The 114873-nt window shown below is 61.4% G+C and carries 99 protein-coding genes, 1 pseudogene and 1 riboswitch (2 of these 101 running past the window's edge); of the genes and pseudogenes, 54 read left to right on the forward strand and 46 right to left on the reverse strand.

Annotated features, from left to right (window positions below):
* The 4 genes in view from HHJ18_RS16930 to HHJ18_RS16945 are tightly spaced (at most 10 nt apart) and all read left to right on the forward strand, a layout consistent with a single transcriptional unit that may run on beyond the window.
* Positions 1-155: the 3' portion of a YhdP family protein gene (locus HHJ18_RS16930; RefSeq protein ID WP_296917009.1), read on the forward strand. It extends 4060 nt beyond the left edge of the window; the window shows 155 of its 4215 coding nt (coding positions 4061-4215); its start codon lies beyond the left edge, outside the window; the stop codon is at positions 153-155.
* Complete coding sequence (locus tag HHJ18_RS16935) at positions 152-958, forward strand: carbon-nitrogen hydrolase family protein (protein WP_296917010.1); 807 nt, start codon at positions 152-154, stop codon at positions 956-958. The genes HHJ18_RS16930 and HHJ18_RS16935 overlap by 4 nt, the downstream gene beginning before the upstream one ends.
* Positions 959-968: 10 nt before the next feature.
* Positions 969-3083 carry a nitrogen regulation protein NR(II) gene (locus HHJ18_RS16940; RefSeq protein WP_296917011.1) on the forward strand — a complete coding sequence of 705 codons (2115 nt, stop codon included), beginning with the start codon at positions 969-971 and terminating at the stop codon, positions 3081-3083.
* Positions 3084-3093: 10 nt separating this feature from the next.
* A complete protein-coding gene (locus tag HHJ18_RS16945; protein ID WP_296917012.1) occupies positions 3094-3720 on the forward strand; it encodes a response regulator in 627 nt (208 codons plus the stop codon).
* Between the two features lie 149 nt (positions 3721-3869).
* On the opposite strand, the gene HHJ18_RS16950 is transcribed toward HHJ18_RS16945, so the two are convergent.
* The gene (locus HHJ18_RS16950; RefSeq protein ID WP_296917013.1) at positions 3870-4022 is read right to left on the reverse strand and encodes a hypothetical protein; all 153 of its coding nucleotides are present in this window, start codon (positions 4020-4022) and stop codon (positions 3870-3872) included.
* Here HHJ18_RS16950 and HHJ18_RS16955 point away from each other — a divergent pair.
* From HHJ18_RS16955 to HHJ18_RS16990, 8 genes are all read left to right on the forward strand, one after another.
* The gene (locus tag HHJ18_RS16955) at positions 3970-5232 is read left to right on the forward strand and encodes an MltA domain-containing protein (RefSeq protein WP_296917014.1); all 1263 of its coding nucleotides are present in this window, start codon (positions 3970-3972) and stop codon (positions 5230-5232) included. The genes HHJ18_RS16950 and HHJ18_RS16955 overlap by 53 nt on opposite strands.
* Before the next feature lie 18 nt (positions 5233-5250).
* Positions 5251-5616, forward strand: a complete 366-nt coding sequence (locus HHJ18_RS16960) for a hypothetical protein (protein WP_296917015.1) — start codon at positions 5251-5253, stop codon at positions 5614-5616.
* A 242-nt stretch (positions 5617-5858) separates the two neighbouring features.
* Entirely contained in the window at positions 5859-8126 is a 2268-nt protein-coding gene (locus HHJ18_RS16965) for a PhoX family phosphatase (protein WP_296917017.1), read from the forward strand.
* A 299-nt stretch (positions 8127-8425) separates the two neighbouring features.
* The gene (locus tag HHJ18_RS16970; protein WP_296917019.1) at positions 8426-9862 is read left to right on the forward strand and encodes an alkaline phosphatase; all 1437 of its coding nucleotides are present in this window, start codon (positions 8426-8428) and stop codon (positions 9860-9862) included.
* 70 nt (positions 9863-9932) lie between these two features.
* Positions 9933-11315 (forward strand): alkaline phosphatase, encoded by a 1383-nt coding sequence (locus tag HHJ18_RS16975; protein ID WP_296917383.1) that lies wholly within the window; start codon positions 9933-9935, stop codon positions 11313-11315.
* Positions 11316-11371: 56 nt separating this feature from the next.
* Entirely contained in the window at positions 11372-11989 is a 618-nt protein-coding gene (locus HHJ18_RS16980; RefSeq protein WP_296917020.1) for a hypothetical protein, read from the forward strand.
* 40 nt (positions 11990-12029) lie between these two features.
* Complete coding sequence (locus HHJ18_RS16985) at positions 12030-12185, forward strand: hypothetical protein (protein WP_296917022.1); 156 nt, start codon at positions 12030-12032, stop codon at positions 12183-12185.
* 1235 nt (positions 12186-13420) lie between these two features.
* On the forward strand, positions 13421-13870 hold the full coding sequence (locus HHJ18_RS16990; RefSeq protein WP_296917024.1) for an RNA-binding protein: 450 nt from the start codon (positions 13421-13423) through the stop codon (positions 13868-13870).
* A 208-nt stretch (positions 13871-14078) separates the two neighbouring features.
* On the opposite strand, the pseudogene HHJ18_RS16995 reads toward HHJ18_RS16990, so the two are convergent.
* The 4 genes and pseudogenes from HHJ18_RS16995 to HHJ18_RS17010 all read right to left on the reverse strand — a co-directional run.
* Positions 14079-14420, reverse strand: a pseudogene (locus HHJ18_RS16995) (SDR family NAD(P)-dependent oxidoreductase); the annotation flags it as partial.
* 96 nt (positions 14421-14516) lie between these two features.
* Positions 14517-15158, reverse strand: a complete 642-nt coding sequence (lptC, locus tag HHJ18_RS17000) for an LPS export ABC transporter periplasmic protein LptC (protein WP_296917385.1) — start codon at positions 15156-15158, stop codon at positions 14517-14519.
* A gap of 53 nt (positions 15159-15211) precedes the next feature.
* A complete protein-coding gene (locus tag HHJ18_RS17005) occupies positions 15212-15796 on the reverse strand; it encodes an HAD hydrolase family protein (RefSeq protein WP_296917026.1) in 585 nt (194 codons plus the stop codon).
* Complete coding sequence (locus HHJ18_RS17010) at positions 15793-16785, reverse strand: KpsF/GutQ family sugar-phosphate isomerase (RefSeq protein ID WP_296917028.1); 993 nt, start codon at positions 16783-16785, stop codon at positions 15793-15795. Before HHJ18_RS17010 ends, HHJ18_RS17005 begins: the two co-directional genes overlap by 4 nt.
* Positions 16786-16909: 124 nt before the next feature.
* On the opposite strand from HHJ18_RS17010, the gene HHJ18_RS17015 reads away from it, so the two are divergent.
* Positions 16910-18895, forward strand: a complete 1986-nt coding sequence (locus tag HHJ18_RS17015; protein WP_296917030.1) for a monovalent cation:proton antiporter family protein — start codon at positions 16910-16912, stop codon at positions 18893-18895.
* Positions 18896-19106: 211 nt separating this feature from the next.
* Here the strand turns inward: HHJ18_RS17015 and HHJ18_RS17020 are convergent, their stop codons facing one another.
* From HHJ18_RS17020 to rpmH, 6 genes are all read right to left on the reverse strand, one after another.
* On the reverse strand, positions 19107-19781 hold the full coding sequence (locus HHJ18_RS17020; RefSeq protein ID WP_296917032.1) for a hypothetical protein: 675 nt from the start codon (positions 19779-19781) through the stop codon (positions 19107-19109).
* A gap of 238 nt (positions 19782-20019) precedes the next feature.
* Positions 20020-21456 carry a tRNA uridine-5-carboxymethylaminomethyl(34) synthesis GTPase MnmE gene (gene mnmE / locus HHJ18_RS17025; RefSeq protein ID WP_296917034.1) on the reverse strand — a complete coding sequence of 479 codons (1437 nt, stop codon included), beginning with the start codon at positions 21454-21456 and terminating at the stop codon, positions 20020-20022.
* A gap of 54 nt (positions 21457-21510) precedes the next feature.
* A complete protein-coding gene (gene yidC / locus HHJ18_RS17030) occupies positions 21511-23241 on the reverse strand; it encodes a membrane protein insertase YidC (protein ID WP_296917036.1) in 1731 nt (576 codons plus the stop codon).
* On the reverse strand, positions 23238-23567 hold the full coding sequence (gene yidD / locus HHJ18_RS17035) for a membrane protein insertion efficiency factor YidD (RefSeq protein ID WP_296917038.1): 330 nt from the start codon (positions 23565-23567) through the stop codon (positions 23238-23240). The genes yidC and yidD overlap by 4 nt, the downstream gene beginning before the upstream one ends.
* Positions 23564-23986, reverse strand: coding sequence for a ribonuclease P protein component (locus HHJ18_RS17040; protein WP_296917040.1), 423 nt, complete (start codon positions 23984-23986; stop codon positions 23564-23566). The genes yidD and HHJ18_RS17040 overlap by 4 nt, the downstream gene beginning before the upstream one ends.
* Before the next feature lie 56 nt (positions 23987-24042).
* A complete protein-coding gene (gene rpmH / locus HHJ18_RS17045) occupies positions 24043-24177 on the reverse strand; it encodes a 50S ribosomal protein L34 (protein ID WP_007862708.1) in 135 nt (44 codons plus the stop codon).
* A gap of 478 nt (positions 24178-24655) precedes the next feature.
* Here rpmH and dnaA point away from each other — a divergent pair, with 478 nt between their 5' ends.
* The 5 genes from dnaA (at position 24656) to HHJ18_RS17070 (ending at position 32078) form a co-directional block, all read left to right on the forward strand.
* Positions 24656-26050, forward strand: a complete 1395-nt coding sequence (gene dnaA, locus HHJ18_RS17050; RefSeq protein WP_296917041.1) for a chromosomal replication initiator protein DnaA — start codon at positions 24656-24658, stop codon at positions 26048-26050.
* 297 nt (positions 26051-26347) lie between these two features.
* Complete coding sequence (gene dnaN, locus HHJ18_RS17055) at positions 26348-27454, forward strand: DNA polymerase III subunit beta (RefSeq protein ID WP_296917043.1); 1107 nt, start codon at positions 26348-26350, stop codon at positions 27452-27454.
* Positions 27455-27557: 103 nt separating this feature from the next.
* Positions 27558-30182: a DNA topoisomerase (ATP-hydrolyzing) subunit B gene (gene gyrB, locus HHJ18_RS17060; protein ID WP_296917045.1), complete on the forward strand. Its 2625-nt coding sequence runs from the start codon at positions 27558-27560 to the stop codon at positions 30180-30182.
* Positions 30183-30223: 41 nt separating this feature from the next.
* Positions 30224-30835, forward strand: coding sequence for a 3'-5' exonuclease (locus tag HHJ18_RS17065; protein WP_296917047.1), 612 nt, complete (start codon positions 30224-30226; stop codon positions 30833-30835).
* Positions 30836-30971: 136 nt separating this feature from the next.
* Positions 30972-32078, forward strand: coding sequence for a 3-deoxy-7-phosphoheptulonate synthase (locus tag HHJ18_RS17070; RefSeq protein ID WP_296917049.1), 1107 nt, complete (start codon positions 30972-30974; stop codon positions 32076-32078).
* A 196-nt stretch (positions 32079-32274) separates the two neighbouring features.
* Here the strand turns inward: HHJ18_RS17070 and bktB are convergent, their stop codons facing one another.
* The 3 genes from bktB to HHJ18_RS17085 all read right to left on the reverse strand — a co-directional run bounded on the left by bktB (position 32275) and on the right by HHJ18_RS17085 (position 37266).
* Positions 32275-33459 (reverse strand): beta-ketothiolase BktB, encoded by a 1185-nt coding sequence (gene bktB / locus HHJ18_RS17075; protein WP_296917051.1) that lies wholly within the window; start codon positions 33457-33459, stop codon positions 32275-32277.
* Positions 33460-33727: 268 nt separating this feature from the next.
* Positions 33728-36427 (reverse strand): bifunctional acetate--CoA ligase family protein/GNAT family N-acetyltransferase, encoded by a 2700-nt coding sequence (locus tag HHJ18_RS17080; protein ID WP_296917053.1) that lies wholly within the window; start codon positions 36425-36427, stop codon positions 33728-33730.
* A gap of 227 nt (positions 36428-36654) precedes the next feature.
* Positions 36655-37266 carry an NAD(P)H-dependent oxidoreductase gene (locus HHJ18_RS17085; RefSeq protein ID WP_296917055.1) on the reverse strand — a complete coding sequence of 204 codons (612 nt, stop codon included), beginning with the start codon at positions 37264-37266 and terminating at the stop codon, positions 36655-36657.
* Positions 37267-37363: 97 nt separating this feature from the next.
* On the opposite strand from HHJ18_RS17085, the gene HHJ18_RS17090 reads away from it, so the two are divergent.
* The 8 genes from HHJ18_RS17090 (at position 37364) to HHJ18_RS17125 (ending at position 43970) form a co-directional block, all read left to right on the forward strand.
* Positions 37364-37612 carry a type II toxin-antitoxin system Phd/YefM family antitoxin gene (locus tag HHJ18_RS17090; RefSeq protein ID WP_296917057.1) on the forward strand — a complete coding sequence of 83 codons (249 nt, stop codon included), beginning with the start codon at positions 37364-37366 and terminating at the stop codon, positions 37610-37612.
* Between the two features lies 1 nt (position 37613).
* On the forward strand, positions 37614-38033 hold the full coding sequence (locus HHJ18_RS17095) for a type II toxin-antitoxin system VapC family toxin (protein WP_296917059.1): 420 nt from the start codon (positions 37614-37616) through the stop codon (positions 38031-38033).
* A gap of 1 nt (position 38034) precedes the next feature.
* The gene (gene mnmG, locus HHJ18_RS17100; protein ID WP_296917061.1) at positions 38035-40062 is read left to right on the forward strand and encodes a tRNA uridine-5-carboxymethylaminomethyl(34) synthesis enzyme MnmG; all 2028 of its coding nucleotides are present in this window, start codon (positions 38035-38037) and stop codon (positions 40060-40062) included.
* Complete coding sequence (rsmG, locus tag HHJ18_RS17105; RefSeq protein ID WP_296917063.1) at positions 40062-40745, forward strand: 16S rRNA (guanine(527)-N(7))-methyltransferase RsmG; 684 nt, start codon at positions 40062-40064, stop codon at positions 40743-40745. Before mnmG ends, rsmG begins: the two co-directional genes overlap by 1 nt.
* 139 nt (positions 40746-40884) lie before the next feature.
* The gene (locus HHJ18_RS17110) at positions 40885-41511 is read left to right on the forward strand and encodes a LysE family transporter (RefSeq protein ID WP_296917065.1); all 627 of its coding nucleotides are present in this window, start codon (positions 40885-40887) and stop codon (positions 41509-41511) included.
* A 53-nt stretch (positions 41512-41564) separates the two neighbouring features.
* Positions 41565-42350 (forward strand): ParA family protein, encoded by a 786-nt coding sequence (locus HHJ18_RS17115; RefSeq protein ID WP_296917067.1) that lies wholly within the window; start codon positions 41565-41567, stop codon positions 42348-42350.
* A 102-nt stretch (positions 42351-42452) separates the two neighbouring features.
* Positions 42453-43022 carry an alpha/beta fold hydrolase gene (locus HHJ18_RS17120; protein ID WP_296917069.1) on the forward strand — a complete coding sequence of 190 codons (570 nt, stop codon included), beginning with the start codon at positions 42453-42455 and terminating at the stop codon, positions 43020-43022.
* Positions 43023-43040: 18 nt separating this feature from the next.
* Positions 43041-43970, forward strand: a complete 930-nt coding sequence (locus tag HHJ18_RS17125) for a ParB/RepB/Spo0J family partition protein (protein ID WP_296917070.1) — start codon at positions 43041-43043, stop codon at positions 43968-43970.
* Positions 43971-44208: 238 nt separating this feature from the next.
* On the opposite strand, the gene HHJ18_RS17130 is transcribed toward HHJ18_RS17125, so the two are convergent.
* From HHJ18_RS17130 to HHJ18_RS17145, 4 genes are all read right to left on the reverse strand, one after another.
* A complete protein-coding gene (locus tag HHJ18_RS17130; RefSeq protein ID WP_296917072.1) occupies positions 44209-45120 on the reverse strand; it encodes a TIGR03915 family putative DNA repair protein in 912 nt (303 codons plus the stop codon).
* Between the two features lie 231 nt (positions 45121-45351).
* Entirely contained in the window at positions 45352-46422 is a 1071-nt protein-coding gene (locus HHJ18_RS17135; RefSeq protein WP_296917074.1) for a lysylphosphatidylglycerol synthase domain-containing protein, read from the reverse strand.
* 18 nt (positions 46423-46440) lie between these two features.
* A complete protein-coding gene (gene clsB, locus HHJ18_RS17140; protein ID WP_296917076.1) occupies positions 46441-47763 on the reverse strand; it encodes a cardiolipin synthase ClsB in 1323 nt (440 codons plus the stop codon).
* Between the two features lie 160 nt (positions 47764-47923).
* A complete protein-coding gene (locus HHJ18_RS17145) occupies positions 47924-48724 on the reverse strand; it encodes an endonuclease/exonuclease/phosphatase family protein (protein WP_296917387.1) in 801 nt (266 codons plus the stop codon).
* A gap of 497 nt (positions 48725-49221) precedes the next feature.
* Between HHJ18_RS17145 and HHJ18_RS17150 the strand changes: the two genes are divergently transcribed.
* From HHJ18_RS17150 to HHJ18_RS17160, 3 genes are all read left to right on the forward strand, one after another.
* Complete coding sequence (locus tag HHJ18_RS17150; RefSeq protein WP_296917077.1) at positions 49222-49869, forward strand: hypothetical protein; 648 nt, start codon at positions 49222-49224, stop codon at positions 49867-49869.
* Positions 49870-50055: 186 nt separating this feature from the next.
* Positions 50056-50412 (forward strand): hypothetical protein, encoded by a 357-nt coding sequence (locus HHJ18_RS17155; RefSeq protein WP_296917079.1) that lies wholly within the window; start codon positions 50056-50058, stop codon positions 50410-50412.
* Between the two features lie 350 nt (positions 50413-50762).
* A complete protein-coding gene (locus HHJ18_RS17160) occupies positions 50763-51386 on the forward strand; it encodes a hypothetical protein (RefSeq protein WP_296917080.1) in 624 nt (207 codons plus the stop codon).
* A gap of 150 nt (positions 51387-51536) precedes the next feature.
* On the opposite strand, the gene HHJ18_RS17165 is transcribed toward HHJ18_RS17160, so the two are convergent.
* Both HHJ18_RS17165 and HHJ18_RS17170 read right to left on the reverse strand, forming a co-directional pair.
* Positions 51537-52607 carry an NAD(P)H-dependent oxidoreductase gene (locus HHJ18_RS17165; protein ID WP_296917082.1) on the reverse strand — a complete coding sequence of 357 codons (1071 nt, stop codon included), beginning with the start codon at positions 52605-52607 and terminating at the stop codon, positions 51537-51539.
* Between the two features lie 283 nt (positions 52608-52890).
* Positions 52891-53454 carry a Spy/CpxP family protein refolding chaperone gene (locus tag HHJ18_RS17170; RefSeq protein ID WP_296917084.1) on the reverse strand — a complete coding sequence of 188 codons (564 nt, stop codon included), beginning with the start codon at positions 53452-53454 and terminating at the stop codon, positions 52891-52893.
* Between the two features lie 215 nt (positions 53455-53669).
* A riboswitch (TPP riboswitch) is annotated at positions 53670-53783 on the forward strand.
* Positions 53784-53925: 142 nt separating this feature from the next.
* Here HHJ18_RS17170 and thiC point away from each other — a divergent pair.
* Positions 53926-55821 carry a phosphomethylpyrimidine synthase ThiC gene (gene thiC, locus HHJ18_RS17175; RefSeq protein WP_366558858.1) on the forward strand — a complete coding sequence of 632 codons (1896 nt, stop codon included), beginning with the start codon at positions 53926-53928 and terminating at the stop codon, positions 55819-55821.
* A 10-nt stretch (positions 55822-55831) separates the two neighbouring features.
* A complete protein-coding gene (gene thiE / locus HHJ18_RS17180; protein ID WP_296917088.1) occupies positions 55832-56500 on the forward strand; it encodes a thiamine phosphate synthase in 669 nt (222 codons plus the stop codon).
* A gap of 295 nt (positions 56501-56795) precedes the next feature.
* Here thiE and HHJ18_RS17185 read toward each other — a convergent pair whose 3' ends face one another.
* On the reverse strand, positions 56796-57965 hold the full coding sequence (locus HHJ18_RS17185; RefSeq protein ID WP_296917090.1) for a metallophosphoesterase: 1170 nt from the start codon (positions 57963-57965) through the stop codon (positions 56796-56798).
* Between the two features lie 304 nt (positions 57966-58269).
* On the opposite strand from HHJ18_RS17185, the gene minC reads away from it, so the two are divergent.
* The 3 genes from minC to minE all read left to right on the forward strand — a co-directional run bounded on the left by minC (position 58270) and on the right by minE (position 60280).
* Positions 58270-59043 carry a septum site-determining protein MinC gene (minC, locus tag HHJ18_RS17190; RefSeq protein WP_296917092.1) on the forward strand — a complete coding sequence of 258 codons (774 nt, stop codon included), beginning with the start codon at positions 58270-58272 and terminating at the stop codon, positions 59041-59043.
* 156 nt (positions 59044-59199) lie between these two features.
* The gene (gene minD, locus HHJ18_RS17195; protein ID WP_296917094.1) at positions 59200-60018 is read left to right on the forward strand and encodes a septum site-determining protein MinD; all 819 of its coding nucleotides are present in this window, start codon (positions 59200-59202) and stop codon (positions 60016-60018) included.
* 4 nt (positions 60019-60022) lie between these two features.
* A complete protein-coding gene (gene minE / locus HHJ18_RS17200) occupies positions 60023-60280 on the forward strand; it encodes a cell division topological specificity factor MinE (RefSeq protein WP_296917096.1) in 258 nt (85 codons plus the stop codon).
* Between the two features lie 201 nt (positions 60281-60481).
* Here the strand turns inward: minE and HHJ18_RS17205 are convergent, their stop codons facing one another.
* The gene (locus tag HHJ18_RS17205) at positions 60482-61150 is read right to left on the reverse strand and encodes a hypothetical protein (protein ID WP_296917098.1); all 669 of its coding nucleotides are present in this window, start codon (positions 61148-61150) and stop codon (positions 60482-60484) included.
* Between the two features lie 413 nt (positions 61151-61563).
* Here HHJ18_RS17205 and HHJ18_RS17210 point away from each other — a divergent pair, with 413 nt between their 5' ends.
* From HHJ18_RS17210 to HHJ18_RS17220, 3 genes are all read left to right on the forward strand, one after another.
* A complete protein-coding gene (locus HHJ18_RS17210; RefSeq protein ID WP_296917099.1) occupies positions 61564-63039 on the forward strand; it encodes an ice-binding family protein in 1476 nt (491 codons plus the stop codon).
* A gap of 416 nt (positions 63040-63455) precedes the next feature.
* On the forward strand, positions 63456-64799 hold the full coding sequence (locus HHJ18_RS17215) for an ice-binding family protein (protein ID WP_296917388.1): 1344 nt from the start codon (positions 63456-63458) through the stop codon (positions 64797-64799).
* 148 nt (positions 64800-64947) lie between these two features.
* The gene (locus HHJ18_RS17220; protein ID WP_296917101.1) at positions 64948-66084 is read left to right on the forward strand and encodes an OmpA family protein; all 1137 of its coding nucleotides are present in this window, start codon (positions 64948-64950) and stop codon (positions 66082-66084) included.
* Positions 66085-66225: 141 nt separating this feature from the next.
* Here the strand turns inward: HHJ18_RS17220 and HHJ18_RS17225 are convergent, their stop codons facing one another.
* Positions 66226-66801, reverse strand: coding sequence for an NnrU family protein (locus tag HHJ18_RS17225; RefSeq protein ID WP_296917103.1), 576 nt, complete (start codon positions 66799-66801; stop codon positions 66226-66228).
* A 259-nt stretch (positions 66802-67060) separates the two neighbouring features.
* Entirely contained in the window at positions 67061-67264 is a 204-nt protein-coding gene (locus HHJ18_RS17230) for a hypothetical protein (RefSeq protein ID WP_296917105.1), read from the reverse strand.
* A 744-nt stretch (positions 67265-68008) separates the two neighbouring features.
* On the opposite strand from HHJ18_RS17230, the gene HHJ18_RS17235 reads away from it, so the two are divergent.
* Together HHJ18_RS17235 and HHJ18_RS17240 are read left to right on the forward strand one after the other, a co-directional pair.
* The gene (locus tag HHJ18_RS17235) at positions 68009-70324 is read left to right on the forward strand and encodes a hypothetical protein (RefSeq protein ID WP_296917107.1); all 2316 of its coding nucleotides are present in this window, start codon (positions 68009-68011) and stop codon (positions 70322-70324) included.
* Between the two features lie 104 nt (positions 70325-70428).
* On the forward strand, positions 70429-71553 hold the full coding sequence (locus HHJ18_RS17240; RefSeq protein ID WP_296917109.1) for a hypothetical protein: 1125 nt from the start codon (positions 70429-70431) through the stop codon (positions 71551-71553).
* 30 nt (positions 71554-71583) lie between these two features.
* On the opposite strand, the gene HHJ18_RS17245 is transcribed toward HHJ18_RS17240, so the two are convergent.
* A complete protein-coding gene (locus HHJ18_RS17245; RefSeq protein ID WP_296917110.1) occupies positions 71584-72879 on the reverse strand; it encodes an acetyl-CoA hydrolase/transferase C-terminal domain-containing protein in 1296 nt (431 codons plus the stop codon).
* Between the two features lie 152 nt (positions 72880-73031).
* Between HHJ18_RS17245 and HHJ18_RS17250 the strand changes: the two genes are divergently transcribed.
* On the forward strand, positions 73032-74759 hold the full coding sequence (locus tag HHJ18_RS17250) for an AarF/UbiB family protein (RefSeq protein ID WP_296917112.1): 1728 nt from the start codon (positions 73032-73034) through the stop codon (positions 74757-74759).
* A gap of 321 nt (positions 74760-75080) precedes the next feature.
* On the opposite strand, the gene HHJ18_RS17255 is transcribed toward HHJ18_RS17250, so the two are convergent.
* From HHJ18_RS17255 to HHJ18_RS17275, 5 genes are all read right to left on the reverse strand, one after another.
* Positions 75081-75380 carry a hypothetical protein gene (locus HHJ18_RS17255; RefSeq protein ID WP_296917114.1) on the reverse strand — a complete coding sequence of 100 codons (300 nt, stop codon included), beginning with the start codon at positions 75378-75380 and terminating at the stop codon, positions 75081-75083.
* A 13-nt stretch (positions 75381-75393) separates the two neighbouring features.
* On the reverse strand, positions 75394-75648 hold the full coding sequence (locus tag HHJ18_RS17260) for a MoaD/ThiS family protein (protein ID WP_296917116.1): 255 nt from the start codon (positions 75646-75648) through the stop codon (positions 75394-75396).
* Positions 75645-76934: an FAD-dependent oxidoreductase gene (locus tag HHJ18_RS17265; RefSeq protein ID WP_296917118.1), complete on the reverse strand. Its 1290-nt coding sequence runs from the start codon at positions 76932-76934 to the stop codon at positions 75645-75647. Before HHJ18_RS17265 ends, HHJ18_RS17260 begins: the two co-directional genes overlap by 4 nt.
* Before the next feature lie 79 nt (positions 76935-77013).
* The gene (locus HHJ18_RS17270; RefSeq protein ID WP_296917120.1) at positions 77014-78861 is read right to left on the reverse strand and encodes an aldehyde ferredoxin oxidoreductase family protein; all 1848 of its coding nucleotides are present in this window, start codon (positions 78859-78861) and stop codon (positions 77014-77016) included.
* Between the two features lie 20 nt (positions 78862-78881).
* Positions 78882-79358 (reverse strand): 4Fe-4S dicluster domain-containing protein, encoded by a 477-nt coding sequence (locus tag HHJ18_RS17275; RefSeq protein ID WP_296917122.1) that lies wholly within the window; start codon positions 79356-79358, stop codon positions 78882-78884.
* Between the two features lie 529 nt (positions 79359-79887).
* Between HHJ18_RS17275 and HHJ18_RS17280 the strand changes: the two genes are divergently transcribed.
* The 3 genes from HHJ18_RS17280 (at position 79888) to HHJ18_RS17290 (ending at position 87051) form a co-directional block, all read left to right on the forward strand.
* A complete protein-coding gene (locus tag HHJ18_RS17280; RefSeq protein ID WP_296917124.1) occupies positions 79888-83763 on the forward strand; it encodes a PAS domain S-box protein in 3876 nt (1291 codons plus the stop codon).
* A gap of 180 nt (positions 83764-83943) precedes the next feature.
* Entirely contained in the window at positions 83944-84714 is a 771-nt protein-coding gene (locus HHJ18_RS17285) for a class II aldolase/adducin family protein (protein WP_296917126.1), read from the forward strand.
* Positions 84715-85401: 687 nt separating this feature from the next.
* Positions 85402-87051, forward strand: coding sequence for a hypothetical protein (locus tag HHJ18_RS17290; protein WP_296917128.1), 1650 nt, complete (start codon positions 85402-85404; stop codon positions 87049-87051).
* Positions 87052-87667: 616 nt separating this feature from the next.
* On the opposite strand, the gene HHJ18_RS17300 is transcribed toward HHJ18_RS17290, so the two are convergent.
* A complete protein-coding gene (locus HHJ18_RS17300; RefSeq protein ID WP_296917130.1) occupies positions 87668-87856 on the reverse strand; it encodes a DUF1328 domain-containing protein in 189 nt (62 codons plus the stop codon).
* Positions 87857-88297: 441 nt separating this feature from the next.
* Between HHJ18_RS17300 and gstA the strand changes: the two genes are divergently transcribed.
* Together gstA and HHJ18_RS17310 are read left to right on the forward strand one after the other, a co-directional pair.
* A complete protein-coding gene (gene gstA, locus HHJ18_RS17305) occupies positions 88298-88906 on the forward strand; it encodes a glutathione transferase GstA (RefSeq protein ID WP_296917132.1) in 609 nt (202 codons plus the stop codon).
* Between the two features lie 121 nt (positions 88907-89027).
* Positions 89028-90134: an alkene reductase gene (locus tag HHJ18_RS17310; RefSeq protein WP_296917134.1), complete on the forward strand. Its 1107-nt coding sequence runs from the start codon at positions 89028-89030 to the stop codon at positions 90132-90134.
* Between the two features lie 153 nt (positions 90135-90287).
* Here HHJ18_RS17310 and HHJ18_RS17315 read toward each other — a convergent pair whose 3' ends face one another.
* From HHJ18_RS17315 to HHJ18_RS17345, 7 genes are all read right to left on the reverse strand, one after another.
* On the reverse strand, positions 90288-90416 hold the full coding sequence (locus tag HHJ18_RS17315) for a hypothetical protein (protein ID WP_296917136.1): 129 nt from the start codon (positions 90414-90416) through the stop codon (positions 90288-90290).
* Between the two features lie 921 nt (positions 90417-91337).
* Entirely contained in the window at positions 91338-91676 is a 339-nt protein-coding gene (locus tag HHJ18_RS17320) for a prolyl oligopeptidase family serine peptidase (RefSeq protein ID WP_296917137.1), read from the reverse strand.
* Between the two features lie 144 nt (positions 91677-91820).
* A complete protein-coding gene (locus tag HHJ18_RS17325) occupies positions 91821-92165 on the reverse strand; it encodes a DUF3140 domain-containing protein (RefSeq protein ID WP_296917138.1) in 345 nt (114 codons plus the stop codon).
* Positions 92162-92383, reverse strand: a complete 222-nt coding sequence (locus HHJ18_RS17330; protein ID WP_296917140.1) for a DUF2945 domain-containing protein — start codon at positions 92381-92383, stop codon at positions 92162-92164. The genes HHJ18_RS17325 and HHJ18_RS17330 overlap by 4 nt, the downstream gene beginning before the upstream one ends.
* Before the next feature lie 478 nt (positions 92384-92861).
* Complete coding sequence (locus HHJ18_RS17335; protein ID WP_296917142.1) at positions 92862-94283, reverse strand: FAD-linked oxidase C-terminal domain-containing protein; 1422 nt, start codon at positions 94281-94283, stop codon at positions 92862-92864.
* Between the two features lie 143 nt (positions 94284-94426).
* Positions 94427-94831 carry an EF-hand domain-containing protein gene (locus HHJ18_RS17340; RefSeq protein ID WP_296917144.1) on the reverse strand — a complete coding sequence of 135 codons (405 nt, stop codon included), beginning with the start codon at positions 94829-94831 and terminating at the stop codon, positions 94427-94429.
* Between the two features lie 172 nt (positions 94832-95003).
* Positions 95004-95405, reverse strand: a complete 402-nt coding sequence (locus HHJ18_RS17345) for an EF-hand domain-containing protein (protein WP_296917146.1) — start codon at positions 95403-95405, stop codon at positions 95004-95006.
* A gap of 206 nt (positions 95406-95611) precedes the next feature.
* Between HHJ18_RS17345 and HHJ18_RS17350 the strand changes: the two genes are divergently transcribed.
* A complete protein-coding gene (locus HHJ18_RS17350) occupies positions 95612-96178 on the forward strand; it encodes a cob(I)yrinic acid a,c-diamide adenosyltransferase (protein WP_296917148.1) in 567 nt (188 codons plus the stop codon).
* Positions 96179-96283: 105 nt separating this feature from the next.
* Positions 96284-97045, forward strand: coding sequence for a glucose 1-dehydrogenase (locus HHJ18_RS17355; protein ID WP_296917149.1), 762 nt, complete (start codon positions 96284-96286; stop codon positions 97043-97045).
* Between the two features lie 8 nt (positions 97046-97053).
* Here the strand turns inward: HHJ18_RS17355 and HHJ18_RS17360 are convergent, their stop codons facing one another.
* Entirely contained in the window at positions 97054-97770 is a 717-nt protein-coding gene (locus HHJ18_RS17360; protein WP_296917151.1) for a GntR family transcriptional regulator, read from the reverse strand.
* Positions 97771-98144: 374 nt separating this feature from the next.
* On the opposite strand from HHJ18_RS17360, the gene HHJ18_RS17365 reads away from it, so the two are divergent.
* From HHJ18_RS17365 to HHJ18_RS17390, 6 genes are all read left to right on the forward strand, one after another.
* Positions 98145-99476: an ABC transporter substrate-binding protein gene (locus HHJ18_RS17365; RefSeq protein ID WP_366558854.1), complete on the forward strand. Its 1332-nt coding sequence runs from the start codon at positions 98145-98147 to the stop codon at positions 99474-99476.
* A gap of 151 nt (positions 99477-99627) precedes the next feature.
* Complete coding sequence (locus tag HHJ18_RS17370) at positions 99628-100503, forward strand: branched-chain amino acid ABC transporter permease (RefSeq protein WP_296917153.1); 876 nt, start codon at positions 99628-99630, stop codon at positions 100501-100503.
* Between the two features lie 11 nt (positions 100504-100514).
* Entirely contained in the window at positions 100515-103037 is a 2523-nt protein-coding gene (locus HHJ18_RS17375; protein ID WP_296917154.1) for a branched-chain amino acid ABC transporter ATP-binding protein/permease, read from the forward strand.
* Between the two features lie 33 nt (positions 103038-103070).
* Positions 103071-103847, forward strand: coding sequence for an SDR family oxidoreductase (locus tag HHJ18_RS17380; RefSeq protein ID WP_296917156.1), 777 nt, complete (start codon positions 103071-103073; stop codon positions 103845-103847).
* A 16-nt stretch (positions 103848-103863) separates the two neighbouring features.
* Positions 103864-104796 carry a 3-hydroxyacyl-CoA dehydrogenase gene (locus HHJ18_RS17385; RefSeq protein WP_296917158.1) on the forward strand — a complete coding sequence of 311 codons (933 nt, stop codon included), beginning with the start codon at positions 103864-103866 and terminating at the stop codon, positions 104794-104796.
* A 44-nt stretch (positions 104797-104840) separates the two neighbouring features.
* Positions 104841-105773, forward strand: coding sequence for a 3-keto-5-aminohexanoate cleavage protein (locus tag HHJ18_RS17390; protein WP_296917160.1), 933 nt, complete (start codon positions 104841-104843; stop codon positions 105771-105773).
* Between the two features lie 77 nt (positions 105774-105850).
* On the opposite strand, the gene HHJ18_RS17395 is transcribed toward HHJ18_RS17390, so the two are convergent.
* On the reverse strand, positions 105851-107401 hold the full coding sequence (locus HHJ18_RS17395; protein ID WP_296917162.1) for an acetyl-CoA hydrolase/transferase family protein: 1551 nt from the start codon (positions 107399-107401) through the stop codon (positions 105851-105853).
* Between the two features lie 203 nt (positions 107402-107604).
* Positions 107605-108027 carry a hotdog fold thioesterase gene (locus tag HHJ18_RS17400; protein WP_296917163.1) on the reverse strand — a complete coding sequence of 141 codons (423 nt, stop codon included), beginning with the start codon at positions 108025-108027 and terminating at the stop codon, positions 107605-107607.
* A gap of 145 nt (positions 108028-108172) precedes the next feature.
* Between HHJ18_RS17400 and HHJ18_RS17405 the strand changes: the two genes are divergently transcribed.
* Positions 108173-109471: a glycine zipper domain-containing protein gene (locus HHJ18_RS17405; RefSeq protein WP_296917166.1), complete on the forward strand. Its 1299-nt coding sequence runs from the start codon at positions 108173-108175 to the stop codon at positions 109469-109471.
* 41 nt (positions 109472-109512) lie between these two features.
* Here the strand turns inward: HHJ18_RS17405 and HHJ18_RS17410 are convergent, their stop codons facing one another.
* The 5 genes from HHJ18_RS17410 to HHJ18_RS17430 form a co-directional block, all read right to left on the reverse strand.
* Positions 109513-110526 (reverse strand): ABC transporter ATP-binding protein, encoded by a 1014-nt coding sequence (locus tag HHJ18_RS17410; protein WP_296917168.1) that lies wholly within the window; start codon positions 110524-110526, stop codon positions 109513-109515.
* Positions 110523-111518, reverse strand: a complete 996-nt coding sequence (locus tag HHJ18_RS17415; RefSeq protein ID WP_296917170.1) for an ABC transporter ATP-binding protein — start codon at positions 111516-111518, stop codon at positions 110523-110525. The genes HHJ18_RS17410 and HHJ18_RS17415 overlap by 4 nt, the downstream gene beginning before the upstream one ends.
* Positions 111519-111546: 28 nt before the next feature.
* Entirely contained in the window at positions 111547-112452 is a 906-nt protein-coding gene (locus HHJ18_RS17420; protein WP_296917171.1) for an ABC transporter permease, read from the reverse strand.
* Positions 112453-112454: 2 nt separating this feature from the next.
* Complete coding sequence (locus HHJ18_RS17425; protein ID WP_296917173.1) at positions 112455-113432, reverse strand: ABC transporter permease; 978 nt, start codon at positions 113430-113432, stop codon at positions 112455-112457.
* Positions 113433-113549: 117 nt separating this feature from the next.
* On the reverse strand, positions 113550-114873 hold the 3' portion of the coding sequence (locus HHJ18_RS17430) for an ABC transporter substrate-binding protein (RefSeq protein WP_366558855.1). It continues 272 nt past the right edge of the window; the window shows 1324 of its 1596 coding nt (coding positions 273-1596); its start codon lies off the right edge, out of view; it ends in the stop codon at positions 113550-113552.

Below are 114873 nucleotides of genomic sequence, written 5' to 3' on the forward strand. Positions count from 1 at the left end.
CGCAGCTGTTCTTGCGGCGCCCGCTGATGGAGGCCGCTACCCAGGAATTTCACATTGATGGCACCTGGGCCGATCCTAAAATCAGCAAAATAGACCGCAAGGCGCGCGCCGCCGCCAAAGCCGCCGAGCGCCCCACAGAGAACAAGACACCATGAAAATAGCCGCGATCCAGATGGTTTCAGGCAGCAGCGTGCGGGACAACCTGGACGCCGCGGGGCAATGGCTGGCGCGCGCCGCCGCCCAAGGCGCCGAGCTGGCGCTGCTGCCCGAATACTTTTGCGTCATGGGCTTGCAGGACGGCGACAAGCTGAAGGCGCAGGAAAGCTTTGGCGCCGGCTTGATTCAGGATTTCTTGAGCGATTCGGCGCGGCAATTGGGCCTGTGGATTGTCGGCGGCACGCTGCCGCTGGCGACGCCGGACGCCAGCCGCGCACGCAACAGTTCGCTGGCCTACGCGCCCTCGGGCGAATGCGTGGCGCGCTACGACAAGATTCATTTATTCAGGTTCGCGCAGGGCCTTGAAGCCTACGATGAGACCCGCGTTCTGGAGCCCGGCACGCAGCCGGCCGGCTTTGATCTGGCCTCCCGCGATGGCCATGTTTACCGCATCGGCATGAGCGTTTGCTACGACCTGCGCTTCCCCGAGCTGTACCGCGCCCTGAAGGCTGACGTGCTGCTGGTGCCGAGCGCCTTCACCTACACCACCGGGCAGGCGCACTGGGAGGTGTTGCTGCGTGCCCGCGCCATCGAGAATCTGGCTTATGTAGTGGCGGCAGCGCAGGGCGGCACGCACGAAAGCGGGCGCCGCACCTGGGGCCACAGCATGCTGGTGAGCCCCTGGGGACAAATTCTGGCGCTGCACGCCGAAGGCGCGGGGTTGGTGATGGGCGAAGTCCTGGGCGCCGAGCTGCAGGCGCTGCGCGGCCGTTTGCCGGCCTTGCAGCACGGCGTACTTTGAGGCTTGTCGCGTGAAGTTTCCCGCAAGGCGTGGCGTCAGCTGGGCCAGCCGACGTGGCTCGCTGTGGGCCTTGCTGATGGCGCTGGTGGCGGCCCTGCTGGTCACTTTGGTCTGGTTGTCAGGACGCTACGAGTCCAGTCTGGTGCAAAGCCGGCTTGAGCATGACGCGGCGCAGACCGTCGCCGACATCCGCTCGGGGCTGACGCGCAATATCCAGAGTTTTCAGGCGCTGCACCCCGGCGAAAGCAGGCCGGAGGCCTGGCAGACGCAGGCCTCCGGCCTGCTGCGCGAACACCGCGAAATCATGCGGCTGGAATGGCGCAACGAGGCGCTTGACATCGTCGGCCTGGCCGAAACGCCGTACCGCCGTTCGGTGTTTGAACAGCTGGGCCGGGTCAGCCTGCAGGCCGATGTGACCCCGACCTGCGCCACCGCGCGCCGCCTGAGCGGCGCAACCTATTCCGCCAGTTTTTTCATGCCGCAGGCCGACGGCCTGGGCCTGGAAGTGCTGGACATGTGCATGCCCATCATGCTGGCGGGCCGCCTGAGCGGCTACGTCGTGGCGAGCTATTCGCTGCAGGACATGCTGGGCGAGCTGGTGGGCCGACAGCTGGCGCGCGGCGTCGGCCTGTCTTTCACCGAAGCCGATGGCACGCGGCTGGCGCTGCATGGCGCGCCTGCGTCTGGCAGCCGGATTTACATCGCCCATCAGCTGCTCGATTTGCCGGGCAACACGCTGGTGCTCAGGCGGGAAAGCCGCCTCGGCACGCCGGCGCTGTTTCCCAACGTGCTGACGGCGCTGGTGACGGCCATGTCGCTGGCCTTGCTGGCCGTGCTGCTTTTGCTGGCGCGCGACATGCGGCGGCGCCAGAAGGCGGAAAACGAGCTCGGCGAGGCGCTGGCCTTTCGCAAGGCCATGGAAGACTCGGTGTTGACCGGCCTGCGTGCGCGCGATCTGCAGGGGCGCATCACCTACGTCAACTCGGCCTTTTGCAAAATGGTCGGCGTGGACGCCAAGGAGCTGCTGCAGCAGAACGTCTCCTCTCCGCTGCCCGTGTACTGGCCGCCCGAGCTGGCCGGCGCTTACCAGCAGCGTCAAGAAACCCGGCTGACCGGCGACACGCTGCCGCGCGAAAGACATGAGTCGCTGTTCATGCGGCAGGACGGCACGCGCTTTCCGGTGCTGATCATGGAGGCGCCGCTGATCAACGCGGTGGGCAAGCACACCGGCTGGATGAGCGCGATTCTGGACGTCACCGAGCAGCGCCGGGTGGAAGAGCTGTCGCGCGCCAGCCAGGACCGCCTGCAGGCCACGGCGCGGCTGGCCATGGTCGGCGAGATGGCCTCGCTGCTGAGCCACGAGCTGAACCAGCCGCTGGCGGCCATTTCAAGCTACGCCACCGGCTCGCTCAATTTGCTGCAGGACCAGATTGCTATGGCTGACAAGGACTCTGCGCCAGTCGCTCTGGCCCAGCCAGCTGCGGCCGGCCATTTGGCCGCGCCCCTGTCCGAGGAACTGCAGTTGGCGATGCGCCGCATTGCCGAGCAGGCCGAACGCGCCGGCAAGGTCATCAAGAGCGTGCATGACTTCGTGCGCCGGCGCGACCGGGAGCGCGAAGCGGTGGCGCCGCGCGCCCTGCTCGATGCGATCATGCCGCTGCTCAGCCTGCAGGCGCGCAAGCTTGGCGTGCGCGTGCTGATTGAAGTGGACGAAGCCTGCGCGCCGGTGCTGTGCGACCGCACCATGGTCGAGCAGGTACTGCTCAACCTCTCGCGCAATGGCATGCAGGCGATGCAGGGCGCGCCAGAAGGGCCAGCGAGCGCCGCGCGATCAGCGCAAGGCGGCAAGCTGCTGACGCTGCGCATCCGCCCGGCCGCTGCGGATGGGCCAGTCCGGCGCGTCGAGTTTGCGGTGATCGATGGCGGCGAGGGCATTTCGGCCAGCGTCGCCGCGCGGCTGTTCACGCCCTTTTTCACCACCAAGGACGAGGGCATGGGGCTGGGCCTGAGCCTGTGCCGCACCGTGGTGGAGCAGCACGGCGGCCTGCTCAAGTTTGCCGCCTTGCAGCCGCGCGGTACCATTTTCAGTTTCACGTTGGCAGCGGCGGCGCCGGACACTGCTTAAGAAAGTTGCCATGGAACCGACTCACGATGCGATGGTGTACATCGTTGACGACGACGCCAGCGTGCGCGAATCGCTGGCCTGGCTGCTGCGCACGCGCCGCCTGCTCAGCGAGACCTTTGACAGTGCCGAGGCGTTTGATGCCAGGGTCTCAGGCCAGTTTGCAGTGCGCGCGCCTTCGTGCGTGCTGCTCGATGTGCGCATGGCGGGCCTGAGCGGCCTGGCGATGTTCGAGAAATTGATTGGCTACGGCTTGCTGCCGACCCTGCCGGTGATTTTTCTGACCGGCCACGCCGACGTGCCGACCGCCGTCGACGCCGTCAAGCGCGGCGCTTTTGATTTCTGCGAGAAGCCTTTTTCAGACAACGCGCTGGTCGACCGGATCGAGCAGGCACTCGGCCTTTCTGCCGCGGCGCTGGCGCAACAAAACCAGTCCACCAGTCTGCAGGCGCGGCTTAATGGCCTGACCGAGCGCGAGCGCGCTGTGATGCGGCTGGTCGTCGGCGGCATGCCCAACAAGCTGGTGGCCGACCAGCTCGAGATCAGCGTGCGCACGGTGGAAGTCCACCGGTCGCGGGTTTTTGACAAAATGGGAGTTAAATCGGCCGTGGAGTTAGCCAATTTGCTACGCAATGTGTAGTCAGGCGGTCCTGATTTCCGCCTCGGCAACATTTGTTGCTATTATTTTTATAGCTGCTTGCGCCCGTGTTATATGAGCTAGAGCCCGATTTAACGGTTTTTTTGGTGCCTGTGGCGCGGGCCGGCGTTGCGAAGACGCCGGGGCCGACCCTAATCAGGTTTTTTGTCAGCAGCCGGGTTTTCGCCCGGGCGCGGCGAATCGTCCTTCAGTTCACCATTTTTACGCCCTGAAAACATCGTCCACCACACAATGAATACCAGTAGCAGCAACGCCCCCAGGGCCTCAAGTAACAGCAGCGTCATGACATTTCCCCGGATTAATGCGAGCGATAGCGGTGCGATGCGCGCCATGCGACCAGCCTTAATTATCGCCATGATCGCGCTGTTGGCCGCGTGCGCCAGCCCGTACCGGCCCGGCCCGGCGCCCGCACCTGCACCGACTTCGCCTGGCCCGGCCGACAGCGCGCCCGCCGCGGCAAGCCGCCGACCCGGCGACGCCGGCGCGCTACCGCCAGCGCTGCAGCGCGGCAAAAGCCGCTGGGTGGCGGTGCGCTGGGCGGAGCTGCCGGGTTTTGAAGACGACGCGCTGCACGAAGCCTGGAACGCCTGGCTCAAGAGCTGTGAGCGCCCCGGCCCGACCTTCGCACCGCTGTGCGGCGACGTCAGGCGCCTGAGCATTGCGGCGGCCGAAGAGCAGCGCAGCTGGATGGTGACGCGGCTGCAACCCTACCGCGTCGAAACTCTGCAAGGCAGCGCCGACGGTTTGCTCACCAGCTATTACGAGCCCGTGCTCAAAGCCAGCCGGCAGGCCAGCGGCGGCTACGAGGTGCCGCTGTACCGCGCGCCCGTTGCGCTGGGCGGCCGCAAGCCCTGGTTCTCGCGCCAGGAGATCGACACGCTGCCCGAAGCCAGGGCGGCGCTGCAGGGACGCGAGATTGCCTGGGTGGCCGACCCGATCGAGGCCATGTCGCTGCACATCCAGGGCTCAGGCAGGCTGCAGATTACCGAGGCCGATGGCTCCCAGCGCGTCATCCGGGTGGCTTATGCGGCATCGAATGAGCAGCCGTTTCGCAGCGTCGTGCAGTGGCTGCAGGAGCAGGGCGAAGGCCGGATGGTGGCGCCCTGGGTAACGTCCACCAAGCTGTGGGCCGCAAGAAATCCGCAGCGCGTGCAGCAGCTGCTCTGGAGCAACCCGCGTTACACGTTTTTTCAGGAGCAGCCGCTCAGCGACTTTGACGCCGCCTTCGGCCCCAAGGGCGCGCAGGGCGTGGCGCTGACGGCAGGGCGCTCCATTGCGGTGGATCCAGGCAGCATCCCCTACGGCACGCCGGTCTGGCTGACTTCGCGCGGTGGCGCGGCCACGCTGCAAAAGCTGGTGCTGGCGCAAGACACCGGCAGCGCCATCGTGGGCGGCGTGCGCGCCGACTATTTTGCCGGTACCGGGGCGCAGGCCGGCGAGTTCGCGGCGCGCGTCAACCAGCCGCTGCAGCTGTGGGTGCTCTGGCCCAAGTAAACCGCGAAAGGAAACACCATGATCGAGCAGACGGGTAAACCGGTGAGCGTATTGACAGTCCTGACAGTCCTGACAGTCCTGACAGCATTGCTGGGCGCGCTGGCGCTGGCCGGCTGTGCCGGCCGCAGCGGGCAGGCAGCGGCGCCGCTGTACCGCTGCGAGCACGGCCTGCAATTCACAGTGCGCTTTATCGACGACACCGCGCTGCTTGACGGCAGCCGCGGCCACGACCTGCTGTACCGCGACGCAGGCGGCCAGGGCGACAAGCAGACGGTCTTCAGCAACGAGCGCGTGCGCGCCGAATTTGGCCTGGGCGCCAGCGGGCGCGAGGCCGTACTGCGTTATCCGCTGCTGCCGTTGGTGGCGCGCTGCGTGCGCGACTAGTTCGGTAAAATCAGCGCTAAAAAGTGCCTGTAGCCCAATAAGGACGGGCGCTATAAGCTATGAATAATATAGCAAACAAGCGCCGTCGGAAGCGCTTGATCGGGGCTTCCCCGCGCCGCAAAGCAGCGCGCCGTGGCGCGCCGTAGCAAAGCCCACACTGGTGTCACGGCACTGTCACGGCGCCGTCATAGAAGCTGCTTAACGTCTCGGATTGATTATTCAACCCGACGAAAGGCTCTCCGATGAACGCAATCACCCGCTCCGAGCAGTTAACGTTGCAGTCGCATGACGAGGAAAACTGCAACACCAGCGCCAACGCTTCGCTGAACGACGTTATTGAAGCGCGCATGAGCCGCCGCAGCGTGTTCAAGGCCGGTTTGGGCAGCGCCGGCGCCGCCGTGCTGGGAAGCTTCGGTCTTGCCGCCTGCGGCGGCGGAAACGATGGGAACACGGGAGCTGCGCCGCCGCCGGCGCCCGCGGCCAGCCTGGACTTCAAGGCGGTTGCCAAGAACAGGCTTGATGCGGTCACGATTGCCGAAGGCTACACCGCCAAACCCCTGTACGCACTGGGTGACCCGCTGAGCGCTGCCACGCCGGCCTACAAAAATGACGGCAGCGACACTGACTTTGACAACCGCGCGGGCGACCACCACGACGGCATGCAGTATTTCGGCCTGAACGCAGCCGGCACCGGCCGCGACGCCGACAGCAGCGAACGCGGCTTGCTGGTGATGAACCACGAAGCCACCAGCAACAGCGGTGGCGAGATTGCCTCGACCTTCTTGCACGTCGATGGCGGCACCAACACCTTGCCGCGCCCTGCGGCCGAGGTGGACAAGGAAATTCCGATTCACGGCGTGTCGGTGGTGGAAGTTCGCAAGATCAACGGCCAGTTTGCCTATCAGAAGAACTCGGCTTTCAACCGCCGCATCACCCCCTTGACGCCAATGCAGCTGAACGGCGTGGCGCGCGGCCATGCGCTCATGAAAACCAGCTTCTCCGCTGCCGGCACCGACTGCCGGGGCACGCTGAACAACTGCGGCACGGGCTTGACGCCTTGGGGCACCTACCTGAGCGGCGAGGAAAATTGGGCCGGTTACTTCACCCGCTCGGCTACCGACAACACGGCGCGCGGCGGCGCCTTCGCCAACAGCGTGGTGGCGTTGAACCGCTATGGCCGGGCGCAAGGCGCGGCAAGCCGCCATGGCTGGCAAAGCGCCGGCACGGCAGACCAATACGCGCGCTGGAACGTCAGCCAGCGTGGCGCGTCGCCAGACGGCAGCGATGATTACCGCAACGAGCTGAACACCTTCGGCTACATGGTCGAGATCGACCCGTACGACAAGAACACCCTGATCCGCAAGCGCACGTCGCTGGGCCGCTTCGCGCATGAAAGCGGCATTTTTGGCAAGGCGGTGGCCGGCAAGCCGCTGGCGGTTTACATGGGCGACGATTCCCAGGGCGAGTACATCTACAAGTTTGTTTCCACGACCCACTGGGCTGCCGCTGACGCCTCACCCGCCAACCGCATCACCACCGGCGACAAGTACCTCGACAGTGGCAAGCTGTATGTGGCCAAATTCAATGCCGATGGCAGCGGCCAATGGATTGAACTCAGCATGGCGAACGCGGCCGTGGCTGCCTATGCGCCCTACAAATTTGCCGACAACGGCGATGTCGCCGTCAATTTACGTTTGGCCGCCGACGCCGTTGGCGCGACCAGGATGGACCGCCCCGAGTGGAGCGCGGTGCATCCGGTCAGCGGCGAAATTTATTACACCCTGACCAACAACGCCAGTCGCAAGGTTGAACCCACCGGCACCGAGACCGCGGTGGATGCGGCCAATCCGCGTTCCTACACCGACGCGCCGACCGCGCCAACTGCACCGCGCAACGTCAACGGCCACATCCTGCGGATGCGCGAGGCCGGCGATGAACCCGCGGCCACCGGCTTTGCCTGGGACGTGTACCTGTTTGGCGCGCAGGCCGATGCGGACCCGGTTCGGGTCAATCTGTCGTCGCTGACCGATGACCAGGACTTCTCCAGTCCCGACGGCGTCTGGTTCAGCCCCAAAACCGGCCTGTGCTTTATCCAGACCGATGACGGCGCCTACACCGACGTCACCAATTGCATGATGCTGATCGGCAAGCCCGGCAAGGTCGGTGATGGCAGCACGCCAACCCTGAGCTACACCAAGGCAGACGGCAGCACCCTGACGGTGCAGACCCGACTCGGCGCCAAACCCACGGCGGCCACGCTCAAGCGCTTTCTGGTCGGCCCGGTCGATTGCGAGATCACCGGCTGCACCGAAACGCCGGACGGCAAAACGTTGTTCATCAACATTCAGCACCCGGGCGAGACCATCCGCAAAGCCAATCTGGCTGATCCGACCAAATACCTCAGCCACTGGCCCGGCAATGCCGGCTACGGCGCCGGTGGTGCCTTGGCACGCCCGCGTTCGGCCACGATTGTCATTACCAGGAACGACGGCGGCCTGATCGGCAGCTAGGCGATTGATCTGCGGGGGAGGAACAATAAGTCGGTCCCGGCCCAGCCGGTTGCCCGGTCTCCTGCGGGGACCGGGTTTTTTCGTTAATTTGCTATCTAATTTATAGCTTATAACGCCCGGCCAGCGGGGGCTACAGGCATTATTTGCTTCGATATGAGGTACGGGACGCCGACCGCGCCAGTAGTTGCCAGCCTTTGTGTCAAATCATTTGCGGCATGTACTGGAAAATCGTGGCGTCACACCCGTGTCATTCAGCGTCAGCACACTTGGCAAAATTTTGATTTCCTCAAGGAGTATTCATGAAACGATGGTTTGCGTTATCACTGGTCTCGCTGGCCGTGCTGGGAGCCTGTGGCGGGTCCAACAACAGTTCAAACGCTGCCTCAAGTGCTGCAGCTCAGCCGCCCAAAAACGTACTGTTCTTCCTTGGCGACGGCATGGGCATGACCACCATGACGGCGGCCCGTATTTACAAAGTCGGTGAAACCGGCGAGCTCACGATGGACACGCTGCCCGAAACGGCGTTCATCAAGACCTTCTCGGCCAACAGCCAGGTCACCGACAGTGCACCTTCCATGTCGGCTTTCATGACCGGCGTCAAGATGAACAACGAAGTGCTTTCGATGAGCGCGGAGACCTCGGCCTTTGACCTTGCCACAACCAAGGATTACTTTGCCGGGGCCGATTCGACCTGTCCGGTGAGCGGCAACGGCAAACCGGTCACCACCTTGCTGGAGCTGGCAAAAACAGCGGGGCGCGCGACCGGCGTGGTAACGACCACCCGCATCACCCACGCCACGCCCGCAGCCACCTACGCCCATCTTTGCCACCGCGACGGCGAAAACACGATTGCCGCGCAACTGGTTCCCGGCGGCACGGGCTTTAACCCGGCGCTGCTCGACGGCGTGGACGTTGTCTTTGGCGGCGGCGTGCGCCACTTTTTACCCAAGGAAACCACCGGCAGCAGCCGTACCGATTCACGCGATCTGGTTGCCGAAATGAAAAAGGCCAATTACAGCTACGCCGCCAACCGCGGCGAATTTGACAAGCTGCCCGCCACCGGCAAGCTGCTGGGGCTGTTCACGTCAAGCCACATGGCTTACGACATTGATCGCGACGGCGCCAAGGAGCCGAGCCTGGCCGAGATGACGGGCCGCACGATTGACCAGCTCAAAAACAATCCGAAGGGCATGTTCATGATGGTCGAAGGCGGCCGCATCGACCACGCGCTGCACGAAACCACCGCGCGCAAGGCGCTGCAGGACACGGTGGCCTTTGACGACGCCATCAAGCTGGCCATCGACAAGATGAAGCTGATTGATCCGGGCTTGAAAAACACCTTGATCGTCGTCACCGCCGACCACGACCACACCTTGGTATTGAACGGTTACGCCGCACTGACCGGCAAGACCACCGACGCCAGTCCCGGCGTGCTGGGTTTATTGCGCAATTATTTCGACGGAGCGATTGCGTTGGACAAGGACAAAAACCCGTTCACGATCATCGGCTTTGGCAATGGTGAAAACCGCCCGGCCACGCGCGGCGCACTGCTTGACGCCCAGGTGGCTGACAAAAATTACCACCAGGAAGCTGCCATTCCCACCGCGGCGGGCAGCGAAACGCATGGCGGCGCTGACGTGTTTCTTGGCGCCATCGGCGCGGGCGCTGAAAGCTTCGCCGGCGTGATGGACAACACCGCCGTGTTCGGCTTGATCCGCAAGGCCGCTGGCCTGTAAGACCTGACAACCTACTGAAGACTACCTCATGAAAAACCTTTATCGCCTTTTTCGAAATTCCCGACGCTTGATGGCCCCGGCCCTGCTGGTCACTGCGCTGGCTCTGGCTGCCTCACAGGCCATGGCCGCGGGTGAAGCCAAAAATGTCATCTTTTTCCTCGGCGACGGCATGGGTCCGGTCACGTCGACTGCCAGCCGCATTTTCAAATACGGTGAAGCGGGCCAGCTCACAATGGACACCTTGCCGCGCACGGCGCGCATCAGGACCTTTTCGCTCGATGCGCAAACCACCGACAGCGCGCCCTCCATGGCGGCCTACATGACGGGCGTCAAGATGCGCAACGAGGTGCTGTCGATGGACGGCAACACCAAAGCCATCGCACCCACAAAAGATGCCGTGACCGGCGTCTCCAATGCCGTCAATAACTGCCCTGCCAGCGGCAACGGCGCGGCAGTTGCCACAGTGCTGGAGCAAGCCGCCGCCAAAGGCAAGGCGACCGGCGTGGTCTCGACCGCGCGGCTGACGCACGCCACCCCGGCAGCGACTTACGCGCACATCTGCCACCGCGACACCGAGTATGAAATCGCCCGCCAGGCCACGCCGGGCGGCGCCGGCTACAACGCTGCGCTGGGCGCCGGCATCGACGTGTTGATGGGCGGCATCAGCTACTACTGGCGTCCGTTCAACGCGACGAGCATGCCGCGCGGCCGCCCCGACGGGCGCGACCTGGTGGCGGAGCTGCAGGGCAAGGGCTACAGCTATGCCAATGACCTGGCGTCCCTGAATGCAGCGCCCGCCGGCAAGATCATTGCGCTGTTCGATCAGGCGCTGACGCAGGGGCATATGTCCTACGAGCTGGACCGCGACGCCACCAAGGAGCCTAGCCTGTCGCAAATGACCGTCAAGGCGATTGACGCGCTGGCTAAAAACCCCAACGGTTATTTCCTGATGGTCGAAGGCGGGCGCATCGACCACGCCTTGCACGGCACCAACGCGAAGCGGGCGCTGGCCGAGACCATCGCCTTTGACGACGCCATCAAGGCGGCTTTGGGCAAGGTTGACTTGAGCAACACGCTGGTCGTGGTGACCGCCGACCATGACCACACGATGGCTTTCAACGGTTACTCGCCGCTGGGCAACGACATTCTGGGCAAGAGTCGAGACGTCAAATCCAGGCAATTGGCCAAGGCTGCGGATGGGCTGCCTTACACCACGCTGGTTTTTGGCAACGGCACCGGCGCGCGCAAGGCCGTGCGCGATGACCTGACGAATGTCGACACCTCGGGCGACAAGGACTACAAGCAAGAAGTCGGCGTTCCTTTGTCCGGTTCCGAAACCCACGGCGGCGGCGACGTATTTTTATACGCAACCGGTGCGGGCAGCGCGCTGTTCAAGGGATCGGTCGATAACACCAAGGTCTACGGCATGATGAAATCGGCGTTTGGATTCTGATGCGTTCCGCATTAATTTCCATTGCCTCAGGCCTGGTTGCGCAGATGGCGTGCTTGATGTCACCGCCCGCAATTGCGCAGAACGTCGACCTGCTGGTCACGCACACCACTATTGCCGCCGGCGCTGACGGCATCAAACGCAGCACTGAGTTTTCGGAGCGCATGGTGCGCCGCGAAAATCAGGTCTGGGTCGAGCGCGTGGTTCCAAAAAGCTGGCACTCGGCCGGCGAGCACGCGCATGCCGACAAGGCGCACAAGCACCTGGATGTCGCCGTTGCGGCGCGCTGGATCACGCAGGATGGTGCTGGCAAATTGCGCGTGCGCCTTGCGTCCAAAGAAGACAAGGTGCTGGTCGATGTGGACAAGACCGATTTCGCCAACATCGACTTTGACGGTTCGTGGTTTGCGGCTTATCACCTCATCGATCCGGCTGCTTTGAAGGCCATGAAGCGCGCTTGCAAAAAGGGCGATCTGACGTCCTACCTGAGCACGGACAAGGCGCGGCAACTCAGGGTGGTGTGGAATGACAGGCTCCAGTTGCCGGTGCTGGTCGAGTCGGTTTCCGGCGCTTCCAGCAAAAAAACCGTCGTCGAAGTCAAGCCGCCCGGCAAGACGCTACCGTGGCAAGTGACGCAGCAGTACACGCGCAAGGACTATTCAGACTATCTGGATTAAGGTTTGCCTGAACGCTTCGGGTGCAGCTAGACCTCGGCCCATGTCATCTTTTGAAGAGCAACTGGTCGAGTGCCGCGGCTACCTCGTCCGCTTTGCGCGCCTGCAATTGCGCGCCTACGACCCGGCGGAAGATGCGCTATCGGAAACCCTGCTGGCGGCCCTGTGCAGGCCGCAATCATTTGGCAACCGCTGCTAGTTCAAGACTTGGCTGGTGGGGCTTCTCAAACATAAAATCATCGACCTGATTCGCAGGCATGCGCGGCTGGTAGCACTACCGGACGCTCAGACCGACGGCGAGGGCGATGAACTTGATCGCCCGGCCTGTCAGGTCGACGGCTGCTTTGCCGAGAACCCCTTAGTGACTGGGGCAACCCCGACAAGCCCCTGCAACAGGCGCAATTCTTTCAAATACTGGGCGCCTGCATGGAGCGGCTGCCGCCAGCGCCTGGCCGGCTCTTTCCGATTCGTGAGTGGCTGAAACTCTCCACGCAGGAAGTCTGTAAGGAGTTGACCCTGACGCCGACCCACCTTTATGTCCGGTTGCACCTCGCCTGCCTGAGCCTGCAGGAATGTATGAACATTCGCTGGTTTGGCCAGCGCTGCGCATGACCTTCGGGCATCGTTGCTCTTTTCAGCCGTTGCAGAGAAATTAACCATGCCTTTGCTCAGACGCACCGGCCGGCAGGCCGCCTCGCTACAGATCGCTCGCGAAGACCGTCCGCCAAGCCTGCTCAACCGCGTCGCCCTAAAGCTGCATCTGATGGCGTGCAAGGCCTGTCCAAAATTCGAGAACCAGGTTTTAAACATGCGGGCAGCGATGGGGCGGTGGCCTCCACCCTTGATTGAAAATTTTTGTAACTATTTCTTGTTATGTTGCAGAGGGTAATTGACCTTCTGCAGGCTTCGGCTGGCGGTGAAGGCTTGTTGGAATTTGAAATTTTGTGCGCGGCACGGTGCGTCGGTGGATGATTTTGGGGCTCGCACATTGGGTATAGGACTTCCAAATATTTTGTGTGTGTGTTCGCTCACTTTTTTAAAATGCAAGCCAGGCCGTGATCCAAGCTCAACAGTCCTAATTTCTTGATCGGATCAGAAGCGGTTTTGTGGTGGATTTTGTCCATCTTTCTTGCTCCGCCTATCCTTGCCGCTTGGCAAGTCACCGCGATGCCTTCGCGAGCGATCACCATCCTGGTATGCCGCGCAGGCCGGCAAAAACAGCAGGCCGCCCTGTTCATGCGGGCTGGCAAGGTCCTGTCACCAAGATAGCGGGTTGTCTTTTAGCAAACTGCAGCATAATATAGTAGGGCGAATATCACTATTCGCACACGTTAGGTGATCGGTCAGTTTCGCGCGCTACAGCGGTAAGTTCAAGATTTGTTGTGCTATCGGGACCCCATCGCTTTTGTTATTGTGTTTTAGAGGAGTCCCTTCATGGGCAACAAACTATACGTCGGCAATCTGCCTTATTCGGTGCGTGACGAAGATCTGCAACAGTCGTTCGGCCAATTTGGCGCTGTTACCAGCGCAAAAGTCATGATGGAACGCGATACGGGTCGCTCCAAAGGCTTTGGCTTTGTCGAAATGGGCAGCGATGCAGAAGCTCAAGCCGCAATTACCGGCATGAACGGTCAGCCTTTGGGTGGCCGCAGCGTTGTCGTGAACGAAGCGCGCCCGATGGAAGCACGTCCTCCACGTAGCGGCGGCTTCGGCGGCGGCAGTGGTGGTGGTGGTTACGGCGGTGGCGGCGGCGGTGGTGGTTACGGCGGTGGCGGTGGTGGTCGTTCCGGTGGCGGCGGTAGCGACGGCGGTTTCCGTAGCCCATACGGCGGCGGCGGCGCCGGCGGTGGTCGTTCCGGCGGCGGTGGACGCGGCGGCTACTAAGCCCTAAAAAAACACAGTACTGGCCGACTGACCAGTCGTACAAAACCTCTTCAATACTGAAGAGCGCCATAAAAAGGCTTCAAAATTGCGGTTTTGAAGCCTTTTCGCATTTTGAGCTAGCCCATTCGGTTGCCGCAGCCGAAGTTTTCCATTCTTTGCACTTCGCAGCCGCGACGCCGCTAGATGGACCTCACAGCGGATCATCGGATCAAAGCTCTCCCAGACGGCGTTTGCGCGCACGTCCTGCCAAAGCCCAGTCAAACAGTGCATTGGGTAGCACGCACAGCAGCTTGGCCACCACGCCCATCTTCCACGGAATGGCGCGGCAACTGCTGCCAGCCTGGATCTCGCCGAATGCTGTGTCGGCAAACACGTCGGCCCTCATTAAAAAATAGCATGCATAGCGATATTGCCGCGTCAGTGGCGTGTCGATAGTGTCCAGGCAGATTGTCAACACCTTCACTTCGCTGGGCCGAAGCTCCCCTCGCAGACTCTCACAATAACTGATGACTGCCGCCTTGCTGGCGCAGTAAGCGCTGTGGCCCGGCACGCGCCAGTGATGAACGCAAGCCTGGACATGACCTGGCTTCGGGTAAAAGAAAGCAGATGAAAACAGAGCCTGGTGCTACAGCGCCGCGCTGGCGCGCTACGGGCGAGGGGTGGACGCAGGCCGGGCTGCGCCGGAAGCATGGCTGGGCATCAGCAGCGCCCGGACGCGTCCCTTGAGATCAGCCACCTGGTCCAGGTTATCGTAGGCAAAAGTGTCCCCGGTGAACTGGTCAGCGCCGCGGATCAGCACCACAGGCTTATGGGATTTGACGCGTTCGTCGTTTAAAAACGCATGCAGAAATTCTCCCCGAAATTCCATGCGTGGCGTTTCCTTGCCATCAGCTTTCACCTTGGCCTCGCGCACCACCACCGCATTGCCGGTCAACTGCACTTCGGAACCATCGCCGTTGACGTAAGCACGGTTGCCGGTGGCGGTCGTGACATGCCCTTCGACATTGATGCTGCGAATCCGCGCCTGGTCAATTTCCAGAATGTCGGTGTCCGAAAAATGCCGCCCTTCAATGCCGTAAATTTCGCTTTTGAGTTTGCCGCCCTCGTCAAATGTTTTGACGGTGAATTTGCGCATGAAATAGTCGACATCATGACTTGCCTCCCTAGCCGCCTCGGGCGTGCTGAACATCGGCGTATTGCGCACCAGCCAGTAGGTGCCCAGGGCCAGCGCACCCATCAACAGCAGCGGCATGTAGATGGCCAAGTTGTCCCACAAGCGAAAAACCATGCGCCATGCTCGCCTGAAGAGCTGCCGCGCACCAGGCTCGTGCGAAGAAGTTTTCACTGGCCATATTCCTGCAGCAAACCGGCATAGCGCCCACTGGCGACGAGCAGCAGGTCGCACAGCTCGCGCGCCGCACCATGGCCGCCACACGCCTGCGTGACGTAGCGTACTTGCGCCCTGACTTCGGCGTGTGCATTGGCCGGCGCACAGCTCAGCGCCACGCGGCGCAACACCGGCAGATCGGGCCAGTCATCGCCCATGGCCGCCGCGGCGGTCCAATCCAGGCCGAGCGCCTGCAGCGTGCTCTCGGCGGCAGGGCGTTTGTTTTCGGTGCCAAAGTGTGCCTGCGCAATGCCCAGCGCCTGCAGCCGCGCACGCAGCGCAGGGCTGTCGCGGCCCGTGATGATTGCAGGCGTGATGCCAGCTTTTTGCAGCAACCTCAGCCCCATGCCATCCAGAATATTAAAGCGCTTGAGCGTCTCGCCGGCTTCTGACATGTACAAGCCGCCGTCCGTCAACACGCCATCCACATCAAAAAATACCACTTTCACGTTTTGCGCGTACAGCAGCAGTTCGGGCGGAAAATTCAAGGCCGGCTGCAGCGCCGGCAAGGCCTGTTCAATGACAAGCGCGCGGGTCATATGACTTTAGCCCGCATCAGGTCATTGGTATTGAGCGCACCACACAACAGACCCGCTTCGTCCACTACCAGCACGCTGGTAATGCGGCATTGCTCCATCAGGGCCACCGCCTCCACCGCTAGAGAGTCTGACCGCACGGTCAGCGGATCGGCATGCATCACATCGCCGGCCTTGCTGCTGCGCAGGTCCACGCCTTTCTCGACCAGTCGGCGCAAGTCACCATCCGTGAAGATGCCGAGTACGCGCCTGCCCTCGTCCACCACGGCCGAAGCGCCCAGCCCCTTGGCGCTCATCTCGCGCATGAGCTCAGTAAACGGGGTGTCCAGGCGCACCTGCGGAATCTCGTCGCCAACACGCATCACGTCACTCACATGGGTCAGCAGCTTGCGGCCGAGCGCGCCACCCGGGTGCGAGCGGGCAAAGTCTTCCTCCTTGAAGCCACGCGCATCCAGCAGCGCCACTGCCAAGGCGTCGCCGATGGCGAGTTGCGCCGTCGTGCTGGCCGTGGGCGCCAAATTGAGTGGACAGGCTTCCTGCGCCACGCTGCTGTCCAGTGTGATACGGGCATGTCGGGCCAGCGCCGACTGCGGGCCGCCGGTGATGGCGACGAGCGGCACGCCCAGGCGGCTCAGCACCGGCAAGATGGCCATCAGCTCTTCGCTCTCGCCGCTGTTGGAAATCGCCAAAACCACGTCGATGGCCTTGATCATGCCGAGATCGCCATGGCTGGCTTCGCCCGGGTGCACAAACATCGCCGCCGTTCCGGTAGACGCCAGCGTGGCGGCAATCTTGCGGCCGATATGACCGCTTTTCCCCATGCCCATGACCACAACCCGGCCTCCGCACACCAGCATCAGCCGCACCGCCTGGGCAAATTCAACACCGACGCGACTGGACAAGTCGAGCACGGCGGCAGCTTCTATCTCAAAGGTTTTCCGGGCAAGGCGCAAGGCCTGTTCGTCATCAAAATTCGCGGCGTCAAAACTCATGCGCCATTCTATCGAGGAGCGCGGGTGCCCACGCCAATTGAAAAGTGCCTTGTCATGGCGTGGATGTGAAGAGAGAAGAGACAACGGCGCTCTTTCGGCCATTGGCCTGGGCTACCATCAATGCATGACCGCGCTCGAACTGACTCTGCTGTACCTGCTGGCCGCAGTGCTGGGCGTGGTAGCCTGCCGTTCGCTCAAGCTGCCGCCCATGCTTGGCTACCTGGCAGTGGGCGTGGTGATAGGGCCCAATGCGCTGGCGCTGGCGCAAAACTCCGATGGCGTGCGCCATCTGGGTGAGTTCGGCGTGGTGTTTTTAATGTTTGTGATCGGGCTGGAATTTAATCTGCCCAAGCTGCGCTCCATGCGCCGCCATGTCTTTGGACTGGGGCTGCTGCAGGTCACGCTCACCATGCTGCTGGCGACGCTCGGGTCGCTGTTTCTGGCCAGCCTGGCGCCCGCCTTGTGGACCATGGGCTGGCAAACCTCGCTGGCGCTGTCGGGGGCAATGGCGATGAGCAGCACGGCCATCGTGGTCAAGCTGCTGTCAGAGCGGCTCGAGCTCGACGCCGAACACGGCAAGCGCGTGATGGGCGTGCTGCTGTTCCAGGATCTGGCCGTGGTGCCGCTGCTGGTGCTGATTCCTGCGCTCGGTTCTTCCCCCGACAAGTTGTTCATGGCGCTGGCGCTGGCGGCACTGAAAGCCAGCGTGCTGGTCGGCCTGCTGCTGACTGGCGGCCAGCGCGTCATGCGCTGGTGGCTCACGCTGGTGGCGCGGCGAAAAAGCGAAGAGCTGTTTGTTCTCAACCTGTTGCTCGTCACGCTGGCGCTGGCCTGGCTGACCGAGATGGCCGGCCTGAGCCTGGCGCTGGGCGCCTTCATCGCCGGCATGCTGATCTCCGAGACCGAGTACAAGCACCAGGTAGAGACCGACATCCGGCCGTTTCATGATGTCCTGCTCGGCCTGTTTTTTATCAGCATCGGCATGTTGCTGGACTGGCGAGAGGTAGCGGCGCAGTGGCCCATGGTGTTGCTGCTGCTGACGCTGCCGGTGCTGTTCAAACTCGGGCTGGTGATGGCGCTGGCTCGCTCGTTGGGCGCCACCGCAGGGGTTTCCCTGCGCACCGGCCTGTACCTGGCACAGGCTGGCGAGTTTGGCTTCGTGCTGCTGACGCTGGCGCAGGGCAACCAGCTGGTGCCGCCGGCGCTGCTCAACCCTATCCTGGCCAGCATGGTGCTGTCGATGCTGGCCACGCCCTTCATCGTCCAGTACAGCAACCAGATCGTGATGAGGCTGGTGTCCAGCGAATGGCTGCAGCAGTCGCTGCAAATGACCACGATTGCGCGCAAGTCAATCAACGCTAACAAGCACGTCATCATTTGCGGCTATGGCCGCTGTGGCCAGAACCTGGGCCACTTGCTGGAGCGTGAAGGCATCCCCTACATGGCACTGGATCTGGACCCGGATAGGGTGCGCCAAGCCGCGGCAGCCGGCGACTCGGTGGTGTTTGGCGACGCGGTGCGGCTGCAGGCGCTGATCGCCGCTGGCCTGGCGCGCGCCAGTGCCGTGGTGGTGACCTATCTGGACACCGCCAGTGCGCTCAAGGTGCTGGCCAACACACGCGCCCACGCGCCCACGGTGCCGGTGATTGTGCGCACGGTCGATGACCACGACCTGGAAAAGCTGCAGGCGGCCGGCGCCACCGAAGTGGTGCCCGAGGCCATCGAAGCCAGCCTGATGCTGGCCAGCCATGCGCTGGCGCTGGTGGGCGTGCCGATGCGGCGTGTGATCCGCCTGGTGCAGGATCAGCGCGATGCGCGCTACAGCTTGTTGCGCGGTTACTTTCGCGGTGCCGACGACGATACCGCCAGCGAGCGCGAACAGGAGCGCCTGTCGACCGTGACGCTGCCGCCGTTCATCCACGCCGTCGGCCAGCCGCTGGGCACGCTGGCACTGACAGGCGCTGGCGTGCGCGTCGTGAGCCTGCGCCGAGGCAACGGCAAAACCATCAAGGCGCTGGAAGAAACGCTGCTTGAATGCGGCGACACGCTGGTGTTGTCAGGCAGGCCCGCCGCGTTGGCATTGGCCGAGCAGGAACTTCTGCGCCCTTAACGTTCCCAGCCTGCACACAACAACGGTGCTGGCGCGCACGGCAAATTGCCGGGTCGCTGCACTTTTTCCTGAACACGGGCTTCAGGCGCGTGTCGCGTGTGTCCTTCACGGCGCTGTTTTTGCTATTAAATACATAGCTGCTTGCGCCCGTATTCATTGGGCTAGAGAGCTTTTTTATAGCTGAATGCAGTGAGGAGCGCTCCTGCTGGGGTTAATTGAGATCGCCGTACTGCGTAGCGCTGAGCGCCGGGCCAGAAGCCGGCTCCGCTATCACCGTGTCCTCAAAGCCGGTGAGCAGTGTGTAGGAGCGGGTGTTGCTTCGGCTCTTCTCCGCGCTCTGCGCAGCAGCGGTAGGGCCATGCGCCGACGCTGCGAGCAGCGCCTGTTTAAATGCGGTTACCTCTTCCGAGCGAATCGGCTCGTAGACACCCAGTGTTTTGGCGTGCAAGTCGGGCTCTGGTGCAGCCCCGTCGGCATGGCGCGGCTGCGGCTTGCCCGTTGCCGCCGCTGCATCCATGCGCCAGTAGACGGCGGGCACAGTGATTTCAAAACGCGCTTTGGCGTGTTGCGCGATCAGCGCCTCGATGGCACCCAGTTGCTCGGGTCCGCCTTCGAAGCCCTTGCCCAGATCCAGCATGATCAAAAATTCGTTGCCTGTCTGGTCCAACGACAGCACCTTGAACTTATAGCTGGCCGACAACACGCCACCGCGGGTCATCGCCTCGCGGACCGCCACATACAACTGCTCGCGGCGGGAATGGCGTTTAAGCCTGCTACCTTCAACCGCTAACTGCGGCTGCTGGGCAATGCCCGGATGCTTGGACTCAGCATTGGCGACAATTTTGGTCTGCCGGGACTTGTCGGAAAACCATTTTAGGAAGGACATAGACAAAATTCTTTTGTGTTGAATGTGCGTCTCGCCAAATTTCTGCGGACTTTGCTGCGATCATCCGGCGCTGCCGAATTGATCCCATCTGGCCACGGAAGGCAACCCTGAAATCGCTTACGGGACGTTCAAGAGCCTTTGACTCTACAAGGGCCACAGACAACTCTGCTATTTGCTTGCATTTGATACATGCGCCGGCCGAAGATTGTCTCTTTCACGCTCAAACGCCCGCTAGTCCTTACTTTCCGATACAAAACCTCGAAAAAATTTCGCCCAGCAGATCATCTGAGGAGAATGCGCCTGTGATCTGGCTCAGTTGCAGCTGCGCCTGGCGCAAATCCTCTGCCAGCAGATCCAGCGCTGGCCGCGCCACCTGCAGCTGAGCTGCAGCCTTGGCCATCTGCTGTGCAACCTGCTGCAATGCGCGCAGATGGCGTTCGCGCGCCATGAACACGCCTTCGGGCGCAGCCTGCCAACCCACCAGCTGCAGCAGTTGCTGGCGCAACGCAGGCATGCCGGTGCCAGTCTTGGCGGAAATCAGCACGCCGCCAGAGACTGCCTGCAGCACTTCAGGGCGCACCAGATCGGCCTTGTTCCAGACATCGATGACCGCCGTATTTTTGGGAAGCTTTTCGGTCAATGTCTTTGCCAGACGGGCGTCGTCAGCTATGTAATTAATAGCAACTTGAGTGTGGCCGCCGGTCTGCGTACGGGTCAGGTCGTGCAAAAACAGTACCGCGTCGGCGCTTTCAATTTCAGCCCAGGCGCGTTCCACACCAATTTTTTCGACTTCGTCCAGCGCCTCTCGCAGACCAGCGGTGTCGACCACGTGCAGCGGCACGCCCTCGATCTGGATCAGCTGCGAAACCTTGTCGCGCGTGGTGCCAGCAATCGGTGTGACGATGGCCAGTTCGGCACCGGCCAGTGCGTTGAGCAGCGAGCTCTTGCCGGCGTTGGGCTGGCCGGCAATCACCACCTTGATTCCTTCGCGCAGGATCGCGCCCTGCGTGGCGCGCTGCATCACGCTGGCCAGCGTGCCCTGCAGGCGCAGCAGCTGGCCCTCAGCGTCGGCTTGTTGCAGAAAGTCGATGTCCTCTTCCGGAAAGTCCAGCGTCGCCTCCACCAGCATGCGCAAATGGATCAGCTGCTCGAGCAGCGTGTTGACGGCCTGTGAGAACTCTCCCGACATGGAGCGCGCCGCCGAACGCGCCGCTATTTCGGTGCTGGCATCAATCAGGTCGGCAATCGCTTCGGCCTGCGCGAGATCAATCTTGTCATTGAGGAAGGCGCGCTCTGTGAACTCGCCCGGTTGCGCCACACGCAGCCCCGGCAGCCAGGCCTGGCCGGTGGCTGGATTCAGCGCAGCGCCTGCTTCCAGGCAACGCGCCAGCAGCAACTGCAGCACCACCGGTCCACCATGCGCCTGCAACTCCAGCACGTCCTCGCCGGTGTAGGAGTGGGGCGCCGGGAAATGAATCGCCAGCCCCTGGTCAATCACCTGCCCCTGGCCATCGCGAAACGGCAGGTAGCTGGCCTGGCGCGGCAGCAATTCCCTGCCGCAAACGGCAGCGATCAGTGGCGCCATGTCCTTGCCGGAGATACGGACAATGCCGACCGCGCCGCGACCGGGCGCGGTGGCAATGGCGGCTATGGGGTGGTGATGTCGGACCAGCATGATGCCGCAAGCTTGAAGGGCTGCGATGTTTGACTTCGCGGCCCTTCTTTTGTGTTACTTGAACTTCGGCAGGTTGAACTGCGGCGGTACGCCCATCCGTGTGTTGATGGCCCACTGCTGAGCAATCGACAGGATGTTGTTGGTGATCCAGTAAAGCACCAGACCGGCCGGAAAGAAGAAGAACATCACGCTGAACACCAGCGGCATGAACCACATCAGTTTGGCCTGCATCGGATCGGGCGGCGCCGGATTGAGCGCGGTCTGCAGCATGGTCGTCAACGTCATGACGACCGGCAGAATATAGAAAGGATCGGGCGCCGACAGGTCATGAATCCACAATATCCACGGCGCGTTGCGCATCTCGACGCTGGACAGCAGCACCCAATACAGTGCGATGAACACCGGTATCTGAACCATGATCGGGAAGCAGCCTCCCATCGGGTTGACCTTTTCTTCCCGGTAAATCTTCATCATCGCCTGCTGCATTTCCTGCGGCTTGTCTTTCAGGCGTTCGCGCATTTCCGTGATCTTGGGATTGATTGCCTTCATCTTGGCCATGCTGGCGTAGGCTTTGGCGTTGAGCCAGTAAAACGCAATTTTCAGCAGCAGCACCAGCGCCACGATGGACCAGCCCCAGTTCTGGATGAAGCTGTGCAGCTTGTCGAGCAGCCAGTAGAGCGGCTTGGCCAGAATGGTCAGCCAGCCATAGTCTTTCACCAGTTCCAGACCGGGGGTCAGTGCTTCCAACACTTTTTCTTCCTGCGGGCCAATAAAGAAGGTGGTGGCTACGGTCTTGCTTGCGCCCGCTGCAATGCTGTCCAGCGGCGTAATCATGCCCACAGCGTAGAGATTGGCATCCACCTTGCGCAAAAACAGGTCGCGTTTCAAGCCGTCGGGCAAAATCCAGGCCGAGGCGAAATAATGCTGCACCATGGCCACGTAGCCATTGGTTGCCTGCTTTTCCACATCAACCTTGTTGTTTTCAATGTCCTTGAACTCCACCTTCTGGTATTTTTTGGCTTCGGTGTAAATGGCCGGGCCGGTGAAGGTCGAATAAAATGACGACTCGCCTGGCGGCTTGTTGCCGTCACGTACCAGTTGCAGGTAAAGCTGCGGCGCCACCGGCGCAGTGCCGGTGTTGATCACGTCGTGGCGAACGGCGATGTCGTAAGCGCCGCGCTTGATCGTGTAGGTTTTGACCAGTTTCACGCCACCGACATCGGCCGACTCGAACTTGACCTGCAATTCGTTCTGGCCGTCCTTGAGCGTGCGCTCGCCGGGCAACACCGTCATGAGGGTTTTATGGGTTGGAAATGCGCCACCGCCAGCGCCCGCTACCAGGCCAGATTGCGCCACGTAAACACGGTTGGTGCTTTCATCGAGCAGAACAAAGCCCGCGTCCTTCTTGTCCATGTCCTTGTATTTATTGAAAGTTGAGCGCACCAAGGTGCCGCCCTCGCTGTCAAAGGTCAAAGTCAGCACGTCGGTGTTGACCACCACGCGCTCTTTACCGGCTGCGGGCGCAACGGAAGGCGCACCTGTGGGCACTGCACCGGGCGAGGCCACGCTGACGCCAGTTGATGCCGCCGGCGGTACCGAAGAATTCGCGGCAGTGCCCGCCGCAGGGGGCGCGCCCGTGCCCGGCGTTGCTGCCGCCCTTGTAGTTTGTGTGGCAGAGGGAAAGAACGTGGCCTTGTGACCGTTGAAAACCTGCCACTGGTCCCACAACAGGACCATGGAAAAACCAAAAATCACCCACAAAATGGTGCGGCGGATGTCGTTCATGACGGCGTCTTTTTAGAAGGAGGAGGGTTCGCTGGCGTGACCAGACGGGTGAAAAATGAGGCTGCGCTTTTCGCTACGGCTATCGGTGGCACAGGGTCCATGCCGCCGTCGCACCAGGGATGGCAGCGCGCCAGGCGGCGTAGCGTCAGGTAACTGCCCCCGGCAGCGCCGTGCTGCTGCAGCGCTTGCAGCGAATAAGCCGAGCAACTGGGCTCAAAACGGCAAGCCGAGCCCAGCGCCGGACTGAGCAGCAGCCGATAGCCTTTGACCAAGCCGATCAACAGGACTTGCGGTACGCGTAGCAACGAAGCAGCGATCTGTTTCATAGCGCCATGCCTTCGGCCTGAACCAGCGTTTGCAGCAACGCCTGCACTTCGGCGCGCACCGCCTGCTTTAGTTGCTCGGAGCTGGCGCTGACAAACTCCTGGCGCGAAAAGTCACGCCGCAAGCGGACCACGAAGGCCGCCGGTGGAAACTGCAGCAACAAGTCAGCGCTCACGGTGTAGATCTGTCGTTTGATGGCATTGCGCGTGACGGCCCGTTTGGCCCAACGTTTGGGCACCATCGCCCCAATCCACAAATCCCGGACTGGAAACAGCGCCGGTGCCTCCGCGCGCTTGCCGGGCTGGTTTTGCATGGCCTTGGCTTCCAGTGCATTGCGGTGCAATGCGAAGTGCGTGGTTCTCGCAACAATGGCACCGGCAAGAACTGCCTGAAACTGGGGACGGGTTTTGAGCCGCTGCAAAAGTGCGCCAAGCGTCAGCTCAAAAGCAAACGGCGATCGGCCTGTAAAAAGCGCGCTTAGACGGCCAGGCGCTTGCGACCCTTGGCACGACGTGCAGCGATCACAGCGCGGCCGCCACGCGTTTTCATGCGCGTCAAAAAGCCGTGCGTGCGCGCGCGCTTGACTTTGGAAGGTTGGTATGTGCGTTTCATGGTGAGTCCTGCAAGCCCGTTAGGCAGAGTTACGTAGCTTTAGCTACAAGCTTTTCTTGACGATTCGAGTGCGCTTGATGGCCGTAAACAACCAGCTCTGCAATTTCGCAGGACCTGCAACACACCGGCGCCAGTCAGGCCGGCATTCATCGCAATGAACGCTCCAGCAAGGCCGGGCAGGCGGCACTAGTCCGCTACGAATCGGGGAAACCCATGATTATCGCAGATTTCCCAGCACTGGCAACAAGTTAGCCCGCGCAGTGCGGGTAAAGGCTGAGATGTGTGTACCTGCATGCCGCATTGCCGTAAAGCTGGTGCAGCGTCAAGCCCCCAAACCATGTCTGAAATAGGTTAAAACCCGAAGCCCCCTTTTTGTGGATAACTAGCCAGCCGGACTACAATTACGGGTGCTCAAAATTAACAATATCCACAAGCCGACGCAGACGGCTTGGCACTGGCAGTCAGGCCCCAACCAGTCATGAGCGAGTCTGCCGTTTACAGCCCGAGCAGCGACTTGTGGCAAGCTTGCGTTGACAATCTTGCTCAGGAATTACCTGAGCAGCAGTTCAACACCTGGATTCGCCCGCTGGTAGTAGAGGTCGCCTCCGATCTGTCCAAAGTGACCATCCAGGTCGGTAACAGGTTCAAGTTGGACTGGATTCGCGCCCAGTATGCGGCCAGAATTTCGGCCCTGCTGGAAAAAGTCTCTGGCCAGAAGGTACCTCTTGAGTTAGCGCTAGCTCCTCGGGAAGCCTACACAAAATCATCATCCTTGACCAGGAGTTTTGAAGGTGTTGGGGTGACGGAACCGGCCGCTTTGGGCGTTCCAGAGGAGGTCGCCGGTGCGCCCTTTAAAAACCGGCTCAATACCGCGCTAACCTTTGACACTCTGATCGAAGGCACGGCCAACCGCATGGGCCGCGCCGCCGCGATGCATGTTGCCAGCAGTCTGGGCCAGCTTTACAACCCCTTGTTTATCTATGGCGGCGTCGGTTTGGGTAAAACCCATTTGATGCACGCCATTGGCAATAAGTTGCTGAGCGACAACCCGGTGGCCAAAGTTCTCTACATCCATGCCGAGCAGTTTGTGTCGGATGTGGTTAAAGCCTACCAGCGCAAGACTTTTGACGAGTTCAAAGAGCGCTACCACTCGCTGGACCTGCTGCTGATTGACGATGTGCAATTTTTTGCCAACAAGGATCGCACGCAAGAAGAATTCTTCAATGCGTTTGAAGCCTTGCTGACCAAAAAATCGCACATCGTGATGACCAGCGACACCTACCCCAAGGGCCTGACCGACATCCATGAGCGCTTGGTATCGCGTTTCGATTCCGGCCTGACGGTAGCGATCGAGCCGCCCGAGTTGGAGATGCGCGTCGCCATCCTGATCCGCAAGGCCGAGGTCGAAGGCACGGTGATGCCTGAAGAGGTGGCGTTTTTTGTCGCCAAGAACGTCCGCTCCAATGTGCGCGAACTCGAAGGCGCGTTGCGCAAGATTCTGGCTTACTCGCGTTTCAATCTCAAGGAAATATCCATTCAGCTGGCGCGGGAAGCCCTGCGCGACCTGCTGTCGATTCAAAACCGGCAGATCTCGGTGGAGAACATTCAGAAAACGGTGGCCGACTACTACAAGATCAAAGTCGCCGACATGTACTCCAAGAAGCGCCCCGCCAGCATTGCGCGGCCACGCCAGATCGCCATGTACCTGGCCAAGGAACTCACGCAAAAGAGTCTGCCCGAGATCGGCGAGCTGTTTGGCGGGCGCGACCACACCACCGTGCTACATGCCGTGCGCAAGATGTCGGCAGAGCGCCAGCAGATGACCGAACTCAACCAACAGCTGCATGTGCTGGAACAGACCCTGAAAGGTTGACTTGCTGCACCTTGACGCTTTTTCAGCTGGTTTTCAGCGTCGCCCGGTCGGCCCCAACGGGCTCATGCAAACCATGGGACAACTTTTGCATAACCCACCACTTATCCACAGAAGCAGATGAAAATGGAAAGTTGTTCATAGTTGGCAAGGCATTTCAGGGGCCTTTCAACACAAGGTTAAACAAACGCCAAGTGGTTGATTAAAAAGGGAAAAATGACACTGTCCACAGACAGGCGCAGCCCTTACTACTACTACTAATTTGAATTAAAGAATTAAAGATAAATACAGAGGAAGTCAATGATCGTTCTGAAAGCCACCCAGGATAAGGTTTTGTCGGTACTGCAGTCGGTCGCCGGCATTGTCGAGCGCAGGCATACTTTGCCGATTCTGGCCAACGTGCTGATCCGCAAGACCGGAACGCAGCTGCAACTTACCACCAGCGATCTTGAAATCCAGATCCGTACCAGCGCCGAGCTCGACGGCGATGTGGGCGACTTCACCACCACCGTGGGTGCGCGCAAGCTCATCGACATCCTGCGTTCCATGCCGGGCGACCAGACCGTCTCGCTGGAATCGGCGCAGAACAAGCTGATTTTGAAAGGCGGTAAAAGCCGTTTCACACTGCAGACACTGCCTGCTGAAGATTTTCCGCTGGTGCAGGAGGCAGCCAACTTCGGCCCGGCCTTCTCGGTGCCGCAAAAGGTGCTCAAGGCCTTGCTCAACCAGGTATCGTTTGCCATGGCGGTGCATGACATTCGCTACTACCTCAACGGCATTTTGTTTGTCGCCGAAGGCCAACAGCTCAGCCTGGTCGCTACCGACGGCCACCGGCTGGCGTTTTCGTCTGCCACGCTTGACGTTGAAGTGCCCAAGCAGGAAGTGATCTTGCCGCGCAAGACCGTGCTGGAGCTGCTGCGCCTGCTCAGCGACAAGGAAGGCGCCATCGAGATGCAGTTTGCCGGCAACCAGGCCAAGTTCAGTTTCGAAGGTATGGAGTTTGTGACCAAGCTGGTTGAAGGCAAATTTCCCGACTACAACCGCGTCATCCCTAAGAACCACAAGAACATCATCACGCTGGGCCGCGTTCCACTGCTGGCCAGCTTGCAACGCACAGCTATTTTGACCAGCGAGAAGTTCAAAGGTGTGCGGCTCAACATTGAGCCCGGCACGCTGCGCGTGGCATCAAACAACGCCGAGCAGGAAGAAGCGGTCGACGAGCTTGACATCGATTACGGCGGCGAGTCTATCGAAATCGGTTTTAACGTCACCTACCTGATCGATGCGCTGAGCAACATGAACCAGGACATGGTGAAGATCGAGCTGGCTGATTCCAACAGCTCCGCGCTGCTCACCATTCCCGACGATGCCGCGTTCAAGTACGTGGTGATGCCAATGCGCATTTAGCGCGTATTGAGGGTGAAACACTCGCCCGAAAATACAAACAGACCCGCGACCCTCCGCGGGTTTGGTCATTCAAGAGATTGAAGAAATTGGGAAAGAGCTGCTTATGACTGAAGAAAACAACGCCAACGGAGCCGATCAAGTACACGTCAGTGAGGGTGCAGCAGGCGCGGAAAGCTCCAATTTCCAGCCCAAAATTGACACCAATCAGGCTGGCGCTTCCGAAGCCTATGGCGAAGGCTCAATTCAAATCCTTGAGGGCCTCGAAGCGGTGCGCAAGCGCCCCGGCATGTACATTGGCGACACGTCGGATGGCAGCGGCTTGCACCACATGGTATTTGAGGTTGTCGATAACTCGATCGACGAATCGCTGGCCGGCCATTGCGATGACATCATGGTCACCATCCATACCGACAATTCAGTCAGTGTGGTCGATAACGGCCGCGGCATCCCGACCGGTCTGAAGATGGACGACAAGCACGAACCCAGGCGTTCGGCCGCAGAAATTGCGCTGACCGAGCTGCACGCCGGTGGCAAATTCAACCAGAACAGCTACAAGGTATCGGGCGGGCTGCACGGCGTCGGCGTAAGTTGCGTCAATGCTTTGTCAAAAATGCTGCGCCTGACGATTCGCCGCGACGGCAAGGTCCACACCATGGAGTTTTCCAAGGGCTTTGTGCAGAACCGCATCGTTGAACAAGTCAACGGGGTTGACGTCTCGCCGATGAAGGTGCTGGGCCCGACCGACAAGCGCGGGACCGAAGTGCATTTTTTGCCCGACACCGAAATCTTCAAGGAAAACAACGATTTTCATTACGAGATTTTGAGCAAGCGGCTGCGCGAACTGAGCTTTTTGAACAACGGCGTGAAGATCCGCCTCAAAGACGAGCGCAGCGGCAAGGAAGACGACTTTGCCGGCGCCGATGGCGTCAAGGGCTTTGTCGCATTCATCAACAAAGGCAAAACGGTATTACACCCCAACGTGTTCGCCGCCATGGGCGACCGCCAGAGCGACCAGGGCACCAACATCGGCGTTGAAGTTGCGATGCAGTGGAACAGCGGCTACAGCGAGCAGGTACTCTGCTTTACCAACAACATTCCACAGCGCGACGGCGGCACCCACCTGACCGGCCTGCGCGCCGCGATGACGCGCGTCATCAACAAGTACATCGACGACAGCGAACTGGCCAAGAAAGCCAAGGTCGAAGTGACCGGCGACGACATGCGTGAAGGCCTGTGCTGCGTGCTCAGCGTGAAGGTTCCTGAGCCAAAGTTCTCCAGCCAGACCAAGGACAAGCTGGTGTCCAGCGAAGTGCGCGGACCGGTCGAAGACATCGTGAGTCGGCTCTTGCACGACTACCTGCAGGAACGCCCGAACGACGCCAAGATCATCGTCGGCAAGATCATCGAAGCCGCGCGCGCCCGCGAAGCCGCACGCAAGGCGCGTGACATGACGCGCCGCAAGGGTGTGCTCGACGGCATGGGCCTGCCCGGCAAGCTCGCCGACTGCCAGGAAAAAGACCCCGCGCTGTGTGAAATCTACCTGGTCGAGGGCGACTCTGCCGGCGGTTCGGCCAAACAGGGCCGCGACCGTAAATTCCAGGCGATCTTGCCGCTGCGCGGCAAGATTTTGAACGTGGAAAAAGCGCGCTACGAAAAACTGCTGACCAGCAACGAGATTTTGATTCTGATCACAGCACTCGGAACCGGCATTGGCAAGGGCGGCGGCATAGGCGGTACGCCAGGCGCGGATGACTTTAACGTCGCCAAGCTGCGTTACCACCGCATCATCATCATGACCGACGCCGACGTTGACGGCGCGCACATCCGCACGCTGCTGCTGACCTTCTTTTACCGCCAGATGCCCGAGCTGGTCGAGCGCGGCCACATCTACATCGCGCAGCCGCCGCTGTACAAGGTCAAGGCCGGCAAGGAAGAGCAGTACCTCAAGGACACCGGCGCACTCGACAGCTTTTTGCTGCGCATTGCGCTGAAAGACGCGTCGGTTCAAAGCGGTGCCGATGAAAGCGTGGTGCTGACAGGCGACACGCTGGCCGAGCTGGCGCGCAAGCACCAGCTGGCCGAAGCGGTGATTACGCGGCTGCGCGGCTTCATGGATGCCGAAGCGCTGCGCGCGATTGCTGACGGCGTGTCGCTCAACCTGGACACCCTGGCCGACGCAGAAGCCTCAGCCGAGCTGCTGCAGGCCAAGTTGCGCGAACTCAACACCACAGGCGCCCCCGCCGATGTGGCTGGCGAGTTTGACGTGCGCAGCGACAAACCGATTTTGCGCATCAGCCGGCGTCACCACGGCAACGTCAAGAGCAGCGTGCTGACGCAAGACTTCGTGCACGGCGCCGACTACGCCACGCTGGCCGATGCCGCCGCGACGTTCAGGGGCCTGATCAGCGCCGGCGCCAAGGTCATGCGCGGTGAAGGCGAGCGCAGAAAAGAAGAAAAGGTCAGCGACTTCCGCCAGGCCATGCGCTGGCTCATTGTCCAGGCTGAAAACACCACGGCACGCCAGCGCTACAAAGGCCTGGGCGAGATGAACCCGGCGCAACTCTGGGAAACCACCATGGATCCCAAAGTACGGCGTCTGCTCAAGGTGCAGATCGACGACGCGATTGAAGCCGACCGCGTCTTCACCATGCTGATGGGCGACGAGGTCGAGCCGCGTCGCGAGTTCATTGAGAAAAACGCGCTGCGGGCGGCGAATATTGATATTTGAGCCGCGCGCCGCCGGCATGACGCTATTGGCATGAGCGCCCCATGAGCCTGATCGCCGTCATCGACTTTGAAACCACTGGCCTGTCGCCCGCCATGGGTGACCGCGCCACCGAGGTGGCGATCGTGCTGGTGCAAGGTGGCCGCGTGGTGGACCGCTTTCAGAGCCTGATGAATGCCGGCGTTCATATTCCGGCCTTCATCACCCAGCTGACTGGCATCAGCAACGCCATGGTGGCGTCTGCGCCGGCTGCCGCGCAGGTAATGGCCGACGCCAGCCGCTTTGTCGGCCAGGTGCCGCTGGTGGCGCACAACGCGTCGTTTGACCGCAAGTTCTGGATTGACGAACTGACGCGGCTGGACCTGCCAGCGCCGCAGCCCTTTGCCTGCACCCTGCTGGTGTCACGCCGGCTCTACCCGCAAGCGCCCAACCACAAGCTTGGCTCGCTGGTTGACTACCACCGCCTGCCGCGGACCGGCGCCGCGCACCGGGCGCTGGCCGATGCCGAAATGGCGGCCGAGCTGGTCGGCCAGATCCAGCGCGACCTGCGCAGCCGCCACGGCGTTGCCAACCCCGACCACGCCTTGCTGGTGGCCTTGCAGCGCTGCGCCAAATCGGCCGTCAGCACCTTCATCGCACAGCGCACGCGCGTCTGAACAGGCCAACAAGCGCCATCAAAAAAAGACTGCTTTCATCATTTAAACGCTATTAAATAGATAGCTGCTTGCGCCCGGCCTCATTGGGCTATAGCCCTAAAACATCCTTAAAACACACAGAAACAGGTTTCTCAACATGCCTCACCGCACCGCCACGCCGTCCGCCGTCAGAATCTCCACCCACGACACCACCCGCACCGACGACATCCGCATCGGTGCGGTGCGCCCGCTCATCACGCCCGCGCTGCTTGAAGAGTGGCTGCCGGTGCCGGCGGCCTCACTGGCGTTGGTCGAACGCAGCCGCGCCGCCCTCTCGCGCGTGCTGCATGGCGCCGATGACCGGCTGATCGTCGTCGTCGGGCCCTGCTCCATCCACGACCACGACCAGGCCATGGAATACGCGCGCCAGCTGCAGGCGCATGCCGAAGTATTTGCCGGCGAGCTGTTGCTGGTGATGCGCGTCTACTTCGAAAAACCCCGCACCACCGTTGGCTGGAAGGGCTACATCAACGATCCGCGGCTGGACGGCAGCTTCGCCATCAACGAAGGGCTGGAGCTGGCGCGGCGCCTGCTGCTGGATGTGCTGGCACTCGGCCTGCCGGTGGGCACCGAGTTTTTAGACCTGCTGAGCCCGCAATTCATCAGTGATCTGGTGAGCTGGGGCGCCATAGGCGCGCGCACCACCGAAAGCCCCAGCCACCGCCAGCTCGCCTCCGGTCTGAGCTGCCCGGTCGGCTTCAAGAACGGCACCGACGGTGGCATCAAGGTTGCCAGCGATGCCATTCAGGCGGCGCAGGCTGCGCACGCCTTCATGGGCATGACCAAGATGGGCCAGGCCGCCATCTTCGAGACACGCGGCAACGACGACTGCCACGTGATTTTGCGCGGCGGCAAGCAGACCAACTACGCCGCCGCAGACGTCAACGCCGCCTGCGCGCTGCTTAAAAGCGCCGGCCTGCGCGAGCAGGTGATGATTGACGTGTCGCACGCCAACAGCAGCAAGCAGCACCAGCGCCAGATCAGCGTGGCTGCCGAAGTGGCGCAGCAGATTGCCGCGGGCGACCGGCGCATCACCGGCATCATGATTGAAAGCCACCTGAGCGAAGGCCGGCAAGACATACTGCCGGGCCAGCCGCTCAAGCATGGCGTGTCGGTGACTGATGCCTGCATCAGCATGGCGCAGACCGTGCCGGTGCTGCAGGGGCTGGCGGCGGCGGTGCGGGCACGGCGAGCTGCCGCCTGAGGTCTTGTCTTGCGGCTATCAGGCGTTCTCGCCTGGTAAGGTTTATCGGGACATGCTACTCAACCACCAGCCCTCGCCCGCTACCAAACAGTGAACCGAGTGTTGCACCTGGACTGGAAACCGCCCCTTTTTATCGAGCGGGAGGCGCTAGCAATAACGTAGCGCTAATGCTACGTTAAGGGGCTGGACGGCTACATTAAACCCGCTCGAAAATCGCCGCGATGCCCTGCCCGCCGCCAATGCACATCGTCACCAGCGCGTAGCGCCCGCCTATGCGTTCGAGCTCGTACAGAGCCTTGACGGTGATCAGCGCGCCGGTGGCGCCAATCGGGTGGCCCAGCGAAATGCCGGAGCCGTTGGGGTTGACTTTAGCCGGGTCCAGGCCGAGGTCGCGGCTGACGGCGCAGGCTTGGGCTGCGAAGGCTTCGTTAGCTTCGATCACGTCAAGATCGCCGACCGTGAGGCCGGCTTTTTTCAGGGCCATCTGCGTGGCGGGTACCGGCCCTATGCCCATGTATTGGGGGTCGACGCCGGCGTGGGCGTAGGCGACCAGGCGGGCCAGCGGCTTGAGGCCGCGCGCCTTGGCGGTGCCGGCTTCCATCAGCACGACGGCGGCCGCGGCGTCATTGATGCCCGAGGCGTTGCCGGCCGTGACGGTGCCGTTTTCCTTGATGAACACCGGCTTGAGCTTGGCCAGGTCGGCCAGCGTGCAGTTGGGACGGAAGTGCTCGTCGGTGTCATAGGCGACATCGCCCTTGCGGCTTTTCAACATCACCGGAACGATTTGCTCCTTGAAGTAGCCGGCTTCGATGGCTTTCTGGGCGCGGTTGTGGCTTTGCACGGCCAGCGCGTCCTGGTCTTCACGGCTGATGCCCCATTTGGCAGCGATGTTCTCGGCCGTGACGCCCATGTGGATGGTCTGGAACGGGTCGTGCAGGGCGCCGACTACCATGTCGATCATTTTGCTGTCGCCCAGGCGGGCACCGAAGCGCGTGGCCAGGCTGGCATAGGGGCCGCGGCTCATGTTTTCAGCACCGCCGCCAATGGCGATGTCGGCATCACCCAGCAAAATGCTCTGGCTGGCTGAAATAATGGCTTGCAGGCCGGAGCCGCACAGACGGTTGACGTTGAAGGCCGGCGTGCCTTCGGCACAGCCGCCATTGATGGCCGCCACGCGCGACAAATACATGTCCTTGGGTTCGGTGTTGACGACATGGCCGAACACGACGTGGCCAACATCCTTGCCGTCCACGCCGGCGCGCGCCAGCGATTCGCGCACCACCAGCGCGGCCATCTCGGTGGGCGGCGTGTCCTTCAGGCTGCCGCCAAAGGTTCCAATGGCGGTGCGCACACCGCTGACAACAACAACTTCACGGGTCATAAGAATCTCCTGGGGTTAACGAAGGGGGGTGGCCCGCAGTGTGGCCCGGCTTGTCTACAGCGGGCTGACAGCCCGGGTCAGGTCTATAAGTATGCGCCCGGTTTGGCAGGGTGGATGCTCCGCATGGCCGCTGCCGGCTTACGCTGCGCAAAACCGATCGACGAAGGCCATCGCCCACCTAAAAAAATGATTAAAATCGCTTCTAGTCCAATAGATACGGGCGCAAAAAGCTATCAAATAAATAGCAATCTGAGGCGTATGGCGCGTTTTAGAGCGTGTGCGTGACCAGCTTGAAATCCCGGTCTTCGGCAAACGGCTTGATGGAGAAGCCCAGGCTTTTCATGAGCTTGAGCATGTCGGGGTTGTTTGCCAGCACCAGCCCCTCAATCTCGCTCAAACCCTTGTCGCGCGCCACGTCCATGATGCTGAGCATCATGCGCGAGCCCAGGCCCTTGCCGTTGAAATCGTCCGCAATCACCAGCGCGAACTCGCAGCTCGACTGGTCGGGGTTGGTGATGTAGCGCGATACGCCGACGATGCGTTCGGTCTCGATGATCGCGCCGTCGGCGCCAGTACTGCGCTGCCTGACCACGGCGACCAGCGCCATTTCGCGGTCGTAGTCGATCAGCGTGAAGCGCGCCAGCATGGTGGGCGGCAGCTCGATCAGGGCTGAAACGAAGCGGAAATAGCGGCTTTGTGGCGACAGGTGCTGCATCAGGTCCTGCAGCATGCTGGCGTCGTCGGGGTGGATCGGCCGCACGGTGTACTCGCCGCCGCCACGCAGCGGCAGCAACTGTTCGTAGCGCGCCGGGTAAGGCAGGATGGCGAGGTGGTTGTAGGGGTTGTCGCGGTTGGCGCTGCCGTTGCCGGACAGCGGCGCGTGGTCGATGACGATGCGCGCATCGACCGCCACGGCACCCGATTCATCGACGATCAGGGGGTTGATGTCCATTTCGCGCAGTTGCGGCAGCTCGCAGACCATTTCCGACACGCGCAGCAGCACCTGCTCAAGCGCGTCCATGTCGATGGCGCTGGCGCCGCGCCATTCGCCCAGGGTTTCGGCGACGCGCGAGCGCTCGATCAGGCGGCGCGCCAGGAACTGGTTGAGCGGCGGCAACTCCATGGCGCGGTCGTTGATCAGCTCTATCATGGTGCCGCCGGCGCCGAACGCGATCACCGGGCCAAACGGGTCGTCGGTGACCAGGCCGATGCAAATTTCGCGGCCGCGCCGGGCGTGCGCCATGTTCTGCACGGTCACGCCGTTGATGCGGGCATCGGGCTGCAGGCGCGCCACGGTTTGCACCATCTCGTTGTAGCAGTCGCGCACGCCGGCGGCGTTCAGGATATTGAGCGCCACGCCTTGCACGTCCGATTTGTGGCTGATGTCGGGTGAATCGATTTTCAGCGCCACCGGGAAACCGAGCTGCGTGGCAATCATCATGGCTTCGTGGGCGCTGCGCGTCAGGATGGTCTTGGTGACGGGAATATGAAAGGCTGCCAGCAGGGTCTTGGACTCCATCTCGGTCAGCACCTTGCGGCGCTCGGACAGCACGCTTTCGATCAGCAGGCGCGCGCCTTCAATATCAGGCTTGGCCAGCGTTGACAGCGGCGGCGGGGTTTGCTGCAGCAGCAGCTGGTTTTGGTAGAAGGAGGCGATGTTGCCAAAGGCGCCGACCGCCGCCTCGGGCGTGCGAAAGCTTGGAATGGCGGCATCGTTGAGGATGCCGCGGGCCGCCACCACGGTGGAGTCGCCCATCCAGCACGACAGCAGCGGCTTGCCGACGGCGCGCTTGACCTCGGCCAGCGCGCGCGCCACCGCTGACGGGTCGGCGCCAGCCTTGGGTGAGTAGATCGCCAGCATGCCATCGATCTGGCGGTCCTTGTCGGCCGCTTCGATGGCGGCCTTGTAGTGTTCCGGGCCGGCCTCTTCGGACAGGTCGATCAGGTCGGACAGGGAGGCGTGGGCCGGCAGCTGCGGCTTGAGAGCGCTGGCCGACTCGGCCGACAGCTTGCCGAGCTGCAGGTCAATTTCATTGACCCAGTCGGCGGCCAGCACGCCGGGCCCGCCGCCGTTGGTGACGATGGCCAGGCGCCGGCCCACCGGGCGGTAGCGCGAGGCCAGGCACTTGGCGGCGGAAAACAGCTCGACAAAAGAGCGCACCCGCACCGCCCCGGCGCGGCGCAACGCCGCGTCAAACACGTCGTCGCTGCCGACGATGGTGGCGCTGTGGGTCAGCGCCGCCTCATTGCCGGCCGGTTTGCGGCCGGCTTTGAGCACCACCACCGGCTTGGCAATGGCGGCCGACCGCAGCGCGCTCATGAATCGGCGGGCGTTTGAGATGCCTTCCAGATAAACCACGATGCTGTGGGTTTGCGCGTCGCTGGCGAGGAAATCGAGCACCTGGGCCAGGTTGACCGAGGTATGCGGGCCGAGCGAAACGACCGAGGAAAAGCCGACCGCGTTGTTGCAGGCCCAGTCGAGGATGGAGGAGGTCAGCGCGCCCGATTGGGAAATCAGCGCCAGCGAGCCGGCCTTGGCCAGCGGCCCGGCGGCGCTGGCATTGAGCTGCAGCTGCGGGCGCTGCAGGCCCATGCCGTTGGGGCCGAGCAGGTAGATGCCTTCGCGCTGGGCGATCTTCTTCAGTGCTGCGGACTGCTCGGCGCTGACGCCGCTGGAGATCACCAGTGCGGCGCGGCATTTGATGCGGCCTGCTAATTCCAGCGCGGCGGCAATGTCCTGCGGCGGCAGCGCAATAATGGCCAGATCGGCACGCGCCTGCGCCAAATCCGCCAGCGTTCCGCTAGTGTGGATGTCCAGAAACTGCAGCGTGCCGGTGTAGTTTTGTGCCCGAAGTGCCTGATGCAGCGCCTTGGCCTGCGTGGTTTGCGTCGCCGGGGCGTCGGCCTGGCCGGCGAACACCACGATGGATTGGGGGGCAAAAAGGGGGGTGAGGTAGTGTTTGTCCATGGGGTCTTTCAGTCGGCGCCAGTCAGCACCGTACCACGCCCGGCAGGGCGGGCAGCTTACCAGCAGCTAGGCGCTGGCGCCGCGCAGAAGCGCCGCCGCGTAACCGGCTGCGAGGGATTTTTGCATACTGCGTAAAACCGCTTGCAGCTCAATGAAAACGGGCGTAAGCAGCTATAAAATAAATAGCAAAAAAAGGCTTGAGCGCGCTTGCGCGGGCCTGCCAAATGTTAGCCGGCCAGACGCCCGGCAGCAAACAGCACCTGGTCAAGCACCGCCTGAACCTGGCCGCGCTGGGCCTCATCGATCAGCTGGCCCTGCGTGTCGAAAGCGGCGCCGGCGCGGCTGAGCGCAAACGCCTTGGGCGCGACCCAGCATTGCGCATTGAGCAGTAGCGGCACCAGGTGATTTTGCGAACGTAGGCCGCCCAGCGCTCCGGGCGAGGCGCTGAGCACGCCCACCACCTTGCCGCGAAATGCTTTGAAGCCGTCCTGCCAGGCCGGGTCGCTCTTGACCGGGCTGGAGGCCCAGTCGATGGTGTTTTTCAGCAGCGCGGTGTAGCTGCCGTTGTACTCGGGCGAGCAGATGACCCAGGCCGGGTGCTGATGCATCAGCTGCTTGAGCCGCATCACGTCGGGCGGTGTACCGCGCGCTTCGAGGTCGGCGTTGTACATCGGGATGTCGAAGTCGGCCAGCTCGATGTGCGTGACCTCTGCGCCGCTAGCGCGCGCCAGCGTGGCGGCAACGCCGGCCAGCTGGCGGTTGAAGGAGTTCAGGCGGGTGCTGCCGGCAAAAACCAGGAGTTTGGGGAGCTGTTGGGGGAAGAATGGTGGGGTGGACATGACGCTGATTTCATCACAGGCTGTGAGGGAAAGCGAAAACGCAGGTCAGTGCAAACGCAATCCGCTAAAATGTACAAAATTATAACTTTTGTACAAAATGCACATCATTTCCTTGAGTGAATTCCGGGCCAACGCGTCGGCCATGATAGACCGGGTCGAGCGGGGCGAAACCGTGCGCATTTTGCGGCATGGCAAGCCGGTTGCCGAACTGGTGCCGGCACAATCATCTGCGCCCGAGAAGTTGCCAAGCTGGAAGCGCCCGATCAAACCGCTGGAGTATCAGCGTGCCGATGGCAAAACATTGGCGCAATTAATCATTGAAGAGCGCGAAAGTGCTCGGTATTGATATGAAGCTATTACTCGATTCCTCGGCTATCGCTAAGCGATATAAGCGCGAGAGTGGCCACGATGCGGTGGAGCGCCTGTTGATGCGCGCTGATTCGGTGGTGCTGGCAGCGCACTGCAAAATTGAAATTGCCTCCAGCCTGAGCCGCGAGGTCCACGACAGCTCGATTGATATGGACCAGTATGCCTATGCGATGGGCGAGGTGGCGCAGGATTTTGTTGACTTTGATGTGCGGCCCATCAGCCCAGAGATTGAAGTTTTGGCCATCGCGGCCATGGCGCACACCCGCTTGCGCGCCACGGATGCGCTGCACATTGGCACCGCACAGCTTGCAAGGGTTGACCTGTTTGTGACGGCGGATCGCAAACAGGCTTTGGCGGCGCAAGCCGTAGGCCTGAAAACCGAACTGATAGAGGCTTGAGATGTTTTATCCCGAAGAATTTGACGTGATTGTGGTCGGCGGCGGCCATGCCGGAACCGAGGCGGCGCTCGCTGCCGCCCGTATGGGCTGCAAAACGCTGCTGCTGACGCACAACATCGAGACGCTGGGGCAGATGAGCTGCAATCCGTCGATAGGGGGCATCGGCAAGGGCCATCTGGTCAAAGAGGTGGACGCCATGGGCGGGGCGATGGCATTGGCCACCGACGAGGGCGGTATCCAGTTTCGTATATTGAACAGCTCCAAGGGCCCGGCCGTGCGCGCCACGCGGGCGCAGGCCGACCGCATTCTGTACAAGGCGGCAATACGCCGGATGCTGGAGAACCAGCCCAATTTGTGGCTGTTCCAGCAGGCGGTGGATGACCTGATGGTGGAGTCCGACGGGGTGATCGAACGCGTCGTGGGCGCCGTCACGCAGGTTGGTATCAAGTTTCGTTCGCGCACCGTGATACTGACTGCCGGGACTTTTCTGGACGGCAAGATCCATGTGGGACTGAACAACTACGCGGCGGGGCGGGCCGGCGACCCGCCGGCGATCAGCCTTAGCGCGCGCCTCAAAGAACTCAAGCTGCCGCAAGGCCGGCTGAAAACGGGCACACCGCCGCGCATTGATGGCCGCTCGATTGACTTCAGCAAATGCAGCGTGCAGCCCGGCGACGGCATGCCGGGCGGCGTGGCTGGCGCGGTGCCGGTGTTTAGCTTCATGGGCAGCGGCATCACGCACCCGCGGCAGATGCCGTGCTGGATCACCCACACCAATGCGCGTACGCACGACATCATCCGCTCCGGTTTTGACCGCAGCCCGATGTTTACCGGCAAGATTGATGGCGTCGGTCCGCGCTATTGTCCGAGCGTGGAAGACAAGATCAACCGCTTTGCCGACAAGGAGGCGCACCAGATTTTCCTGGAGCCCGAAGGCTTGACGACGCACGAGATTTACCCCAACGGCATCTCGACCAGCCTGCCGTTTGACATTCAGTACGCGCTGGTGCGCTCGATGGCGGGCATGGAGAACGCCCATATCCTGCGGCCTGGCTACGCGATTGAGTACGACTACTTCGACCCGCGCGCGCTGAAAAGCAGCTTTGAAACCCGGGCCATTGGCGGGCTGTTCTTTGCCGGGCAGATCAACGGCACGACAGGCTACGAAGAGGCTGCGGCGCAGGGCATGTTCGCCGGCATCAACGCTGCGCTGCAGTGCCGGGGTAAAGAGGCCTGGTTGCCCGGGCGCGACGAGGCCTACCTCGGCGTGCTGGTCGATGACCTGATCACCAAGGGCGTGACCGAGCCCTACCGCATGTTTACCAGCCGCGCGGAGTTCCGCCTGATGCTGCGCGAAGACAATGCCGACATGCGCCTGACTGAGAAGGGCCGGGAGCTTGGGCTGGTGGACAACGCGCGCTGGGACGCCTTCAACCGCAAGCGTGATGCTGTTTCACGTGAAACAGAGCGGCTCCGCAGTATCTGGGTCAACCCCAACAATCTGCCCGTGGCAGAAGCCGAGCGGGTGCTGGGCAAAGCGATTGAGCGGGAACACAACCTAGCCGATTTGCTGCGCCGCCCTGATGTGAATTACGCCGGACTGATGTCGCTGAATCAAGGGCAGTACGCCAACCCCAATATTTCTACGGGGACGGCCGGGGTTTCACGTGAAACATCGGCCGAAGGCATCCTGTCTGCCGATCTGGCCAAAAGCGTGATTGAACAAATCGAGATTTCCGCTAAATACGCGGGCTACATTGACCTGCAAAAAATAGAGGTAGACCGCGCTGCCCAGTACGAAAACCTCAAGCTCCCGACTGATTTGGATTACCTGCAGGTGTCAGCGCTGAGCTTCGAGGCACGCCAGACTTTGAGCAAGCACAGGCCTGAAACGTTGGGCATGGCCTCGCGCATTTCCGGCGTGACACCAGCGACAGTGTCGCTGCTGCTGGTGCACCTCAAGAAGAATCTTTGGAAAAACACGACTCCGTTGGTATCTACTCAGCCTTCTGAACGGGCCGAAAGTTGATGGGGCACGCGGAACAGGATTTGCGAGCTGCGCTACTCGCCGGTCTGGATGCGCTCGGCCTGACGCTGAGCGCGCAGCAAGTCAGCCAGTTGTTGGACTACCAGGCCTTGATTGCGAAGTGGACCAGGGTTTACAACCTGACGGCCGTGCGCGATCCGGCGGAAATGATGACGCATCACCTGCTCGACAGCCTGGCGGCCATCGCGCCTTTGCGGCGGCATTTGCAGCAAGCTGGGCTGGAGCAGGGCGTCTGCCTGCTTGACGTTGGCTCCGGCGCCGGTCTGCCCGGCGTGGTGATCGCCATCTGCTGCCCAGCCATCTCTGTGACTTGCGTTGATACAGTCGCCAAGAAGGCCGCGTTCATCAAGCAGGCAGCGCTGGCCTTGAAACTGGTTAACCTGACCGGCCTGCATGCGCGGGTGGAAAGCATCACGCAGCCGTTTGACGTGATCTGCTCGCGGGCGTTTGCCTCGCTCGCCGATTTCACGCAATGGTCTGCCGCGGGGCTAGCGCAGCGGGGCGTTTGGATGGCGATGAAGGGCAAGCATCCAGCGGACGAGCTGGCGTTGTTGCCTGCGGGCGTCGAGATGTTTCACGTGGAACAGCTGCGTGTACCGGGGCTGGACGCCGAGCGCTGCATTCTCTGGCTGCGCCCTCGGGCCGGCCATTTGATGGACAACTGAGGCGATCAGCTAAGCACAAACGCAGCTTTTTGGCGAATCTCCCGCGTTTGGCCCCCGAAAGGCGTAACCATCCCGCTTGAACGCGACACCCCTGTCGTAAACTCAAGCCCTTCACTCCTCAAGTTTCGGGAAAAATTCCATGCTGGGCTCATTTGTCGGCGTTGCCGACTATGGCGCTTTTATTGCCGCCATCATTATTTTTCTGCTGATTCCCGGCCCAGGCAACCTGGCGCTGATCACCTCCACCGGCAAGGGCGGCATTGCTGGCGGCATGGGCGCGACCTTCGGAGTCATCGCCGGCGACCAGCTCCTGCTGTGGGCTGCGGTGGCCGGGGTGTCTGCCGTGATGCTGGCTTATCCGGCAGCCTTTCGTGCCGTGCAGTGGGCCGGTGCAGCCTATCTGGCTTGGCTGGGCCTGAAAATGCTGCTGACCAAGCCCGGCGACGCGCCGATTTTGCAGATAAAGCCGCGTCACTACTTTCGCCAGACCCTGCTGATCACGCTGCTGAACCCCAAGGCCATCGTGTTTTATTTGGCCTTTTTCCCCCTGTTTGTAGACCCGGCCCAGCACCAGGGGCTGAAAACCTTTGGCGTGATGGCCGCGACCATTGCCGTGCTGACCTTCATTTACGGCCTGGTGGCGGTGCTGCTGACCTACTTTCTGGCCGCGCGCATCCGGGCCAGTCCGAACATTTCGGGCCTGCTGCAAAAAGCCGCAGGCTTATTTTTGATCGGCTTCGGCATCAAGTTGGCGCTGTCGAAGTAGCCGCTGATTTTTCCTGTTTTCAGTTCTCTTCATAAAACAACAACTAAAAACCCATGGCCAAAATATTCTGCATTGCCAACCAAAAGGGCGGGGTGGGCAAGACCACCACAACGGTAAATCTTGCGGCTGGCCTGGCCAAGGTGGGCCAGCGCGTGCTGATGATTGACCTGGACCCGCAGGGCAATGCCACCATGGGATCGGGCGTGGACAAGCGCCAGTTAGCGCTCACGGTCTATGACGTGCTGCTGGAGTCGGCAACGATTGCCGAGGCGCGCGTGACCAGCCAGAAGCTGATTGACGGCGGCTGCAGCTACGACATACTGGGTGCCAACCGCGAGTTGGCCGGCGCCGAGGTCGAACTGGTTGAGGTCGAGCGGCGCGAAAAACGCCTCAAGCTGGCGCTGGCCGAAGTCGACAGCGCCTATGACTTTGTGCTGATCGATTGCCCGCCGTCCTTGTCCTTGCTGACGCTCAATGGCCTGTGCTGCGCGCATGGCGTGGTGGTGCCGATGCAGTGCGAATACTTTGCCTTAGAAGGGCTGACCGATCTGGTCAACACCATCAAGCAGGTGCACGCCAACCTGAATAAAGACCTGAAAATTATCGGCCTGCTGCGTGTGATGTTTGACCCGCGCATCACGCTGCAGCAGCAGGTGAGCGAGCAGCTTAAGCAGCATTTCGGCGACAAGGTGTTCAACACCGTGATCCCGCGCAATGTGCGCCTGGCCGAAGCGCCCAGCTACGGCCTGCCCGGTGTGGTGTTTGACCCGGCCTCCAAGGGCGCACAGGCCTTTGTGGCGTTTGCCGAGGAAATGGTCGAACGTATCAAGGGCATGTGAAGTGCCCTATTTACCCATCAAAAAGGCCTCCAGCCCATATAGCACGGGCGCAAGTAGCTATCAAAAAAGTAGCATTGTCGCCTTGCCGTTTAGATTGAGCGCATGAAACCCGGCAACGTCCTGATGCTTCCCGGCTGGCAAAACAGTGGCCCGGGCCATTGGCAAAGCCGTTGGGAGCGGGCGCACGGCTACACGCGCGTGGAGCAACACGACTGGTTGCGGCCGCTGCGTGGCGACTGGATAGCCCGACTCGAAGAGGTGCTGCTGGCCTGCGACGAGCCGGCAGTGCTGGTGGCGCACAGCTTGGGCTGCCTGAATGTGGCAGCCTGGGCCGCGCACTCCAGCAATACGCAGCGCGTCAGGGGCGCGCTGCTGGTGGCGCCGCCCGATGTGGAGCGCGACGATCTGCGCCCTATGCTGTTCAGTTGGGCGCCCATTCCCCTGCAGCCGCTGCCGTTTAAAACCCTGCTGTTTGCCAGCAGCGACGACCCGTTCTGCGCGCCCGAGCGAGCCCAGCAGTTTGCCGCCGCCTGGGGCGCTGATCTGATTGATGCCGGCCCCAAAGGACACCTCAATGCCGAAAGCGCTCTGGGGGACTGGCCGCTGGCCCACGAACAATTACTGCGGCTGATGCGCCTGGCGCCCGCAACATCCGCAGCGCCGCCCCACTGAATTAACGAAAGACACCACATGGTCACGAAAAAACCCAAAGGCCTGGGCCGCGGACTGGAAGCGTTGCTCGGTCCCAAGGTCAGCGAATCAACGGACGCCGACAACGCCAACAGCAGCGCCACCAGCCCCGGCCTGCCGGCGTCGCTGCGGCTCAGCGACATGGTTCCAGGCAAATACCAGCCGCGCACCCGCATGGACGAGGGCGCGCTTTACGAGTTGGCCGAGTCGATCAAGGTGCAGGGGATCATGCAACCGATTCTGGTGCGGCGCCTGAGCGCCGGCCCGAACGACGGCAAATACGAGATCATCGCCGGCGAGCGACGTTACCGTGCGGCCGGCCTGGCCGGGTTGGACAGCGTGCCGGTGCTGGTGCGCGACGTGCCCGACGAGTCCGCCGCGGCCATGTCGCTGATTGAAAACATCCAGCGCGAAAACCTTAACCCGCTGGAAGAAGCCCAGGGTTTGCAACGCCTGGTCAAGGAGTTTGGGCTCACTCACGAAACGGCAGCGCAAGCCGTCGGGCGCTCGCGCAGTGCCGCCTCGAACCTGCTGCGCCTGCTCAATCTGGCCGACCCGGTGCAAACCATGCTGATGGCGGGCGACCTCGACATGGGTCACGCACGGGCCTTGCTGGCACTCGACCGGGCGACGCAGATCACTGCGGCCAATCAGATTGCTGCCAAGAAAATGTCGGTGCGCGAGACCGAAAGCCTGGTCAAAAAGCTCAGCGCCGAGTTTTCACTGAAGCCGCAAAAGAACGCCAAGGAAAAATCGCGCGACACCCGCCGCGTCGAAGAAGAGCTGGCCGACCTCTTGATGGCCGAGGTCGAAGTGCGCATCAAAAAGCAGGTTAAGCGCAACGGCAAGCGCGAAGACGTGGGCGAGTTGGCAATCCAGTTTGCCTCGATGGACGAGCTCAACGGGCTGATCGAGCGGCTGCGCGGCTGAGGGCCTAACAGCGCGCCGGGGCCGGCGTAGCATGAATAACTTGATGATTTCAGCCGTCGGGTAACCCCTTCAAGGGCTTTAGCCAAGCCAAGCAAGCTATTAAATACATAGCACGTTGCGCCCGTATTAATTGGGCTAAAGGCCATTTTTATAAACAAAATCGGCAGTTGAAGACGCACCGGTGCTGCGCAAGAAAACTGCATTGTGTGCGCCCGGCCAAGCGCAATACGGTAGCCGGTCAGCGCTCGGCGGCCGCGCTGATGACGCAGGGCAACCGCGCCAGCTTCTGCCAGTCGCGTGCCAGCTTTTCCTTGAGCAGCTTGCTACGCCGCCGCGCCGGCTTGAAAGTCTGCCGGTAAATGCTGAGCCAGCGCTGTTCACTGGCGTCGGCTGGCGGCGCGTCCGGTGAACCGACACCCGGGCCAAAGCGCAGCGCGCCCCGGGCGCCGTCCGCCGGCTCGTCGGCCAGCGCGCGCGACACCGCGAAATGCCTGGCGGGGGGCCTTGCATAGTCCCAGGCCAGACTGCGCCCGGGCGTCAGAATGGCCCAGCGCATTTGCGCAAAACGCTGGGCGAAAAACGGCGCGAGCGCGTCGACAATGTGATGTGTCGGCTCAAACCAGGCTAGATGCAGCGGACCGCCCTCTGGATGGGTCTTGAAGCTGTCGTCCCGCACACTGCGAAAGCGCAGCAGGGCTTTCATCGCCTGCTGGTCCAGCCGCACCGCCTGCGCCATGCCCTGGGCTTGCGCCATGTCGGCATCCAGCAGGTCGTGGCGCAGCGCGGGCTCATGCGCCAGCCGCCAAAGCAACCGGTAAAGCAAATCAAAACGTCCGGGGTCGCGGTGCTGGATGACGCTTTGGCAAAGACCCAGAAATTCCGGCGGCACGCTAACCGATGGGGCGTCAGCTGCGGCATCGTGAGCGCTGGGTCTCGATGGAGTTGCCGGCAGCGCGGCACCGCTGCAATGCCAGCGCACTTGGCCGGGCGCGATTTGCTGAGCCAGCAGGCGCCGAGCGGCTTGGCGAAAACCCGCCAGATCGACCGGGCCTTGCAGCGTGACGGACAGCGGGACGGCCGGAACTGCCAAGGCTAAAAGTAGCTCGTTGGCAAACAGGTCGTCGGTGCCAGATACGGTGGTTCTGTTCATGCGGCGCTCCTTTTTTCAAGCTAACCTTATGGTGCTGCAGACTGCAGGCTTTGCCCTGTAGGCAAAGGTGCCGATCTGGCAAACTGACTTGCACCCAAAATAACTGTTTTAATATACAGCTTTTTAACGTCTTTTGCACGAATGGTTTGCCACAATATCGCCGCAAAGCCGGCTTCGGCGCCTAAGCGGCCACAACAGCATCCCAAAAGTCAGCAATGCGCAAACCCGCCATCAGGCGTTCGTCTGCTTCGCCGTTTTGCCGAGTTTTTTTGCTTTGGCTTCCATGACAAAGTAAAGCGCGCTCGCCAGTGCCAGTGGTAGCAGGTAATAGATCACCCGGTAGGCCACCAGCGCGGCCAGCAGTTCGTGGCGCGGCATCTGGTGCGACAGCAGTGCCACAAACACCGCCTCCAGCACGCCCAGACCGGCGGGAATGTGGGTGATGACACCGGCGATGGCGGCCAGCAGCAGCACGCCGACCACGGCTGAAAACTCGATGCGCTGCTGCAACAAGATAAACACGATGCCCGACATCACCAGCCAGTTGCCCGCGCCCATCAGCAACTGCAGGCTGGCCATTTGCGGTGAAGGCAGCTCGATCGCATGGCCGCGCCATTGCAGCGTGCGCTGGCGCGAGAAGGCACACAGCGCCAGATAGCCGCCGGCCAGGGCCACCAACGCCAAGCCGACGTAACGCAGTTGCGCCGAATCGATCTTCCAGCTGGCTGGCAGACCCGTCGGCGGCAGCAGGCTGAACACCAGCCCGCCCAGTAGCAGGTAGCCGGTCCAGTTGGTCAGCATGCTCAGTGTCATGATGCGCGTGGTCAGGCCGGCGCGCAGCCCCAGCCTTGAATACAGGCGGTAGCGAAAAGCCACGCCACCCACCAACGAACCAAGGTTGAGGTTGAAGGCGTAGCTGATGAAGGTGACCAGCATCACGCTGCCGGTGCCCAGCGCGTGGCCGGTGTAGCGGCGCCCAAGCAGGTCAAAACAGCTGTAAAGCGTGAAGCTCACCACGGCGAGGGCCAGTGCGGCCGCCAGCGTGCGCAGCGGATAGCGCTGCAGCGAGGCCAACACTTCGGTCCAGTCAATGGTGCGGGCCTGCGTCACCAGCAAGCTCGCCACTGCGATGAAAAACAGCGCCGTGGCGCCGCGCTTGAACCATGGCCACCAAGCTTTGTCAGCGAGCTTGCGGGAAGGTTTGGGCACTTCTTGCGGCACTTCTTGCGGCACTTTCTCTGGCGCTTCTTTAGGCGTTTTTGCCGCCGATTTGGCGCGCGTGAGGGGCAGGCTGCTGGCCATATTCAAGCGCTCAAACGTTCAGGCGGGGTCGGCCCGGCTGACCCGATCAGCGCCGGCCGGGGTTTGGCCCGCGCTGGTGGTGGATTCCGTGCTGGTTTCGGGGCGCAGCGCCGACATCAGCGACAACGCCGGCCGCAGCCGCGGGACATGCGCCGGCAGCCAGCCGGCCCAGGCCGGGTAGCGGCGCAGCAGATGAAACAGAAAGAAGCTGCGCACGGTGCGCCAGCGGCTCGACTCAACCAGGTCGCCAGCGGCTATCTGCCGGCAGCTGTGCTGCATCAGGTATTCAAGCCGTTCGCTCAGGTGTTGGTTGAAGGCGCTGTCCTTGATGATCACATTGGCCTCCAGATTGAGCGACAGGCTCAGCGGATCGAGATTGCTCGAACCCACGGTAGACCATTCATCATCGGATAGCGCCACCTTGCCATGCAGCGGCCGTGCAGAGTATTCAAAGATTTTGACCCCGCCGACCAGCAGGTAGTGGTACAGCATGCTGGCCGCCGTTTTGACGATAGCCATGTCGGGCTCGCCCTGCAAAATAAGGCGCACGTCCACCCCGCGGCGCGCCGCCCGGCGCATTTCCTTAAGCAAGCGGTAGCCCGGAAAGAAGTAAGCGTTGGCAATGACGACACGCTTACGCGCCGCGCGAATGGCGACGCGGTAATGGTGCTCGATGTCGTTGGTGTGGTGGTGGTTGTCGCGCGTCACAAACATAGCGGCGGCATCGCCTGCGGGCGCCGGCGTGGCGCGCCGCCAGGTCTGCGCCAGCGTTTGCACCTGGGCGGTAAAGCGCTCGCGCAGCCGTCCGGCAATACTGGTCGCGGCATTGTGCTGGCCCGCTGCCAGCGCGCGGTGCACAAACTCGTGAATATCGGCGACGATGGCGCCTTCAATCTCGACCGCGTAATCCTGCTTGGCCATCGGCCCGAAATCGGCCAGGTGATCGGCCGAGTAGTTGATGCCGCCGACAAAGGCGCGCTGCCCATCGACCACCACGATCTTGCGGTGCATGCGGCGAAAAAGATTGGTGCGCCAGCCCCATAGGCGCGGTCCGGGGTCAAACACATGCACCCGCACGCCAGCCTGCGTCAACGCAAAGATGAATTCGGGCGACAGATCGGGCGAGCCATAGCCGTCAATCGTCATGTCAATCTGTACACCGCGCAACGCTGCCTGCAGCAGCGCCGCGTGCAGCCCCTTGCCGACCTTGTCATCAAACAGGATGAAGGTTTCCAGCACCACCTCACGCTGCGCCGCAGCAATGCATTCAAAAACGCGCGGAAAAAACTCCTCCCCGTTTTCCAGCAGGCGAAACGTGTTGCCGGTCACCCAATGGTTCATGGCAAGGCATGTAATGGCGAAGGCAAGGCGCGGGCCAATGAACGCCACGCTATGGCGCTCCCGAATTTGCAAACAAGGGCCGCGGAACCGGCTTCGCCGGGCCGCAGGCGCAGCGCCCCCCCGGGGGGCAGCGCAGTACGCGAAGCGGCAAGCGTGGGGGTCACAGCTCGATCTCCGCAGCCAGCGGCGCATGGTCTGACAGGTGCGACCAGGGGTTGCTTGGCAACACCACCGGGGCGTGACCGAAGGCGTTGCGCACGTAGATGCGGTCCAGCCGCAACAGCGGCAAGCGCGCCGGAAAGGTGCGCGCGGCTTGCCCGTTGGCCTGCACGAACACCTCGTGCAGTTCAGCCTGCTCCAACACCGCGTGCGCGCGGTGGCGCCAGTCGTTGAAGTCACCCGCCACCACCACGGGCGCGTGGGGAGGGATCTCATTGCGCACCAGATCGCACAGCATCTGCATCTGCTGAAGACGATGGGTTTCAATCAACCCCAAATGCACGCAGATGGCATGCACGTTGACACTTCGGCCAGGAATCTTCAGCTCGCAATGCAACAGGCCGCGTCGTTCGGGGCCGCTGATGGAGACGTCGCGGTTTTCAAAGCGCACGATGGGAAACTTCGACAGCACCGCATTGCCATGGTCGCCGTTGGTGTAGACCGCATTGCGGCCATAGGCAAACTGCGGCCAGATGGTGTCTGCCAGAAACTCGTAGTGTGGCGCCTCGGGGTAGTTGTCGAACTTGTCGGCGTGCTTGATGTGGCTGCCGGTGACCTCTTGCAGAAACACCACATCGGCGCCCACGCTGCGCACCGCTTCGCGCAATTCCGGGAGGATGAACTTGCGGTTAAAAAACGTAAAGCCTTTGTGAATATTGACCGTCAGCACCTTGAAGGAAAACGACGACTCTGCGCTGACTGCGGCCAGCGCGGTTTCGGTGTCAGCCTGCACGGCGGCCATGTCGACGGCCGGGTCCGCATCCGAAATATCTGGCGGGGCAGCGGGAACAACAACGGACGAATTACCGGGCGCGCGGCGTGAGGAATGAGGAGAAGAGGGAGCGGAAGAGGAGGAGGGCATAAACATGAAGTGGCTGATACGGAAGGGCGAAAAACGGCCTGAAAAACAATTGTTATCTTGAGCCCAGCATACCCCTGTAGGACAGCAACTTCTTTGCGTCACAGCCCTGGCAAATAACGCGGAGCAAACAGCGTTCGTAGAGCACGCCCGCCGACGGCGGACGGCCCGCAGCCCGCAGTGCTGGTGACTTGGCGTCTCTCCTTGGCTGGCGGATTGCAACACCACAGATCACCGGCGCATCTTCCTACAGGCCACGGGGCGCCTCTCTGATGAATCGGTCCAATTGCGGCCGTTAAATTACTTTCAGCGTTGGCCCTTATCAGTGGCGGGCGTTTTTTTAAAACCGGCCCTAGTAAGGCAAGCAAAGGATTCCAAAGATGAACACGTTTAAAAAATCTTCGATGAAAGCCATTCCTCTGGCAGCCATTACAGCCGCCCTGCTGTTCGGCGCCGCAGCCCAGGCGCAAACCGGCTCGGCTGGCATGACCAATGCGCCTACCGACATTGGCGGCACTACCAAGGGCAAGGACGCGGTCAACCCTGATCCGCGCGCCGGCAACGGTATGAAAGCCAGCCCGGATGCTGCCGGCGCCACAAGTTCGGGCAGCGGCATGGGCGCCAGTACGATGTTGCCCCCCGGCACCACCAAAGGCAAAGACAAAGCCAGCCCTGAGCCGACCGCGGGCCGCAATCCCACGAGCGGGACTGCCAGCACCACTCAGAGCGCCGATTTGACGCCGGCCAACCCGAATGCCACTGCCACCCCGGGAACTAGCAATAGCAAGGACAACGTTAGCCCTTCTCCGACCGCAGGCAAGGGCATGACGGCCGATGAGAGCGCCGGCGCAATGGCCGAGAAAAAAGCCGCCCGCGATGCGCGCATGAACAAGAGCAGCAGCATGGGAATGGGTGGCCAGGCGGCCCCGAGCGGTGGCATGGGCATGGGCATGGGCATGGGCATGGGCATGGGCAGTCCTTCCCCATCGGGTGACATGGGAGGCATGGCCCCAAGCCCTGCGAAGTAACTCAACGAAGCGAGCAGGCTGCGGATAGTCAATATTCGCTCCAGCTTCGTTTCGCAGGGTAGAAAACGCGCAGGCTCTGTTCCGACCGGTAAGCATGGGTAACACGCGCTGATTTCGGTGGCTTTCGCGGCAAATGACAGGACCGCGCGGTGCATACTCTTAAGCCGTTCAATGAAGGAGTGTTTTATGTCGATTCATCACAGGTTTTCTCTTCCCGCAGCTGTCGCCCTGACCCTGTCGGCCGTTCTGTTTTCCCCTGCTCTGCGAGCGCAGGACGCCGGTGTCCAGTCCAGTCCCAATCGCAACATTGACGATGCAACACGCGCCAAGGCCATGAGCGGTGACTCCGCGAACACGGGCACTTCGTCGATGGGCAGCAAGATGGAAAATGCTGCAGGCCGTGCCACAAGCGCCACCGGCCGCGCTGCCAAACGCGCGCGTGGTGCAGTTGAGCGAGGCGCCGCGCGGGCCGACAAAAAAATCCAGAAGGCGACCGGCGGCAAGGGCAATGTGCAAGACACGGGGCCGGTGATCAAGCCTTAATCACTGGCGCGACCTGAACTGCCGGATGGCGGGCTTTGCGCCTGCCATCCGGCTTTTATTTGTGCGCAGGAATCTGCTGATGCCTTGCACCGGAGCCCTCGCGCAGCAAAGTGCAAGGGTCTCCACGGGCTCCAAGGGTGGAAGAACGATCGACGCGTTGCCGCACTTGCAGTCGGCTGGACACCCGGCCTTAAAGCAGTGCCAGCAAAGGCGAAGTCCTACAGGGGGCGGCGGGGCTCTCCGATAAGTTGAACGCACCTAACTCTATAAATTGGTTTTAGCTTTAGCCAACTATTTTCCAGGCGGCGAGCATTGTTCAACTAGTCTCCCAAGGCTGAAAGGAAAATTTTATGATCGACAAATCATCCCTGAAGGCGCTTCCTCTGGCCGCTGCGGTAGCAGCGGCGCTAGCGTTCGGCAGTGCCGCGCAAGCACAGACCGGCGCCCCTTCAAACCCTAGCGGCAGCGCCTATTCAGGCCCGTCCGGTAACGATGCAGCGGGTGCCGGCATGCCCGGCACATCTGGTGCAGGCGGGACGCAATCGGGTGCGATGCCTTCGGGTCCCTCCACCGGCTCTACGGCTGCTACCGGTTCCGGTGCCAGCCCATCGGGCACCCCCCCGCCGGGCAGCACCAAGCCGACCGACAAAAGTGTCAATCCGTCTCCCAGCGCCGGTCAGTCTGGCTCGCCCGATATGGGCAGCAGCGGCATGTCGCGTTCCGGCGGTGGCATGAGCGCGCAGCAAGATGCGCTTCCTCCTGGCAGCAAAAAGCCGAAGGACAACATGGTCGCGCCTTCCCCGAAGGCGGGCAACGCTACCACCCCTGATATGCGAACCAACAAAAAAGCAAAAGAAAAAGCCACACGCGGTTCTGATCAGAACGGCAGCTCCGGCAGTTCCAGCAGTCCCGCCGACACCAATATTGGCGACGGCGGCGGCAAGGGAACCTCGGGCGCAGGTTCAACACGATAGCAGCTGCAGCAAGCTAGGGTTGTCGGTCTCCCCTGGGCGACTGACAACCCCGCCTTTGAGCATCACTGGATCTCAAACCGTCTGCTCTTGAGGAAACCTCACTCAAGCATTGAGCAGGTCGAAAAAGCCGAAGGGCCCTGCGCTGCTGCGCTATTTAGGGCGTGGCCGCGGCAAGCCCTTGTCGCACTCGGACAGCGTTCCGGCCCGCAAGGCTGTCACGGCATTGGCCACCGCGCTGGCCACATTGCGCACTTCAGCCTGCACCGCTTTATCTGCGTCCAACGTTTCGTGGCTGGTGGCGTAGGGCTCGTAATAACCGACGAAGCGATCCAGCCGCGCCTGGGTGCCCGCATCAATCAGGCCCATCCAGTCCAGCCAGTCCGACAGGCTGCGGCGCGAGCCCTCTATGCCCGCGACATCGCCATGCACCACAAGGCCGTAGGCCCGGCCGGCCATGTGCTTGGGGTAGTCCCAACCTTTCATTTCCAGCGCCTTCGCTTCTTCCGGCTTCTTGCCATGGGTGCTTGTGGGGTCGGGGTTGCCGCCGTCGGAGCAGACCAGACGGTCAATCATCAGTTTGAGCGGACTAGGCGACTGGTACCAGTAGACCGGCGTCAGGATGATGACAGCGTGCGCCGCAGTCCAGCGTTCATAGATCTCGGCCATCCAGTCACTGGTCTGCGCCAGCGCATGGTTGGGGTAGCAGCTGCACGGCCAGTGGCACAGCGGCATGGCGGTAGACACGCACCCTTTGCAGGGATGAATGTGCAGGTTGTAGCTCGACGTCAGCAGGCTGAGGTCCAGCACATCGGTTTCGAGTTTCTCCTGCTGCAACACTTCTTGCGCCCACTGCAGCATGCGAAAGGTTTTGGAGATCTCGCCTGGGCAGCTGCCATCATTGCGCGCCGAGCCGCAAATCAGCAGCACGCGCGAGGCGGTGCTGGGGTCCTTCCACAACGCTGCGGCCTTTTCAATCCGCTCCTTGGTCTCCAGCCATTCGACCGACAGGTCGTAGTCCGGGTCAGCGTAGCCGGGGCCGGCCTTACGCGTTAGCGGCGACTTGCGGCCTTGCTGGTAGGCATCCCAGGCGACTGCCTCGACGCGCGAAATCGCTTCGTCTTCGAGCCTGTAGGCGGGGTCAAGAAAGGATTTCATGAAGCGTTCATGAAACAGCTTGCGCGACAAAACGGCCGGCGCCTGGCCTTTGCGTACTTCAGTCATGCGGCCAGTCTAGTGATGCGACAAGCTAGCCGGGTGCAGTTTGGATTCAGTCCTACAGCAGCTTGGGAAAGCGTCTGGCGTGTCATCAAATAGTGATGAAATGTGCCGCTAGCCCAACAAGAGCGGGCGTATTTAGCTATTAAAACAATAGCATTCATTGGCAAAGTACAAACATAAAAAGGCCTGCACCGGTTGCGCTGAAACAGCGCAACCGGTGCAGGCCTTCTCTCCTTGATGCCTGGGCGGCCGGGCACGAAACCCGCAGACCGCTGCCAGCTCAGCTTCAGCCTTTGGGCTGCATGCCAGCGCCGTTAGGACCATGGTTGCGCCCCTGGCGAAGCTCCCTGTGCCTGGCGTCAAAGGTCTTTTGCTGCTCCGGGCTCAAGGCAGCGTAAAACGTCTTGGTAGCTTCGCCGCGCTTGTCCAGGGCCGTGCTGATGTCGGCCGTGCGCTGGGTGCGCAGGGCGCGCATTTTGTCGATGCGCTCGGGTGTGCTCAGCTTGTCGTACTCGGCACGCTGTTCAGACGTTGGGCGCGCCATGTGGTCAGGCGGCTGCATGGCGGCGGTGAAGGCGGTCCAGGCGCCTTCCTGGGCCGGTGTCAGCTTGAGCTTGGCCTTCAGTTCGGTCTGGTGCCTGGCCATCATCGCCTGCATCTTGGCCGGGTCATGACGACCCATGCCCATCATGTGACCCCGCTGCATCTCGCCCGGCGCGCCCATGGCGGCGGGGCCGGTGGCCGGGGCGATAACGGGGCCCTCAGCCATGGCGCCAAAGCCGGCTGTGGCCAGCAAACCGGCAAGAAGGAGACCGTTCAGCGAAGCCAGCGGTTTGAGAGCAAATGTCATAAAAACTTCCTTTCGGGAAATACTGAAGGTGTTGGTAATACACGCCTGAAACCGTGTCGATAGGTCATGCGGCAACAGGTTGAAAGCAAGTGTCCGGCGCGCGTGTGTAGGCGCCATTTCCCGGTGATGAGGGTTTGTAAAGTTTGGTGAACATTGCGTTACCCAAAAGCCAAGTCCTGCCATGGACCGGAACTCTGCCTTGTGCCTACAATCGCCTCAGCTTGTCGGGGTGCCCAGGATGTTTCATCCGGGGCTGAGATCGCAAAATTGCGAGACCCGCTGAACCTGATCGGGATCATGCCCGCGTAGGGAACAAGGCACTTCGGCTCCGGTATCCCTCATGGAACTTGGCACTTGCAGTTCCGTCAGGCGCGACATCTCCGGCTCCCCAGGCAGGCACCCACCCCCTCACTGGAGACCGCCTTGGCCAAAACCGCTCTTTCTGTTGACACCGCCGACCTCACTAGCCGCATCACGCGCACGCCTTTTCCCGGCTCGCGCAAGATTTATTTAGCCGGCACAGACTACGGTTATGGCGCCGACATTCGCGTGCCGTTTCGCGAGGTCACGCTGACCGATACGATGGTTCAGGAAGGCGCCGGCGAGCCGCGCCGCGAAGCCAATCCGCCGCTGCGCCTGTATGACCCGTCGGGCGTTTACACCGACCCGGCTGCGCCCATCGACATTACACGCGGCCTGACGCCTATGCGCGCCGCCTGGATCAAGCAGCGCGCTGACACCGAACTGCTTGCCGGCATCAGCAGCGCCTATGGCCGCCAGCGCCTGAACGACGCCGCGCTTGCTGCGCTGCGCATGGCCGATTCACCGCGGCCGCGCCGCGCCAAGGCCGGTGCCAATGTCTCGCAAATGCACTATGCGCGCAAAGGCATCATCACCCCCGAGATGCAATACATCGCCATCCGCGAAAACCTGGTGCGCGCCCAACTGGCCGAGCGCCTGGCGAGCGAGCGCATGCCCAAGCTGGGCCATTCGTTTGGCGCATCAATTCCAAAGGACATCAGCGCCGAATTCGTGCGCGATGAAGTGGCACGCGGCCGTGCGGTGATTCCCAACAACATCAACCACCCCGAGAGCGAGCCGATGATCATTGGCCGCAACTTCCTGATCAAGGTCAACGCCAACATCGGCAACTCGGCGGTCACCTCGAGCATTGAAGAAGAAGTCGACAAGCTGGTCTGGTCGATTCGCTGGGGCGCCGACACCGTGATGGATTTGTCCACCGGCGAAAACATCCACGAAACGCGCGAATGGATACTGCGCAATTCGCCGGTGCCGATTGGCACGGTGCCGATTTACCAGGCGCTGGAAAAAGTCAACGGCAAGGCCGAAGACCTGACCTGGGAAATCTTTCGCGACACGCTGATCGAGCAGGCCGAGCAGGGCGTGGACTACTTCACCATCCACGCCGGCGTGCGCCTGGCCTATGTGCCGCTGACGGCCAACCGCCTGACCGGCATCGTCTCGCGCGGCGGCTCCATCATGGCCAAGTGGTGCCTGTCGCACCACAAGGAAAGCTTTCTGTACGAGCATTTCGAGGACATCTGCGAGATCATGAAGGCTTACGACGTGTGCTTCTCGCTCGGCGACGGCCTGCGGCCTGGGTCGATTGCCGACGCCAACGACGAAGCGCAGTTTGCCGAACTGCACACGCTGGGCGAACTCACGCAGATCGCCTGGAAGCACGACGTGCAGGTCATGATTGAAGGCCCCGGCCATGTGCCGCTCCAGCTGGTCAAGGAAAACGTCGAGAAGCAGCTAGAGGCCTGTTTTGAAGCGCCGTTCTACACGCTGGGCCCCTTGATCACCGACATCTCGCCCGGCTACGACCACATTTCGTCGGCCATGGGCGCGGCCAATATCGGCTGGTATGGCACGGCCATGCTGTGTTACGTCACGCCCAAGGAACACCTCGGCCTGCCCAACCGCGATGATGTCAAGCAGGGCTTGATTGCCTACAAAATTGCGGCGCACGCCGGCGACCTGGCCAAGGGCTATCCGGGCGCTCAGATGTGGGACAACGCGGTCTCCAAAGCGCGTTTCGAGTTCCGCTGGGAAGACCAGTTCCGCCTGGCGATTGATCCCGACACGGCGATGAAGTACCACGACGAAACGCTGCCGAAAGAGAACGCCAAGGTGGCGCATTTCTGCTCGATGTGCGGGCCGAAGTTCTGCTCGATGAAAATTTCGCAGGAAGTGCGCGAGTTTGCGCGGCTCAACCCCGCCACGACGACACTGGCCACCAGCCCGGGCGTGATTGCGATCAGGCCGGTCACGGTCGAGGTGGAAACGGCTTTCGAGGAAAAAGCCGAAGAATTCCGCAAGGGCGGTAACGAGATTTACTCCTGAAAAACCCGCCATGAACGCCACCCCTCTCCCGCCCTTCTTGCCTTTCCCGCCCTTGGCCGGCCCAACCGGTTTTTACCCCGTCGTTCCCGACGCCGCCTGGGTGCAACGCCTGCTGGACTGGGGCGTGCGCACGGTCCAGCTGCGCATCAAGGCGCTTGACCACCAGCCCGACGCCATCGAACGGGAAGTGCGCGCAGCCGTCGCCGCCGGCCGGGCGGTGCCGGGCGCGCAGGTGTTCATCAACGACCACTGGCAGCTGGCGCTGGCGGCCGGCGCTTACGGCGTGCATCTGGGCCAGCAAGACCTGGACAGCGCCGACCTTACCGCCCTGCGCCAGGCCGGCATTCGTCTTGGCCTGAGCAGCCACACGCCCGCAGAGATGGCGCGCGCCTTGGCGCTGCAGCCGTCTTATCTGGCCATCGGCCCGATTTACCCGACCACGCTCAAAGTCATGCCCTACGCGCCGGTCGGGCTGGCGCAGCTGAAGCACTGGGCCGCGCTGGCCGCGCCCTGTCCGGTGGTGGCAATAGGCGGCATCTCGCTGGCGCTGATGCCCGGCGTGCTGGCCTGCGGCGTCGATGGCGTGGCTGTGGTCAGCGCGCTGACGCTGGCCGCTGATCCGCAGACGGCCGCGCTAAGCGGCCTGCGGCTAGCGGCAGAGCGCAGTTCGCTGCTTTAACCGGTCAGCATGCTATAAAATAGATAGCTGCTTGCGCTCGTAGTTATTGGGCTAGAGCCATATTTGATCGGTTTTTTTGGCTCTTTTGGGTAAGGCTGGCCGTGAGCCGCCCCCGCAGGCGGACTTTAAGAAGAAATAAGTGCTATCAAATAAATAGCTGATTACGTCCATGTTTATTAGGCTACAGCCATCTGCTATACAAACATGGGAAGAAAACAGGCCAGAACTTCAAACATGGCATTAGCGTGCAGCGCAGCAGACCAAAAGCAAATCGATTCAGCGCTGATTCGTCACCTCAAACCAGCACCAACCGCAACAACGTAATCTCCGACGGCGCGCCAAAGCGCTTGGGCGGGCCCCAGTAGCCGGTGCCGCGGCTGGTGTAAACCCACAGGTCCTGCAGCTTGTGCAGTCCCGCCGTGAACGGCTGCTGCATCCGCACCAACAAATTCCAGGGGTAAAACTGCCCGCCGTGGGTGTGGCCCGACAACTGCAGGTCAAAGCCGGCCTCGGCTGCGGCGACAGCACTGCGCGGCTGGTGCGCCAGCAGCAGGCGCACGGCATCAAGCGGCGCGCCCAGCAAGGCGGCGGCCGGGTCGCTGGCGTGCGCCGCGTCAAAATGCCCGGCGCTGTAGTCTGTCACGCCCGCCAGCACCAGCTGCGCGCTGACCTGGCCCGGCACGCTGGGCGAACTCAGCACCACATGCTGGTTTATCAGCACCGTCAGCCCGAGGCGGCGCAACTCGTCAATCCAGGCGTGCGCACCCGAGTAGTACTCGTGGTTGCCGGTGACAAAAAATGTGCCATGGCGCGAGCTCAGCCCGGCCAGCGGCGCAACCTGCGCGGCCAACTCGCTGACCCGGCCGTCCACGAGATCGCCGGTGATGGCCACCAGGTCGGCCTGCAGCGCATTGACCCTGCTGACAATGCGCTGCAGGTAGCCGCGCCCTATGGTTGGCCCGACATGCACGTCGCTGATCTGTGCCACGGTAAAGCCGTGCCAGGCCGCCGGCAGGCCTTTGATAGGCACATCGACGCGCCGCACCACCGCCGTGCGCCTGGCGTTCCAAAAGCCCAGCAGCGTGACGGCCAGGCCCAGCAGCAGCACGGCCTGCGCCGACACCGTACGCCATGGCGCCAGCAGCAGCCAACCCGGCACCAATCCATTAACCAGCCACAGCACCACCAGCAGCGCATCGCGCGCCAGCGTCAACACCAACAGGCTTGAAAACAGCCCCAAAAACAGCAAGCCGGCCCAGCGCACGCCATGCATCAGCTGGCGCGCCCGCGCCGTCGGGTCCCGCCGCAGCCCGAACAGGGCCGGCGGTATCAGCAGCGCCGACAGCGCCAGCGCGCCCAGCAACAGCCACTGGCCTCCCGCAGACGCTTGCAACCCCGAAATCGTTCGTGCGGCAATGTAACCATGAAGCAGCGCGGTTACAAGCCATAGCGGTAATAGCTTCATCCAATCTCCGGCTAATCTTTAGTTACTCTTTGGTTAATGGCTTTTCAGCGAGCTTTCTATATGGGCGCAAGCCGCATGGCTTCAATGGCTGACGCGCTGGCGCGAATAAAAGCCCAGCTCTTCAGACGCCAGCCAGCCGCGCGGCATCGCCAACAGCGCGTTTCAACCGCTCACAAATGCGACAATCCGCACAGCCTTATCTGCCTTTTCGCACGCTATATTCGGCAATCGCCGATTGCGGCCGTGCCGCATGGTTTGTTCCTGTCTGATGTTTCATCCCGCCTACTCTGGCCCTCCTTCGCCCATGATCGTTGCCCTCCCGGCCACCAGCTCCTCCACCTTTGAAATCAAAAGCGCCAACCTGCCTCTGGTCGCGCTGCTGCTCAAGTCCACTGACCTCGCTGCCCTGGCGCGCGAGCTCACCGTGCGCTTCGGCGACATTCCGGATTTTTTCGACCAGGACGCGCTGATGATTGACTTGTCGCCGCTGCAAACCAGCGAAAACAGCGCTCATGGCGACATCGACTTCCCCTCGCTGATCAGCCTGCTTGGCAGCTACCAGCTGGTCGCGCTGGCGGTCAAAGGCGGCAATGACGCGCAAATGAGCGCCGCGCTGCGGGCCGGCCTGCTGCCCGTGCCCGATGCGCACCTGGTCAACCAACGCCCGGCCGAACCCGCGCCACAGGCCAGGCAACAGCCAGCGCCCGCCATGGCCCCGGGCGTTGCCCCGCTGGGCGCGCTGGTCATCGACAAGCCGCTGCGCTCGGGCCAGCAGGTGTATGCGCGCGGTCGCGATCTGGTGGTGCTGGCCATGGTCAATGCCGGTGCCGAAGTGATTGCCGACGGCCATATTCATGTCTATGCACCGCTGCGTGGCAAGGCCATGGCCGGCGCGCGCGGCAATGCCGATGCGCGCATTTTTGCGCTGGCGCTGGAAGCCGAGCTGCTGTCGATTGCCGGCGTTTACCGCACCAGCGAGCACCCCCTGCCACCCGGCGTGGCGGGCCAGCCGACGCAGGTGCGGCTGGTGGCCGGCGAGAATGGCGACCGGCTGGTGATGAGCGTCATGACCCCTTAACTCAACTAACCCAGCTGTAAGACTGATACGCGATGATGGACCCCACTGCATCCATTTCGCCTTTGCGCTCCCACTGCAAGCATTTTCAGCGCGCTTCCTTTCACAACGCCCCCCACAGCGTCGCGCGCCAACCATTTCTTTAAGGACTTTTCTCAGATGTCAAAAATCATTGTGGTCACCTCCGGCAAAGGCGGCGTAGGAAAAACCACCACCAGCGCCAGCTTTGCCACTGGCCTGGCCCTGCGCGGCCACAAAACCGCCGTGATCGACTTCGACGTCGGCCTGCGCAACCTCGATCTGATCATGGGCTGCGAGCGCCGCGTCGTCTACGACCTGATTAACGTCATTCAGGGCGAAGCCACGCTGAACCAGGCGCTGATCAAGGACAAGCAGTGCCACAACCTGTACGTGCTGGCCGCCTCGCAAACGCGCGACAAGGACGCACTGACCAAGGACGGTGTCGAAAAAGTCCTGAAGGACCTGGCCGCCATGGACTTCGAGTTCATCGTCTGCGACTCGCCCGCCGGCATTGAAACCGGCGCGCTGATGGCCATGCACTTCGCCGATGAAGCGCTGATCGTCACCAACCCCGAAGTCTCCTCAGTACGCGACTCCGACCGCATTTTGGGCATGCTGTCGAGCAAGACCAAGCGCGGCATCGACGGCGGCGACCCGGTCAAGGAGCACCTGCTGATCACCCGCTACAACCCGACGCGCGTCGGCCAGGGCCAGATGCTCTCGCTCGAAGACATCCAGGACATTCTGCGCATCAAGCTGATAGGCGTGATTCCCGAGTCCGAATCGGTGCTGCAGGCGTCCAACCAGGGCCTGCCGGCTGTGCACATGCAGGGCACCGATGTGTCCGAAGCCTACAAGGACGTGATCGACCGCTTCCTGGGCGACAAAGACAAGCCGATGCGTTTCATCGACACGCAAAAGCCCAATCTGTTCAAACGCTGGTTCGGAGGGAAATGAGGCCATGTCGTTTCTGACCTTTTTTCTCGGCGAGAAGAAAAAAACCGCCAGTGTGGCCAAGGAGCGGCTGCAGATCATCCTGGCGCACGAGCGCACTGATCGCAGCCCCAAGCCCGACTATTTGCCGGCGCTGCAGCGCGACCTGATTGCGGTGATCTCCAAATACATCCACATCAACCCGGCCGACATCAAGTTGCACCTAGAGCGCCAGGACAACCTGGATATTCTGGAAGTGAAAATCGAGCTGCCCGACAAAAAGTGAGGCGGGGCCGGCAAGCTGGCTGGCGCAAAGCGACACCCTCGGGCGCAGTCTGCTATTTTTTTAATAGCTGACTGCGCCCGAGTCCGTTGGGCTGGAGCCATTTTTAACCCCTCATTGCGGAACCCGGGCAGAAAAAAAGCCGCGGGTGCCGCGGGGGCTGACCGGGCCTGAGGCCCGGTCAGGATGGTTCGTACCGCCTGCTTAATAAGGCGCCGGGCTTTTGCCCTTGACGCCGGCGCCTGCCTTCACGTCTGCATTCGGGTTGACGTCGGCGGCACCTGCCCCCACGCCAGCACCAGCGTCCGCGCCGGCAGCGCCGCTGCGGCCAGCCTTGTCAAGCTTTCTGGGCAGGCTCCCCACATTGCCCTTCAGGCCGCCGGTCTCGTCAGCCTTGACCTCACCCTTGCCGGTCATGCCGCTTTTTCCACCCATGCTGCCCATGTCGTGATTTCTCACGCCACCCACGGCAGACTCACCCATCGGTGCGGCGGTGCCGCCAGCGGCCTGCCCCGTGCCCCGCACACCACCCACGGCGCGGCTCTGGCCCGAGGTGGCGCTGCCGGTTGCGCCGGCGTCTGTCCCGGCACCCACCGCGCCCTGCGCCACCTGCATGGCCGCAGCGCGCTGTTCCGCCGTCACGTTGTCGTTGGCGCCCAGGCGCACGCCGTCATCCACACTGGCGCGCGCGCTCGCCGCCGCGCTATTGCGCGAAGCGCCTTCACGGCCAGGAGCGGCGGCCTGCGCGGAAACGCCCCAGGCCATGGCCGTGGTCAGCAGCAAAACGGAAGGTACGGCGCGCAGAAAGCGCGGACTGGCCACCAGGCAAAGAAATCGAGAATCTGTGGACTGCGAGTTTTTAAACCGATGCATTGAAGCTCCTGAATTGAAGAAGATTTCATCTTGCCGCACCTCCATGTCCATCAGGTATTGTTTTTGTTAACTTTGTAAGGCGATCTACGATCGCTATCCCACGGCGCTTGCTAGATAAGTAGGCGCTCACATAACCAGCAATCCTCATGATGCGAAACGCCAGCGCCGCGATTGTGTAGGGATGTCGGCATCCAGCAGCTGATTCGCTGGGATGAATTCGCCGGTCACGCTGGGCCCGCGCCGCCGTCAAAGGTGCCAGCCCAGTAAGCCTGCGCAGCCCACCACATTCGACGTCTGTATGCGCCAGCGCATCGACGAAGGACCTGCGCTGGTGCATACTCGCGCCGGATATCCGTGTTTCCTGCCGCCCTGTCCCATCGGATCTGGCAGCCTTTTACAGAAACGAAAATCAAATGATCAGACTACCAAGTTATTCCAGGCGCCTTCTGTGCCTGCTGCCCGTTCTGCTGGGCGCCCTGCTGGCCGGTTGCGGCGACAACTCAGACAACAACCCGGGCAACGGCTCGGGCGGCCCCAACCTTGGTTCCGCGCCGACGATTACGTCCACAACGCCTGCCGATACCGCCAAGGATGTGCCTATTCAACGAGAAATCACCGCCCGCTTCGACAAGGCGATGGACGATAAGAGCATCAATGCCACGACCTTCACGCTGACTGCGCCTGGCGCGGTTGCCATTGGCGGAACTGTGTCCCTGGATGCTGCGAACAATACGGCGATCTTCAAACCGGCCAGCGCGCTGGCGGTCAATACGCTGTTTACCGCAACCGTCACCACCGGAGCCAAGGAGGTGGGGGGAATCGCGCTAGCCAGCAAGGTGACATGGACTTTCACCACCGCAACGGTAGACACGATTCGGCCCACCATCACGGCCAACACCCCGCAAGATAATGCTACCGGCGTGGCCATCAATCGCAAAATTACCGCCACCTTTGATGAGGCGATAGACCCCGCCAGCCTCAGCGCAGCCAGCTTTACCGTGACCGCCGCAGCGGCCACGACGCCCGTTGCAGGCGTGGTGAGTTTGGTTGGCACTACCGTCATCTTCACGCCACCCGCCAGCAACTTGACCCCCAGCACTCAATACACGGCCAAGATCAAGGCCGGCGTCAAGGATCTCGCCGGCAATGCATTGTTGAACGACTTTGTTTGGCGCTTCACCACGGCAGACGCAGCGCAGCCGCTGGCCAAAGGCCCGACACCGGTGGTGCTTGGCACCGCAGGCGATTTTGTGATTCTTGCCAAAACCGGCGTCTCCACCACAGGAACCACCAAAATTGTTGGCGACATTGGACTGAGCCCGGCTGCCGAGACCTTCATCACAGGATTTTCGCAAGCGCGTGATGCTACCAATGAATTTTCGACAGCGCCTACCATCGTAACTGGCAAGCTCTTTGCCGCCAATATGGCAGTGCCTACGCCTTCCAACCTGACCACGTCCGTCGAAAACATGCTAACCGCCTACACCGATGCCGCCGGACGCTCGTTGCCCGACACCACCGAACTGGGCGCCGGCAACATTAGCGGCAAGACCATCCCTCCCGGCCTGCACAAATGGGGCACCGGCCTGTTGCTGGCCTCCGGTGTCACGCTAGATGGCGGCGCCAATGACGTCTGGATCTTTCAAATAGCGCAAGACCTGACCGTGAACAACGGCGTCATTCTGACGCTGAGCGGCGGCGCTCAGGCCAAGAACATCTTCTGGCAGGTCGCCGGCCAGGCGACCCTGGGAACGACGTCTGATTTCAAGGGAACCATCCTGAGTAAAACATTGATCGCGCTGCAGACCGGCGCCAAGCTGACTGGCCGGGCCCTGGCACAAACGGCGGTCACGCTGCAAGCCAACGCCGTGACGGCTCCGGCTCAATAGCCAGGCCGTGAGCGGTTGGAAAAGGATCGTAGGACAGCGGCGCTGATTGACCCTCCCGACCGTTTTCCGCCCAAAAAAAGGACCCACCTGGGTCCTTTTTTTCATGGACGCTGCAATCCGCGCAGCCACACCGCTACAAGTTTGATAGCTTGCGGCGCCCGCGTCTTTGGGGCTATAGGCCTTTTGTCTACACAAACTCCAATCCGGCGACCAGCCCACGCCAAAAAAGCAACAGTAGGTAACGAAGTCGGGCCTTTGGCTGACACTCTGTGCGGCAGCGCACAGATAGCATCCATATGTCCGCGCACATTAAGCGGACGAGAGCCGCTTTTTTCTGCACTGCAGAAGCGGTCTCCAACCTTACAGGATTGCAAATGAAAAATTTTGAGAGCTATTCCAGAGGCCGGACCTGGTCCATGGCATTGCTGCTGAGTGCTTTGGCGGTAGTGGCGACAGGCTGCGGCGGGGGCGGAGGAGGACGAGATCCGATCCTTGGTGCGAACGGAGCGACGGCCATCGTTGTTCCATTGGTCCCCATCGGGCCCGTAGTCCCCTTGGTTCCACCAGCGGGTGCTGTTATTCCCGGCGCTTGTACGGCGGCGGGCCCCACGGTAACCGCGTCAGATCCCACTAATGGCAACCAGTCCGCGTCGACTAGCACCACCGGTGTAGCGAATAATGGCAAATCGGTCACCGCCACATTCGACCAGCCAATGAACGGCGCCACCATCAACGCGATCAGCTTCACGTTGGCGCCAGTGGGCGGGGCGGCGCTGATACCCGCATCGGTCAACTATGACGCTGCCTCTCAGGTAGCGACCTTGACCACAGCCGCCGCTCTCGTGCCGGCAACTTCCTACACGGCGGTAATTCAGGGCGCCGTCACAAATGCCGCAGGTACGACCATCGGCTGTAACTATGTGTGGACCTTCAAGACAGCGGCAGCCCTTATCGCAACGCCTCCTTCTGTCAACCTTGGCTTGGCCGACGCTTTCGGAATTGCGGCCACCGCCGGGATCAGGAACACCCTTACCGCGCCTAATACGCAGATCAATGGCAATGCAGTCTTGTCTGCAACTCCTACTTGCAATGCGGTGGCCTCTCCCGGCGGTAACGGCGCAGCCGGTTTTGGTCTTTGCGGAGGTGCTGCTCCCACCATCAACGGCACGGTTGTCACGCCAACCTTTCCGGACACTACTTCGGCCAACGCGGTCGTGCGCGACCTGCGCGCAGCGTATCTGCGTATCACGCCGCCAGCAGGACCACCTGCCGCCGGTTCATTGGGCGGCGGGACTTCGATCCCTGCGGGCACCACCTTGGGAGCCGCCGCTGGTAGTGCGCCTGTGGTCGGAGACAACCTGTTCTTTCCTGGCGTCTATACCTCCAACACGTCGATCCTGATTACGGGCGACCTCACGCTCGATGCCCAGAACGACCCCAATGCCCGCTTTGTCTTCCAGTCAGCCAGCACCGTCGGCGCAGTAGCCGGCACAGCCTCTCCGGGTCCTCACACGCGCATCCTGTTGATCAACGGTGCCAAGGCTTCCAACGTCTGGTGGCAGGCCGGTTCTGCCGCAACGCTCGGAACCAGCGCTGAATGGCAAGGCAACATACTGGCCGCTGGTGATGTCACGATGGAAACCGGCGCGAGTTCGTGCGGCAGATTGTTCGCTGGGGCGTTTACGTCTGGCGCCTTTGTCTTCGACTCAAACCTGGTTTCCGTGCCAGGGCATGCGAATGCGCCGCCTACCTGCAAGTAGCACGGCATGAGGCCACCAGCGTGAAGGTGGTCCTTTCGCATCAAGAAAACCTGAAATCCCGGTCAAGCGTCAACGTAGACTGGGACGTTTTAAAAAACATCGATCACGTAACAAGCACAAGATTTATTAAATCCTGCTGGAGAAAAATATGAAATTACTCACACAAGCTTCCGGAACGCTGGGTCTGCTGGCACTTGCCGCATTCACCAGCCCCCTCGCCATTGCGCAGGACTCCGGCTGGTACGCCGGCGCCAACGTCGGCCGCTCGCTCGCCACCATTGACGACGCGCGAATCACCAGTGGTCTGCAGGCGGGCGGCCTGGCCACCAGTTCGATTTCCGATCGCGACCGCAATCACGGCTTCAAGCTTTATGGCGGCTACCAGCTCAACAAGAACTTCGCCGTCGAGGGCGGCTATTTTGATCTGGGCAAGTTCGGCTACACCGCCACCACGGTGCCGGCCGGCACGCTGACGGGCGACATCAAGGTCAAGGGCCTGAACCTGGACCTGGTCGGCATCGTGCCCTTGACCGAGAAGTTTTCTGCCTTTGGCCGCGCCGGACTCAACTACGCGCAAGCCAAAGACACCTTCACCGGCACCGGCGCGGTCCGCGTGACCAATCCCAATCCAAGCAAGAGCGGCACTAACCTCAAATTCGGTTTGGGCGTTCAATACGCCTTCACCGAAGCCCTGGCTGTGCGCGCCGAGGCCGAGCGCTACCGCGTCGACGATGCCATCGGCAACAAAGGCCACATCGACCTGCTGTCGGTCGGTCTGATCTACCGCTTTGGTGCCAAGGCGCAAGCCCCCGCACCGCAAGCAGTAGCGCCCGCGCTGGCGCCGGTCCCGGAGGTCGTCGCAGCAACGCCACCTCCTCCACCGCCACCAGCGCCAGCACCGCGCTTTGAAAAGTACACGCTGTCGGCCACCGAAGTGTTTGCCTTCAACAGCGCCGAACTGAAGCCGCAGCAACCCAAGCTTGATGAAATCGCCACCGCCCTCAAGGCCGACAGTTCAGTCAACAACGTCGCCATCACCGGTTATGCCGACCGCATAGGCTCGGAAAAAGCCAACCAGACGCTGTCCGAGCGCCGCGCCGTCTCCGTTAAAACCTACCTGACCAACAAGGGTGTTGAGGCCAATCGCCTGAAGGCCGAAGGCAAGGGCGAAGCCAATCCGGTGGTGGTCTGCAAAGACAAAAAACGCCCCGCGCTCATCAAATGCCTGGAGCCCAATCGCCGCGTCGAAGTCGAGCAAATCACCATCGAACGCCGCGTTCAGTAAGATCTGGTATTGGCGCAGCTAAAACCAGATCGCATCTGCACCTCCCTCGCTACTAATTTAGTAGCTGCCCGCACCCTTCTTGTAAGGGCTGCGGGCTTTTTTTGTACGTTTTTAGGGAAAGAAAACAGCCCGCCAAGGCCCTCAAAACGGCCGCACACCAATCAGCACCGCGTGCGCCCAGAACGCAAACACCGCCCAGGCCACGATGCCCACCAGCAGCGTCATCGCCGTGCCGGCGACCGTACCCGCAGGATAGCGGGCCTGCGTCGCCCGGTCGCGCGCCCGCGCGGCGCGAAAGCTCAATACCGCCCACAACAAGAACCCGCCAAACAGCAGCAAGTCGGCCAGGTTACCGTTGCTCAGTAAATGCGCCAAGGCCCAGACCTTGACCGACAGCACCATCGGGTGATGCAGGCGCGCCTTAAGGGCGTTGCGCGGCACATAGGTGGCCGCCAGCAACACAAACGCGATCAGCATCAAGAGCGCCGCCACATGGCGCATGCCGGCCGGCGGCTGCCACAGCGTCACTGGCTGCTGGCGCGCCAGGCCATAGCCCCACACCAGCAGCACAAAACCCGCAATTGACAGCAGCGCATACAGGCCTTTCCACGCGCCCTGGCCGAGTCGCGCCATCATCGCCGTGCGCCATCCATCGGCCACGATGCGCGTCGAGTGCACGCCGAGAAAAAGAACCAGCCCCAGAATCAGCATGCCCATGTGTCGCCTTTTGAAAGATGTGCCGCGATTGTGGGGGCGGGCGACAAGCGAACCGCCGCCGGAAACCGGCCCGCTATCTTGTCTATAGCTTGTCGTGCCCATCCAGCAAAGGCCAAAGGCCTAACCTTCAGTTGGTCGAATTAGCGCAGCGTGACCCGACGTGGCGTGAAGAGGCGGCTAACGCCGGTCTACGGATGTCGGGTTACGCCCGCGGCTAACCCGACCTACATCGAGGAATAGAGGTCCTTTCCCGCAGCGCTCAGCGCTTGGGCCCCACTGGCCCCCGACGCGACTGAGACTGATTGCTGCCGCCCACATGCGCCTCGCGATCGCTGCGGCTGTCTGGCGTGCGCTGGCCCTGATTCAACTGCGTGGGCGCCTGCTCACCGAGCTTGTTGGTGTCGTTCTCAACCTTGCCGGTCTTGGGCGTCTGCTCGTCGCGTGGATTTTGCTTGTGGCTCATGCTGCTCTCCTGATGTGCGGTTTACCAAAAAAAATGCAGGTTGCTGTCAAGGCGACTGGCTCGCGTTTGCCGGTTGACAACCGTTCCTCATTCTTCACCCTTCGCAGTACGCATCGTGTCAGACGGTGCCGCGACGCGACCACGCAGCGGCGCTTCAGCTGCCGGCAACTGTAATCGCTCGGCCTGTCTACACGCTATGAATTTAATAGCTGCTTGCGCCCATGCAGTATGGGCTGTATGCCATTTTTGTGTAGATTTGTCGAGAGTAGATCGGCTTATCCGCAGGCGAAAGCCGTCATCAGAGGGAAACGGGGCTCTAATTCCAGATCAACGCTGCCATTCAAGGGGTTTGCACGGTAGTTGACTCCCGATAGGCCCGGTAGTCCACATCTTGTGTCCACCGCGTGACCTGCCCTTTGATTGAAATAACAGCTTCTACTTGCATCGCACGATCCATTATTTGTCGAAATGTAAAGCGGTATTGAAAGAAAAGCGCCTGCGAAATTCTTGGCGAAGTGGCAGCTTTCGCTCGCTGCGGCGGCAGGTTTTTTGGAATTTGACTCTAGTCGCCCTCATCGAAACGGAGATTTTCCCGCCACATCAAAACTATAAAAACTGATACTAATATTGGTCATATTCACAATAATCGGTAAACATTCTGAAACTTATTGACAATAATATTTCACTTTGAAACAATTACGTCGGTTTCTGTTTCACATTGACAGTATTTGAACAAGGGAAAAGATGGCACCGATTAAACGTATCGTCACATTGGCGGTGGCTGCAATGATTGCGGGTTGTGGTAGCGGCGGTGGTGGTGGCGATAGTGCCCCATTTGACGACAGTCTGACGATTCAGGGTGATGCCGTAAAAGGCCCGATATCCCAGGCCAACATCAGCCTGTACAAGACTGCTGCAGACGGTCAGCAGGGTGACTTGTTGAAAGAAACGACGTCCGACAGCAAAGGGCATTACAGCCTCACGGCGAAAGGGTACAGCGGCGTCGTGCTGCTGATCGCCAGCGCTGTGCCTGGCACCACGATGTTCGACGAAGCGACGGGGCAAACCATTGTTCCGGCGACGGGCTTCCGCTTGCGGGCCAGCTTCCCGGTTGAAAGCGGCAAGCCGCATAGTGCCCAGATCAACCCCTTCACCGATTTGGCGACGGCCACGGCGCTGGCGAAAACTGGAGGTCTTACTGCCACCAATGTGGACCAGGCCAACACCGACCTGGCCGCAGCGCTGACTTTTAACCCGTTGACAAGCGCAGCCACATTTGACGTAAACAACAAGCCCACCAATGCGCCAGCGGCCGCCCTGGCTGCAGTGTCGGACATGGCCTTGTCGGGCAGCCTAAATTGCGCCACAGGCGATCAGGCCGTCAAAGTTGCTTGCGTGACCACGGCGTTGTCGGCAAAAGGTCTGAGCGATACAGGCATGAAATCCGCCTTGCAAACCTCTATTAATCGAGTCAACGATTTCTATGGTCTGCCGGCCTTCACCATCACCGATTCTTCTGGAACGCCGCTTTCTGCCGCCACGCCGTTGGAGCAGGCCAAAGACTTCATGGGCACGCTGCGTAGCAACGCCAAGGCACTGGACGCAGCCGATCTGTCGCTGCAGACCGAACTGCAAAAAGTCGGCGACGACATCCGCGGCCGCACAGCGCCTCTGACCAGCGCCAACGTTGACGCGCTGAATGTGGCGCGCCTGGGCGCGGATTTCTGGAACGATGTGATCAAGGGCAATGCGCCGTTTGTGGTCACACAGCGTGTCTTCAATGGCTATGAGTACCCGGCAACCTGCAGCTTCTACAAAGATGCCAATTACACGGCGCCGGCAACCTCAAAAGCCGACGCCAATTACGTGGCCTGCCACACAGCCTTTCAACCTATTCTCGCGACCGATGCAAATGGTGAGTACAAGCGTTGCGTTGCCGTCGGCGAATGGTGTGACACGACCTGGACTTATCGTGTGAGCCTGCACCCTGACTTAGCCGACGCGAACAAGTTTACTGTTTACACCCAGACGCGGGAAACGAAATACACGGCCAAGACCTTCGCGCCGTCGGGATACGTCAATAACTGGGTTCCGAGCGAGATTAAGCATTACGGCGCGGCCTTCCCAGGCAATTTAGCCACGCTGGCCACGCAGCGCGACGGCAATGGCAAGATCACCGCGCTGAAATTGGCCGGCGAGCTTTCGCCCGCTTTCAGCATTACGCGCAACTGGACGTCCCGCTTCGACAGTGTTTTGAAGCGCTGGGTCTACAAACCCAACGTAGTGGCAACCTTACTCGGCGACAAGCACAATGTTGCACTGTCCGCAGCACTCACCAAGTTAGGTGAGTTGGACAAGCTGGCTGTCTCTGGTTCTATGGACCTGATCAAGGCAGGCGCGCTGGAATCCCGTATCGAGCTGGCCGAGGGCTCCTACCTGCAGGCCAAACCCGATGGCACGAGCGGCTACTCGGCGCAGGACGGCAGCCAGGAAATGTTGCTCAAGCTCAAAGGCAGCACAACTGGCAGCACCCTGGCAGGCGATTTGAAAATTAGCGCCTTCAAGCTGGACGCCTCGAGCACCAGCTATATCCCGACGCTGGTGTCTTTTGCCGGCAGCGTGCAGCGTAATGGTGTCAGTTTCTTTGAGGGCACGCTGACAGGCGAGGCACTCAACCACGCCAGTTTCAAGAGCAACGCCTCGCGCAGCGCCAGCAACGTGCAAATCATGCGAGCCGGTTTTGACGGCAAGGTCACGATTGCGAACCGCCCGGTGCTGAAAGTGAAGTTATCCGTTACTCAAAACGACACGGGCAGCGACGCGACGAACACCACGGCCCTCAACGGCCAGTATGCTCAGGGTTTGATCGTTATTAACATGACCGGCGCTGGCAGCGCAGCAGCAAATAGCATCACCTTGGAAAGCACACGCGGAGTCAAGCTGGTCATCGACAAGTCGAAGACGACTTATCCGCTGACGAAGAGCGGCCAGGTGGTGGGTGAGTATTCAACGCTCAACAACCGCATCACTTACACCGACAGCAGCTACGAACAGTTTTAAGCTCTGCTGACCGCTGTTTTTACTCACCTAACGCCCGCATCATGCGGGCGTTTTTTTGTGTCTTGAGTATGGAAAATCACCTTTTCAGAATTTCTTCCCTCTGCATGATTTCGGCGCTGTTCAGCCTGCCATCACTCGGGCAAGAACCGTCCTCCCGCAGGCCGGGGGTGACGCCGGCGCCCTGGACAATTAGCGCCACAGTAGGCGAGGAATCCATTGGTCAAGGCCTGCCGGTGCTGGCCCTGGACCTCCCCGACTGGCCCAGCTATCGCTCGCGGCAGGCCAGCAAGCCGCGCGCATCGCGCAGCATTTGGGCCGAACTGAATGCCACCCATCCCGGTGGCTGGCGCGTGGGAGCACTGGTACGCGCTGAGGCATGGCTGCAGGCCAGTCCCGATACCGTCACTTTAGCTGCGCTGGAGGCCACCAAAACCGACCCCGACATCAATTACAGCTATGACCTGAACGCCCGTGGCCAAAGCTGGCAGGGCCGGGGCATTCGACTGGGTACGCCCTGGCTGCAACTAGATGCGGCGCGGCGATGGCACTGGCAGGCGGATGCCCAGCTGTTGCGACTGCAGCAATTTAGAACAATCGACGTGTCAGGAAATATGGTTTACCGGGGCGGGGACGTGTACGACGTCAATGTGCAAACCCAGCGCTCCAATCCGGGCATCACCGGACCGTTCTTGCCCGCTTCCGGTCGTTCCGGTCTGGGATCGTCCCTGTCCCTGGCTCTGCAGGGCGAGCCAGCAGCACGATGGAAGTTGCAACTGCGCGCCGACGACCTTCTGTCGCGGCTGGCGTGGTCTGATCTGACCACCGACACTGCCACCCTGAACTCTCAGGTCATCAGCCGGGCTGCAGACGGTTCGTTAAATTATGGACCCCTGATCCAAGGTCAAAAGACCCTCACGCGCGTCTCAGGCCGGATCGGCGTGCACTGGCAGGCCAAGGCCAGCTGGGCTGCTTTCGAATCGAGCGGCCGGCCCGACGCGTTGACCCTGCGGGCCGATCGTAAGGCAGGGCTCAGTCAATACTGGCTGGGCTGGGACGGCGGCGATACAGGACGCAACAGGCCGCATTGGCGTCTCGAGATTGAGCCGCTACGACGCGCTGCCAGCGCGGGAGTGGTCTGGGGCGGCTGGCACGCGCTGCTGGCAAGTGATGGCAAAGGCACGGGCTCAGAGTTCAGATCCTGGAACATCGGCTGGGGAACCGATTTTTAATTCGCCCAGCCAAAACTGGGTGATTCCCCTTTAAAGCAGCTTCATCCTCTTCGCTGCTTCACGCAGCTCCCCCCTGAAGTCGGGGTGCGCAATCGATATCAAGGCTTCGCAGCGCTGGTGAGCGGTCTTGCCGCGCAGCTGGGCCACGCCGTATTCCGTCACCACATAGTTGATATCGTTCTTGCTGGTTGACATATGGGTGCCGGCGCATAGGGTGGGCACGATGCGGGAGATGGTGTCGTGCTTGGCGGTTGAGGGCAGGACGATAAAGGCTTTGCCGCCATTGGATCGATTGGCGGCACGCACGAAGTCGGTCTGCCCGCCAGTGCCGGAGTAAGGCGAAAAAGCCAGGCTTTCCGAGCCGCACTGGCCCATAAAGTCGATCTGCATGGTCGCGTTGATGGCGTGCAGGTTGTCGTTCTGGCCCGCCAGGTAGGGGTCGTTGGTGAAACCGACCGGGTGCATCTCGACGGCCGGGTTGCGGTGCAAAAATTCGTAGAGTTTTTTCGAGCCCAGCGCGAAGGTGGCCAGCATCTTGCCGGGCTGGTAGTTCTTTTTGCGGTTGGTGACCACGCCAGCATCCACCAGGCTCATGATGCCGTCGCCAATCATTTCGGTATGGATGCCCAGGTCGTGCTTGTCGGTCAGCTGCATCACCACCGCATCGGGGATGCCGCCGTAGCCGATCTGAAGCGTCGCGCCATCGGGAATCATGTCGGCCACGAACTTGCCGATGGCCTCCTGCACCGGGCCAATTTTGGGCAGGCCGACTTCTAGAAGCGCGTCCTTACTTTCGGTTAAAGCCGCCACCTGCGAGATATGGATGTGGCAGTTGCCGTTGGCAAAGGGCACGTTCGGGTTCACCTCCAGCACCACGGCGCGAGCTTGCTCTATCGCCGCCAGGGTGTAGTCAGGCGCCAGCGACAGAGAGAAATAACCGTGTTCGTCCATCGGCGATGCCATGGAAAACACGACGTCCGCGGGAATCAGCTTGCGCTTGAGCAGCTCCGGCAGTTCGGAAAAATTCGCCGGAATGTAGTCGACCCAGCCTTCCTGTCCGCCGGCGCGCGAGATGCCGCTGAAAAAATAGGCGATGTGCCGCACATGCTCGGTGGTTTCCGGGTCGAAATAATCGTACTTGCGCACCGGCAAAATTTGCGACACCCGCACATTGCGCAAACCCAGGCGTGCCGCCGACAGTGCCGTCAGCAGGGAGGGCGGCTCGCCGACGGCTGTGGGAACGACGATGGTGTCACCATTCATGACGACACCAATGGCATCGGCGGAGGACATGCGTTTTTGCTGGTACAGGGTTTGAACGGACATGGCAGCTTTCTCTTTGAGCTATTTTTAATAACTTTTGATGATCGCATGGCAGGCCGCCACCAAGCTGACGCGGGCTCCGGAGCCGGTTGGACCTGAGAATTGCCGGCGGCAAAACACCGCCGTTGCAGCATTGCGGCGGTTACCATTTGCCCATGCTGAAAGAGACTCTGGGCGCGGCGCGCGACATGGGACGCCTCAATGAAATTGCCGGCGTGCTGATTCGCCACGGCTTGGGCGACAGCGTGCGGCGCCTCGGCCTGGCCGACAAGCTGGAGCGTGCCGGCCATGCCATCCGCTGGGAGCATGTGGCCGACCTGGCGCGCATCGAGCCGCCGGTGCAGGTGCGCCTGGCGATGGAAGAGCTGGGCCCCACCTTTGTCAAGCTCGGGCAGATCCTGGCTGGCCGCGCCGACCTCTTCGGCCCCGAATGGATTGCCCAGTTCGAGCGCCTGCACAGCCAGGTGCCAGCGCTGCCACTGGACCAGCTGCGGTCGCAGTTGCGCGAAGACCTGGGCGGCGAGCCCGAAGCGGTGTTCGCGCGTTTTGATGTGGAGCCACTGGCCGCCGCGTCGATCGCGCAGGTGCACCGCGCGCAGCTGAAAGACGGCACCGAGGTTGTCGTCAAGATACGCCGCCCCGGCATCACCGAAGTGATCGAGGCCGACCTGCGCCTGCTGGCCCGCCTGGCCGCGCTGGCCGAGGCTGAGATGGCCGCGCTCAAGCCCTACCACCCGCAGCAGCTGGTGCGCGAGTTTGCCAAGTCGCTGCGGCGCGAGCTTGATCTGGCCGCCGAATGCCGCCACGCCGAGCGCATTGCCGCCAACCTGGTGGCCCTGCCGCACATCGTGATTCCGCGCGTGTATTGGGCGCACACCGGCGAGCGCGTCAATGTGCAGGACTATGTGGGCGGCAGTCACAGCGAACTCAGCGTTGCGGGCGGCCAGCTCGATCAGCTCACGGCCGAGGCCGGTTTTGACCGCCCCCTGCTGGCGCGGCGCGGCGCCCACGCGGTGCTCAAAATGATCGTCGAAGATGGCTTTTTTCACGCCGATCCGCACCCCGGCAATGTGTTTTACCTGAGCGGCAACCGCATTGCCTTTATCGACTTCGGCATGGTGGGCCGGCTTTCGGCGCGGCGCCGCGAAGAGCTGCTCGACTTACTGCTGGGCCTGGTGGAGCGCCAGCCGAAGGCCGTCGCCGAGGTGCTGCTCGACTGGACCGGCGACGAGCACGGGCTGAACCTGGCGCAGCTTGAAAACGAGATCGAAGCTTTTGTCGACCAGTACCACGGCACGCCGCTGGCGCAGCTCCACCTGGGCCAGATGCTGGCCGATATCAGCGTCATCTTGCGTGAGCACCACTTGGGTCTGCCGCCCGATCTGGCGCTGCTGATCAAGGCCTTCATCAGCCTGGAGGGCATGGGCCGCGGCCTGGACCCGGACTTTCACATGACCACCGAGGCGCTGCCGCTGCTGCGCCAGGTGGTGCGCGCTGGTTACCGGCCGCAGGTGTTGGCCGCGCGGGCCTGGCAGACGCTGCGCCGCACGCTGGCCGTCGCCGAGCAGCTGCCGCACGATGTCTCGCGCCTGCTGCGCAATGCACGGCGCGGCCGGCTGCAGGTCAGCATAGAACTGGCGCACCTCAAGCGCGTGGGCGACCAGATCGACCGCGCCGCGAATCGGCTGGCCATGGCGCTGGTGATTGCCGCGCTCATCATTGGCGCGTCCATCGTCATGACGGTCAAGGGTGGCCCCACGCTGTTCGGCCTGCCTGCCTTCGGCTTTTTGGGCTTTGGCGGCGCCGTGCTGGGCGGCTTGTGGCTGGTGCGCGCCATCTGGCGCAGCAGCCGAAGCCGCGGGCTGGATGACGCGGAGTCATAACACGCTATTGAATTGATAGCTACTCGCGCCCGTAAATATTGGGCTAGCGGTCTTTTTTATCGGTTTTTTTGCCCCCACCAATTGCAGCCAATAAAACCGTCTGCCTCCCCGGCTTAGCCCCTTCCCGCCTTTGGGGGAAGGTTGGCATGGGGGTTTCGACGATGGTGATTCAGGCCTGCAAGTCAATGAGAACGGGCGCGGCCAGCTACGAAATAGATAGCGTTACTCGAGCCAGCTCCGCGGCTCCATCCCAGCCGTCTCCCAATGGGGGAAGGGGCTATACCGATTCGGGGAAATCCCGCATGGCGTGGGCTGTTTTTTCTAGCCGCCACCGCGCTGCATGTAAAGGTCAAAGCGCTTCATGAAGGTGTAGCGCTGGGCCTCGTCCAGCCCGGCAAAGCGAAAGCACACCAGCAGGCGCGGCATGCGCAGCAACGCAATCACGCGCGCCTCGCCGGTTCGCCAGGTCAGGTCCAGCGTGCCGTCGCCAATGCGCACATCGGCTGCATGGGCCTGCAGCTTCCAATGCTGCGCGCCAATGGCATCGGGCAGCCACATCAGCCATTCGGCCTCGGTGCAGCCCATCTCGCGCTCAAAGTGTTCAGGGTAGAAGGCTTGCACTCAACGGCCCGCCTCAACCACCCGCGATAGGCGGCCAGATCGCCAGCACGTCGCCTTCCTTGAGCGTGTGCGTCAGGCGCTGCTCAGGCTGGATGTAGTGACCGTTGACCAGCACCAGATGCACCAGCCTGGGCGGCAGCCCAAACGGCTCGATGATCTGGCTGATGGGCGCGTCAGGCGCCACCTCCAGCTCGACGATGTTGCTGCGCCGCGCCGTCACCGGCAGGTAGTCGGTCAGCGTGGCAAACAGTTTAAAAGTGATTTTCATCGGCGCCGCTCGTCGGCCGCGCCGCTCCACTGGCCCTGCCCTTGGGCACTGGCCAGATAGGCCTGCATCAGCCGGGTCGGGTCTTTGGCCAGGATGTCTTTCCAGCGGCCCAGCGGCACGGCGCCTTCGACCAGCCCGCGCATCACGCCTACATGCTCGGTCCAGCCGACGCTGTTGCAGCCGACCAGCACGTCGCCCTTGAACTGCAGGCTCAGATGCCGGCCCTTGCCGCCGTCGGCCTGGCGCTCGGTCAGTTCGACCTGCTCGCCACCGGGCAGGCCTTGCCAGGTGCCAAAGCTGGCTGAAATCAGGCCCAGCGTATCGAGCACGTTGATCTGCGTCACGCCCTTCAGTTCGGTGCGCTGGCCCAGCATGTTGAGCGCGGCCACGCGCGCCTGTTCGGCCGCGTTGGGCTGAATGGCGCTGACGATGGTGGTGCCGCTGACCTTGTCAAAGGCTTCGGCGCAGTCGCCCGCTGCGTAAATGCCGGGCACGCTGGTTTGCAGGTACTCGTCGGTCAGCACGCCCTGCAGGCAGGTGATGCCGGAGTTTTCAAGAAACGCAATGTTGGGCTTGACGCCGGTGGCGCTGATGACCAGTTCGGCTTCGACGATTTGTCCGTTGGACAGGCGCACCTTTAACGGCGTGCCTGCCTCGATGGCTTCAACCCGGGTACCGGTAAACACCTGCACGCCCTGCGTTTCGCACCAGTCGCGAATCATGCCGCCAGCCACCGGGCCCATCATGCGCGGCACCATGCGGTCGCCCATCTCGACCACGCTGAGCTTGACGCCGCGCGCGGACAGCGCTTCCATGATGATGCAGCCGATGAAGCCCGCGCCCATCTGCAGCACGCGCGCGCCGGGCTGGGCCAGCGCCATAATGCTGCGCGCGTCTTCCAGCGTCCAGCAGGGATGCACGCCCGCGCTGTCCATGCCGGGAATCGGCGGGCGCACCGGCTGCGAGCCGGTGGCAACCAGCAGCCGGTCGTAGGTCAGCGTCTGGCCGTTCTCCAAGGCTATGCTTTTTGTAGCAATGTCGACTGACTTGGCGCGACTCTGGAGCTGGCTGATCTTCAAATCGGCATAGTGCGAGGCGCCCTTGCGCAGGTAAGTGCCGCGCTCGTCGATGTTGCCCATCAACAGGTAGGGAATCGCCATGCGTGAGTAAGGCGGCTCTACTTCGTCGCCGACCAGCGTGATGCGGTCGTCAGGCGCGTGCTTGCGCAGCGTTTCAGCGGCAATCACACCGGCGGGGCCTGCGCCCAGAATGACGTGGTGGGTCATGAATGGATCCTCCAAAAATAAAAAAAGGGGCAGACTTGCGCTCGCCCCTTCCCGCTGACCAACTCGCGTTAACGCTGCTTTACAGGCTCAAGCGTTCCCGCGTCGCGGCCGTCGGCACGCCTTCGCTGTCCCAGCCGCGCGCGGCGTAGTACTTGGGCAGCATTTCAGCCAGCATGTTGACCTTGCCCTTGGCCGGGCCGGTCTTGGCGGCCTCGGTCAGCAGGCGCTTGGGCAGCGAGTCGTCGGCCTTGGTAAAACCGGCAGCGTTGTTGAACTCGCGCTCCATGTTCCAGATACGCTCGCCGATTTTTTCGAGTTCTTCGGTGGTGTACTGTTCGCCGCAGGCCGCCTGCAGCTGCGGCGCCACATCGGCCAAGCCCCAGGCAAAGGAGGTGAATACGCAAATCCCGGCCGAGTCGAACACAGCGGTGGCATCCTGAAACGCCTTGACCAGCTCGGGCTTGCCTTCGTGCTCCAGCGGGTCGGTTTTGACCGGAATGCCCAGCACTTCCGAGGCAATCGTGTAGCCGCGCAAATGGCAGCCGCCCCGGTTGGAGGTGGCGTAAGCCAGGCCAATGCCCTGAATGGCACGGCCGTCGTAGGCCGGAAACTCCTGGCCCTTGGACGACATCGACAAATCCGGATGACCATATTTAGCCGTCAGGCGCTTGGAACCTTGGCCAATTTCCTTGCCAAAGCCACGGCTGTAAATGGTTTCCTCAACCAGAAAAGCCAGCGCCTTGGCCGAGCCGAATGGCGCCTCCATGCCGATCTGCTCTTTGCTCAACACGCCCATTTCGTACAGCTCCATCACCGCGCCTATGGTGGCGCCAAAGCTGATCGGGTCTATGCCCTCCTCGTTGCACAGCATGGTGCAGTACTGCAGGGTCTCCAGGTCCTTCACGCCGTTGGCGGCGCCCAGCGCCCAGGCCGCTTCGTATTCAAGCCCGCCATTGGCGCCCCAGTACTGGGGCTTGTTGGCCACGGTGAAATGGGTCTCGTCCATCTTGCTGATGCGCCCGCAGGCAATGGTGCAGCCAAAGCAGGCCTGGTTGGTTACCAGCTGCGCCTTGCCGTCGGTCGCGCGCGGCGTCGCCATGGCTTCGGCAGAAATATCCTTGGCGCTTTCAAACTGCACGTCCTGGTGATTGCGCGTTGGCAGCGCGCCCACTTCGTTGATGACGTTCATCAACACCTGCGTGCCAAAAGCCGGCAGGCCCTGGCCGGTGACGGCGTTGTCGTGCAGGATCTTTTTCTTCTCGTAGGTCACCTTCATGAAGGCCTTGGGATCGCGGACATTGCCGACGCCAATCGTGCCGCGCACCGCAATCGCTTTCAGGTTTTTGCTGCCCATGACGGTACCGACGCCGGAACGGCCGGCGGCGCGGTGCAGGTCGTTGACCACCGCCGCATACAGCACGCCGTTTTCACCGGCCTTGCCGATGCTGGAAACGCGCACCAGCGGATCCTGCAGGCCTTTCTTGATCATCGCCTCGGTTTCCCACACGCTCTTGCCCCACAGCCAAGCCGCGTCGCGCAACTCGGCCGTGTCGTCGTTGATGTAGAGGTAGACCGGCTTGGCCGACTTGCCCTCAAAAATCACCATGTCCCAGCCCGCCATTTTGAGCTCGGCGCCCCAGTAGCCGCCCGAGTTTGAGCAGGCAATGGCCCCCGTCAACGGGCTTTTGGTGATGACGGTGTAGCGCCCGCCGGTGGAGGCCATGGTGCCGGTCAGCGGCCCGGTGGCCCAGATGATCTTGTTGTCTGGCGACAGTGGATCGACTTTGGGGTCGACTTCTGACACCAGGTATTTGCTGCCCAGCCCGCGCGAGCCCAGGTAGGTCTGCGCCCAGTCCATGTTGAGGGGTTCGGACGTGACGGTGCCAGCCGTCAGATTAACGCGAAGGATTTTTTTGGCCCAAGACATAGTCGTTTCTCCTTAAGCGCTTACGCGGAAGTGGCTTGATTGCCAAGCTTGTCTGCCCATTGCTTCATCCGGTCCAGGCCGGTCCAGTTGGCGTCAATATAGGTGATGGCCTGGGTCGGGCAGGCCTCCACGCAGGCCGGCTCGCCACCGCACAGGTCGCACTTTTGCACCTTGCCGGTTTCCTGCACGTAGTTGATGGTGCCAAACGGGCAGGCGATGGTGCAGACCTTACAGCCAACGCAGGTGCTGTCGTTGACCACCTTGGCGCCTGTGAGTTTGTCGAGCGTGATGGCCTCGACCGGGCAGGCGTGCAGGCACCAGGCTTCGTCGCACTGGGTGCAGGTGTAGGGCACTTTCTTGCCGGTATCGTGAAAGTCAAATACCTTGATGCGCGACTTGGCGGGGGCAAAGACGCCATAGTTCTCGTAAGAACAAGCCATCTCGCACTGCAAACAGCCGGTGCATTTTTCCGGGTTGATGTGCAACACCTTTTGCATGCTGGTCTCCCTTTGATAACGGCACCCTGTGGACGCCTGGCCTATGAATGAAATTACTTAGGTATTGTTGAATTCAGCCCTTTGAACGCAGCTAGGGCAAACCCTTAAATCTCCTGGTATCCCCTGAAATTCTCAGAATGCGACAGATGGAGAACGTGCAAGCCTTCCGGAATTTCACCTGGTACGTCAAGAAAATCAGCCTGTAGCCCGCTTTTCACCTGCGCAAGCAGCTATTATTTTTATAGCAAGCCAGTCTCGGGAAGAAATGCCGGCACGCCTGCGCTGCCTGCTGCATACGCACTGTCTTCAGCTGACTATCCCCTGGCATGCCAGGTAGAAACCCACTGGGCGCGTATTACGCCCGACCCGACGCAGCCAAACGGCCGGTTCCCGATATATTACCGACGGTTGCAAAGGCTTCGTTACAACTGGTCTCAAAACTGTATGCTTACTAATTAATTTCGAAAAAAAGTCGGCTCACAAAGGAGCATCCAGCAATAGTGAACCAACCATCAATTTGGGAGGCGGCATGACTCACCCCCGCCCGCAAACGGATAAAGCATCGAGCGATGCCGAACTACGGTCGCGCACGGACGAGGTGAATTGTTTCAACCGCACGGCTGCCGGCCGCGAGTTGCGCATGATTGAGCTGGAAAACGAGGTCAACGAACTCTGTCAGCGGCATGGCGAGGCCGAGCGGTATCCGTTTGCGTCAAGGGCGTATCAGGCGGTGGAGTCCCTGGGTGCGCTTGATCAGCGCCGCGCCGCGCTCAAGCGGATGGACGAGCCGGTTCATTCCCCCAAGGCGGCGCAAAGGCTTAACTCAGAATTGCGCGAAAGCACGGACCGCTATGGCACGATTTTAGAATCCATGGACGATGGCTTTTGCATCGTCGAAAAAGTTCTGGGCGAAGCGGACGAGCTGCTGGATTTTCGCTACGTCGAAGCCAATCCGGCATTCGTGGCGCAATCCGGTGCGAACGATGCGGCCGGCGTGGTTGGAAAAACCATCCGGCAACTGTTTCCCGGCATTTCCGAGGACTGGTTTGCCACTTATGACACCGTTCTCAGAACGGGCGAGTCCCTCCGGTTTGAACGCGAACTTATTCCCGGGGAACGGGTGCTGGAACTCTTCGTCTTTCAGGTAGCAGTTAAAACCCATCGTGGCCTTGCAATCATCTTCAAAGACATCACCAAGCGCAAGCACGCGGAGGAAGCCTTGCGCGACAGCGAAGCGTTCAACCGCAGCATTATCAAAAGCAGCCCCGACTGCATCAAGGTTTTGGACCTGGAGGGAAATTTGCTGTCCATGCTAAGTGGGCAGGAACTGCTTGGCATTGAAGACATCCAGCCGTTTTTGAACACATCCTGGATTGACTTCTGGAAAGATGGGGACAGGGCGGCTGCGCGGGCGGCGATCCATGCGGCGCTGGCGGGCGGCAAAGGAAACTTCGTCGGGTTCTTCCGCACGCCTCTCGGGCAACCCAAGTGGTGGGACATGGTGATTTCGCCGATTCTTGATCTGAATGGTAAGCCTGCGCGGCTGCTCGCCGTTTCGCGCGATGTGACCCAGCGCAGACAGGCGGAAATGAATCTCGCGTTTCTGGCCTCGGTCAGCCAGGATCTCGTGCGTTGGGCGAACGTGGACGAAATGATGCAGACGGTCGGCGCAAAAATGGCCGGGCATCTCCAACTCTCGCTCTGTGCGTTCGCCGAAATTAACGAAACGGCAAAGCAGGTGGTTATCAACCATGACTGGCATAGCGAACATGTGCCTGGTCTGGTCGGCGTTCATCGTCTTGCGGATTTTGTGGAAGATGAATTTATACGGGTGGCGCGTGCGGGGGAAGTTATCGTTGTACGCAACACCGCCGCGGATCCGCGCACCGAACCTGGAAAATTCGCGGCGCTAAAGATTGCATCGTTCCTCTGCGTGCCGCTCATCCAGGACGGGCAATGGCGCTTTGCGCTGTGCCTTTATAAATCCGTGGCCTATGACTGGCGGGAAGACGAGATTGCGCTAACGCGCGAACTGACCGCGCGCATCTGGACGCGATTGGAACGCCTGCGGGCCGAAGCCGCGTTGCGCGAGAGCGAGCAACGCTATCGCACGCTGTTTGAATCCATCGACGAAGGTTTTTGCATCATCGAGAAAGTTGAAGACGACGCCGATGCACTTACGGGTGAAGCCCGGGCGCCACTGGATTTTCGCTATATCGAAGCCAACGCGGCGTTCGAGGTGCAATCCGGCGTGTTTGACGTGGTCGGCAAAACCATCCGGCAAGTGGTACCAGGCATCACGGATGACTGGCTCCTTACTTATGACGCTGTGCTGCGCACCGGCAAATCGACCCGATTCGAACGAGAGCTCTTGGACAAGGGGCGCGTGCGCGAGCTCGAAGTCTGCACTTTCCGCGTCCAGGCTAAAACACGAGCTTGTGTTGCGGTTATCTTCAAAGACGTCACCGCGCGCAAGCAGGCCGAGCAAGCCTTGCTTCAACGCACCGCCCAGTTCAAGACCCTCATCGACGAAGCGCCCCTGGGCATTTACATGATTGATGCCGACTTTCGGATTCGGCAGGCCAACCCCACTGCACTGCCGGCGTTTGGAAATATTCCTGACCTGATTGGCCGTGACTTTGCCGAAGTGCTGCACATTTTGTGGCCAAAGGCTTGGGCTGATGCAAACGTCAAAAAATTTCGCCACACGCTGGAAACCGGCGAACCCAGCTTTGTGCCTGAAATGATTGAAGAGCGGGCTGACCGCCAGACGACAGAATATTACGAGTGGCAGATCAACCGTATTGCGCTGCCTGAGGGCGGTTTTGGGGTGGTGTGCTATTTCCGCGACATCTCCAGGCGCGTGCTGGCGCAGCAGCAAATTCGAGAATCCGAAGAACGCTATCGCAGTTTGTTCAATTCGATGGACGAAGGCTTTTGCATCATCGAAATGATTTTTGACGAGCACGACAAACCGATCGATTACCGGTTTCTGGAAGTCAATCCTCCTTTCGAGAAGCTGACCGGTTTGCAAGACGCGCGGGGAAAACGTATCCGCGAATTCACCCATGATCAAGAAGAATATTGGTTTGAAATTTACGGCAAAGTCGCGCTGACGGGCGAAGCGATTCGGTTTGTCAACGAAGCGAAATCGTTGAACCGCTGGTTCGATGTCTATGCCTTCCAGATCGGCGATCCGGCAAGCCGAAAAGTCGCTATCCTTTTTAACAATATCACCGAACGGAAAAAGTCCGAGCGGCAATTACAGGAGCACGCCGAAACGCTGGCTGACCTCGACCGCCGCAAGGACGAGTTTCTGGCCATGCTCAGCCATGAACTGCGCAACCCGCTGGCTCCCATCTCCAACGCCGTGCACCTGCTTCGCCTGCACAAGAACGAAGATCCGGTCCAGCAGCAGGCCCGCGCCATCATCGAGCGACAGGTCGGGCAACTCAATCATCTGGTCGATGACCTGCTGGAAGTCTCGCGCATCACCACCGGCCGGGTTCAGCTTCGCCGGCAGCAGGTTGCGCTGGGCGGCATCGTGGAGCGGGCGGTTGAAACGGCGCAGCCGCTGATCGCGCAACGCCGCCATGAACTGACGGTGTCGCTGCCGCCGCAACCGATCTGGCTGCATGCAGATGCCTCCCGGCTGGAGCAGGTGGTGGTGAACCTGCTGACGAACGCCGCCAAGTACACCGACGAAGGTGGCGGCATCGGGCTGAGCGTCCAGCAGGACGGCGATAACGCCGTGCTCCGGGTTCGGGATAGCGGCATTGGCATTGCCCCTGAGCTCTTGCCCTGTATCTTTGAGCTGTTCACGCAGGCAGAGCGCTCACTGGACCGCTCGCAAGGCGGCCTGGGTATCGGCCTGTGCCTGGTGCAACGGCTGGTGGAACTGCACGGCGGAACGGTAGCGGTTCACAGCGTGCTGGGCCACGGCAGCGAGTTTACGGTGCGACTGCCGCTAGCGCTGGCTTGCCTGCCGCCGTCGCCTTCACCATTGATTGATGCGGTCCGGCCAAACAGCAACCACTACCGGGTGCTGGTGGTCGATGACAACGTGGATACGACTCAAAGCCTGGGGGATTTATTGAGCCTGTCAGGCCATGAGATCCAACTGGCGCACGATGGCCCGGCCGCAGTGGCCGCGGCCATCGCCTGGCGCCCGGATGTGGTGCTGCTGGATATCGGCCTGCCGGGCTTTAGCGGATTCGAGGTGGCGAAGCGGATTCGTCAGGAAACCACGCTCAGGAACATCGTGCTGGTCGCCCTGACCGGGTACGGCAAACAGGTAGATCGGCAGCGTTCGCAGGATACAGGGTTTGACCACCATCTGGTCAAGCCGGCAGACTTCGAAGAGGTGGAGAAAATCCTGGCGAGCCTCCCGCAGAAGGCGACGTGAGTTATAGGGGCCAGATCCTCATAAGTCGCTGCCACAGTTACTGGAGGACTTCATGCGATGGCGTGATATCAGCCCCGAGACAAAAAACTGTGTGACCGGCTGTTGCCTGCGGGACTGAACCCCCATCAATCCGGCGCTAAGCTCGCGTTTTCTTTTGCCGAACACCACAAGGAGACAAGCATGCACATTCCCTCCCTCAAGGACGTAGTCAGCGACCAGGAATGGCAGCTGCGCTGCGACCTGGCCGCCTGTTACCGGCTGGTGGCCCTGTACGGCTGGAGTGACCTGGTTTTCACCCACATCAGCGCCAAGCTGCCCGAGTCGGTCACCGGCGCTGGCGCGCACCATTTCCTGATCAACCCCTACGGGCTGATGTTTGACGAGATCACCGCCTCCAGCCTGGTCAAGGTCGACGAGCAATGCAACAAGGTCATCGATTCACCCTTCCCGGTCAATCCGGCCGGTTTTGTCATTCACAGCGCTGTACACGAGGCGCGGCTTGATGCCGGCTGCGTGCTACACACCCACACGCGCGCCGGGGTCGCCGTCAGCGCGCAGGCCGGTGGCGTGCTGGCTATCAGCCAGCAATCGAGCTTTGTACTTGGCTCGCTCGCCTACCATGGCTACGAGGGCGTGGCCTTTCGCGACGATGAAAAGCCGCGTCTGCAGGCCGACCTGGGCAGCGCCAACTTCCTGGTGCTGCGCAACCATGGTCTGCTGGTGGTCGGCAAGACGATTGCCGACGCCTTCCTGAGCATGTACACCTTCGAGAACACCTGCCGCATCCAGATCGACGCGCAGGCCGGCGGCGCGCTGACGCAGGTCAACCCGCGCATCATCCAGGGCGTGGCCGAAGCCATGCGCGTGCAGACCGGCGGCATGGGCGGCGCCTTTGTCTGGCCTTCGTTGATTCGCAAGCTTGACCGCCTCGACGAGAGCTACAAGACCTGAGCAGCGGCTCTCGGTCGCACTGCAGTTTGCTATTAGTTTTATAGCTGCTTGCGCCCGACCATATTGGGTTACAAGCATTTTTTGATGCATTTTTGCAGGTGAAGCAGGCGCCGACGTCACCTGATAGGCAGGGTATGCGGTATGGATGGCGAAGGCCCCCGCGCAAGATTGCACGTCAGCGTGATCGGCCAGCCGCCGCATTGCCGCCAGCGTCTTGCCACACCGAATGGCGCCAAAGCCCTGATGCCAGCGGCCTTGGCGATGGAATCTTCTTGCCAACGCACGTCAGATCGCCTCGCGCGATAACGCGTCACAGCGCGCCACAGCGGCCTCCAATGCTACTAATTAGATAGCTACTCGCGCCCGTGGCTATTGGGCTGAAGCCGAGTTGAGGGCGGGTAGTTCAAGAGTGGTGTAAGAAGTATCTGCCAGGAAGCGCAGAAGTTTCTGCCAGGAAATTCAGCCGATATCTCGTATCGCCCAAGCGCTCTTCCTACTGAAATGGAGCGGTAAATAAGACGGGTCTTCCAGGTTCGATTATTTACCGAGGTAATGCCGCAACGCGTCTGTGATGTCAGTTGGTTTAAGCGCAGACAGTTCTTTTTCAAAAAATTCATTCGGAGAGGGAAAATCATGAAATTTGATCCAGGCAGCCGGACAGCCGGCTCAACAAACGGGAGTGCAGCCATGCCCGCCAGCAGGCCGCTGGCGCTTGTGTGCAAAGGCGTGATGACGCTGGGCATTGCCCTGGCCACTTTGATGCTGGCGGCACCGGCGGCACAAGCGCAGTTGCGGCAGACACAGGCGATCTCGGCATCAACAGTGACCGGCCCGGCAGTGCTGGCAAGGGGCGGCTGCAGCGTCCCCCCCTGTCCGGTCGGTATTGTCGCGGGGCCGCCCACACCTCCCGGCGGGCCTCGGCCGTTCGACTTCATCGGCGCCATCCAGGCATTTACCGTATCGGCTCCCGGCAATCTGTTTTCCGGCGGCAGCATCACGGTTAACGGCATCACGATTGTTATTCCCACCAACCTGGTGATGACGCTGCCAGCCAATTACCTGACGGTGGGGCAATTGTTCGCCCAATCCCCGATTGCGGGCCGCTCCGCGCTCGCGCTCAACGACCTCCCCGCACCAATTGCCGCATATGAGGCAAGCATCTCCGGCAATATCGTGAACGGCGTCTACATTGCCGGTCTGGTCGGCATTGCGCAGCAGTCGCTCAACACCGCCAGCGGCGTCATCAAGGCCATCAACTACACCACCGGCGCCCTCTGCGTGGGTGCCGCCCCTGGCGCCTGCCTGTCGACCGATGCACGCGTGGTCATCAACGATCCGAGCGGTCGTTACGGCCTTGCCAATGGCGTCGGGGGCAAAGCAGCGCCGGATGCACGCTTTGCGGTTGACGCAGACAATCCGACCATTCACGCCGCTTCGGGCTACCCGATGTGTGTGCCACGCGTGGCCCCGCCAGCGGTTGATCCGCGCTGCCCATCGACCAACCGCCCTGGTGCGGCTGGCGCCAAGCTGCCGACTTTCGTGATGTCGCCGGCGGCTTTGGTAACGACCGCTCCTTTTCCTGTCGTCACGATACCGGCCTGCGGCGCTGCCTGTAACGCCAACGAGCAAGCCCCGCTGGAGTTGGGCGACACGGTGATCTATTCCGGCATTCTGGCCAGAGATGCCGTGGGAACCTATGTGGCGGCTTACTCGATTGAAGCCAGCGTTGGCATCTTTACGCCACCCGGTGCCACGTTTTACATGTTTTTGGATGCGCCCCTTCTGGGCGTCGGGCCTGCCGTTTGCCCCGGCAATGCAGAGTGCCAGGCCAGACTTCGTACGTCCATTTTCGTGACTGACCCAAGTGCCGCGCGCGCCCCGATCATGTATTCCGTGGACGAAAGTCTGGCGGGCACCAGGACCAGCCGCGTACTGCCTTCCACCCTCGTTAACACCGCCCAGGTGGGTCGCTATGTATTTTCTACGGACAAAGATATCCAGGTTTTCGGCGGGATAGGGGGAGCCGGCGCGACACGTGAAATCATTGCTCGCGTCGCGGGTGTGGCCAATGGGACCGCGGTGAACTACGGCCCTGCCCCTGCAGCCGCCGTCGCCAACACAGCCAATGGACTGGTATCCGGCCAATATGTGTCACCGGTCGGCGAGTACATCTTCCCTGAGCCGAACATTGGCGGCGGCGTTTTGACGCCGTACAACTTCCGCTGCCTGGCCTTCCTGGCCAATGGATGGGGCGAAGGTGGTGGTTTGCCTGGCATCGGACGACTGACGCCGTTCCCTGAAGCTACAGCTCCGGCTGGGGTCAACTGCTCGAACTGACCCGAGCGCGGGCGTCTGGCATGACCTGCCTGACGCCCGTCCGAGCTGAACCATGTTGAGCGTTCAGGCGATTTTCTTGCCTAAGCCGGTAGCAGCGCTTCCTGCTGCTGCACCAGCAGGCCCTAGTGTGCAACAGGGTCACGTCACCGAAAAGGGTTGCAAACGCCACGTCCTTGGCATCGCGGCCGGTGCCGATGCGCACCAGGCGGTCGGTGGGTGAGCGGCGGCTGGCGTCATGGAGCAATGCGGACCGTGCGTTCGCACGACGAGCCCAGACAAGAATTTGTCGGATTTAGGTAGCAATGAAATCACAACTGGGTATGCCGACGCGGTTTGTTCTGGTCCGGCGGGGCAAACCAGTTTTGGCAGGTGATGAAAACAATGCGCTCGGCGCGCCGTAGCACGTCAGCGGAGGGCTCGGATTTACGCCGCGCGCGCAACCGGTGAATCAGCAAAAACTCGGCAATGCGTGCCTGAAGGCTTATCGCGCTTTTCGTTTTCGGCTGGGGCGCCGCAGTGGCCGACGTTGCCGCATCTCCGTCGTGCGACCAAGGGTGAAAAATCCGCTTCCGGAAGCGGTGCGCTACCGACTCGGGCTGGGCCGTAGGCTCTGGCGTCATCGATCAGACGACCTTTTGATCGCGCCCACACCCAAAGCCGCTAGTACTACAAAAATCACAGCCAAAATCAAAAAGAGGCCGAACAGTATCTTGGCAATGCCCGCAGTACCCGCCGCCACACCGCCAAAGCCCAAGGCGCCGGCAATCAATGAAATCACGGCAAAAATTATCGCGTATTTGAGCATTTGTTCTCCAATGCAGGACCAGCCGATGCGCGCAGAGCGCGCGGGGAAAAGGCCGCTTAGGCGATGCCTCGCGCTGACATAGTCCAGCGGGAGATGAGCTATTAATGTTAAAAGTCATGCTCGCATTGCTGCATCAGCAGTGCCCGCAAGCCCTTGTAGGACAATGCCTCGCGGATTGCCTTATGCTATGTTTGTAATAGCATTAAAAGCCCGTGGATATTGTGCTGGAGCGCTTATAGAATAACTCCCCCGGGTCGGCAGAGCGCTCCGCCCGGTGCCGTGGCAGGCGCGCTGACAGCAGCGCCGCTGCAAACCTGCGCCCGAGCGGCTAGCATGGATGCTGCTTTCCTCGCGGCTCACTTTGGGTTAGCTTTTGCGTCGCTTTTCTGTTGTGCCGCGTCGTTGTGCTGTCAGTTCATCCATCTTTCAAGGACTCTTACCATGAAGCTCTACTACTCCCCCGGTGCCTGCTCGCTGTCGCCGCACATCACGCTGCACGAGGCCGGTCTGAAATTTGAGCATATTGCGGCGCCTACCAGCAGCCACAAGCTGCCCGACGGCACCGACTACTACAGCATTAACCCGCTCGGCTACGTGCCCCTGCTGGAGCTTGACGACGGCACGCGGCTGACCGAAGGGCCGGCCATCGTCCAGTACATCGCCGACCAGGTGCCCGACAAAAAACTTGCGCCCGCCAACGGCACCCTCGCGCGCGCGCAACTCCAGTCCTGGCTCAACTTCATCAGCACCGAGTTGCACAAGGGATTCAGCCCGCTGTTCAACCCGGCCACGCCGGCCGACTACCGGCCCATGGTCATAGAAAAATTGCTGCAGCGCCTGAAATGGGTGGATGGCGAACTGGCCGGCAAGCAATACCTGATGGGCGACAGCTTCAGCGTGGCCGACCCCTACCTGTTCACCGTGACGAACTGGGCCGCTTTTGTGAAGGTTGACATTTCGGGTTTTGCCAACCTCGCCGCCTTCCGCGAGCGCATGGCGGCACGTCCGGCAGTGCGGACCGCCATGAAGGAAGAGGGCCTGCTCAAGTAAGCTGCGCTAGCGCAAAGGCTGCAAGGGGGTCGGGCGGTTAGGATGGAAGTTACCGCCCGCCAGCGCGCCGCCCTTTGGGATAGGCGCACATTGGGTACAGTTACCAACCCGGAATCCTTTCATGCCCTCTTTATTCGACCCCGTCCAGGCCGGCGACCTGCAACTCGCCAACCGCATCGTGATGGCGCCGCTGACACGCAACCGCGCACCCGACGCCATTCCAACTGCGCTGATGGCCGAGTACTACAGCCAGCGCGCCTCGGCCGGGTTGCTGATCACCGAAGCCACCGCCATCAGCCAGCAGGGTCAGGGCTATTCTGATGTGCCCGGTCTGTACGGCACCGAGCAACTCGACGGCTGGAAGCAGGTCACCGAGGCGGTGCACGAGGCCGACGGGAAAATCGTGGTGCAGCTCTGGCATGTGGGCCGCGTCTCGCACCACGACTTGCAGGAGCATGGCGCTGCCCCGGTGGCGCCTTCGGCCATCACCGCCAAAACCAAAACCGTCTTGATCAAGGACGGCGTGCCGACATTTGTGGACACCTCGGAGCCGCGCGCGCTGGACGCCGAAGAGTTGCCCGGCATCGTGCACACCTACCAGGCGGCCGCGCGCAACGCCATGGTCTCAGCCGGTTTTGACGGCGTCGAAATCCACGCCGCCAACGGCTACCTGCTTGACCAGTTCCTCAAAAGTAGCAGCAACCAGCGCACCGACGACTACGGCGGCAGCATCAAAAACCGCGCACGCCTGCTGCTCGAGGTGGTGCGCGCCGTCAGCGGCGCCATTGGCGGCGGACGCACCGGCATTCGCCTGTCGCCGGTCACGCCGGCCAACGACGTGCATGACCCCCACCCGCAGCCGCTGTTCGACTACGTGCTGCGCCAGCTCGCCACGCTGGACCTGGCCTACATCCACATCATTGAGGGCGCCACTGGCGGTGCACGCGACATGCCCGACCGGCCGTTTGACTACGCCGCGCTGCAGGCCAGCTACCGCGCGGCCGGCGGCAAAGGCGCGTGGATGGTGAACAACGGCTACGACGAGGCACTGGCCGAGAGCGCGATTGGTAGCGGTGCCGACCTGGTCGCGTTTGGCAAGGCCTTCATCGCCAATCCCGATCTGGTGCAGCGCCTGCGCCGCAACGCGCCGCTCAACGCGCCTGACAAAGCCACCTTTTACGGCGGCGGCGCCGAGGGTTATACCGACTACCCGACGCTATCTAATTAATAGCTGATGGCAACCGTGGCTATTGGGTTACCTGGCTTTTTATTGCCTTTTTAGGGCTGAAACCCTGCCAGCGCAAGCCGGCAGGGTTCGAAGCAACGCTCGCCAGTGGCGGCACGTTTGGCCGTGTGCCGACTTCCGGTGTAGCCCCAAGATTTAGCGGTGGATGTGGCGGCCCCGGTGTTGCGTCCACTGATTTTCAAAATGCAGCGCGTCATCATTATTTTTGGCACGCACCCCCATCAGAATTCCGCCGTTTTTAATGCCCTCTTCGTAATCTTTCACTCGCTCTTCAGGGATGTTCCAGCGCTACGAGAGCGCCTAACAATCCGCCGCCCGCTGCACCCGCGCCAGCGCCGGCTGCTGCCGCGGCCAGCGGTCCCGCAATCACCAGGCCCAAGCCTGGCACCACCAGGCTGGTCCCTAAAGCCGCAATGCCCGCGTTGATCGCGCCCGCCGTGCCGCCAATCGCGCCGCCTATGCCCGCGCCTTGAGCCGCTTTGTTGCCCTGTTCGGTTTCCTTGCCTGTGGGGTCGCCCGCAAGTGGCGGGTCCGGGTGTCATCTGACATCACCAGATTGACATCGTCTTTTGACTAGCCGCGCGCCTGGGCAGAATTGAAAGCAGCTTCTGCATCTTGGCGATCAGGAAAAAGCCCCGTGACCAGTTGGCCCGAGCCGGTGCTGCTGGTGCTTGCTGTGGCGTTGGTCGTCTCGTAGGGAGAGGTGCTTGTGTTCTTCAAATGCGCCTGTAAAAACAAAAAAGTTGAGGGAACGAATTGCTTTCAGAAAAGGCAGCGCTCTGCGAGTGGACCCCATGCCCAATTGCCAGAAATCTATTGCGAGTAGCGACAACCGAGAAGTTGTGATGATCAAAACCGACTGCCGAAACCAATTTAAAAAGCACGGCGAAAGGTCAATGACAGAAGCTGTCCCGTTGCCGCGTAGGAGGGTATTGCTATCGCTCGTTTTGTTGCACAGCGCTGCACCCAGATGCTGCCTAATAAATAGCGGCTTGCGCGTATTGATATTGGGCTGGCGGTGTTTTGTTAATTTCTGTCGCCAAGAGTTGGCGGCAGGTCGCGGTCTCAGCGCGTAAAAATTTTGCCTAGATTTATGATTGTTTTCGGGTCAAGGGCGCGCTTGATGGTGCGCAGGTGCCGGTTGAGGTCGCGCGGCAGCCCCGCCCTTTTTCCCCCATGCGGCGATCAATTCACCGGCTTCACATTCAGCCCCGACCAGTGCGCGGTAAAGGCCCACATATCCGCTGTCTCCTTGATGCTCTTGTCGGTGGGTTTGCCTAAGCCGTGGCCCGCGCGCATCTCGATGCGGACGAGGTGCGGCCTGGGGCCGATGCCCGCCGCCTGGAGCGTGGCGACATGTTTGAAGGGGTGACCTGGCACCACACGGTCGTCCGTGTCGACCGTCGTGGCAAGAATCGACGGGTATGGCTTGCCGGACCGGATATTGTGATACGCCGAATAGGCGGCGTCGCCGATACGGCGACAACAGACTCGGAGGAGACCGCGGGTCAGCAGCGCGCGCATAAAAAAGCTCAAAAACAACTCAAAATAAACTGGCAGATATAAATCTTAATTTCCTGGATTGAAAAACCGCACGCGGCCCAGGCCCCCTTCGAAGAAGTTTTTTGCGCTGTCATTTTTATTGCCTGAACATTAACAAACCACGTTTCAGGACTTGCTTTCCTGTGGATCGTGGCCCCAGTTCATCAGCGAATAGCGCCAGTGGGTGTTAGCAATATCACCAGCTGGCCGCTGTGCCAGATGGCGGTGAATGTAACCTACCACCTTGCGGGCATGAGCAATGTCGCCGCAGGTGAATTCGGCTTGTGACTTGCCCAGCAGCGCGACAATCTTTTTGCCCGAACGGTGGCCTACCGATTCGCTGCGGTCGGTGGTTTTAAAGCCCACTGCTTTGGACTCCTCTGTGGTTAACCATGCCGCCAAGGCTTTGGTCGACATATTCACTGCCTTTTTGAATTCCTCTACAGCCGCGTGAGTGTTTTCGGTACTCACTTGGCTTTTACCCGCTTCAAGGCTGCTGGCTTATGCGCTGCCACTTTGCCAGTGTCAGCGCTTTGTACCAGCAGTTGCGGGTTGTCCGATGAGGCGGCCACATGATGTGTTTTGATATCGATCGGTGCCGTCAGCTTTTTCTTGACGGAGCCTGTCACTTTGCCCTGCGTGCTGTTCCAGCTGACTTTGTCGCCGACTTTGAAGTCTTTTGTTGCCATGGGTTTCCTTTGAGTTGACTGTAGGACTCACTGAACTACACAAAATAGTACCTGCCCGCCGCAAAAACGGAGGCAGCTAAACAGCGGATATGGCTGTCAGATAATTCCTTCTGCGGTCGGAGGCAGTCAGTCAGTCGAGGTTGTCACAGGACGAATTGCAGGTCCGCTACCGTCACCAATTTCCGACTTCTATGAGACATATGCGCTATAAAAATGATGGCTGTTTACGCCTGTGCTTATTCGGCATTGAAATGCGCTTGCTCAATGTATCGCCTGACCAAGCCCGGCGGATAGCCATCAATCAAGATGAGGCGCGCGCCAGCTAAGCGGGTTGGAACCCGTAGCGCATGTACAAAGTGCTGAAAAACCAGGGCCTTTCTATGCTCTCGGCACATCGCCTGCAGTTCATCCAGAGTGACAACGGCCGGCAGGCATTGCCTAAGCACATTCATGTTTTGCACAACCACGGCGCGCAGGCTTATAGCGTAAAGATTTTTCCCGGGTTCATGATGTTCTTCGGGTCCAGCGCGCGCTTGATGGTGCGCATCATCTCGACCGCGCCGTCGCCGGTTTCGCTCACCAGAAAATCCATCTTGTGCAGACCCACGCCGTGCTCGCCGGTGCACGTGCCCTCCAGGCGGAGGGCACGGCTGACCAGCGTGTGGTTAAGTGCTTCGGCCACTGCGCGCTCTTCGGGGTTATCGGGGTCTATCAGGTAGCCAAAGTGGAAGTTGCCGTCGCCAACATGGCCGACCAGAAAGTAGGGAATGCCGCTGGCATCGGCCTCTGCCACGGATTCGAGCAGGCAGTCCGCCAGGCGTGAAATCGGCACGCAGGTGTCGGTGGAAATGGCGCGGCAGCCAGGCCGCGACTGGATGGCGGCGAAGTAGGCGTTGTGCCGCGCCGTCCAAAGCCGCGTGCGCTCCTCGGGCGTGCTGGCCCATTCAAAAGCGTTGCCGCCGTGGCCGCTGGCAATTTCCTGCACCAGCTCGGCCTGCTCCTTCACGCTTGAAGGCGAGCCGTGAAACTCCATCAGCAACAAAGGCTCTTCGCGCAAGCCGAGTTTCGAATGGGCGTTGACCATGCGAACGGTGTTGTGGTCAATCAGCTCGACCCGCGCAATCGGCACGCCCAGCTGTATCACTTCAATCGTCGTGCGCACCGCCGCTTCAATGCTGGGGAAAGAACAGATCGCCGCGGAAATCGCTTCGGGCAGCGGGTAGAGCTTGACGGTAACTTCGGTGATCACGCCCAGCGTGCCTTCGCTGCCGACCATCAGGCGCGTCAGGTCGTAGCCGGCCGATGACTTTTTGGCGCGCGTGCCGGTGCGGATGATGTCGCCACTGGCCGTCACGACTTGCAGCGCCAGCACGTTCTCGCGCATGGTGCCGTAGCGCACGGCGTTGGTGCCGCTGGCGCGTGTCGCGCTCATACCGCCCAGCGTGGCGTCAGCGCCCGGGTCTATCGGGAAAAACAGGCCGGTGCTTTTAACTTCTTCATTGAGCTGCTTGCGCGTCACGCCGGCTTGCACCGTCACGGTCAGGTCATCGGCGTTGATGGACAGCACCCGGTTCATGCGGCTCACGTCAATGCTGATGCCGCCCTGTACCGCCAGCAAATGGCCTTCAAGCGAGGTGCCGACGCCAAACGCAATCACCGGCACGTTGTAATGACTGGCCAGCTTCACCGCATCAGCCACGTCTTGCGTGCTTTCGGCAAATAGCACGGCCGCAGGCGGCGGCGCGGCAAACGAAGACTCGTCGCGACCGTGCTGCTCACGCACCACGAGGGCGGTCGAGCAGCGCTCGGCAAAACGGGCTTTGAGCGCGTCCAGCAGCGCCGCTGGCGTCTCGCGCTGATGGATGTCGGGAAGCAGATGGACAGGCAGCGGTGCGTTCATGAAAGTCTCCGGATAGGTTCCAGAGTTTACGGCCGGTGGCCAGTGTTTGCCCGCTAGCGTTTTATTTTCTGCCACCGCGCTTGAATGCAAACGTGGCAAGGTTATATCGCGCTGGCCGGGCCTGGTGCCAGGCGCGGCGCGACTCAGTTACTTGCAGCTTTGTTGAACTCTTCGCGCGAGATGAAGCTGTCGTGGTTGCTGTCGATCTGCTCGAAGCGCTGCGCCACCATCGGGAAGTGCTCGGTTTCCGCGCGACTCAGTTTGCCGTCCCGGTTGACATCGGCCCGGTTGAAGGCGGCATCGAGATCCATGCTCGTCACCTTGTTGGCCGGCGCGGCGCGGGCTGCGGCCATTGGCGCACCGCCAGTTGACGGTACGGCGCCCTGCGCATGCGTTGCCGAAGCCGCGCCCATCGCAAACGTGGCAAGCACAATCGCGCTGCACAACTCATAGCGGGGAACGGATTGCCTTGACGGTTCTTTTGTAATCGTGTTCGTGCGCATGCAGAAGACTTTCATATCAAATAAGAGAGCATTCAAACCCAGCATGTCTGAAAAATCTAATGCTTTTGCGGGGTGTTTCTTCGCTCACATGGGGCTGTACGACGACACATTTTCTTGCGGGTCGTAACTCTCTCCAGCGCGAATTAAAAGGCCCCACCGCACAATCACAGGGGATTGCGGAGGGAGCCTGGTTCAAAGCGACAGCTGCTTTAGTTATTTAGCCGCCGGCGGCCTTCGTGAATTCCTTAATGGAAACAAAGGTGTCTTTGTCCGCGTCGATTTGCTCGAAACGCTGCGTCAGTCCCGGGAAGGTAGCAGCTTCCTTGCGGTTCAGCTTGCCATCGCCATCGGCATCAGCGCTCTTGAAGGCTGTTTCAATTTCTTGGACTGTCGCCTTGGCAGCTGCGGCGGGAGCAGTTCCGGCGCCAGCACCCGTTCCGCCTGATTCGGCAGGCGCCATTTGCGAGGGGGCTGGACCAACTGATTTCGATGGCGCGCTTGGCGAGCCCTGCGCGTGCGCCGCGCTGCCTGCGCCTAGCGCCAATGCAGCCATCAACAGCACACTGCGTACTTCAAAGGCGGGAATAAAATGTTGTGTAGCAGATTTGTACAAATTCATCCAGATATCTTTCGTTAAGTTAAGGAAATTTCATTTCAACGCAGCAATCCGGAGATTGCCAGCACTCTTGCAGGGTGTTGCGTCACTCTCATGCTTGAGGCATGTCGAAACATTCACTTGCCGCACGTAACGACTCCCTGCAATGGCGGCACTGGTCTAATCAAACCTGCTAAACCGCGTCTCACTTACCTAATGACTGCACCATCATGGCCAACCGACTTTCTCAGATTGCAACACGCACCGGCGACAACGGCACCACCGGGCTGGGCGACAACACGCGCGTCTCCAAAGACAGCTTGCGCGTGCATGCCATGGGCGAAGTTGACGAGTTGAATTCGAACATCGGCGTGCTGCTGTGCGAAGAGCTGCCGGCCGATGTGCGCGAACTGCTGGTGGAAGTGCAGCATCAGCTGTTCAATCTGGGCGGCGAGCTGTCGATCCCGGGCTATGAACTGCTCAAGTCCGAGGCGGTGGCGCAGCTAGATGGGGCCCTGGAAAAATACAACGCCACGCTGCCCCGCCTGGCCGAATTTATTTTGCCGGCGGGCTCCCGTGCCGCGTCCATCGCCCATGTCTGCCGCACCGTGGCGCGCCGCGCCGAGCGAGCGGTGGTGGCGTTGGGCGCGACCGAGCCACTCAAGGAGGCGCCACGCCAATATCTCAATCGCCTGAGCGACTTGCTGTTTGTGCTGTCGCGCGTGCTCAACCGCATGAACGGTGGTGACGATGTCTACTGGAAGAGCGAGCGCATGGCCCGGGCCGACCTGACGTAACGCGGGCTGCTATTAAATTAGTAGCTGCTTGCGCAATTCCCATAAGGGCCTTGGGTGTATTTATCTCCAGAGAACAAATTAAAAGTCGACGCAAGGAGAATCCGCATGTTTGATCTTCAAGGCAAGGTCGCCCTCGTCACGGGTGGCAATGGCGGCATTGGTCTGGCCATGGCGCGGGGGCTGGCAGATGCGGGTGCCCGCGTCGCGGTCGTCGGGCGCAACCCGGTCAAGCTGCTGGCGGCGGTGGCCAGTCTGGGCCAGCAGGGCAAAGAAAGTCAAGCCAAAGCCTATGCCGTCGATGTCTGCGATGAAGCGGCCGTGTCCACCCTGATGGCGCAGCTGATAGAGGATTTCGGCCGCCTCGATATTTTGGTCAACAACGCCGGCATCAATATCCGCAAGCAGGTGCAAGACCTGTCATTGACCGAATGGAACGCGGTGATGGACACCAACCTGACCAGTGCTTTTTTGTGCAGCCGCACCGCCTTTCCTCACCTGAAAAAGCAGGGCGGTAAAGTCATCAACATCGGCTCTATGACTTCTATTTTTGGCGCCTCGTTTGCGCCGGCCTACAGCGCCAGCAAAGGCGGCATCGTGCAACTGACGCGGGCGCTGGCAACCGCCTGGGCCGCCGACAACATTCAGGTCAACGCCATTTTGCCGGGCTGGATAGACACCGAGCTCACGCAGAAAGCCCGCGCCGAGGTGAACGGCCTGAATGAGCGCATTCTTGCCCGCACCCCGGCGGGCCGCTGGGGCAAGCCGCAAGATCTGGCGGGCATCGCGGTATTCCTGTCCAGCGCTGCGTCCGACTTCATCACCGGCACGGCGATTCCGGTGGATGGCGGCTACTCGGTGCAGGCTTGAGGAATCGTTCAACCCTCCTTCAGCCCCGTTCCCAAAAGTATGACGTCAGCCGCGCTGTTGATGTCCATGGCCAGCGCTGCCTTGGCCGCAGCACCGTCACCGGCGCGCAGGGCATTCAGCAGCGCCCGGTGCGCATTAACCGAGGGCAGGTCGGACCGTCGCCGGGAGGCGCTGTTGCGCAGGTCCAGGTTGAGGACCGGTCCTATCCGCAGCCACAAACCTTCAATCAGGCTGCACAAGGCCGGCATTTGCGCGGCGGCGTAGGCGGTGAAGTGGAACTGCTTGTTGATCTGAATGATCTGGTTGACGTCAGGCTGGTCCAGTGAAATTTCCCGGCTGAAAGCCTTTTCCAGCCCGGCCATCTCGCTTAACTGCGCGCCATCAATCCGCGCTGCCGCCGTTTCCACCGCCAGGCCTTCAACCACCAGCCGGATGACGACCAGCTCCTGGAACCGGGACCGCGTCATGACTGGCACGCGCACCGATTTGTTGGGCAGGATTTCCAGCGCATCGTCAGCCGCCAGCTTGCTGATGGCTTCACGCACCGGCATGGCGCTGGTGCCCAGCGCCGCCGCCATGCCGGCCAGTGTCAGGCGCTCGCCCGGCTGCAGCTGGCCCGAGATGATCAGCTCCCGCAGATCCTGATAGACCCTGGTTGACAGGGTTTGATGGACGATGGGCTGGATCTTGTCCATGGAGCTGACAGGCATCGCTAGCTTCTCCAAATTGCTCTCTCCTTGTGGTTTCGCGTTAAACGTCGTCCCCGCTGGACCAGCAGTCAATGCAAGGCTTTTTCCAAGTTCGCGAATTCGGGTCGATTTCTAAGTGTTTTCCCTTGACGGCGAGCTTAATTTTGCGGCTTCGCTTGCATCCAAAAAGAAGATTACATATATTTGATCACATCTTGCTTGCGCAGCGAAGAGGTCCTTTGCAAATGAGTTTTCAAAGGCCTGCCTTGTTGGAGCGGATCGAGCCGGTTCCGGACCTTGTCCAGAATTGAACTCAATAGCCTGGGCGGCAGCCAAGCGATGCCCGGATTTGAATCAAATCGCCGCAGCACGGGAGTACCGGGCTGCGGAAAAAAATAGGAGACAAGGCAATGACGACAAGAATCAAGAATCAGGGCACCCATGCGGACACCGTGGCGAATGCCGACAGCCAGCCGGACTGCGCGGGCTCGTCGGTACTCACCAGTCGCCGCCAGATGGTCACGGGCTCGGCCGCCGTGGCGGGCATGGCCGCGCTGGGAAGCCTGGGCTTTCCCGCCATCATCCACGCGCAGTCTGACAAAGTAAAAATCGGCCATCTGACGCCGCGAACCGGTTTTCTTGGCGCGCTGGGCGAGTATTCGGTCATGGCCGTGACGCTGGCCGTGGAAGAGGCCAACAAGGCTGGAGGCGTCATGGGGCGGCAGATTGATTTGATCGCAGAGGACTCGGTTAACCCGTCCACCGCGTCGTCCAAAGCGCAGCGCATGTTCGAGCGCGACAACATCGCGGCACTGGTGGGTGAAATCTCTTCCGCGTCCGCTTTGGTCATGGCGCAAGTGGCCGGGCGCAACAAAAAGATTTTTGTGAACAGCGGCGCCAATTCCGACGAGCTGCGCGGCAAAAGCTGCAACAAGTACATGTTCCACGTCGAAGTGGCCAACACCACCAACGTCAAGGCCTGCGGCCAGGCCTTGCTGCGCGACGGCCTGATCAAGGGTAAAAAGCTTTACGCCCTGACGGCCGACTATGCTTTCGGCCACGACCTGCTGCGCGTCGCCAAGGTTTTTCTGACGGCCAATGCGGGCAATCTGATTGGCGACGAGCTGGTGGCCACTGACGTGACCGATTTCAGCCCCTATCTGCTGAAAATCCGCCAGGCCAAACCGGATGTCGTCGTGTGCAACCTGGCCGGCAACCAGACCACCAACTTCATCAAGCAATACGCCGAGTTTGGCCTGTCCTATCCAATTGCCGGCTTCAACATCAACTCAGCCGATGCCTGGGCAGCCGGGGCTGACAACTTCGCCGGCACCTGGCCGCTGACCTGGCACCACGACATCAACACGCCAACGTCCAAGGCCTTTGTCGCCGCCTTCACCAAGAAGTTTGGCAAGCCGCCAGAGAACCAGGCATGGGGTGATTACGTGGCCCTGAAGGCGGTGGTGCAGGCGATGAACGAGACCAAATCGCTGGACTCCGACAAGCTGATCGCCTACTTTGAAAAAGGGGCCGAGTTCGACATTTTGAAGCCGCGCAAAGGCTATTTCCGCGCCTGGGACCATCAGCTGATGCAGGAGATGTACACGATCACGCCCAAGCCCAAAGGCAAGTCGAAAGATCAGTGGGACTTCATCCAGCTGGGCGCCATTTTGCCTGCAGCGGGCCAGTCGCTTGAGCTGCTTGCACCGTCCAAGGAAGAGAACGCCTGCACGTTTGCCTGAGGACAGATCCGTAGATTCGTAGATTCGTCATTCCCGCGCGGGGGCATCCACGGCTCCGCTCCTCCGGTCGAGGGCGCACGCTGCGCGGGATGACGATTGCCAGGCTCGGTTAACAGCCCTTTATTCGCCTTCTGCACTTTCGGAGCGACGAATGCAATTCGTGTTTTTGCTGGAGCAAGTCATTAACGGCTTGCTGCTCGGTGGGTACTACCTGCTGATTGCCCTAGGCCTTTCGTTGATCTTCAGCCTGGGCGGCGTGGTCAATCTGGCGCACGGCGCCTTCTACGCGCTGGGTGCCTACTTCGCCGTAGAGATCACCAAGCACCTTGGCTTCGCCGGCGCGCTGGTCCTGGCGCCAGTGGCGGTGGGCCTGCTGGGCATGCTGTTCGAGCGCTTTCTGCTGCGCGGCTTTTACGCCGCCGATCCGATTCTCAGCCTGCTGCTCACTTTTGGACTGGGCATGGTCGGTGAGCAGCTGATCCGTATGCTCTGGGGCGCCTCTCCGTTGCAGTCGTCCATCCCTGCGGTGTTTAAAGGCCAGGTGATCGTCGGTGATTTCCTCTATTCAAAATACCGCCTGCTGATGCTGGCGGTCGTGTTTCTGGTGTTGACGGGCATCTGGTTGCTGCTCAACAAAACCTCGTTCGGCCGGGTCGTGCGGGCCGGCGTGCAGCGGCCCGATATGGTGGCCGTGCTGGGCATCCGTTTACAGCCTTATATGACCAGCATCGTCGTGCTCGGCGTCAGCCTTGCGGCCCTGGCGGGTGTGCTGTTCGCGCCGATCTCGGGCGTGCATCCGGCCATGGGCACCGAGATCATGACCGCCGCTTTCGTCGTCGTCGTTATCGGCGGACTCGGCAGTTTTTGGGGCGTGGTGCTGGCCGCCGTGCTGGTGGGCGTGGTGCGCGGCATCACGATTCACTTTTACGCGCCGGCCGGCGAGGCGTCGATGTACCTGCTGATGCTGGGGGTCTTGCTGTTTCGGCCGCGTGGCCTGCTGGGCGAGCGCATCGAGCGCTTTGAATAACACACGCTGCCATGATTAAAAAATACCAACTCCTGTTGATCGCTGCGCTGGCACTGATCGTTTTGCCTTTTCTTTTGCAGGCCCTCGGCCTGACGTTGACCTCGTCCACCGACGTGGTGATTTTTGCGATTGCCGCGATGGGGCTCAACCTGCTGGTCGGCTACACCGGCCTGACGTCTTTCGGCCACGGCGCCTGGTTTGGCATCGGCGCGTATGCGGCGGCGCTGTCGCAAAGGTACTGGTTTACCGGCCAGTTCGTCCTGCCTCTGCTGTTTTCATTGCTGTTCACGGCGCTGCTGGCCGGCGTGGTGGGATTTTTGATTTTGCGCAGACGCGGCGTCTATTTTTCGCTGCTTACCCTGGCGCTGTCGGCGCTCACCTTCGCAATTGCTTTTCGCTGGACGTCTTTTACTGGCGGCGAGTCGGGCCTGGGCGGCATCGTGCGGCCCGCCATCGGCCCGGTCAATCTCGAGCATCCGGCCGTGTACCTGGCGGTCGTCAGCCTGATCGGCTTTGCGGTGCTGTACGTGCTGCTGCGCGTCATCCGCTCGCCGTTTGGCCACGTCATCGTCGCCATTCGCGAGAACGAGCAACGCGCCACCTTTCAAGGCTACAACACGCACCAGTACAAGCTGGCAGTGTTTGTGCTGTCGGCCACCGTCACCGGGCTGGCCGGTGCGCTGCTGGTGTTTCACCACCGCATCGCTTCGGCCGAACCGACCTCTGTCGCGTTTTCCGGCGAGCTGCTGGCCATCGTGGTCATAGGCGGCATGCGCAGCTTTTTGGGGCCAGCGCTGGGCGCTCTGTTCTACATTTTGTCGCGCGAGCTGTTGTCGATTTACACCGAAAACTGGCTGTTCTGGTTTGGCCTGGCTTTCGTCGGCTTCATTTTGTTTTCGCCAACCGGCCTGGTCGGTATCTGGGCGCGTCTGCAGCGCCGCTGGCGCCCGGTTATCGAAGACGTTGCCGCCATGAGCAAGCGCCGCATTTATGAAGGCCTGCCATTGCCGGCCTTTTTGCGGCCCGCTCCGCGTGCCGGTCTGGTGCTGGAAGTCAATGCGCTGAACAAACACTTTGGCGGCATCCAGGCAGTCAAAGGTGCCGGGCTGACTTTGCAGGCCGGCGAGATTCACGCGCTGATCGGACCGAACGGCGCCGGTAAAACGACAACCTTCAATCTGATCTCCGGCATGTTTACGCCAGACGCCGGCACGGTGCGTCTGAACGGCGAAGAAATCCAGCATTTGCCGCCGTACCGCATCTGCCGGCAGGGGCTGGCGCGCTCGTTTCAGATCACCAATCTGTTTCGCGGCTTGCCGATCTATGAAAATCTGCGGCTGTCGCTGCAGGCGCAGCACCCGGGCAGCTTCAACGCCTGGCGCGATATCGACAGCTACCCGCAAGTCCATGCGGAGACCCGCGAGCTGATGAAATTCCTCGGCCTCGAAGGCATTGAAGACACGGAAGGCGGCGAGCTGTCGTATGGCGGGCAACGGCTGGTCGATCTCGGCATCGCGCTCGGCTCCAGGCCTCAGGTGCTGCTGATGGACGAGCCGCTGGCCGGCTTGGCGGCGGCCGAACGAGAGCGCGTGTCGCATCTGGTCAAGACCATCGCCAGCAATATTCCGGTGCTGATCGTCGAGCACGACATTGACCGCGTGCTCGGGTTTTCGCAGCGCGTGACGGTGATGAACGAAGGCAGCGTGTTGATGGCTGGCACACCGGAAGAGGCGCGAGCCGATCGGCGGGTGCAGGAGGTGTACACCGGCTCGGGAACGCCGCCGGTCACCGGACGCCTGGCGGGATTGGCCGGAAAGCGCCCGCAACTGCTGCGCTTTGAAGGGGTCAACGCGTTTTACGGCAAAAGCCACATCCTGAACGATGCGACGCTTGAAGTGCGCGAAGGCGAGATCGTGGCGCTGTTGGGCCGCAATGGTGCTGGCAAGTCCACACTGCTGAAAGCGCTGACCGGTTTGCTCAAACCCGCGTCGGGCAAGGTCGAGTTTGCCGGGCGCGACATCGCGGGGTTGCCGGCGCCTGACATTGCACGCCTGGGCATCGGCTATGTGCCGCAAGGGCGCGGTCTGTTTGCTGGCATGACGGTGGCCGACAACCTGGCGCTGGGTCGGCTGGCGCGTGCCACCGATGGCAGCAATGGCACCGTCTGGAGCGAGGAAAAAATCCTGCAGGTTTTTCCGCGCCTGAAAGACCGCATGCAAACCCCGGCCGACTATCTGTCGGGCGGCGAACAGCAAATGGTCGCCGTCGCGCGCGCACTGTCAGGCAACGTCAAACTGCTGCTGCTGGATGAACCTTTCGAGGGTCTGGCACCGGCGGTGGTGCAGGAGTTGTTCACGCTGTTCGACCAGCTGCGCAGCCAGGTGTCGATTTTGATCGTCGAGCACAACCTGGACCTGGTGCTGGCACTGGCCGACCGCGTCTTTGCGCTAGAGCGCGGAGCGGTGTTTCACGAAGGACCGGCCGGGCCGCTGTTAACCGATCTGGCCTATCGCAAGCAGATTTTGTGGCTTTGATAATTGTTGAAATCGTTGAGGAAGGATGACACCATGAATATCGGAATGAATGGCAAGCGCGTCGTTGTGACGGCAGGCGCACAAGGCATAGGTCTGGCAATCACCGGGGCCTTTGTGGCTGCGGGCGCACAGGTGCATATCTGTGACATCAACGACGACTTCCTGGCCGCCGCCAAAGCAAAATTCCCAGCCGTCAGCCAGAGCCGCACCGATGTGGCCGACGAAGCGCAGGTCGATGTTATGTTCGCTGAGCTGAGCACGCGCTGGGGCGGGCTCGACGTGCTGGTCAACAACGCTGGCATTGCCGGCCCCACCGCCAAAGTCGAAGACACCGATCTGGCGGAATGGAGCCAGACCATCGCCGTCAATCTGACCGGCCCGTTTCTGTGTACGCGGCGCGCCGTGCCCTTGCTGAAGGCGGCAGGTGGCGGCTCCATCGTCAACCTGTCGTCGATTGCAGGGCGGCTCGGCTTTCCACTGCGCACGCCGTATTCGGCCTCGAAGTACGGCGTCATTGGCCTGACCGAAACCTGGGCCATGGAGCTCGGGCCGTCGAACATTCGCGTCAATGCGATCCTGCCTGGCATCGTCGCTGGCGACCGGCAGGAGCGCGTCATTGCTGCCAAGGCGGCTTCGTATGGCATTGAGCATGAGGCGATGCGTCAGCGCCTGCTTGACAAGGTGTCGCTGCGCCAGATGGTGACGGCGCAGGACATCGCCAGCCAAATTATTTTTATCTGCTCGCCGGCAGGTGCGGCCATCAGCGGGCAAAGCCTGTCGGTGTGCGGCAATGTCGAGCACATCGGTTAGTAAAGATAAGACCATGATGAACGAACACATTGCCATCGTCGGTGCGGGTCTGATCGGTCGGGCCTGGGCTATCGTTTTCGCCCGCGCGGGTTGCACCGTGGCTATTTATGACGCCGCACCCGAGGCGCTGGCTGGGTGCGACAGGCTGCTGCACGAAAACATCAGCGACCTGGCGCTGCACGGCCTGATCCTTGAGGCGCCCGACCTGGTGCTGGGCCGCATCCGGCCGGTTGCGACGCTGGCGGCGGCATTGCAGGGCGCGGCGCTGGTGCAGGAAAACGTGCGTGAAACGATAGAGGCCAAGCGTGCCATTTTTGCCGAGATGGACGCCCTCACAGCGCCCGACACCATTTTGGCCAGCTCGACTTCGTGGCTCATGGCCTCGGAGTTTTCCGAAGGCCTGCGCGGCCGCCACCGCATGCTGGTCGGGCATCCGGTGAACCCGCCCTATCTGGTGCCGCTGGTCGAAATCGCGCCGGCACCGTGGACTTCGGCCGCCGCGGTCGAGCGCGCACGCGATATCTATACGCGCGCCGGCCAGTCGCCGGTGCTGCTTAAAAAGGAAATCACCGGTTTTCTGCTTAATCGAATTCAGGGCGCGGTGCTCAACGAAGCGCTGAACCTGTATGCCGACGGCTACGCCTCGGTGGAAGACCTTGACAAGGTGCTTAAAGACGGTCTGGGCCTGCGCTGGTCTTTCATGGGGCCGTTTGAAACCATTGACCTGAATGCGCCCGAAGGCGTGGTGGATTACGCGAAGCGCTACGGCCCCACTTACCGCGACGTTGCACGCACCCAGTTGCCCAATGCGTGGACCAGTGAGCTGCTGACAAAAATCGAGGCAGAGCGCCGCACCGTGCTGACTTCCGACCAGTTGGCCGAGCGTGCCCGCTGGCGCGACAACCGGCTGATGGCCCTGGTGGCGCATCAGCGCAAGCAAGCCCGCTGAACGCCACAACTACTTTCTTTATCAACCTCTCGCAGGATAACCTCATGAAAAAATCCAGAAAAGTCATCATTACCTGCGCCGTCACCGGCGCCATCCACACGCCCTCAATGTCGCCCTACCTGCCCATTAGCGGGCAAGAGATCGCCGACGCCGCCATAGGCGCGGCGCAGGCCGGCGCGGCCATCGTGCACCTGCATGCCCGCAAGATTGAAGATGGCGCACCCTCGCAAGACCCGGAACTGTTCAAGGCGTTTTTGCCGCAGATCAAGGCCGCGTCCGATGTGGTCATCAACATCACCACGGGCGGCGCCCCCACGATGCTGGTGGCCGAACGCCTGGTGCCGGTGCACACCTTCAAACCCGAGGTGGCCTCGCTGAACATGGGCTCGATGAACTTCGGGCTCTACGGCATGCTCGATCGCTTCAAGGAATTCAAGTACGACTGGGAACGCCCCTATCTGGCCAACAGCGATGACCGCGTTTTCAAGAACACCTTCAAGGACATTGCCCACATCCTGGAGAGCTGCGCCAACAACGGCACGCGCTTCGAGATCGAGTGCTATGACATCGGCCACCTCTACACCGCAGCGCACTTCATAGAACGCGGGCTGATCAAGCCGCCCTTCCTGATCCAGTCGGTGTTCGGCCTGCTAGGCGGCATTGGCCCACATCCGGAAGACGTGGCGCACATGAAACGCACGGCCGACCGGTTGTTTGGCGACGACTACGTGTGGTCGGTGCTGGGCGCCGGCCGCAACCAGATGCCGATTGCCACGCAGTCGCTGGCGTTGGGCGGCAACGTGCGCGTCGGGCTGGAGGATTCGCTGTGGGACGGCCCCGGCCAGCTGGCCAAGAGCAATGCCGACCAGGTCAGGCGCGCGCGCGCCATGATAGAGGCGCTATGCCTGGAAGTGGCCACGCCGGATGAAGCGCGCGAGATACTCGGGCTCAAAGGGCGCGCCAACGTCAGCTTCTGAGGCCGGGCTCCGGATCGGAATCAAATCAGCCTGTAGCCCATACACAACGGGCGCAAGCTGCTATTTAAACAATAGCGTCAGGCAAGCCGCAACTGGGCATGAAGGCTGTCGGCGGCATGCATGTTGCCGCTCTCCAGGTAGCGCGAATGCCAAGATAACGCCTCGTCGATAAGGTGCGGCGTGTGCTTGCCCGGCGCGTCGCGCAGGCCGCGCTCGAAATAGTCGAGCAGCGCCGGGCGGTAGTCCGGATGCGCGCATTTTTCGACGATCAGCCGCGCGCGCTGCGTCGGCGACAGGCCGCGCAAATCGGCCAGACCTTGTTCGGTGACTATTACCTGCACGTCATGCTCGGTATGGTCGACGTGCGAGGCCATCGGCACGATGCAGGAAACCGCGCCGTTCTTGGCCACCGACGGTGTCATGAAGATCGACAAGTAAGCGTTGCGCGCAAAGTCGCCCGAGCCGCCAATGCCGTTCATGATGCTGGAGCCCATGACGTGGGTCGAGTTGACGTTGCCGAAGATGTCGGCTTCTATCATCGCGTTCATCGCGATCACGCCCAGGCGGCGGATCACCTCGGGATGGTTGCTGATTTCCTGCGGCCGCAGCACGATGCGCTCGCGGTAAAAATCGATGCGTTCGTTGAAATCGGCCATCGCTTTCGGGCTGAGCGACAGCGCGGTGGCCGACGCCATGGAAAGCGTTCCCGAGCGCAGCATGTCGAGCATGCCGTCCTGCAGCACCTCGGTGTAGGCCGTCAGATTCTTGAACGGGCCGGCGTCCAGGCCGGCGAGCACTGCGTTGGCGATGTTGCCAACGCCCGACTGCAGCGGCAGCAGTTCAGCCGGCAGGCGGCCGCGCGCCACTTCCTGCTGCAGGAAATCAATGATGTGGCCGGCGATGCGCTGCGAGATCTCGTCGGGCGCGGCGAAGGCCGAGTTGCGGTCGGGCTGGTGCGTCTCGACCACGGCAATCACCTTGGACAGGTCGCAGTGCAGATAGGCCTCGCCAATGCGCTCGCCCGGCTGCGTCAGCGGAATCGGCAGGCGGTGCGGCGGCAGTTGCGTGCCGTAGTACACGTCATGCATGCCTTCCAGGCCGGCGTTCTGCATGGAATTGACTTCCAGAATGATCTTGTCGGCCTGGTCCAGCCAGGTCTTGTTGTTGCCGACCGAGGACGAAGGAATTAGCCTTCCGTCGGGCAAAATTCCGGCGACTTCAACCACCGCCACATCGAGGTGGCCCAGAAAGCCGAACCAGACATGCTGCGCCACGTTCGAGAGGTGGATGTCGGTGTACTGCATCTGCCCGGCGTTGATCTGCTTGCGCACCGTCGGGTCCGACTGGTAGGGCAGGCGCATCTCGATGCCATCGACCTTGGCGAGCGCGCCGTCAAGCTCGGGCGCGGTCGAGGCGCCGGTCCACAGGCCGATGCGAAAGGCCTCGCCCGCAGCATGCAAACTCTCGATGCGCCGCGCCAGCGCCTTCGGCACCGCCTTGGGGTAGCCAGCGCCGGTAAAACCGCTCATGCCGACATTGGAGCCGGCGGGAATCAGCGCGGCGGCCGCTTCGGCCGACATGATGCGGGATTTCAGGATAGGGTTGCGCACGCGATCAGCAAGGGACATGAAGGGCTGGCTCCGGGTAAATCCGATGGCGCGACGGCGCACATCAAGGTAGACCATTCTGACAAACGCGTCTTACGTAAGCCTGAACCCCGAAACGCCGTAGCCCGGGAGCGCAGAGATGCCTCAACAAAAGGATGCTTATACGCTATATATTTTATAGCTGCTTGCGCCCGTGCTGTATGGGCTAGAGGCCGATTTAATCATTATTTTAGGGTCAGCATGGCCATCGTGATGCGTGACACGCAGGTCAGCTCTCCAGCGTCGTTCCGCAGCTCGATCTGCCAGACCTGGGTGCTGCGGCCTATGTGCACGGGCCGCGTGATGCCGGTGACCCAGCCGCTGGTGGTGCCCCTGAGGTGGTTGGCGTTGATGTCCAGGCCGACCGTGCGCTGGCCTGCCGGGGCCGCGTAGGCGGCACCACAGGAGCCCAGCGTTTCGGCCAGCACTACAGACACGCCGCCATGCAGCAAGCCATAAGGCTGCACCGTGCGGTGATCGACCGGCACGCGGGCGCGTATGAAATCGTCGCCGACTTCCAGAAATTCAATGCCCAGATGGCTGACGGCGCCGTTGGCATTGCCCGCCGTGAGCAGTTCGACCGAGATGGCTTGTTTCCAGATACGCATGGGGACTCCGTGGGAGTAAGAATTAGAAGCAAAACCGCTTCACTATATAAGGTTGCCGCCTACAGCCGCTGGGTAAATTGTCGCGCCAGCGGCACCGGCCAGCCCAGCTTAAGCTTTAGAAAATGAGCAAAAGCCCTGACCCTTTATGACGCTGCCGCGCACCCGCAAATGGTTGCTTGGCCTGGGCCTTTTTCTGGGCCTTGTCGCGTTGCTCTGGATCGCCGTGGCCCGCCTGCTTCCCAGCGATGAAGCGTTGGCCCAGCGCGCCGCCGCCGAGCTCGAGCAGGCCCTCGGTGTCAAGGTCAGCGTGGGCGCGCTGCACTGGCAGCTGCGGCCCGTGCCGGCGCTGGTGTTGGAAAACATTGCAAGCTTGCAGCCCCAGCCCATCGTCATCAAAAAGCTCACGGCGCAGCTGAACCTGGCCGCGCTGCTGCAGCGCCGCGTGAAGGTGGACAGCGCCGAGCTCGAGGGCGCCGTGCTGCCGCAGCTGTCACTGCCTGCACTGGGGGGCAAGCCGGGCGCCGTGCAGGGTCCGTACCGACTGGGCGTTGAAGAGGTGCCGCTGGCGCGTCTGGTTTTTCGCGATGTCAGCTGGATCACGCGCTATGGCGTCGCCATCGTGTTTGCCGGCGAGGTGGACTTTGACGCGGGCTGGCGGCCGCGCCAGGCGCAGTTGCGGCGGCCGGATTTTGCGCCCGCGACCGACTTGAGCCTGACCCGACAGGCGCAGGAGGACCGCTGGGCCGTGCGCATCAACCTGGGCGGCGGCACCGCCCACGGCGAGCTGCAGCTGCAGACACGCGACCAGGGGCGGCTTCAGCTGGGTGGAAAATTGCAACCGCGCGGCATTGAGGTCGCCAGTGCGCTCAGCGCCTTTAATCGCACGCCAGTCATTTCAGGAAAAGCCTCAGGCAGCACCACGCTGTCGGCTAGCGGGCAGACCGTGATCCAGCTGGCGCAGTCCGTACACACCCAAACCACCTTCACCATGGGCCGCTCGGCGCTGCTGCGCTTCGACCTGGACAAGGCCATGCGCAGCGCCGGCCAGGAGCGCGCCGGGAAAACGCCACTAGACGCCGTCAGCGGACAGCTTGATACGCAAAACACGGCGAAAGGCATGGTGGTGAATCTGACCGATGTGAAAGCCAAATCGGGCACACTCAGCGTTTCCGGTCAGGCCAAGCTGGCACAGCGCCAGGTTGACGCCGAGTTTGCCGTCGATCTGGTCGATGGCGTGGTCGGCGTGCCGCTGCGCCTGAGTGGCCCGATCAACCACGTCAAGGTGTCGGTGCCGCCCGGTGCGCTGGCTGGCGCGGCCGTTGGTACGGCGGTCTTGCCCGGCGTGGGCACGGCCATTGGTGCCCGAGTGGGCGCCACCCTAGGCAAAATTTTCAGCCCAGAGCCCGCTCAAAAAAGCAGCGCGGCGTCGAAAAAACAACCTTGAACCATCCAATAGGCCTGACCAGTGGGCGCGCGGCCCCCGCGTTATCCATTGAGGTGACAGGCCGAGAAATGCGCAGACGCAATTTCCCGCAAGGCCGGCTTTTCTTCCTTGCAGCGCGTCATCGCATGCGGACAGCGCGGATGAAAATGACAGCCGGTGGGCGGCTGCAGCGGTGACGGAATCTCGCCTTTGACCGCCAGGAATTCGATTTTTTTCACCTCCAGCCGCGGCGCCGACGCCAGCAGCGCCAGCGTGTAGGGATGATTCGGGCGAGCGAACACCTCGTCGGCCGGTGCCGACTCGACCAAGCGGCCCAGGTACATGATGGCGACGCGATCCGATAGATGGCGTACCACCCCGAGGTCGTGGCTGATGAACAGATAGGTCAAATTCAGCTCGTCGCGCAGCTTCATGAACAGGTTCAGCACCTGCGCCTGGATAGACACATCAAGCGCCGCAACCGCTTCATCGCACACCAGAAATTGAGGGTGCACTGCCAGCGCCCGCGCAATGCCGACGCGTGCGCGCTGACCGCCGGAGAACTGGTGCGGAAAACGCCGCAGCACCGCCGGGTCCAGGCCGACCCGCTGCAGCAGCGCCTCGACATACGCGCTTTGCTGGCTCGCTTGCACCATGCCGTGCGCCACCGGCGCCTCGCCGACGATATCGATTACACGCATGCGCGGATTGAGCGAGGCGTAGGGGTCCTGAAAGATCATCTGGATGCCCAGCTGTTCTTTGCGCTTTTGCGGCGGCGCCAGCTTGTCGATTTCCTCGCCCTTCCACCAGCGCGTGCCGGCCGACAGGCTGTGCAGACCAACCGCCATGCGGCCTAGCGTCGATTTGCCGCAACCCGATTCACCGACCAGGCCGACCACTTCGCCGGCAGCAATCGACAGCGTCACGTCGTCGACGGCGTAGACGGTTTCTTCTTGCACGCGAGCGCCAAAAAGATTGGCGATGCGCGCCGCGCTGTCAAGCGATTTGACGAAGCGCTTGCTGACGCCGCGCAGTTCCAGCAGCGGCGCCGGGTCCATGGGATTGGACTGATTCATGGCGCGACCCTGGTGCCGTCGATGAGCGGATGAAAACAGCGCCAGCCGCGCCCCTCGCTGCTGTGCAGCGGCGGCGCTGCCTGGCACAGCACGGTGGCGCGCGTGCAGCGTTCGCGAAAGGCACAGCCGCCCGGCAGGTTCAACAGCGAGGGCGTCATGCCGGGGATTTGCTGCAGCGGCGCGCCGCGCGGATTGCGCGAGGGCGCAGATGCAATCAGGCCCTGTGTGTAGGGGTGGCGCGGCCGCTCCAGCACTTGCCGCACGCTGCCGCTTTCGACGATCTTGCCGGCGTACATTACGCACACGCTGTCGGCCAGACCGGCCACCACCGACAAGTCGTGCGTGATCCAGATCAGCGCGGTGCCCGATTCGCGGCATAACTTCTGCATTTCGTACAGGATCTGGCCCTGGATGGTGACGTCGAGCGCGGTCGTCGGCTCGTCGCAAATGATCAAGTCGGGCTTGTTCAGCAGCGCGGTGGCAATCGCCACGCGTTGCCGCATGCCGCCCGAAAACTGGTGCGGATAGGCCTGCAGGCGCTCGTCGGGCGAGGCAATGCCGACGCGCGTCAGGGCGTCGCGCGCCAGGGCACGCGCACTGTCGCGGCTGACATCCTGGTGCGCCAGCACGGCTTCCATCATCTGCGTGTCAATGCGCAGAACCGGATTCAGCGTCATCATCGGATCCTGAAAAATCATCGCGATTCGGTTGCCGCGCACCTGGCGCATGGCTTCGGGCGACAGGCCGCGCAGGTCCCGCCCCTTAAGCAGGATTCTCCCGCCCACCACCTGGCCGGGCGCATCGATCAAGCCCATGATCGAATAGCCCGTCATCGACTTGCCGGAACCCGATTCGCCGACCAGGCCCATGATCTGGCCGGCCTGCAGCGAAAACGACACGTCATCGACCGCCTTGACGGTGCCGGCGCGCGAAACGAAGCGCGTCTGCAGGTTTTCCACCGACAGCGTCGGGACCGGATAGGCGTCAGTCATGGCAGAGGTCTTTGCACTTCATTGCGCTTTATTGCGTTTGCAAGCGCGGGTTGAGCACGTCGCGCAACTGATCGGCCACCAGGTTGATCGCCACCACGGTGGCCAGCAGAGCGATGCCTGGGAAAAAGCTGATCCAGTATTTGCCCGACAGCAGATACTGGAAACCGTTGGCAATCAGCAGGCCCAGCGAAGGCTCCGTGACCGGCAGGCCGAGGCCGAGAAATGACAGTGTGGCCTCCAGCGAAATCGCCGAGGCGACCTGCAGCGCGGCGATGACGATCAGTGGCGGCAGGCAATTGGGCAGCAGGTGGCGAAAGATGATGCGCGCTGGCGACAGGCCCAGGCAGGTCGCCGCCTCGATGTACTCTTTTTTGCGTTCCACCAGTGCGGCGCTGCGTGCCGTGCGCGCGTAGTAAGCCCATTGCACCGCCACCAGCGCGATGATGATCTTGCCGACGCCCTGCCCGGTCAGGGCCAGCAAGATCAGTGCAATCAGAATCGGTGGAAAAGACAGCTGGATGTCGGCCACGCGCATGATGAAAGACTCGATGCGGCCGCCCGAATATCCGGCCAGCAGGCCGAGCGCCAGACCCAGCACCAGCGCGATCACGGTGCTGATGACGCCGACCGCGACCGAAATCCGTATGCCGTAGAGGATGGCCGACAGCATGTCGCGGCCCTGGTCGTCGGTGCCCATCAGAAAAGTCAGGCTGCCGTCAGCCGAGGTCTTGCCCGGTTCCAGCCGCGAATCCATCACGTCCAGGCGCGACAGGTCGTAGGGGTTTTGCGGCGAGATGAGCGGCGCCAACAGCGCCGCCAGAACGATTAGCAACAGCGCGATGAAGCCGACGGTGGCGATCTTGCTGGAAAAGAAATGGCGCGCAAAGCGTTTGAACGGCGTCTCTAAGGCAACAACAGGTTGACTGGTTTGCATGTCTATCCCTTGGCCTCTGACAGCCGCACGCGCGGATCAAGCAGTGAATACGCCACGTCCACCAGCAGGTTGATCAGAATGAAAATCGCCACGATCAGCATCAAGTAGGCAACGATGACCGGCCGGTCCAGCACCCTTATCGAGTCGATGATGAGTTTGCCCATGCCCGGCCAGGCAAACACCGTTTCGGTCACGATGGCGAACGCGATGATGGAGCCGAACTGCAAGGCAATCACGGTGATGACCGGAATCAGGATGTTCTTGAGCACATGCACGCCGATGATGCGGCTGTTGCGCAAGCCCTTGGCGCGCGCGAACTTCACGTAGTCTTGCAGCAAAGCCTCTTGCGCACCGGCCCGCGTCAGGCGGATCACCAGTGCAATATTGAACAGCGCCAGATTGAACGCCGGCATCAGCATGTGGCGCAAACCGTCCAGCGTCAGAAAGCTGACGGGGACGCCCAGCAGCAGCTCGGTGCTGCCGCGCCCGCTTGAGGGCAACCAGCCCAGCTGCACCGCAAACACCATGATCAACATCAGGCCGACCCAGAAGGTCGGCAGCGAAAAACCGAGAATCGACACCGCCATGATGCTTTTGCCGGCGATGCCATTGGGCCGCAAGCCGGCCCACAACCCCAACGGAATGCCCAGCAGAACAGCGATCACGATGGCGAAAACCGCCAGTTCCATGGTGGCCGGCATGCGTTCAAAAATCAGCGTGAGCGCTGGCGTAGAAAAGGCAAACGAACGACCCATGTCGCCGCCCAGCGCGTTTTTGACGAAGATGAAATACTGCTGCCACAGCGGCTTGTCGAGGCCGAAGGCGGCAATCGTGCGGGCGCGCTCGAGCTGGTCGGCGTCCGGGCTGATCAGGCTGTCGATCGGGTTGCCGATGGCGAACACGCCGACAAAGACCAGCAACGACATCACGAGCAGCACGACGACGCTTTGCAGCAGGCGGCGGATGATGAATACAGGCACGGATATTTTCTGAGGTGAGGGCTGGAAGCTGAAAGCTGCGTCACGCCGGACGCTTTGGTCGCTGGGTGAAAACGCCATGCCGCCCGATGTGGCCACCGGGCGGACGGGAATGCGGCCTTACTGTGGTTTGAACTCGTAGGCGTGCGTGCGCTCGTCGGTGCGCGCAATGTAGGAAATGCCCTTTTTCGTGGCCCACGTCGTAACTTGTTGGTGGATAGGAATCAGGCCGCCGTCGTTGATGACAATTGCGGTGGCCTCCTGCAGCAATTTGGAGCGCTCCTTGTCATCGACCGTGTTGAGGGCTTTGCCCAGCAGCTCGTTCAGCTTGGGATTGCAGTACTTGAGCCAGTTGAAGCCGCCAAAGCCTCTGGCCGGATCGTCGCAGGCGGCGAGCGCACGCAGTGGCGACGAGACTTCGCCGGTCTGCGCACCCCAGCCGAGCAGGCCCAGCGAATACTCGCGCTTGGCGCCGCGCGACGAATACACCGACATCGGCAATCCTTCAACCTTGGCAGCGATGCCAACGCGCGACAGCATCTGCGCAATCGTCTGAGTGATCTTCTCGTCGTTGATGTAGCGATTGTTCGGCGTATGGATGGTGATGCCAAAGCCGTTCGGATAACCGGCGGCCGTCAACAGTTTCTTGGCGCCCTCGGGGTCGTACTTGACGACCTTCAGGTTGGGATTGTGGCCAAACAGCGTGGCCGGTACCAGGTTGCTGGTCGGCTCGGACAAGCCTTCCATCACGCGTTCCTTGATGGCTTCGCGGTTGATCGCCATCGAGATCGCCTGCAGCACGCGCTTGTCCTGCATCGGGTTTTTGTCAAGCGGCTTGCCCTCTTTGTCGGTCACGAAGGGCGACTTGTCGCGGCTGGTGTCCGGGTAAAGAAAAATCACCCGGTGCGAGACTTTGGAGAACAGGCCGATGCTATTGTCAGAGCGTACCCGCGCCAGATCCGGTGTCGGGACGTTCTCGATCGCCTGCACATCGCCGGCCAGCAGCGCGGCCAGCCGCGTCGCGCCGTTCGGGATAAAGCGCAGCGTGACCTTGCTCCAGGCCGGCTTCTTGCCCCAGTAGCCGTCATTGCGCTCCAGCTCGATGCGGTCGTCGCGCAGGAATTTGACGAATTTGTAAGAACCGGTGCCGACCATGCCCTTGCCGCTGGCGAAGTCGTCGCTAGCCAAGCCTTGCGTGGCATTTTTGGACACCATGTAGATCGATGTCAGGTCGGACAGCAACAGCGGGTAGGGCTCCTTGGTGGTGAGCCGAATGGTATGGGCGTCCACAATTTTTTTGTTGATGACCGCCTTGGTGTAGACGTCAAACTTGCCCGGGCTGCCGACGATGGTGGCCGGCCGGTCTATCGACCAGGCCACATCTTCGGCGGTCATCTCGCTGCCATCGTGAAACTTGACGCCTTTGCGCAGCTTGAACTCCCAG

Origin of the sequence: Polaromonas sp., from assembly GCF_012927455.1 — a bacterium.
In the GTDB taxonomy this organism is placed as follows: domain Bacteria; phylum Pseudomonadota; class Gammaproteobacteria; order Burkholderiales; family Burkholderiaceae_C; genus Polaromonas.

Bases quoted from the DNA above. Each gene is read 5' to 3' on its own strand.
- HHJ18_RS17065 (WP_296917047.1), top strand. From the start codon at position 30,224: ATGAGCCTGATCGCCGTCATCGACTTTGAAACCACTGGCCTGTCGCCC.
- HHJ18_RS17090 (WP_296917057.1), top strand. From the start codon at position 37,364: ATGCACATCATTTCCTTGAGTGAATTCCGGGCCAACGCGTCGGCCATG.
- HHJ18_RS17330 (WP_296917140.1), bottom strand. From the start codon at position 92,383: ATGGCAACAAAAGACTTCAAAGTCGGCGACAAAGTCAGCTGGAACAGC.
- minD (WP_296917094.1), top strand. From the start codon at position 59,200: ATGTCAAAAATCATTGTGGTCACCTCCGGCAAAGGCGGCGTAGGAAAA.
- gstA (WP_296917132.1), top strand. From the start codon at position 88,298: ATGAAGCTCTACTACTCCCCCGGTGCCTGCTCGCTGTCGCCGCACATC.
- mnmE (WP_296917034.1), bottom strand. From the start codon at position 21,456: ATGCTGGTCCGACATCACCACCCCATAGCCGCCATTGCCACCGCGCCC.
- HHJ18_RS17155 (WP_296917079.1), top strand. From the start codon at position 50,056: ATGTCGATTCATCACAGGTTTTCTCTTCCCGCAGCTGTCGCCCTGACC.
- HHJ18_RS17020 (WP_296917032.1), bottom strand. From the start codon at position 19,781: ATGTCCTTCCTAAAATGGTTTTCCGACAAGTCCCGGCAGACCAAAATT.
- gyrB (WP_296917045.1), top strand. From the start codon at position 27,558: ATGACTGAAGAAAACAACGCCAACGGAGCCGATCAAGTACACGTCAGT.
- HHJ18_RS17290 (WP_296917128.1), top strand. From the start codon at position 85,402: ATGCCCGCCAGCAGGCCGCTGGCGCTTGTGTGCAAAGGCGTGATGACG.
- minC (WP_296917092.1), top strand. From the start codon at position 58,270: ATGATCGTTGCCCTCCCGGCCACCAGCTCCTCCACCTTTGAAATCAAA.
- HHJ18_RS17145 (WP_296917387.1), bottom strand. From the start codon at position 48,724: ATGGCCGCCGTGCAGGCTGACACCGAAACCGCGCTGGCCGCAGTCAGC.
- rpmH (WP_007862708.1), bottom strand. From the start codon at position 24,177: ATGAAACGCACATACCAACCTTCCAAAGTCAAGCGCGCGCGCACGCAC.
- HHJ18_RS17265 (WP_296917118.1), bottom strand. From the start codon at position 76,934: ATGACCCACCACGTCATTCTGGGCGCAGGCCCCGCCGGTGTGATTGCC.
- rsmG (WP_296917063.1), top strand. From the start codon at position 40,062: ATGGGGCACGCGGAACAGGATTTGCGAGCTGCGCTACTCGCCGGTCTG.
- HHJ18_RS17165 (WP_296917082.1), bottom strand. From the start codon at position 52,607: ATGACTGAAGTACGCAAAGGCCAGGCGCCGGCCGTTTTGTCGCGCAAG.
- HHJ18_RS17015 (WP_296917030.1), top strand. From the start codon at position 16,910: ATGACCGCGCTCGAACTGACTCTGCTGTACCTGCTGGCCGCAGTGCTG.
- yidD (WP_296917038.1), bottom strand. From the start codon at position 23,567: ATGAAACAGATCGCTGCTTCGTTGCTACGCGTACCGCAAGTCCTGTTG.
- dnaA (WP_296917041.1), top strand. From the start codon at position 24,656: ATGAGCGAGTCTGCCGTTTACAGCCCGAGCAGCGACTTGTGGCAAGCT.
- HHJ18_RS17205 (WP_296917098.1), bottom strand. From the start codon at position 61,150: ATGCATCGGTTTAAAAACTCGCAGTCCACAGATTCTCGATTTCTTTGC.
- HHJ18_RS17245 (WP_296917110.1), bottom strand. From the start codon at position 72,879: ATGTCCGTTCAAACCCTGTACCAGCAAAAACGCATGTCCTCCGCCGAT.
- HHJ18_RS17070 (WP_296917049.1), top strand. From the start codon at position 30,972: ATGCCTCACCGCACCGCCACGCCGTCCGCCGTCAGAATCTCCACCCAC.
- HHJ18_RS17270 (WP_296917120.1), bottom strand. From the start codon at position 78,861: ATGTCTTGGGCCAAAAAAATCCTTCGCGTTAATCTGACGGCTGGCACC.
- HHJ18_RS16960 (WP_296917015.1), top strand. From the start codon at position 5,251: ATGATCGAGCAGACGGGTAAACCGGTGAGCGTATTGACAGTCCTGACA.
- yidC (WP_296917036.1), bottom strand. From the start codon at position 23,241: ATGAACGACATCCGCCGCACCATTTTGTGGGTGATTTTTGGTTTTTCC.
- HHJ18_RS17350 (WP_296917148.1), top strand. From the start codon at position 95,612: ATGGCCAACCGACTTTCTCAGATTGCAACACGCACCGGCGACAACGGC.
- HHJ18_RS17160 (WP_296917080.1), top strand. From the start codon at position 50,763: ATGATCGACAAATCATCCCTGAAGGCGCTTCCTCTGGCCGCTGCGGTA.
- HHJ18_RS17220 (WP_296917101.1), top strand. From the start codon at position 64,948: ATGAAATTACTCACACAAGCTTCCGGAACGCTGGGTCTGCTGGCACTT.
- HHJ18_RS17230 (WP_296917105.1), bottom strand. From the start codon at position 67,264: ATGAGCCACAAGCAAAATCCACGCGACGAGCAGACGCCCAAGACCGGC.
- HHJ18_RS17095 (WP_296917059.1), top strand. From the start codon at position 37,614: ATGAAGCTATTACTCGATTCCTCGGCTATCGCTAAGCGATATAAGCGC.
- HHJ18_RS17260 (WP_296917116.1), bottom strand. From the start codon at position 75,648: ATGAAAATCACTTTTAAACTGTTTGCCACGCTGACCGACTACCTGCCG.
- HHJ18_RS17170 (WP_296917084.1), bottom strand. From the start codon at position 53,454: ATGACATTTGCTCTCAAACCGCTGGCTTCGCTGAACGGTCTCCTTCTT.
- HHJ18_RS16950 (WP_296917013.1), bottom strand. From the start codon at position 4,022: ATGACGCTGCTGTTACTTGAGGCCCTGGGGGCGTTGCTGCTACTGGTA.
- HHJ18_RS17380 (WP_296917156.1), top strand. From the start codon at position 103,071: ATGAATATCGGAATGAATGGCAAGCGCGTCGTTGTGACGGCAGGCGCA.
- HHJ18_RS17405 (WP_296917166.1), top strand. From the start codon at position 108,173: ATGACGCTGCCGCGCACCCGCAAATGGTTGCTTGGCCTGGGCCTTTTT.
- HHJ18_RS17110 (WP_296917065.1), top strand. From the start codon at position 40,885: ATGCTGGGCTCATTTGTCGGCGTTGCCGACTATGGCGCTTTTATTGCC.
- HHJ18_RS17375 (WP_296917154.1), top strand. From the start codon at position 100,515: ATGATTAAAAAATACCAACTCCTGTTGATCGCTGCGCTGGCACTGATC.
- bktB (WP_296917051.1), bottom strand. From the start codon at position 33,459: ATGACCCGTGAAGTTGTTGTTGTCAGCGGTGTGCGCACCGCCATTGGA.
- HHJ18_RS17250 (WP_296917112.1), top strand. From the start codon at position 73,032: ATGCTGAAAGAGACTCTGGGCGCGGCGCGCGACATGGGACGCCTCAAT.
- HHJ18_RS17235 (WP_296917107.1), top strand. From the start codon at position 68,009: ATGGCACCGATTAAACGTATCGTCACATTGGCGGTGGCTGCAATGATT.
- HHJ18_RS16935 (WP_296917010.1), top strand. From the start codon at position 152: ATGAAAATAGCCGCGATCCAGATGGTTTCAGGCAGCAGCGTGCGGGAC.
- HHJ18_RS17080 (WP_296917053.1), bottom strand. From the start codon at position 36,427: ATGGACAAACACTACCTCACCCCCCTTTTTGCCCCCCAATCCATCGTG.
- HHJ18_RS17215 (WP_296917388.1), top strand. From the start codon at position 63,456: ATGGCATTGCTGCTGAGTGCTTTGGCGGTAGTGGCGACAGGCTGCGGC.
- HHJ18_RS17280 (WP_296917124.1), top strand. From the start codon at position 79,888: ATGACTCACCCCCGCCCGCAAACGGATAAAGCATCGAGCGATGCCGAA.
- HHJ18_RS17345 (WP_296917146.1), bottom strand. From the start codon at position 95,405: ATGAATTTGTACAAATCTGCTACACAACATTTTATTCCCGCCTTTGAA.
- HHJ18_RS16945 (WP_296917012.1), top strand. From the start codon at position 3,094: ATGGAACCGACTCACGATGCGATGGTGTACATCGTTGACGACGACGCC.
- HHJ18_RS17210 (WP_296917099.1), top strand. From the start codon at position 61,564: ATGATCAGACTACCAAGTTATTCCAGGCGCCTTCTGTGCCTGCTGCCC.
- HHJ18_RS17415 (WP_296917170.1), bottom strand. From the start codon at position 111,518: ATGACTGACGCCTATCCGGTCCCGACGCTGTCGGTGGAAAACCTGCAG.
- HHJ18_RS17085 (WP_296917055.1), bottom strand. From the start codon at position 37,266: ATGTCCACCCCACCATTCTTCCCCCAACAGCTCCCCAAACTCCTGGTT.
- HHJ18_RS17395 (WP_296917162.1), bottom strand. From the start codon at position 107,401: ATGTCCCTTGCTGATCGCGTGCGCAACCCTATCCTGAAATCCCGCATC.
- lptC (WP_296917385.1), bottom strand. From the start codon at position 15,158: ATGGTTTTTCGCTTGTGGGACAACTTGGCCATCTACATGCCGCTGCTG.
- HHJ18_RS17115 (WP_296917067.1), top strand. From the start codon at position 41,565: ATGGCCAAAATATTCTGCATTGCCAACCAAAAGGGCGGGGTGGGCAAG.
- HHJ18_RS16970 (WP_296917019.1), top strand. From the start codon at position 8,426: ATGAAACGATGGTTTGCGTTATCACTGGTCTCGCTGGCCGTGCTGGGA.
- HHJ18_RS17385 (WP_296917158.1), top strand. From the start codon at position 103,864: ATGAACGAACACATTGCCATCGTCGGTGCGGGTCTGATCGGTCGGGCC.
- dnaN (WP_296917043.1), top strand. From the start codon at position 26,348: ATGATCGTTCTGAAAGCCACCCAGGATAAGGTTTTGTCGGTACTGCAG.
- HHJ18_RS17120 (WP_296917069.1), top strand. From the start codon at position 42,453: ATGAAACCCGGCAACGTCCTGATGCTTCCCGGCTGGCAAAACAGTGGC.
- HHJ18_RS16955 (WP_296917014.1), top strand. From the start codon at position 3,970: ATGAATACCAGTAGCAGCAACGCCCCCAGGGCCTCAAGTAACAGCAGC.
- HHJ18_RS17135 (WP_296917074.1), bottom strand. From the start codon at position 46,422: ATGGCCAGCAGCCTGCCCCTCACGCGCGCCAAATCGGCGGCAAAAACG.
- HHJ18_RS17300 (WP_296917130.1), bottom strand. From the start codon at position 87,856: ATGCTCAAATACGCGATAATTTTTGCCGTGATTTCATTGATTGCCGGC.
- HHJ18_RS17240 (WP_296917109.1), top strand. From the start codon at position 70,429: ATGATTTCGGCGCTGTTCAGCCTGCCATCACTCGGGCAAGAACCGTCC.
- HHJ18_RS17185 (WP_296917090.1), bottom strand. From the start codon at position 57,965: ATGAAGCTATTACCGCTATGGCTTGTAACCGCGCTGCTTCATGGTTAC.
- HHJ18_RS17310 (WP_296917134.1), top strand. From the start codon at position 89,028: ATGCCCTCTTTATTCGACCCCGTCCAGGCCGGCGACCTGCAACTCGCC.
- HHJ18_RS16975 (WP_296917383.1), top strand. From the start codon at position 9,933: ATGGCCCCGGCCCTGCTGGTCACTGCGCTGGCTCTGGCTGCCTCACAG.
- HHJ18_RS17285 (WP_296917126.1), top strand. From the start codon at position 83,944: ATGCACATTCCCTCCCTCAAGGACGTAGTCAGCGACCAGGAATGGCAG.
- HHJ18_RS17320 (WP_296917137.1), bottom strand. From the start codon at position 91,676: ATGCGCGCGCTGCTGACCCGCGGTCTCCTCCGAGTCTGTTGTCGCCGT.
- HHJ18_RS17390 (WP_296917160.1), top strand. From the start codon at position 104,841: ATGAAAAAATCCAGAAAAGTCATCATTACCTGCGCCGTCACCGGCGCC.
- HHJ18_RS16985 (WP_296917022.1), top strand. From the start codon at position 12,030: ATGTCATCTTTTGAAGAGCAACTGGTCGAGTGCCGCGGCTACCTCGTC.
- minE (WP_296917096.1), top strand. From the start codon at position 60,023: ATGTCGTTTCTGACCTTTTTTCTCGGCGAGAAGAAAAAAACCGCCAGT.
- HHJ18_RS17150 (WP_296917077.1), top strand. From the start codon at position 49,222: ATGAACACGTTTAAAAAATCTTCGATGAAAGCCATTCCTCTGGCAGCC.
- HHJ18_RS17335 (WP_296917142.1), bottom strand. From the start codon at position 94,283: ATGAACGCACCGCTGCCTGTCCATCTGCTTCCCGACATCCATCAGCGC.
- clsB (WP_296917076.1), bottom strand. From the start codon at position 47,763: ATGAACCATTGGGTGACCGGCAACACGTTTCGCCTGCTGGAAAACGGG.
- HHJ18_RS17420 (WP_296917171.1), bottom strand. From the start codon at position 112,452: ATGCAAACCAGTCAACCTGTTGTTGCCTTAGAGACGCCGTTCAAACGC.
- HHJ18_RS17275 (WP_296917122.1), bottom strand. From the start codon at position 79,358: ATGCAAAAGGTGTTGCACATCAACCCGGAAAAATGCACCGGCTGTTTG.
- HHJ18_RS17225 (WP_296917103.1), bottom strand. From the start codon at position 66,801: ATGGGCATGCTGATTCTGGGGCTGGTTCTTTTTCTCGGCGTGCACTCG.
- HHJ18_RS17400 (WP_296917163.1), bottom strand. From the start codon at position 108,027: ATGCGTATCTGGAAACAAGCCATCTCGGTCGAACTGCTCACGGCGGGC.
- HHJ18_RS17005 (WP_296917026.1), bottom strand. From the start codon at position 15,796: ATGACCCGCGCGCTTGTCATTGAACAGGCCTTGCCGGCGCTGCAGCCG.
- HHJ18_RS17370 (WP_296917153.1), top strand. From the start codon at position 99,628: ATGCAATTCGTGTTTTTGCTGGAGCAAGTCATTAACGGCTTGCTGCTC.
- HHJ18_RS16980 (WP_296917020.1), top strand. From the start codon at position 11,372: ATGTCACCGCCCGCAATTGCGCAGAACGTCGACCTGCTGGTCACGCAC.
- HHJ18_RS17125 (WP_296917070.1), top strand. From the start codon at position 43,041: ATGGTCACGAAAAAACCCAAAGGCCTGGGCCGCGGACTGGAAGCGTTG.
- HHJ18_RS17355 (WP_296917149.1), top strand. From the start codon at position 96,284: ATGTTTGATCTTCAAGGCAAGGTCGCCCTCGTCACGGGTGGCAATGGC.
- HHJ18_RS17010 (WP_296917028.1), bottom strand. From the start codon at position 16,785: ATGAGTTTTGACGCCGCGAATTTTGATGACGAACAGGCCTTGCGCCTT.
- HHJ18_RS17130 (WP_296917072.1), bottom strand. From the start codon at position 45,120: ATGAACAGAACCACCGTATCTGGCACCGACGACCTGTTTGCCAACGAG.
- HHJ18_RS16990 (WP_296917024.1), top strand. From the start codon at position 13,421: ATGGGCAACAAACTATACGTCGGCAATCTGCCTTATTCGGTGCGTGAC.
- HHJ18_RS16965 (WP_296917017.1), top strand. From the start codon at position 5,859: ATGAACGCAATCACCCGCTCCGAGCAGTTAACGTTGCAGTCGCATGAC.
- HHJ18_RS17365 (WP_366558854.1), top strand. From the start codon at position 98,145: ATGACGACAAGAATCAAGAATCAGGGCACCCATGCGGACACCGTGGCG.
- HHJ18_RS17410 (WP_296917168.1), bottom strand. From the start codon at position 110,526: ATGAATCAGTCCAATCCCATGGACCCGGCGCCGCTGCTGGAACTGCGC.
- thiE (WP_296917088.1), top strand. From the start codon at position 55,832: ATGAACGCCACCCCTCTCCCGCCCTTCTTGCCTTTCCCGCCCTTGGCC.
- HHJ18_RS17340 (WP_296917144.1), bottom strand. From the start codon at position 94,831: ATGCTGGGTTTGAATGCTCTCTTATTTGATATGAAAGTCTTCTGCATG.
- mnmG (WP_296917061.1), top strand. From the start codon at position 38,035: ATGTTTTATCCCGAAGAATTTGACGTGATTGTGGTCGGCGGCGGCCAT.